General features: G+C 65.4%; 119 protein-coding genes and 5 pseudogenes (1 of these 124 cut by a window edge). 62 read left to right on the plus strand and 62 right to left on the minus strand.

Annotation, left to right across the window (positions count from 1 at the left end; translation table 11 throughout):
* Positions 1-112: 112 nt before the first annotated feature.
* Entirely contained in the window at positions 113-571 is a 459-nt protein-coding gene (locus ACPUER_RS03260; protein ID WP_175960269.1) for an Lrp/AsnC family transcriptional regulator, read from the minus strand.
* 125 nt (positions 572-696) lie between these two features.
* Between ACPUER_RS03260 and ACPUER_RS03265 the strand changes: the two genes are divergently transcribed.
* The 3 genes from ACPUER_RS03265 to surE all read left to right on the plus strand — a co-directional run bounded on the left by ACPUER_RS03265 (position 697) and on the right by surE (position 2,689).
* Positions 697-1,431 (plus strand): AzlC family ABC transporter permease, encoded by a 735-nt coding sequence (locus tag ACPUER_RS03265; protein ID WP_072438172.1) that lies wholly within the window; start codon positions 697-699, stop codon positions 1,429-1,431.
* On the plus strand, positions 1,424-1,732 hold the full coding sequence (locus ACPUER_RS03270) for an AzlD family protein (protein WP_175002410.1): 309 nt from the start codon (positions 1,424-1,426) through the stop codon (positions 1,730-1,732). The genes ACPUER_RS03265 and ACPUER_RS03270 overlap by 8 nt, the downstream gene beginning before the upstream one ends.
* Positions 1,733-1,909: 177 nt before the next feature.
* Positions 1,910-2,689 (plus strand): 5'/3'-nucleotidase SurE, encoded by a 780-nt coding sequence (gene surE, locus ACPUER_RS03275; protein ID WP_175960267.1) that lies wholly within the window; start codon positions 1,910-1,912, stop codon positions 2,687-2,689.
* A 184-nt stretch (positions 2,690-2,873) separates the two neighbouring features.
* Here the strand turns inward: surE and ACPUER_RS03280 are convergent, their stop codons facing one another.
* The 6 genes and pseudogenes from ACPUER_RS03280 to ACPUER_RS03305 form a co-directional block, all read right to left on the minus strand.
* The gene (locus tag ACPUER_RS03280) at positions 2,874-3,695 is read right to left on the minus strand and encodes an SDR family NAD(P)-dependent oxidoreductase (protein ID WP_425130336.1); all 822 of its coding nucleotides are present in this window, start codon (positions 3,693-3,695) and stop codon (positions 2,874-2,876) included.
* Positions 3,696-3,738: 43 nt separating this feature from the next.
* Positions 3,739-3,885, minus strand: a pseudogene (locus ACPUER_RS03285) (glycoside hydrolase domain-containing protein); the annotation flags it as partial.
* 163 nt (positions 3,886-4,048) lie between these two features.
* A complete protein-coding gene (locus tag ACPUER_RS03290) occupies positions 4,049-4,516 on the minus strand; it encodes a cupin domain-containing protein (RefSeq protein ID WP_175960263.1) in 468 nt (155 codons plus the stop codon).
* 170 nt (positions 4,517-4,686) lie between these two features.
* Positions 4,687-6,039 (minus strand): pyridoxal phosphate-dependent decarboxylase family protein, encoded by a 1,353-nt coding sequence (locus tag ACPUER_RS03295; protein ID WP_425130337.1) that lies wholly within the window; start codon positions 6,037-6,039, stop codon positions 4,687-4,689.
* Positions 6,040-6,068: 29 nt separating this feature from the next.
* Entirely contained in the window at positions 6,069-6,368 is a 300-nt protein-coding gene (locus ACPUER_RS03300; protein WP_034181860.1) for an ArsR/SmtB family transcription factor, read from the minus strand.
* A 179-nt stretch (positions 6,369-6,547) separates the two neighbouring features.
* The gene (locus ACPUER_RS03305) at positions 6,548-7,435 is read right to left on the minus strand and encodes a LysR family transcriptional regulator (RefSeq protein WP_425130338.1); all 888 of its coding nucleotides are present in this window, start codon (positions 7,433-7,435) and stop codon (positions 6,548-6,550) included.
* 133 nt (positions 7,436-7,568) lie between these two features.
* Between ACPUER_RS03305 and ACPUER_RS03310 the strand changes: the two genes are divergently transcribed.
* The gene (locus ACPUER_RS03310; RefSeq protein ID WP_425130339.1) at positions 7,569-8,606 is read left to right on the plus strand and encodes an aldo/keto reductase; all 1,038 of its coding nucleotides are present in this window, start codon (positions 7,569-7,571) and stop codon (positions 8,604-8,606) included.
* Between the two features lie 33 nt (positions 8,607-8,639).
* Here the strand turns inward: ACPUER_RS03310 and ACPUER_RS03315 are convergent, their stop codons facing one another.
* A complete protein-coding gene (locus ACPUER_RS03315; RefSeq protein WP_208457416.1) occupies positions 8,640-8,804 on the minus strand; it encodes a hypothetical protein in 165 nt (54 codons plus the stop codon).
* A gap of 23 nt (positions 8,805-8,827) precedes the next feature.
* Here ACPUER_RS03315 and ACPUER_RS03320 point away from each other — a divergent pair, with 23 nt between their 5' ends.
* The 3 genes from ACPUER_RS03320 to ACPUER_RS03330 all read left to right on the plus strand — a co-directional run bounded on the left by ACPUER_RS03320 (position 8,828) and on the right by ACPUER_RS03330 (position 11,225).
* On the plus strand, positions 8,828-9,304 hold the full coding sequence (locus ACPUER_RS03320; RefSeq protein WP_310130485.1) for a GNAT family N-acetyltransferase: 477 nt from the start codon (positions 8,828-8,830) through the stop codon (positions 9,302-9,304).
* Between the two features lie 312 nt (positions 9,305-9,616).
* Entirely contained in the window at positions 9,617-9,880 is a 264-nt protein-coding gene (locus tag ACPUER_RS03325) for a helix-turn-helix domain-containing protein (RefSeq protein ID WP_152855977.1), read from the plus strand.
* Position 9,881: 1 nt separating this feature from the next.
* Positions 9,882-11,225: a type II toxin-antitoxin system HipA family toxin gene (locus ACPUER_RS03330; RefSeq protein WP_425130340.1), complete on the plus strand. Its 1,344-nt coding sequence runs from the start codon at positions 9,882-9,884 to the stop codon at positions 11,223-11,225.
* Positions 11,226-11,276: 51 nt separating this feature from the next.
* On the opposite strand, the pseudogene ACPUER_RS03335 reads toward ACPUER_RS03330, so the two are convergent.
* Positions 11,277-11,373 (minus strand): annotated as a pseudogene (locus ACPUER_RS03335) (class I SAM-dependent methyltransferase); the annotation flags it as partial.
* 130 nt (positions 11,374-11,503) lie between these two features.
* Between ACPUER_RS03335 and ACPUER_RS03340 the strand changes: the two are divergent.
* On the plus strand, positions 11,504-12,505 hold the full coding sequence (locus ACPUER_RS03340; protein ID WP_425130341.1) for a hypothetical protein: 1,002 nt from the start codon (positions 11,504-11,506) through the stop codon (positions 12,503-12,505).
* A gap of 54 nt (positions 12,506-12,559) precedes the next feature.
* Here the strand turns inward: ACPUER_RS03340 and ACPUER_RS03345 are convergent, their stop codons facing one another.
* Positions 12,560-12,739, minus strand: coding sequence for a hypothetical protein (locus ACPUER_RS03345; RefSeq protein WP_175960249.1), 180 nt, complete (start codon positions 12,737-12,739; stop codon positions 12,560-12,562).
* 30 nt (positions 12,740-12,769) lie between these two features.
* Between ACPUER_RS03345 and ACPUER_RS03350 the strand changes: the two genes are divergently transcribed.
* The 3 genes from ACPUER_RS03350 to ACPUER_RS03360 all read left to right on the plus strand — a co-directional run bounded on the left by ACPUER_RS03350 (position 12,770) and on the right by ACPUER_RS03360 (position 15,516).
* Positions 12,770-13,354, plus strand: a complete 585-nt coding sequence (locus tag ACPUER_RS03350; protein ID WP_310130476.1) for a DUF4410 domain-containing protein — start codon at positions 12,770-12,772, stop codon at positions 13,352-13,354.
* Between the two features lie 481 nt (positions 13,355-13,835).
* The gene (locus ACPUER_RS03355) at positions 13,836-14,696 is read left to right on the plus strand and encodes an ion transporter (protein ID WP_425130342.1); all 861 of its coding nucleotides are present in this window, start codon (positions 13,836-13,838) and stop codon (positions 14,694-14,696) included.
* A 10-nt stretch (positions 14,697-14,706) separates the two neighbouring features.
* Positions 14,707-15,516, plus strand: a complete 810-nt coding sequence (locus ACPUER_RS03360) for a TlpA family protein disulfide reductase (RefSeq protein WP_425130343.1) — start codon at positions 14,707-14,709, stop codon at positions 15,514-15,516.
* A 326-nt stretch (positions 15,517-15,842) separates the two neighbouring features.
* Here ACPUER_RS03360 and ACPUER_RS03365 read toward each other — a convergent pair.
* Positions 15,843-15,935 (minus strand): annotated as a pseudogene (locus ACPUER_RS03365) (MarC family protein); the annotation flags it as partial.
* 40 nt (positions 15,936-15,975) lie between these two features.
* On the opposite strand from ACPUER_RS03365, the gene ACPUER_RS03370 reads away from it, so the two are divergent.
* From ACPUER_RS03370 to ACPUER_RS03380, 3 genes are all read left to right on the plus strand, one after another.
* Positions 15,976-16,188, plus strand: a complete 213-nt coding sequence (locus tag ACPUER_RS03370; RefSeq protein ID WP_244137267.1) for a hypothetical protein — start codon at positions 15,976-15,978, stop codon at positions 16,186-16,188.
* A gap of 282 nt (positions 16,189-16,470) precedes the next feature.
* Entirely contained in the window at positions 16,471-16,788 is a 318-nt protein-coding gene (locus ACPUER_RS03375; RefSeq protein ID WP_244137266.1) for a SymE family type I addiction module toxin, read from the plus strand.
* A 16-nt stretch (positions 16,789-16,804) separates the two neighbouring features.
* Positions 16,805-17,125: an XRE family transcriptional regulator gene (locus ACPUER_RS03380; protein ID WP_310130464.1), complete on the plus strand. Its 321-nt coding sequence runs from the start codon at positions 16,805-16,807 to the stop codon at positions 17,123-17,125.
* A gap of 16 nt (positions 17,126-17,141) precedes the next feature.
* On the opposite strand, the gene arsN2 is transcribed toward ACPUER_RS03380, so the two are convergent.
* The 7 genes from arsN2 to leuA form a co-directional block, all read right to left on the minus strand.
* Complete coding sequence (gene arsN2 / locus ACPUER_RS03385; RefSeq protein ID WP_425130344.1) at positions 17,142-17,570, minus strand: arsenic resistance N-acetyltransferase ArsN2; 429 nt, start codon at positions 17,568-17,570, stop codon at positions 17,142-17,144.
* A gap of 113 nt (positions 17,571-17,683) precedes the next feature.
* Positions 17,684-18,406 (minus strand): arsenical resistance protein ArsH, encoded by a 723-nt coding sequence (gene arsH, locus ACPUER_RS03390; protein ID WP_425130345.1) that lies wholly within the window; start codon positions 18,404-18,406, stop codon positions 17,684-17,686.
* 65 nt (positions 18,407-18,471) lie between these two features.
* Entirely contained in the window at positions 18,472-19,542 is a 1,071-nt protein-coding gene (gene arsB, locus ACPUER_RS03395; RefSeq protein ID WP_425130346.1) for an ACR3 family arsenite efflux transporter, read from the minus strand.
* Positions 19,543-19,606: 64 nt separating this feature from the next.
* Positions 19,607-20,101 (minus strand): arsenate reductase ArsC, encoded by a 495-nt coding sequence (locus tag ACPUER_RS03400; protein WP_425130347.1) that lies wholly within the window; start codon positions 20,099-20,101, stop codon positions 19,607-19,609.
* A gap of 22 nt (positions 20,102-20,123) precedes the next feature.
* Positions 20,124-20,459, minus strand: a complete 336-nt coding sequence (locus tag ACPUER_RS03405) for an ArsR/SmtB family transcription factor (protein ID WP_072438139.1) — start codon at positions 20,457-20,459, stop codon at positions 20,124-20,126.
* 205 nt (positions 20,460-20,664) lie between these two features.
* A complete protein-coding gene (locus ACPUER_RS03410) occupies positions 20,665-21,072 on the minus strand; it encodes a peptide ABC transporter ATPase (RefSeq protein ID WP_072438137.1) in 408 nt (135 codons plus the stop codon).
* 138 nt (positions 21,073-21,210) lie between these two features.
* Entirely contained in the window at positions 21,211-22,920 is a 1,710-nt protein-coding gene (gene leuA / locus ACPUER_RS03415) for a 2-isopropylmalate synthase (RefSeq protein WP_425130433.1), read from the minus strand.
* Positions 22,921-23,856: 936 nt separating this feature from the next.
* On the opposite strand from leuA, the gene ACPUER_RS03420 reads away from it, so the two are divergent.
* The 4 genes from ACPUER_RS03420 to ACPUER_RS03435 all read left to right on the plus strand — a co-directional run bounded on the left by ACPUER_RS03420 (position 23,857) and on the right by ACPUER_RS03435 (position 27,142).
* Positions 23,857-24,246, plus strand: a complete 390-nt coding sequence (locus tag ACPUER_RS03420) for a fucose-binding lectin II (RefSeq protein WP_034181081.1) — start codon at positions 23,857-23,859, stop codon at positions 24,244-24,246.
* A 131-nt stretch (positions 24,247-24,377) separates the two neighbouring features.
* Entirely contained in the window at positions 24,378-25,211 is an 834-nt protein-coding gene (locus ACPUER_RS03425) for a fucose-binding lectin II (RefSeq protein WP_175746890.1), read from the plus strand.
* 201 nt (positions 25,212-25,412) lie between these two features.
* Positions 25,413-26,153, plus strand: a complete 741-nt coding sequence (locus ACPUER_RS03430) for a fucose-binding lectin II (RefSeq protein WP_425130348.1) — start codon at positions 25,413-25,415, stop codon at positions 26,151-26,153.
* 149 nt (positions 26,154-26,302) lie between these two features.
* Entirely contained in the window at positions 26,303-27,142 is an 840-nt protein-coding gene (locus ACPUER_RS03435; protein WP_425130349.1) for an AraC family transcriptional regulator, read from the plus strand.
* A 124-nt stretch (positions 27,143-27,266) separates the two neighbouring features.
* Here ACPUER_RS03435 and ACPUER_RS03440 read toward each other — a convergent pair whose 3' ends face one another.
* Positions 27,267-28,640 (minus strand): M23 family metallopeptidase, encoded by a 1,374-nt coding sequence (locus ACPUER_RS03440; RefSeq protein ID WP_425130350.1) that lies wholly within the window; start codon positions 28,638-28,640, stop codon positions 27,267-27,269.
* Between the two features lie 327 nt (positions 28,641-28,967).
* Here ACPUER_RS03440 and ACPUER_RS03445 point away from each other — a divergent pair, with 327 nt between their 5' ends.
* The 6 genes and pseudogenes from ACPUER_RS03445 to dbpA all read left to right on the plus strand — a co-directional run bounded on the left by ACPUER_RS03445 (position 28,968) and on the right by dbpA (position 34,520).
* Positions 28,968-29,834: a mechanosensitive ion channel family protein gene (locus ACPUER_RS03445; RefSeq protein WP_425130351.1), complete on the plus strand. Its 867-nt coding sequence runs from the start codon at positions 28,968-28,970 to the stop codon at positions 29,832-29,834.
* A 208-nt stretch (positions 29,835-30,042) separates the two neighbouring features.
* Positions 30,043-30,183: pseudogene (locus ACPUER_RS03450) on the plus strand (Lrp/AsnC ligand binding domain-containing protein); the annotation flags it as partial.
* A 65-nt stretch (positions 30,184-30,248) separates the two neighbouring features.
* Positions 30,249-30,548, plus strand: a complete 300-nt coding sequence (locus tag ACPUER_RS03455) for a hypothetical protein (protein WP_425130352.1) — start codon at positions 30,249-30,251, stop codon at positions 30,546-30,548.
* A 465-nt stretch (positions 30,549-31,013) separates the two neighbouring features.
* The gene (mqo, locus tag ACPUER_RS03460; protein ID WP_425130353.1) at positions 31,014-32,675 is read left to right on the plus strand and encodes a malate dehydrogenase (quinone); all 1,662 of its coding nucleotides are present in this window, start codon (positions 31,014-31,016) and stop codon (positions 32,673-32,675) included.
* Positions 32,676-32,928: 253 nt separating this feature from the next.
* Positions 32,929-33,126 (plus strand): hypothetical protein, encoded by a 198-nt coding sequence (locus tag ACPUER_RS03465; RefSeq protein ID WP_072438116.1) that lies wholly within the window; start codon positions 32,929-32,931, stop codon positions 33,124-33,126.
* Positions 33,123-34,520 (plus strand): ATP-dependent RNA helicase DbpA, encoded by a 1,398-nt coding sequence (gene dbpA / locus ACPUER_RS03470; RefSeq protein ID WP_034181069.1) that lies wholly within the window; start codon positions 33,123-33,125, stop codon positions 34,518-34,520. The genes ACPUER_RS03465 and dbpA overlap by 4 nt, the downstream gene beginning before the upstream one ends.
* Before the next feature lie 56 nt (positions 34,521-34,576).
* On the opposite strand, the gene ACPUER_RS03475 is transcribed toward dbpA, so the two are convergent.
* Together ACPUER_RS03475 and ACPUER_RS03480 are read right to left on the minus strand one after the other, a co-directional pair.
* Positions 34,577-35,401: a phosphate/phosphite/phosphonate ABC transporter substrate-binding protein gene (locus tag ACPUER_RS03475; RefSeq protein ID WP_425130354.1), complete on the minus strand. Its 825-nt coding sequence runs from the start codon at positions 35,399-35,401 to the stop codon at positions 34,577-34,579.
* Positions 35,398-35,664, minus strand: a complete 267-nt coding sequence (locus ACPUER_RS03480; RefSeq protein WP_175959754.1) for a hypothetical protein — start codon at positions 35,662-35,664, stop codon at positions 35,398-35,400. The genes ACPUER_RS03475 and ACPUER_RS03480 overlap by 4 nt, the downstream gene beginning before the upstream one ends.
* Here ACPUER_RS03480 and ACPUER_RS03485 point away from each other — a divergent pair.
* Both ACPUER_RS03485 and ACPUER_RS03490 read left to right on the plus strand, forming a co-directional pair.
* Complete coding sequence (locus ACPUER_RS03485; protein ID WP_425130355.1) at positions 35,663-36,688, plus strand: fatty acid desaturase; 1,026 nt, start codon at positions 35,663-35,665, stop codon at positions 36,686-36,688. The two genes, ACPUER_RS03480 and ACPUER_RS03485, sit on opposite strands and share 2 nt — an antisense overlap.
* Before the next feature lie 255 nt (positions 36,689-36,943).
* Complete coding sequence (locus ACPUER_RS03490; protein ID WP_425130356.1) at positions 36,944-38,146, plus strand: benzoate/H(+) symporter BenE family transporter; 1,203 nt, start codon at positions 36,944-36,946, stop codon at positions 38,144-38,146.
* 43 nt (positions 38,147-38,189) lie between these two features.
* Here ACPUER_RS03490 and ACPUER_RS03495 read toward each other — a convergent pair whose 3' ends face one another.
* On the minus strand, positions 38,190-39,077 hold the full coding sequence (locus ACPUER_RS03495; protein ID WP_425130357.1) for an NAD(P)H-binding protein: 888 nt from the start codon (positions 39,075-39,077) through the stop codon (positions 38,190-38,192).
* A gap of 106 nt (positions 39,078-39,183) precedes the next feature.
* Between ACPUER_RS03495 and ACPUER_RS03500 the strand changes: the two are divergent.
* Positions 39,184-39,445: pseudogene (locus tag ACPUER_RS03500) on the plus strand (DUF1016 N-terminal domain-containing protein); the annotation flags it as partial.
* 61 nt (positions 39,446-39,506) lie between these two features.
* Here ACPUER_RS03500 and ACPUER_RS03505 read toward each other — a convergent pair.
* Positions 39,507-40,424, minus strand: coding sequence for a helix-turn-helix domain-containing protein (locus ACPUER_RS03505; protein ID WP_425130358.1), 918 nt, complete (start codon positions 40,422-40,424; stop codon positions 39,507-39,509).
* A 192-nt stretch (positions 40,425-40,616) separates the two neighbouring features.
* Here ACPUER_RS03505 and ACPUER_RS03510 point away from each other — a divergent pair, with 192 nt between their 5' ends.
* Positions 40,617-40,805 (plus strand): hypothetical protein, encoded by a 189-nt coding sequence (locus ACPUER_RS03510; RefSeq protein WP_175959760.1) that lies wholly within the window; start codon positions 40,617-40,619, stop codon positions 40,803-40,805.
* A gap of 30 nt (positions 40,806-40,835) precedes the next feature.
* Here ACPUER_RS03510 and ACPUER_RS03515 read toward each other — a convergent pair whose 3' ends face one another.
* Complete coding sequence (locus tag ACPUER_RS03515; RefSeq protein ID WP_047901940.1) at positions 40,836-41,789, minus strand: LysR family transcriptional regulator; 954 nt, start codon at positions 41,787-41,789, stop codon at positions 40,836-40,838.
* 99 nt (positions 41,790-41,888) lie between these two features.
* Here ACPUER_RS03515 and ACPUER_RS03520 point away from each other — a divergent pair, with 99 nt between their 5' ends.
* The 5 genes from ACPUER_RS03520 (at position 41,889) to ACPUER_RS03540 (ending at position 48,454) form a co-directional block, all read left to right on the plus strand.
* A complete protein-coding gene (locus tag ACPUER_RS03520) occupies positions 41,889-43,247 on the plus strand; it encodes an NAD(P)/FAD-dependent oxidoreductase (protein ID WP_425130359.1) in 1,359 nt (452 codons plus the stop codon).
* Between the two features lie 323 nt (positions 43,248-43,570).
* Positions 43,571-44,005, plus strand: a complete 435-nt coding sequence (locus tag ACPUER_RS03525; RefSeq protein WP_175959762.1) for a phosphatase — start codon at positions 43,571-43,573, stop codon at positions 44,003-44,005.
* A 179-nt stretch (positions 44,006-44,184) separates the two neighbouring features.
* Positions 44,185-45,804 (plus strand): histidine-type phosphatase, encoded by a 1,620-nt coding sequence (locus tag ACPUER_RS03530; protein WP_425130360.1) that lies wholly within the window; start codon positions 44,185-44,187, stop codon positions 45,802-45,804.
* 108 nt (positions 45,805-45,912) lie between these two features.
* Positions 45,913-46,221 carry a hypothetical protein gene (locus tag ACPUER_RS03535; RefSeq protein WP_175959764.1) on the plus strand — a complete coding sequence of 103 codons (309 nt, stop codon included), beginning with the start codon at positions 45,913-45,915 and terminating at the stop codon, positions 46,219-46,221.
* 592 nt (positions 46,222-46,813) lie between these two features.
* Complete coding sequence (locus ACPUER_RS03540; protein ID WP_425130361.1) at positions 46,814-48,454, plus strand: EAL domain-containing protein; 1,641 nt, start codon at positions 46,814-46,816, stop codon at positions 48,452-48,454.
* A gap of 48 nt (positions 48,455-48,502) precedes the next feature.
* Here ACPUER_RS03540 and kdgR read toward each other — a convergent pair whose 3' ends face one another.
* Genes kdgR through kduI form a run of 3 tightly spaced genes read right to left on the minus strand, consistent with a single transcriptional unit; the run spans position 48,503 to position 51,106 of the window.
* Positions 48,503-49,399 carry a DNA-binding transcriptional regulator KdgR gene (kdgR, locus tag ACPUER_RS03545; RefSeq protein ID WP_425130362.1) on the minus strand — a complete coding sequence of 299 codons (897 nt, stop codon included), beginning with the start codon at positions 49,397-49,399 and terminating at the stop codon, positions 48,503-48,505.
* Between the two features lie 59 nt (positions 49,400-49,458).
* Positions 49,459-50,265 (minus strand): 2-dehydro-3-deoxy-D-gluconate 5-dehydrogenase KduD, encoded by an 807-nt coding sequence (gene kduD, locus ACPUER_RS03550; RefSeq protein WP_425130363.1) that lies wholly within the window; start codon positions 50,263-50,265, stop codon positions 49,459-49,461.
* Between the two features lie 4 nt (positions 50,266-50,269).
* The gene (gene kduI, locus ACPUER_RS03555; protein WP_425130364.1) at positions 50,270-51,106 is read right to left on the minus strand and encodes a 5-dehydro-4-deoxy-D-glucuronate isomerase; all 837 of its coding nucleotides are present in this window, start codon (positions 51,104-51,106) and stop codon (positions 50,270-50,272) included.
* Between the two features lie 280 nt (positions 51,107-51,386).
* Between kduI and kdgT the strand changes: the two genes are divergently transcribed.
* The gene (gene kdgT, locus ACPUER_RS03560) at positions 51,387-52,409 is read left to right on the plus strand and encodes a 2-keto-3-deoxygluconate transporter (protein WP_425130365.1); all 1,023 of its coding nucleotides are present in this window, start codon (positions 51,387-51,389) and stop codon (positions 52,407-52,409) included.
* Between the two features lie 49 nt (positions 52,410-52,458).
* Complete coding sequence (locus tag ACPUER_RS03565) at positions 52,459-52,920, plus strand: nuclear transport factor 2 family protein (RefSeq protein WP_425130366.1); 462 nt, start codon at positions 52,459-52,461, stop codon at positions 52,918-52,920.
* Between the two features lie 202 nt (positions 52,921-53,122).
* Here ACPUER_RS03565 and ACPUER_RS03570 read toward each other — a convergent pair whose 3' ends face one another.
* Positions 53,123-53,554 (minus strand): SDR family oxidoreductase, encoded by a 432-nt coding sequence (locus ACPUER_RS03570; RefSeq protein WP_425130367.1) that lies wholly within the window; start codon positions 53,552-53,554, stop codon positions 53,123-53,125.
* Positions 53,555-53,572: 18 nt separating this feature from the next.
* Here ACPUER_RS03570 and ACPUER_RS03575 point away from each other — a divergent pair, with 18 nt between their 5' ends.
* The 3 genes from ACPUER_RS03575 (at position 53,573) to ACPUER_RS03585 (ending at position 57,704) form a co-directional block, all read left to right on the plus strand.
* Entirely contained in the window at positions 53,573-55,957 is a 2,385-nt protein-coding gene (locus ACPUER_RS03575) for a DNA polymerase II (protein WP_425130368.1), read from the plus strand.
* A 209-nt stretch (positions 55,958-56,166) separates the two neighbouring features.
* Positions 56,167-56,490, plus strand: coding sequence for a DUF4148 domain-containing protein (locus ACPUER_RS03580; RefSeq protein ID WP_425130369.1), 324 nt, complete (start codon positions 56,167-56,169; stop codon positions 56,488-56,490).
* An 86-nt stretch (positions 56,491-56,576) separates the two neighbouring features.
* A complete protein-coding gene (locus ACPUER_RS03585) occupies positions 56,577-57,704 on the plus strand; it encodes a J domain-containing protein (protein WP_425130370.1) in 1,128 nt (375 codons plus the stop codon).
* Between the two features lie 34 nt (positions 57,705-57,738).
* On the opposite strand, the gene ACPUER_RS03590 is transcribed toward ACPUER_RS03585, so the two are convergent.
* From ACPUER_RS03590 to ACPUER_RS03615, 6 genes are all read right to left on the minus strand, one after another.
* Positions 57,739-58,644, minus strand: a complete 906-nt coding sequence (locus tag ACPUER_RS03590; RefSeq protein ID WP_175959769.1) for a LysR family transcriptional regulator — start codon at positions 58,642-58,644, stop codon at positions 57,739-57,741.
* Between the two features lie 100 nt (positions 58,645-58,744).
* On the minus strand, positions 58,745-59,989 hold the full coding sequence (locus tag ACPUER_RS03595) for an acyl-CoA dehydrogenase family protein (protein ID WP_425130371.1): 1,245 nt from the start codon (positions 59,987-59,989) through the stop codon (positions 58,745-58,747).
* A 33-nt stretch (positions 59,990-60,022) separates the two neighbouring features.
* A complete protein-coding gene (locus tag ACPUER_RS03600; protein ID WP_425130372.1) occupies positions 60,023-60,781 on the minus strand; it encodes an SDR family NAD(P)-dependent oxidoreductase in 759 nt (252 codons plus the stop codon).
* A 7-nt stretch (positions 60,782-60,788) separates the two neighbouring features.
* Positions 60,789-61,553 carry an SDR family oxidoreductase gene (locus tag ACPUER_RS03605; RefSeq protein ID WP_047903689.1) on the minus strand — a complete coding sequence of 255 codons (765 nt, stop codon included), beginning with the start codon at positions 61,551-61,553 and terminating at the stop codon, positions 60,789-60,791.
* Between the two features lie 67 nt (positions 61,554-61,620).
* Entirely contained in the window at positions 61,621-62,652 is a 1,032-nt protein-coding gene (locus tag ACPUER_RS03610) for a phosphotransferase (protein WP_425130373.1), read from the minus strand.
* A gap of 19 nt (positions 62,653-62,671) precedes the next feature.
* Positions 62,672-63,346, minus strand: a complete 675-nt coding sequence (locus ACPUER_RS03615; protein WP_175959774.1) for a histidine phosphatase family protein — start codon at positions 63,344-63,346, stop codon at positions 62,672-62,674.
* A gap of 195 nt (positions 63,347-63,541) precedes the next feature.
* Between ACPUER_RS03615 and ACPUER_RS03620 the strand changes: the two genes are divergently transcribed.
* Positions 63,542-63,697, plus strand: coding sequence for a DUF3309 family protein (locus tag ACPUER_RS03620; protein ID WP_310130339.1), 156 nt, complete (start codon positions 63,542-63,544; stop codon positions 63,695-63,697).
* A gap of 171 nt (positions 63,698-63,868) precedes the next feature.
* On the opposite strand, the gene ACPUER_RS03625 is transcribed toward ACPUER_RS03620, so the two are convergent.
* From ACPUER_RS03625 to ACPUER_RS03660, 8 genes are all read right to left on the minus strand, one after another.
* A complete protein-coding gene (locus ACPUER_RS03625) occupies positions 63,869-64,186 on the minus strand; it encodes an acyl-CoA dehydrogenase family protein (RefSeq protein WP_310130336.1) in 318 nt (105 codons plus the stop codon).
* A 16-nt stretch (positions 64,187-64,202) separates the two neighbouring features.
* Positions 64,203-64,901, minus strand: a complete 699-nt coding sequence (locus ACPUER_RS03630) for a hypothetical protein (protein ID WP_425130374.1) — start codon at positions 64,899-64,901, stop codon at positions 64,203-64,205.
* A 194-nt stretch (positions 64,902-65,095) separates the two neighbouring features.
* Positions 65,096-65,647, minus strand: a complete 552-nt coding sequence (locus ACPUER_RS03635) for a hypothetical protein (RefSeq protein ID WP_425130375.1) — start codon at positions 65,645-65,647, stop codon at positions 65,096-65,098.
* Between the two features lie 8 nt (positions 65,648-65,655).
* Positions 65,656-66,660, minus strand: coding sequence for a hypothetical protein (locus tag ACPUER_RS03640; RefSeq protein WP_310130328.1), 1,005 nt, complete (start codon positions 66,658-66,660; stop codon positions 65,656-65,658).
* A gap of 172 nt (positions 66,661-66,832) precedes the next feature.
* Positions 66,833-67,306: a hypothetical protein gene (locus ACPUER_RS03645; protein WP_425130376.1), complete on the minus strand. Its 474-nt coding sequence runs from the start codon at positions 67,304-67,306 to the stop codon at positions 66,833-66,835.
* Complete coding sequence (locus tag ACPUER_RS03650; protein ID WP_310130325.1) at positions 67,306-67,992, minus strand: pilus assembly protein; 687 nt, start codon at positions 67,990-67,992, stop codon at positions 67,306-67,308. Before ACPUER_RS03650 ends, ACPUER_RS03645 begins: the two co-directional genes overlap by 1 nt.
* A gap of 33 nt (positions 67,993-68,025) precedes the next feature.
* Positions 68,026-70,281, minus strand: coding sequence for a TcfC E-set like domain-containing protein (locus ACPUER_RS03655; protein WP_425130377.1), 2,256 nt, complete (start codon positions 70,279-70,281; stop codon positions 68,026-68,028).
* Positions 70,282-70,370: 89 nt separating this feature from the next.
* Positions 70,371-70,898 (minus strand): CS1 type fimbrial major subunit, encoded by a 528-nt coding sequence (locus ACPUER_RS03660; protein ID WP_175959783.1) that lies wholly within the window; start codon positions 70,896-70,898, stop codon positions 70,371-70,373.
* A 674-nt stretch (positions 70,899-71,572) separates the two neighbouring features.
* On the opposite strand from ACPUER_RS03660, the gene ACPUER_RS03665 reads away from it, so the two are divergent.
* Positions 71,573-72,835, plus strand: coding sequence for an MFS transporter (locus ACPUER_RS03665; protein ID WP_425130378.1), 1,263 nt, complete (start codon positions 71,573-71,575; stop codon positions 72,833-72,835).
* A gap of 122 nt (positions 72,836-72,957) precedes the next feature.
* On the opposite strand, the gene ACPUER_RS03670 is transcribed toward ACPUER_RS03665, so the two are convergent.
* On the minus strand, positions 72,958-73,905 hold the full coding sequence (locus ACPUER_RS03670; protein ID WP_425130379.1) for a LysR family transcriptional regulator: 948 nt from the start codon (positions 73,903-73,905) through the stop codon (positions 72,958-72,960).
* Positions 73,906-74,072: 167 nt separating this feature from the next.
* Between ACPUER_RS03670 and ACPUER_RS03675 the strand changes: the two genes are divergently transcribed.
* The 7 genes from ACPUER_RS03675 to ACPUER_RS03705 all read left to right on the plus strand — a co-directional run bounded on the left by ACPUER_RS03675 (position 74,073) and on the right by ACPUER_RS03705 (position 81,945).
* Complete coding sequence (locus ACPUER_RS03675; RefSeq protein ID WP_425130380.1) at positions 74,073-75,119, plus strand: 4-hydroxythreonine-4-phosphate dehydrogenase PdxA; 1,047 nt, start codon at positions 74,073-74,075, stop codon at positions 75,117-75,119.
* A gap of 50 nt (positions 75,120-75,169) precedes the next feature.
* Entirely contained in the window at positions 75,170-76,342 is a 1,173-nt protein-coding gene (locus tag ACPUER_RS03680) for an L-rhamnonate dehydratase (RefSeq protein ID WP_425130381.1), read from the plus strand.
* 8 nt (positions 76,343-76,350) lie between these two features.
* Positions 76,351-77,268 carry a dihydrodipicolinate synthase family protein gene (locus tag ACPUER_RS03685; RefSeq protein WP_425130382.1) on the plus strand — a complete coding sequence of 306 codons (918 nt, stop codon included), beginning with the start codon at positions 76,351-76,353 and terminating at the stop codon, positions 77,266-77,268.
* Positions 77,269-77,463: 195 nt separating this feature from the next.
* Positions 77,464-78,756, plus strand: a complete 1,293-nt coding sequence (locus ACPUER_RS03690; protein ID WP_175959788.1) for an MFS transporter — start codon at positions 77,464-77,466, stop codon at positions 78,754-78,756.
* Positions 78,757-78,806: 50 nt separating this feature from the next.
* Complete coding sequence (locus ACPUER_RS03695) at positions 78,807-79,754, plus strand: YncE family protein (protein ID WP_425130383.1); 948 nt, start codon at positions 78,807-78,809, stop codon at positions 79,752-79,754.
* A 1-nt stretch (position 79,755) separates the two neighbouring features.
* A complete protein-coding gene (locus ACPUER_RS03700) occupies positions 79,756-80,745 on the plus strand; it encodes an amidohydrolase family protein (protein ID WP_425130384.1) in 990 nt (329 codons plus the stop codon).
* A gap of 177 nt (positions 80,746-80,922) precedes the next feature.
* The gene (locus tag ACPUER_RS03705; protein WP_425130385.1) at positions 80,923-81,945 is read left to right on the plus strand and encodes a MerR family transcriptional regulator; all 1,023 of its coding nucleotides are present in this window, start codon (positions 80,923-80,925) and stop codon (positions 81,943-81,945) included.
* Positions 81,946-81,991: 46 nt separating this feature from the next.
* Here the strand turns inward: ACPUER_RS03705 and ACPUER_RS03710 are convergent, their stop codons facing one another.
* Positions 81,992-82,807, minus strand: coding sequence for an alpha/beta hydrolase (locus ACPUER_RS03710; protein ID WP_425130386.1), 816 nt, complete (start codon positions 82,805-82,807; stop codon positions 81,992-81,994).
* A 13-nt stretch (positions 82,808-82,820) separates the two neighbouring features.
* Positions 82,821-84,113 carry an MASE1 domain-containing protein gene (locus ACPUER_RS03715; RefSeq protein ID WP_425130387.1) on the minus strand — a complete coding sequence of 431 codons (1,293 nt, stop codon included), beginning with the start codon at positions 84,111-84,113 and terminating at the stop codon, positions 82,821-82,823.
* 354 nt (positions 84,114-84,467) lie between these two features.
* Between ACPUER_RS03715 and ACPUER_RS03720 the strand changes: the two genes are divergently transcribed.
* Both ACPUER_RS03720 and ACPUER_RS03725 read left to right on the plus strand, forming a co-directional pair.
* Positions 84,468-85,424, plus strand: coding sequence for a hypothetical protein (locus ACPUER_RS03720; protein ID WP_425130388.1), 957 nt, complete (start codon positions 84,468-84,470; stop codon positions 85,422-85,424).
* Between the two features lie 43 nt (positions 85,425-85,467).
* Positions 85,468-85,905, plus strand: coding sequence for a GNAT family N-acetyltransferase (locus ACPUER_RS03725; protein ID WP_425130434.1), 438 nt, complete (start codon positions 85,468-85,470; stop codon positions 85,903-85,905).
* Positions 85,906-85,926: 21 nt separating this feature from the next.
* Here the strand turns inward: ACPUER_RS03725 and ACPUER_RS03730 are convergent, their stop codons facing one another.
* The 3 genes from ACPUER_RS03730 to ACPUER_RS03740 form a co-directional block, all read right to left on the minus strand.
* A complete protein-coding gene (locus tag ACPUER_RS03730) occupies positions 85,927-86,784 on the minus strand; it encodes a peptidyl-prolyl cis-trans isomerase (protein WP_425130389.1) in 858 nt (285 codons plus the stop codon).
* 311 nt (positions 86,785-87,095) lie between these two features.
* Complete coding sequence (locus ACPUER_RS03735) at positions 87,096-89,039, minus strand: SMP-30/gluconolactonase/LRE family protein (protein WP_425130390.1); 1,944 nt, start codon at positions 89,037-89,039, stop codon at positions 87,096-87,098.
* 541 nt (positions 89,040-89,580) lie between these two features.
* Positions 89,581-90,882, minus strand: coding sequence for a dicarboxylate/amino acid:cation symporter (locus ACPUER_RS03740; protein WP_425130391.1), 1,302 nt, complete (start codon positions 90,880-90,882; stop codon positions 89,581-89,583).
* 537 nt (positions 90,883-91,419) lie between these two features.
* Here ACPUER_RS03740 and ACPUER_RS03745 point away from each other — a divergent pair.
* Genes ACPUER_RS03745 through ACPUER_RS03755 form a run of 3 tightly spaced genes read left to right on the plus strand, consistent with a single transcriptional unit; the run spans position 91,420 to position 93,889 of the window.
* A complete protein-coding gene (locus tag ACPUER_RS03745; RefSeq protein ID WP_425130392.1) occupies positions 91,420-92,565 on the plus strand; it encodes a glycosyltransferase in 1,146 nt (381 codons plus the stop codon).
* Between the two features lie 5 nt (positions 92,566-92,570).
* Positions 92,571-93,131, plus strand: coding sequence for a hypothetical protein (locus ACPUER_RS03750; RefSeq protein ID WP_175959799.1), 561 nt, complete (start codon positions 92,571-92,573; stop codon positions 93,129-93,131).
* Between the two features lie 23 nt (positions 93,132-93,154).
* Positions 93,155-93,889 carry a polysaccharide deacetylase family protein gene (locus ACPUER_RS03755; RefSeq protein WP_244137243.1) on the plus strand — a complete coding sequence of 245 codons (735 nt, stop codon included), beginning with the start codon at positions 93,155-93,157 and terminating at the stop codon, positions 93,887-93,889.
* A 150-nt stretch (positions 93,890-94,039) separates the two neighbouring features.
* Here ACPUER_RS03755 and ACPUER_RS03760 read toward each other — a convergent pair whose 3' ends face one another.
* The 4 genes from ACPUER_RS03760 to ACPUER_RS03775 form a co-directional block, all read right to left on the minus strand.
* The gene (locus ACPUER_RS03760) at positions 94,040-94,225 is read right to left on the minus strand and encodes a DUF1289 domain-containing protein (protein WP_175959801.1); all 186 of its coding nucleotides are present in this window, start codon (positions 94,223-94,225) and stop codon (positions 94,040-94,042) included.
* A gap of 2 nt (positions 94,226-94,227) precedes the next feature.
* Positions 94,228-95,502 (minus strand): CDF family Co(II)/Ni(II) efflux transporter DmeF, encoded by a 1,275-nt coding sequence (gene dmeF, locus ACPUER_RS03765; protein ID WP_425130393.1) that lies wholly within the window; start codon positions 95,500-95,502, stop codon positions 94,228-94,230.
* 11 nt (positions 95,503-95,513) lie between these two features.
* The gene (locus ACPUER_RS03770) at positions 95,514-95,786 is read right to left on the minus strand and encodes a metal/formaldehyde-sensitive transcriptional repressor (protein WP_072438025.1); all 273 of its coding nucleotides are present in this window, start codon (positions 95,784-95,786) and stop codon (positions 95,514-95,516) included.
* A gap of 414 nt (positions 95,787-96,200) precedes the next feature.
* On the minus strand, positions 96,201-96,416 hold the full coding sequence (locus tag ACPUER_RS03775; protein WP_072438024.1) for a hypothetical protein: 216 nt from the start codon (positions 96,414-96,416) through the stop codon (positions 96,201-96,203).
* Between the two features lie 863 nt (positions 96,417-97,279).
* On the opposite strand from ACPUER_RS03775, the gene ACPUER_RS03780 reads away from it, so the two are divergent.
* The 9 genes from ACPUER_RS03780 to ACPUER_RS03820 all read left to right on the plus strand — a co-directional run bounded on the left by ACPUER_RS03780 (position 97,280) and on the right by ACPUER_RS03820 (position 100,695).
* A complete protein-coding gene (locus ACPUER_RS03780; protein WP_425130394.1) occupies positions 97,280-97,564 on the plus strand; it encodes a hypothetical protein in 285 nt (94 codons plus the stop codon).
* Between the two features lie 297 nt (positions 97,565-97,861).
* On the plus strand, positions 97,862-98,065 hold the full coding sequence (locus ACPUER_RS03785; RefSeq protein ID WP_034181431.1) for a cold-shock protein: 204 nt from the start codon (positions 97,862-97,864) through the stop codon (positions 98,063-98,065).
* 735 nt (positions 98,066-98,800) lie between these two features.
* Entirely contained in the window at positions 98,801-99,085 is a 285-nt protein-coding gene (locus ACPUER_RS03790; RefSeq protein ID WP_072438497.1) for a hypothetical protein, read from the plus strand.
* Between the two features lie 47 nt (positions 99,086-99,132).
* A complete protein-coding gene (locus ACPUER_RS03795) occupies positions 99,133-99,342 on the plus strand; it encodes a hypothetical protein (protein ID WP_072438495.1) in 210 nt (69 codons plus the stop codon).
* Between the two features lie 33 nt (positions 99,343-99,375).
* The gene (gene rpsU, locus ACPUER_RS03800) at positions 99,376-99,588 is read left to right on the plus strand and encodes a 30S ribosomal protein S21 (RefSeq protein ID WP_034181433.1); all 213 of its coding nucleotides are present in this window, start codon (positions 99,376-99,378) and stop codon (positions 99,586-99,588) included.
* A 19-nt stretch (positions 99,589-99,607) separates the two neighbouring features.
* Positions 99,608-99,805: a hypothetical protein gene (locus ACPUER_RS03805; protein ID WP_425130435.1), complete on the plus strand. Its 198-nt coding sequence runs from the start codon at positions 99,608-99,610 to the stop codon at positions 99,803-99,805.
* A 46-nt stretch (positions 99,806-99,851) separates the two neighbouring features.
* Positions 99,852-100,193 (plus strand): hypothetical protein, encoded by a 342-nt coding sequence (locus ACPUER_RS03810; protein ID WP_175959805.1) that lies wholly within the window; start codon positions 99,852-99,854, stop codon positions 100,191-100,193.
* 26 nt (positions 100,194-100,219) lie between these two features.
* Positions 100,220-100,519, plus strand: coding sequence for a hypothetical protein (locus ACPUER_RS03815; RefSeq protein ID WP_425130395.1), 300 nt, complete (start codon positions 100,220-100,222; stop codon positions 100,517-100,519).
* Positions 100,516-100,695: a hypothetical protein gene (locus ACPUER_RS03820; RefSeq protein WP_425130396.1), complete on the plus strand. Its 180-nt coding sequence runs from the start codon at positions 100,516-100,518 to the stop codon at positions 100,693-100,695. Before ACPUER_RS03815 ends, ACPUER_RS03820 begins: the two co-directional genes overlap by 4 nt.
* Positions 100,696-101,002: 307 nt before the next feature.
* Here ACPUER_RS03820 and ACPUER_RS03825 read toward each other — a convergent pair whose 3' ends face one another.
* The 7 genes from ACPUER_RS03825 to ACPUER_RS03855 form a co-directional block, all read right to left on the minus strand.
* Complete coding sequence (locus tag ACPUER_RS03825) at positions 101,003-101,206, minus strand: hypothetical protein (protein ID WP_175959808.1); 204 nt, start codon at positions 101,204-101,206, stop codon at positions 101,003-101,005.
* A gap of 248 nt (positions 101,207-101,454) precedes the next feature.
* The gene (locus ACPUER_RS03830; protein WP_425130397.1) at positions 101,455-102,174 is read right to left on the minus strand and encodes a Crp/Fnr family transcriptional regulator; all 720 of its coding nucleotides are present in this window, start codon (positions 102,172-102,174) and stop codon (positions 101,455-101,457) included.
* 65 nt (positions 102,175-102,239) lie between these two features.
* Positions 102,240-102,461, minus strand: coding sequence for a hypothetical protein (locus ACPUER_RS03835; protein ID WP_425130398.1), 222 nt, complete (start codon positions 102,459-102,461; stop codon positions 102,240-102,242).
* Positions 102,462-102,557: 96 nt separating this feature from the next.
* Positions 102,558-104,156, minus strand: a complete 1,599-nt coding sequence (locus ACPUER_RS03840; protein WP_425130399.1) for a SagB/ThcOx family dehydrogenase — start codon at positions 104,154-104,156, stop codon at positions 102,558-102,560.
* A gap of 321 nt (positions 104,157-104,477) precedes the next feature.
* Positions 104,478-104,744: a DUF1488 domain-containing protein gene (locus tag ACPUER_RS03845; protein WP_034181437.1), complete on the minus strand. Its 267-nt coding sequence runs from the start codon at positions 104,742-104,744 to the stop codon at positions 104,478-104,480.
* On the minus strand, positions 104,745-104,930 hold the full coding sequence (locus ACPUER_RS03850) for a hypothetical protein (protein WP_175959812.1): 186 nt from the start codon (positions 104,928-104,930) through the stop codon (positions 104,745-104,747).
* Between the two features lie 535 nt (positions 104,931-105,465).
* Positions 105,466-105,621: a hypothetical protein gene (locus tag ACPUER_RS03855; RefSeq protein ID WP_175959813.1), complete on the minus strand. Its 156-nt coding sequence runs from the start codon at positions 105,619-105,621 to the stop codon at positions 105,466-105,468.
* Between ACPUER_RS03855 and ACPUER_RS03860 the strand changes: the two genes are divergently transcribed.
* Positions 105,620-105,991: a hypothetical protein gene (locus ACPUER_RS03860; protein ID WP_310130244.1), complete on the plus strand. Its 372-nt coding sequence runs from the start codon at positions 105,620-105,622 to the stop codon at positions 105,989-105,991. The two genes, ACPUER_RS03855 and ACPUER_RS03860, sit on opposite strands and share 2 nt — an antisense overlap.
* Here ACPUER_RS03860 and ACPUER_RS03865 read toward each other — a convergent pair.
* From ACPUER_RS03865 to ACPUER_RS03875, 3 genes are all read right to left on the minus strand, one after another.
* Positions 105,978-107,000, minus strand: coding sequence for a hypothetical protein (locus ACPUER_RS03865; RefSeq protein WP_425130400.1), 1,023 nt, complete (start codon positions 106,998-107,000; stop codon positions 105,978-105,980). The genes ACPUER_RS03860 and ACPUER_RS03865 overlap by 14 nt on opposite strands.
* Positions 107,001-107,115: 115 nt before the next feature.
* Positions 107,116-107,943 carry a hypothetical protein gene (locus ACPUER_RS03870; protein WP_072438013.1) on the minus strand — a complete coding sequence of 276 codons (828 nt, stop codon included), beginning with the start codon at positions 107,941-107,943 and terminating at the stop codon, positions 107,116-107,118.
* A gap of 120 nt (positions 107,944-108,063) precedes the next feature.
* A protein-coding gene (locus ACPUER_RS03875; RefSeq protein WP_175959815.1) for a tetratricopeptide repeat protein crosses the window boundary here: on the minus strand, positions 108,064-108,484 show its 3' portion. The gene runs 167 nt beyond the window's last position; 421 of the gene's 588 nt are visible here — the last part of the coding sequence; its start codon lies off the right edge, out of view — the gene reads right to left on this strand; the stop codon is at positions 108,064-108,066.

Genomic DNA, 108,484 nt, shown 5'->3' on the forward strand with positions numbered 1-108,484 from the left:
TCGCTCAGCACCAGTTCCGCCTTCGGTCGTCCCATCGCCATGTTGACGTCTCCCGTTCCGTTGACGTCTACATGCTACGCGAACATAGTTCAGTTAACAACGGAACAGGACACTAGGTCGGAAGCGCCGACGTGAGCTTGACCTTCTGCATCGGAATATCGGTCTTCACGCTCAGCACGCCCGGGATGCGCGTCAGGGTTTCCATCTGGAAGCGCCGGTAGTCGTCGATATCGGCCGCGACGACACGCAGCAGGAAATCGCAGTCGCCGGCCATCAGGTGGCACTCGACGACTTCCGGCATCTGCTGAACGGCATCGGCGAAACGGTTCACGGATTCCGCGTCCTGCCCCTTCAGCCATACGCGCGTGAAGATGGTCAGCCCCTTGCCGACCTTCGCGGGATTCAGCACGGCCACGTATTTCTCGATCACGCCCGCTTCCTCGAGAAGCCGCACGCGCCGCAGGCACGGCGACGGCGACAGCCCGATCTCGTGCGCGAGTTCCACGTTCTGCATGCGGCCGTCGCGCTGGAGCGCGCTGAGGATCCGCCGGTCGATGGCATCCAGTTTCATTTGGCATCCGATTCCAAGAAATTCTCAAATCACGCGTTCAATGCCAAATTCTCCGAAATCCATGGCGACAACGCAACCCGATTCGAGTCAAAAAAGCAGACAATCCCTCCCCCGAAGGAGGAGTCATGAGCAGTAGCGTTTCAACGTCGTCCGGGCTTCGCGACAAGCCCGCCTATGTCGCCGAGATGGGTCGCGGATTGCGCGCGGCGCTGCCCGTCATGCTGGGTTTCGTGCCGTTCGCGCTGGTGCTGGGCGCGCAGGCGGCGCAAAAAGGGTTGAGCCTGTTCGAGGTACCGATGATGACGGGCCTGAACTTCGGCGGCGGGTCCGAATTCGCGGCGATCCATCTGTGGACCTCGCCGCCGCATATCGCGCTGATCGTCGCGATGTCGTTCCTCGTGAACTCGCGGCACATCCTGATGGGCGCCGCGTTCGCGCCGTACATCCGGCGCCTGCCGCGCCGCCGCGCGTTCGCGGCGCTGTTCTTCATGTGCGACGAGAGCTGGGCGATGTCGCTCGCCGATGCGCGCTCGCGCTCGGCCACGCACATCAGCGTGCCCTATTACGCGGGCATCTGCGCGGGGCTCTACCTCACGTGGATCTCGATGACCACGCTCGGCGCGGCGGTCGGCCCGACGATCGGCAACGTCGAGCAGTACGGCTTCGACATGGCGTTCACGGCCGTGTTTCTGGTGCTGCTGCGCGGGATGTGGAAGGGGATGCGCGCGAGCCGCCCGTGGTTCGTGAGCCTCGTCGTCGCGGCAGCCACGCACCTGGCCGTGCCCGGCGCGTGGTACGTCGCGGCCGGCGCGTGCGCGGGACTGATCGCCGCGCTGCGGTGGGAGCCGCGCGATGCCTGAGCTTCCGGATTTCAGCACCGTCGCGACGATCGTGCTGATGGCGTCGACGACCTACCTGTCGCGCATCCTCGGCTACGTGCTGCTGCGCAACCGCACGCTCAGCCCGCGGATGGCATCGGTAATGGAGAACGTGCCCGGCTGCGTGCTGATCTCGGTGATCGCGCCGGCCTTCGTGTCGACGCGCCCGGCCGACCTGCTCGCACTCGCGATCACGCTGCTCGCGGCGACGCGGCTGTCGATCCTGCCGACCGTCATCGTCGGCGTCGTGTCGGCGGGGCTGCTGCGGCACCTGCTCGGATAAACCGTTCCGACCCGCCGCGCACGCGGCACCTCCACCGACGAACGGGCGCGCGATGCGCCCGTTTTCACGTCCGCGCCGGCGACACGACACGACGATTCTCACGCCGGGATGCTAGCCTTGTGGCTTGCGCCACGCTGCACTTCCCTCTGATCGCCCATCTCCGCGAGGACCGCTCCGATGCAAGAAACCCGCCCGCTTTTCGACCGCGTCCTGCTGACCAACGACGACGGATTCGACGCCCCCGGCCTTGACGTGCTCGAACAGGTCGCCACGCAACTGGCGCGCGAAGTGTGGATCGTCGCGCCGGCCGAAGACCAGAGCGGCACGTCGCATTCGCTGAGCCTGCACGAGCCGCTGCGCGTGCATCGCAAGGGCGAACGCCGCTTCGCGGTGCGCGGCACGCCCGGCGATTGCGTCGCGATCGCGGTCAGCCACCTGATGAAGGACGCGCGGCCCGACGTCGTGCTGTCCGGCGTGAACCGCGGTGCGAATCTCGGCACCGAAACGGTGTTTTCCGGCACGGTCGGCGCCGCGATGACGAGCATGCTGGTCGGCGTGCCGGCCATCGCGCTGAGCCAGGCGTTCACCGATCGCAACGCGGTGCCGTGGAGTACGGCGCTCGCGCATGCGCCGGACGTCATTCGCCGGCTCGTCGCCGCCGGCTGGGACAGCGACGCGTGCCTCAACGTGAATTTCCCGGCACGCCCCGCGCAGGACGTGCGCGGGCTGAAGGTGACGAACCAGGGCGCCGGCACGCTGCAGGGCGTCGAGATCGTGTCGGGCCGCGACCCGCGCGAGATCGACTATCACTGGCTGAAGCTCGCGCGCGCGCCGCGCGACGACGACGCGGATTCGGAAACGGTCGCGCTGGGCGAAGGGTATGTGGCCGTCACGCCGCTGAAGTTCGAGCGCACGCACGACGGCGCGCTCGCGCGGCTGCGGTCGAATCTCGGCTGATCGGGTTGGCTGGGTTGGCGGCTTCGGCAGCTTCGGCGGCTTCGGCAGCTTCGGCAGCTTCGGCAGCTTCGGCAGCTTCGGCCGGGCGGCCGCTTCGGCGCTTGCGCACGACGCCTGCGCGAGGCGACCCCGTTGCCCGGTCGCATCGGCGCACAACGTCGCGTACGCGGCCGCCCGCACAGCGTCACGTCAGGTTCAATCCCCCGTCGAGCATCACGATCTCGCCCGTCACGTAATCGGACGCGACGAGCATCGCGACCGTCTGCGCGATGTCGTCCGGCGCCGCCGCGCGACGCATCGGCGCGCGTTCTCGCCAGAGCTGCTGCGCTTCGGTCCAGCCGGCGGTCAGCGGCGTATCGACCAGCCCCGGCGCGACCGCATTGACGCGAATCGCCGGCGCGAGCGTGCGCGCCAGCAGCCGCGTCGTGTGATTGAGCGCGGCCTTCGCCGCCGCATACGGAATCGACGCGCCTTTCGGCCGCACGCCCGCATGCGAGCTGACGTTCACGACGCAACCGGCCCGCCCGCGCGACGCCGCTTCGAGCAGCGCGGGCTGTGCTTCGGCGACAAGCCGGAACGGCGCGATCACGTTGATCTCGTGTATCTCGCGCCACACGTCGGGCGTCGCCGCCGCGAGGTCCTCGTGCGGAATCACGCGGCTGATCCCCGCATTGTTGACGAGCACGTCGAGCCGCCCGTGCACGGCGAGCGCGTCGCGGATCAGCCGCACGCGCTCGGCATCGTCGGCGAAATCGGCCTGCACGTAGGCCGCGCCGAGTTCGCGCGCCATCGCGCGTCCGATGTCGGCCGAACTGCGGGAATGCAGGATCACCGCATAGCCGTCCGCCGCCAGGCGGCGCGCGATGGCCGCGCCGATCCCCGACGTCGAGCCGGTGACGAGCGCGACGGGCCGATGCAGGCGCGACGCGCGCGGCTCGGCAGCGGCTTCGGTTTCAGGCTCCGTTTCGGAAATCGGGGCATGCATCGGCGGGAGCGGCGCGTCCATATCGGGGAACCCTGTCGGTGGCGTTCCCGCATCATAAGCGCGACGACGCGACCGGGATATCGATCGTCACTTCCTCGAACAGCGGCGTACCGAGGCAAAACACGCCGCCGACCGGGTTCAGCGAACAGATGCCGGGCGCGGGCAGCACGTACCACGCGGAAAGCTGGCCGCAATCGTCGTTGCCGGGAATCGGGAAGCCGGTCCGACAGGATCGCTCTCGCGTCGATACAGGCCAGCCGCACGAGCCGCGATACCAGCGAAAACAGGGGGCAGCGACGATCGTCACAACCGCTTAACCCAGCGATCGCCGGGCGCGGTGACCTGCAGCCTGCATCAGGGCATCGCCGATCGGCTCAGCGCTGCTTCGGCAGGTCGACAAAATCCTCGAGCTCGCCGGCCACGTACAGCCGCTTGCCGATTCTCGGGTATTCGCACACGTCGTGTTCGAGGCGCTGCCCGGCGACGATCAGTTCGAGCGGCACGTCGCCCGTGTTCTGCAGCGTGTGCGCTTCACCGCCGCGCGCGAAGCCCAGGAAATCGCCGGGCCCGACGTCGTAAGGGCGTTCGCCGATCGTGACCGTCCCCGTGCCGGACAGCACGTACACGCATTCTTCCTCGTACAGGTGACGGTGGTATTCGGCCGATTCGTGGCCAGGCATCAGCGTGAGCAGGTGGAAGCCGAACTGCGTGATACCGGTCAGGTCGCTGAGCGGTCTTTTGAAACGAACGGCATTGGAATTCAGCGAATGCACGGCGCGCGTCGGTTCCATCTTCGCGATATCGGCGGCCTTCAGCAATTCCCGGGGAGGGGTGATCGACATGGGGGACTCTCGTTAGCGTGACTGCATCGGTTGGACGCGCCACCCGGGGCCGGCGAACGGGCGATGCGGCGCATGGGCGCGCTCCGGCATTGTCCGACATTTCCGGCCGCGTGGAGACACGGCATCGCATGGCGACGCCGGTTCGCCGCCGCTCCGTCCCCCGCCACCCGTCAGCGCACGGGCGTGCCGCGCAGTTCGGTCAGCAGCGCCACGAGCCGATCGATGTGCGCGTCTTCCGTGCGCCACGACGACACGCTGATCCGGAACGCCGGACGCCCCTGCCACACGGTCGCGCCGAACCACACGTCGCCCGAATCCTGCGCGGCCTCGCGGATCGCGACAGTTTCCTCGTCCGTGCCGGCGCGCACCAGCACCTGGTTCAGCACGACGCGGTTCAGCACGTCGTAGCCGGCCGCACGCAGGCCGTCCGCGACACGCGATGCCTGCGCGCAATGCCGCTCGACCATCGTGGCCAGCCCGGCACGGCCGAGCGAGCGCAGCGCGGCCCACACGGGAATGCCGCGCGCACGCCGCGAGAATTCGAGGTTCAGGTTCTTCTGCGCGTCCTGCGCGCCGCTCAGGTAGACGGCATCGCTGTTCATCGCGGTCGCGAGCGCGTCCGCGTCGCGGCAGATCACCATCGCGCCGTCGTACGGCGTGTTGAGCCATTTGTGGCCGTCGGTGGTCCAGCTATCCGCGCCGTCGATGCCGTCAGTCAGCGCGCGTTTCGACGACGCGCGTGCCCACAGCCCGAACGCGCCGTCCACATGCACCCATGCGCCGGCCGCCTTCGCAGGCGGAATCAGCGCCGCGAACGGATCGAATTCGCCGGTGTTCACTTCGCCGGCCTGCAAGCAGAGGATCGTCATGTCGTCGAGCGGCGGCAACTGCGCCGGGTCGATGCGACCGTGTGCATCGACCGGCGCGACGACGAGACGCTTCAGCCCGAAGCCGAGCACGCGCAGCGCCTTCTTCACCGTGATGTGCGCAAGCTCGGAGATCACGACCTTCACCTCGGGCGCGCCGATCAGGCCGTCCTCGTCGACGTCCCAGCCCTTGCGTGCAAGCAGCGCGCGCCGCGCGGCCACCAGCGCGACGAGCGTGCACGCCGTCGCGCTCGTGCCGAAACCGACCGCGCTGCCTTCGGGCAACGCAAGCGCGTCGACGACCCAGCGCGCGGCCCGACGCTCGATCGTCGCGGCCACCGGCGAATTCGCGTACGACGACGCGCACTGATCCCACGCGAGCATCAGCCGCTCGGCCGCCGCCGCGGCCGGCAGCGCGGCGCCGATCACGAAGCCGAAGTAGTTCGGGCCGTTCGACGCGACGGTCGCGGGCGAGCCCTGCTCGTCGAGCAGGCGCAGCACGTCGTCGGCCGGGCGGCCCGTATCGGGCAGCGGCTCGTCGAAGGCGGCGAGACCGGCCAGCGCGGCTGCGTCGGGAAACGCCCGCCGTTCGTTCGTCGCCGCGAGATACGCATGCGCGCGCCGGTCGGCGTCGACCAGCAATGCAAGTTCGTCCATATCGATTGCCTCGGTGGGGATCGGTCGAATCAGAGTTGCGAGAGATCGCGGCCGAGCTGCTGCAGCGCGCCGTCGATCCGCTTGTAATACGTGAACTTGCCGACGCGGGTCGCCTGCACGAGCCCGGCATCCGCGAGGATGCGCATGTGGCGCGTGGTCGTGGCCGGCGCGATGCCGAGCTTCTCGGTGATGTACGTGCAGCACACGCCGAGTTCGTCGAAATCGCCGTGCGGCTGCGGCGGGAAATGCTTGCGCGGCTGCTTGAGCCAGCGCATCACGGCCAGACGGCTTTCGTTGGCCAGTGCGCTGATGCGGGTGACGTCGTCCATGGGGTTGGAAGGCTTTGTTTAACGTTTCGCATATTAGCTAAATGACGAAACGTGGGCAATCTGCTCGAGGTTCGATTTCAGGCTGTCGCGTCACGTTCGGGATCACGACATCGGCATTCGATGCGATCGCGGCAAAACGGCTGCCACACCCTCCCGCAGGCAGCGTGAGCAACGCGCCTTTACGCCCCCGCCAGTGCCTGCGCCAGCCGCTCGATCAACGCGCGCACGCGCCGCGGCTGCACGGCGCTGCCCGGATAGACGATCTGCAAATCGACGTCGCCCGGCGAGAACGCGCGCAGGACCTCGACGAGCGCGCCGGACGCCAGGTCCCGTTCAACGTCGACCAGCGACTTCAGCGCGACGCCATGCCCCGCGATGCACCACACACGGACGAGCGCGCCGTCATTGGCGACGCGCCGGCCGCGCACCATCACGCGCTTCAGTTCGCCATCGATGCTGAACGGCCATTCGGCATACAGGTCGGGCCCGAAACGCATCACGATGCAGTCGTGCGCCGCGAGATCGTCCGGATGCCGTGGCGTGCCGTGCGCGGCGAGATACGCTGGCGACGCGCACACCACGCGCCGTGCACGGCCGAGCGAACGGCTGCGCAGCGAACTGTCCGCCAGCGTGCCGCGGCGGATCGCGAAATCGAGCCCTTGCCCGACGAGATCGACGTAGCCGTCGCCGAGATGCAGGTCGACCGTGACGCCCGGATGCTCGGCCAGGAACGCGTCGACGACGGGCACGACGCGCTCGCGCCCGAGATCGGCCGGTGCGCTCAGGCGCACGGGCCCCGACAGCGTCTGTGCGCCTACGCGCACGCGGCTTTCGAGTTCGTCGGCCTCGGCCAGCAGGCGCCGCGCGCCGGCAACCAGCGTGCGGCCCTCGTCGGTCAGGCTGATCGCGCGCGTCGTGCGCGTGAGCAGCGCCGCGCCGTAGTGGCGCTCGAGCGCCGCCAGCCGTTCGGACACCGTGGCCGGCGACAGACCGACCTCCCGGCCCGCCGCAGCCAGCCCGCCCTTTTCCACGATGCGCAGGAACAGCGCGAGGTTATCGAGCAGCATTATTCGCCTTAGACGAAGGATATTTTCGAATTCTGCCAAATTATCTGAAATATCCGCAAGCGATACAGTGTGATTCCGCCGACGGGCGCCCGTCCGGCACGCGCCGGGCTTCGACCATTCAAAGGAAACGCACATGGAATACCGTACGCTCGGCCGCTCCGGCCTCAAGGTTCCCGTCCTGAGCTTCGGTGCCGGCACGTTCGGCGGCACCGGCCCGTTGTTCGGCGCATGGGGCAACACGGGCGTCGACGAAGCGCGCCGCCTGGTCGACATCTGCCTGGAAGCCGGCGTCAACCTGTTCGACACCGCCGACGTGTATTCGGACGGCGAATCCGAACGCGTGCTCGGCGCGGCGCTCAAGGGGCGTCGCGACCGGGTGTTGATTTCGACGAAGACGGGCCTGCCGACCGGCGATGGCCCGAACGACGCGGGCACGTCGCGCGCACGGCTTGTGCGCGCCGTCGACGCCGCATTGGGCCGCCTCGACACCGACTACATCGATCTGCTGCAGTTGCACGCGTTCGACGCGGGCACGCCGGTCGAGGAAGTGATGTCGACGCTGGACGAACTGGTGCGCGCGGGCAAGCTGCGCTACATCGGCGTATCGAATTTCGCGGGCTGGCAGATCATGAAATCGCTTGCGGCAGCCGATCGCTACGGGTGGTCGCGTTACGTGGCGAACCAGGTCTACTACTCGCTCGTCGGCCGCGACTACGAGTGGGACCTGATGCCGCTCGGCGCGGACCAGGGCCTTGGCGCGCTCGTGTGGAGCCCGCTCGGCTGGGGCCGGCTCACCGGCAAGATTCGCCGCAACGCGCCGCTGCCCGAAGGCAGTCGCCTGCATGAAACGGCCAGCTACGGGCCGCCGGTCGACGACGAGCGCCTGTACGACGTGGTCGATGCGCTCGACGCGATCGCGGAGGAAACCGGCAAGACCGTGCCGCAGATCGCGCTGAACTGGCTGCTGCAGCGGCCGACCGTGTCGTCGGTGATCATCGGCGCGCGCAACGAGGAACAACTGCGCCAGAACCTCGGCGCGGTCGGCTGGTCGCTGACCGATGCGCAGGTCGCGACGCTCGACGCGGCGAGCGCGGTGCAAGCGCCGTATCCGTACTTCCCGTATCGCCGGCAACAGGCGTTCGCGCGACTCAATCCGCCGATGCGCGGGTAAGGGGCGACGGCCGACGGACGTGGCCGTGCCGCACTACGCTGGCACGCCCGCGTCGCCGAGCCGCACGACCTTGTCGGTCGCGCCGATGGCCGAACGCCGGTGCGTGATCGCGATCACCGTGACATCGCGGGCCAACAGCCGCACATGCTCCATGATGTCGCGCTCCGTGGCTTCGTCGAGCGCGGAACTCGCGCCCACTCCTGATCGAAAGGTCCGCAAACATGAACGCCAACGACGCCGGCCTGACCGTACGCGCGGTCCGGGAAGACGACTATGACCACTGGCTGCCGCTGTGGGACGGCTACAACCGCTTCTACGGACGCTTCGGCGACACGGCACTGCCACCGGCCATCACGCAGCTCACGTGGTCGCGCTTCTTCGACGGCTACGAACCCGTACATGCTTTCGTCGCGGAGCGCGACGGCAAGCTGGTCGGGCTCGCGCATTTCCTGTATCACCGCAGCACGACGCTCGCCGGGCCGACCTGCTATCTGCAGGATCTGTTCACGCTCGACAGCGAGCGCGGCAAGGGTGTCGGCCGCGCGCTGATCGAGGCCGTGTACGACGCCGCGCGCCAGCATCGCGCCGAACGCGTGTACTGGCAGACGCACGAGACGAATCACACGGCGATGCGGCTGTACGACACCGTCGCGGAAAAATCGGGGTTCGTGGTCTACAGGAAGGTGTTGCCGCGCTGAGCACGGCGGGGCGGGTGGTCAACCCAGCGGCCGCGCCTTGATCCACGGAAACGGCGGCACTCGCGACCATTGCTTCAATGAGCCAAATGGCGAAACATGGGCAGCGCCGCCTCCGGAATTGCCCCGCACGATTGAATCCCATGCTCAATCCCGGAAACGGTCGCCTCGGCAGCCTTGGTAGCCCCGGGGCCACAAAATCTTCCTCTTCGCCAGCTCCTGTATCCCCAAGGCTACAATTTAAATATGCCATTTTGTAGCAGAAGGGCTACAATCAGAACCAATCTGGCAATTTTTGATGCCTCGGGGCTACAAATGACAACACTGGCCGATGTTGGAGAAATGCTGAGAGAAGGCCGCCGCGCGGCAGGTCTCTCACAGCAAGAGCTGGCCGAGCGCGCCGGTGTCGCGCGTACGACGCTCGCCCGCATGGAAACGCTTGCGCGAGGCGACATGAGCGTATCTGCGCTCGTTCGCCTCCTTGAAGCAGCCGGTTATGACCTGCGAGCGGTCAAGCGCGGACATGGACGCACGCTGGACGACATACTGACCGAACAACGCACGATGGGAGATTCGTGACATGCGCCTCCCCGTCTACGTCAAAGACAGACTCGTTGCTCATCTCTATCGCCAGGCGGACGACTATGCGCTGCGTTACACCGCGGACGCTACCGCCGAAGATTTTGCCAGCCTGACCATGCCCGTTCGCGAAGATCCCTGGGTCTGGCCTCGCGACTTGCATCCCTTCTTCCGGCAAAACTTGCCGGAAGGTTTTCTCTTTCAGGTGATTCGCGAAGAGTTCGGCCCCTATCTCGATGGAACAGACCTTTCGCTTCTGGCCGTCATCGGCAGCGCCGGCATCGGCCGGGTAACCGTCGCCCCAGAAGATGGCGCGCCAGGCGGTGAACTCGACCCGCTCGACCTGAAGAGCCTGCTGCACGAGGACATCACAACCGCTCGCTTTGCGGAACTTGTACGGTACTACGCTCGCGCGGCAATTTCAGGTGCCGTGCCCAAATTCCTTGCGCCTGAACTCTCGCCGACCCAGGCACAGGTAGGCAAGCAAACACTCCGCACGAGCCGACACATCATCAAGGGATCCGATGAGCAAACACCCTATCTTGGTTTCAACGAGCACTACTCGATGCAGGTGCTGGCAAAACTCGGCGTCGCCAGAGTAGCAAAGACCACGATGTCGGACGATGGCCGCGTGCTCGTCGTTGACCGGTTCGACGTCGACGAGCAAGGCAAACCGACGTTTGGCCTGGAAGACGCTTGCAGCCTGCTTGGGCTTCCTCCTCACGAGAAATACCGCCCGTCGACCGAACAGGTCCTCAACGCAACGAAGCCCTATATCAGCGCCGCCAATTGGAGACGAGAGGCCGAGCAACTCGGCTGGCAGCTCATCGCCAACTATGTTGTGCGCAACGCGGACTGCCACGCCAAGAACATCGCTCTCCTCTACTCGAACATCGATGACGTCGTCTACACGCCAGCCTACGACATTGTCACCACTGAGGCCTATCCGCGCTTTGCGAACAATCCCCCCGGCCTGAGCGTCGAAGGTCGCAAAACGTGGGCACCTGGCAAGACGCTGGAACGCTTTTTCAACACGCGTCTCGGCATTCCGCCGAAGCAATATCGCGAAATGGTCGAAGCACTGTGCGACTCCGCCGTATCAACAGGAAAAGACATCGTCGAAGCGGCGAAAAATGAAACGCGGTGGCACTGGATCGCGAAGCAGATGCTGCACGCATGGAACGAAGGCATGGGGTCGCTCCGCAGCGCCAAGCCACAAGTGGCGCTCAAAGCACTCACGCCGGTCATCGAGGCCGCCGGGTTCTCAGACGCGGACCGGGCTGATAACGCGAGAGAGGTGATTGGCCGCTCGGAATTGCTGGCAAATCACGGCAAGGAAAACTGATACCCGCGCAGATTCAGCCGACGGGAACAAGTCCGACCTCCTGCGCCTGCCTCACCCCGCCGGCCTCCCCTTGATCCACAGAAACAGCGGTACGTGCGCCCACTGCTTCAACCGATCCATCCGTATCGGCATGGTCCGGCAGCGGTTCGCATGACCGGGTTGCGCCACATCCGGCGCTTTCCGTTTCCGGCGGCGAAGTTCTACAGTTACAGAAAACAACCCGCGCCGCCGTGCCTCGTCCCCGTTCGACGATACGCCCCCGATTCCGAGGAAAGCCCATGCCGAGTATCGTCGCCGCTCCCGCCAATCTCCCCCCGAGCCCCGTCGCGGCGGAAACGCGCATGGTTCACGACGTCGCCACGCTGAAGCCGTCCGACTACCGTTCGGCGGACGGTTCGTCGTGGGTCATCTCCACCATCACGCCGGCCGCGGACAGCGGCGCGAACGTGACCGGCGCGACGTATTTCGACACCGCGAAAGGCCGGACCGTCCCGGTGCCCGACGCGCGCCGCCGTTATGCGAATCGCGGCACGTGGCAGGTCGTCGCGAGTTCGAGCCCGTCGGTGCCCGCGACCGGCCGCTACGACTGGCTGACGCTCGCGTGGCTGCCGATCAATCGGCGGCCGCTGCCGCAAACGCCCGAGCATCTGTATTCGCCGTTCATTCGCGGCGGCACGATCGTTTATCGATGGAATCCGGCGGCAGAAGGCGGCGAACAGTTCGGTAACGTGCGGATGATCTTTCCGGAATGGACGCAGCAGGTGGCGGATGCGTTGCGATCCGCGCCGCCGTCGTTGCCGGACGGCGCGTCGGCCACGCCGGCTGCGCTCGATCGCCTGAAATCAGACAGGAATCCGATGGCCGCCGTGCTCGACTTCGGCGACGCGCTGCGTGAAGAGCCGGTGGAACGGATCGTCGCGCGGCTGCCCGCCTTGCTGCAGGTGAACGACCTGCATGAACTGTCGGCCATCGTATTCCTGTGCCTGTCCGGGTCGCGCGCCGAAGACCGGCCGCGCTTCGTCGAAACGATCGACGCGGCGATCGCGGGCACCGACGACAGCGCACGCCTGCTCGCGATCGCGTATGGCGCGTTCGCGGCGGGAAGGTCCCGGCCCTATCCATTCAATGACGCCGCGCAGACGGCCCGCATCAACAACGTGTTCGGGGCGCTGAAGCGCCGCATATCGGCGCTCGGCGTACCGATTGCGGAAGGTTCGCCGTGGTACGAATTCTTCACGGCCTACAGGCTCGGCAGCGCGGCATCCGGCAACGGCCAGTGACCGCACGCATATGATCGGCGGCGCGGCAGCGGATGCCTGTTTACCGCGCCTGCGTCACCGCTTCTCCTCGTTCGGATTCGGGTAGAACGAAACCGGATCGCCGCGCAGCGTGCTCATATCCTCGATCCGCGAAAAAAAACGCCCGTGGCGAATAAATGCCGGGGCGTTTTCTGTCAATTCGACCATTTGAATCAGATCCCCCCGTGATAAATTTTCGCCCGGCCACAGAGCCATCTCAAATAACCTTAATCAATAGACCAAATCATGAAATCTGTTATCCGTCATGCCACTCTGGCACTGGTGACGATCGGCTTCCTGTCGGGCTGCGCAAGCAGCGTGACACGCGACGCAGGTAATCAGGCGGGGGCCACCGCGACTGCGTCGACGTCCAAATTCGGCACCAAGCCGGTTATCGTGAAAGTTACGCTGGACGCGGCTGCCCAGGAAGCGTTGAAAGACAATCTGAAGTTCAGCCCCAAGAAACTGCAGGAGCAAATCGAAAACGCACTGTACGCACGCAAGCTTCTGGCAAAGGCCGATTCAACCGATGCAATGCACCTGAACGTCGAAGTCACCGGCATTCGGGTGCGCTCGAGTTTCTCCGCGGTCATGTTCGGCTTCATGGCGGGCAGCGATCATGTCGACGGCACCGTGACGCTCGTCGGCACCGACAATCGTCAGGTCGACCGCTTCAAGGTGTCGGCATCGTATGCACTCGGCGGTATCGCCGGTATGGACGGGACACGCATGGACTGGCTGTACGAGAATTTCACCGAGAAGACGCTGTCGACGCTCGACCCGTCGGCCGGCGCGCAACAAGCGGACGCGGCTCACGAGAAGAAACTGTAATGTCCGCCGCCCGACGGACCGCGGATTCGCGGCCCGTCGGGCAGCAGCCGCTGCGCTCACCCAACGGCTACGATGCGGGTTGCGACCGCAACGATCTTCATCGAGCAGATTCTCCTTTGAGCATGCCCCTTGGCAACAGGCACGCGTCGCGGCTTCGATTACCGCATTCCGATCGGACATGCGCTCGTCCGTGTCTTCGTTGTATCGGCGATCGGCGTCATACACAAGGCGGCAAAAAAACGGCTGCCCTGAAGCAGCCGTAAAGGAGAGGTCTACCGTGTTCAGACGGAGACGCCGGCCAGCCACCACGCCGTCCGGTAGATCCATTGTTGACGAGCGCTCCGCATCCGGGAATCAGTCTGGTCTGATTTTCGGGCGCAAGAAGATCCACCGGCAATTCAGACAGGTCCGATAGGATTGGCGTCGGGCGGCACGTAAACTCCGACCCGCGAACCTCTCGACCTCCCCCCTCGTCCATACGATGCGCGCCGCGATCCGCGACGCGATCCGTCGTCCCCGCTTTCTCCGCGGCCTCGACATCGCGGTGCTCGCGCTGATCGTCGCGAGCGTGTTCGTCGTGATGATCGACAGCGTGCAGGAACTGCACGCGCAGTACCGGAACGCGCTGTACGCGGCCGAGTGGGCGTTCACGCTGCTGTTCACCGTCGAATATGCGATGCGGCTCTTCACGGAGCCGAAGCCCGCCGCCTATGCGCGCAGCTTCTTCGGCATCGTCGATCTCGTGTCGATCCTGCCGACCTATCTCGCGTTTTTCTTCCCCGGCCTGCATGCGCTGATCGACGTGCGCCTGCTACGGCTCCTGCGCGTATTCCGCATACTCGGGCTCGCGATCTATCTCGAGGAAGGCCAGATGCTGATCCGCGCGCTCGCGCGTGCGCGGCGCAAGATCTTCGTGTTCATCGGCGGGATGTTCGTGATCGTCGTGATCCTCGGCACGGTGATTTTTCTCGTCGAAGGCCCCGAGAACGGCATCACGGGCATTCCGGTCGGCGTGTACCGGGCCGCCGTGACGATGAGCACGACCGGTTACGGCGACCTGACGCCGCATACGCCGCTCGGCCGGCTGATCACGTCGTGCGCGATCCTGCTCGGTTACGGCATCATCGCGTTCCCGACCGGTATCATGGGCACGGAGCTCGTCGCGTCCGTGCTCGAACGCGGACGGGCGCAGCAAGCATCGTCCGGCGATGCCAGTGCGGCGGTCTGTCCGCATTGCGGCGCATGCGCATCGAAGCAACGCGACGATGCCAGCGCCACGGCAACGCAGCGTGTGCCTGACCGCCAATCATCAACGCATTCCTCATTCGATCAACGACAATGAACGCTTCCTCATGCTGAGCATCGGCCCCTTTTCCGTAAGGGTCGTGGCCGTAGCCATCGCCGCCCTGATCGCGTGGCTCGTCGCGCGCTTCGCGCAGCGCAACCGGCCCGCCGGCCAGCACAAGACATCCGCAAGCCTGCTGCTCGACGCACTGCTGATCGGTCTGATCGCCGCTCGCATCGGCTATATCGCGCGCTGGTGGCCGGACTATTTCGCGTCACCGAAATCCCTCGTCGCGCTCGGCGACGGCGGCTTTACATGGTGGATCGGCTTGCCGGTCGCGCTCGCCTATATCGGCTGGCGGTCGCGCCGCCTGCCGGGGCTGGCGCGCCCCGCGCTCGCCGGCATCGCCGCCGGCATGCTGGCTTGGGGTGCGGCGCAGGGTCTGCTGGCGACGTTCGACCGCACGGCGCCGCCGCTGTCCGCGCTACGGGTCGAGACGCTCGATGCGACGCCCGTCGCACCGAACCGCTACGCGGGCAAACCCGTCGTCGTGAACCTGTGGGCGACCTGGTGCCCGCCGTGCCAGCGCGAAATGCCGATCCTGGCGCAGGCACAACAGGATTACCCGGGCGTCAGTTTCCTGATGATCAATCAAGGCGAGGATGTGCAGACCGTGCGCGCGTTTCTTGAACGCAAAGGGCTGCGCTTCGACCACGTGCTGCTCGACCGCTCGCTCGGCGCGATGCGGACCTACGGTTCGCGCGGGCTGCCGACGACGCTGTTCTTCGATGAAAAAGGCAAACTCGTCGAGTCGCACATGGGCGAGATCACCGCCGCAAGGCTCAAGGACACGGTGAATACGCGCTTCGGTCTCTGAGGTGCGGAAACGGCTGCGCCGACGCATCGTCAGGCGTCGCAGCAATAGGCCCGGCGAACATCCCGGGGCTGCGTCGTCCGGCGCAGGCCGGCGAACGCGAAACGCGAGGCCGGCTTGCGACGCAGCGGCCGAACTGTTTCCCGCTCGACCGGCCATCATCAGGGTGTTTCACGCGCCGGCAAACACCACCGCGCAGCAATCGCGAAATCCGGGCGCCGTCCCGATCAACCCGCCGGACCGCTTCCCGCACGACCGGCCATCGCCGGGGTGTTTCATGTGCCGGCAAACGCTGACGGCGCGGCAATCGAAACCGGCCCCGTCCTCGCTCAACCCGCCTGTGCACCGATCGATCGCGCGAACTCGGCGATACCGGTCAACATGATCTGCACGCCGACGCACAGCAGCAGGAACGCACTCACGCATCGCGACCTGAAGGTGGCGCGCACGGAGATCCACAGCATGCGCGGCGCATTCGCGATGATCGGGGAAAGCGGGATATCGGATCTCTGCGCGACGCTGGAGCGACTCGCGCTCGCGGGTGACTCCGCCGCGTTCGCGAGGGGGTTCGAACGTTATCGCGAGCAGGCCGGCGATGCGCTTACGCGACGCATGGCGGCGGAGACGGCGCACGGCATCGATGCGATGCCGATGGTGGATGTGCCGGAGCATTGACATTTGGAGACGATGTGACGGCGTCCGGCCAACGCGGCAGACACAAGCGCACGTGTCTTGTCCTGATGGCTAACGTGGGCAGAACGCAATTGACCGATGCCCATTCCACCGTCGATTCGTCTACAGTGGATGCACGTTTGCGCGAATGGATGAATCGGCCTTCCCGATCATTCGCAATGCGAGGGCATGCGGATTGAAATCCTCGCGCAAACGAGCGCGGGCCGTGAGTGTAGGAGCACCCACGACCCGCTGACCACAGCCAACTTCAGCAAGGAGTCAACCATGGCTGACGCGAATCATAACGCACCGGCAGTTTTCAACGATTGTTTCGTCACGGCTCGAGCGTCCGCTCGACATCGCCGCACCATTCCGCACCTCCGGTTCGCCGACAGGGCACCGCCCGTGCTGTATCTGTGGATGAAGCTGTCCGGCCGATGGATCGAGGCAGCGGGTTTCGAGCCCGGGCAGCGCTTGCAGCTCGACGTGACGCACGGTCGGCTGGTGATCACGCCGATGATGGACGAAAGAGACGGCGCCCCTGTCGGGCAGGACGCTTTCCCGATGTCGATCCCGCAACGGGACACCGGCAGTTTTCGTTGATGGCGGGAGACGCGCAATGAATCGCAACGACTCGCATCAAGACACTGACAACGTGCCGCTCGACCCCGATTTCGACGACGCAGGGGTACTGTCGGCCAAGTCCGCGCTCGCGCTGAAACTCAACGCACTGATCGCCTCGTATGGGCTGTGCGAGGCCGAGACTGCGGCGCTCGCGGAGATGGCCCGGCCGGTGGTCACCCCGGAGCAGCGCGACAGGCTTCGGAACGTTTCGCTGGAGTTGCTGATGCAGACGCTGGTGTCGTTTGATCAGCATGTGGAAATCGTGGTGCGGCCTGCGGGGCACTCGCGGTCGGCAGGCGTTACCGTTGCGAAGTAAAGCGGGAATCGTTCGACTAAATCACCTTCAGCATGATGGCCGCAGATGCCGGGCACACACCTGCGAACTGACCGGACGATAGCAGCGGTCCAGGCACGTCACTGAGCATAATGCGCACAAAACCCTGCCGAGCAAAATAGCGCTCCGCCGTGGTCGTGCGCAACGCTACCGCTTCGACCGCGCGACTGCGGCATTCCGCCAGCAAGCGCGAAACGATCGTCTTTCCCAGTCCGCCCCCGCGCGCTTGCGCAGCGACGGCAATCGAACGGATCAGCGCGAAGTTGCCGTAGTGTTCGATACCGCCGCATGCAATGATGGTCCGGGCGTCAACGGCCACTGTGAAATTCGGCAAGTGATCCGCTACACCGGCAACAGGTAAGTCGGAGGCACGAAGCAGGGCCTCTATCGAGACCAGATCGGATGCCGCCGCAGCGCGTAGTTGCATGATGCCGATCCTCGAAAGGTGGAGTCTTTTCAGGCGGTAGTGATTCGCGAGCGCCGAGGCGCACGTGGCCGACGATCCGCTATGGACCGTCATGGGTGCCGCACCGGGGCGCGTCAGATGCTGCGCTGATTGACGCGCTTCGACAGTTCCTCCGCGCTTTCCTTCCGCTCGCTGTATCGATCCACCAGATAAGGCCCGATATCCCGCGTCAGCAGCGTGAACTTGACCAGTTCCTCCAGCACATCCACCACGCGATCGAAATAAGCCGACGGCTTCATCCGCCCTGCCTCGTCGAATTCCGCGAATGCCTTCGCCACCGACGACTGGTTCGGGATGGTCAGCATGCGCATCCAGCGTCCGAGCACGCGCATCTGGTTCACCGCATTGAACGATTGCGAGCCGCCGCTGACCTGCATGACGGCGAGCGTCTTGCCCTGGGTCGGGCGAACGGCACCCATCGACAGCGGAATCCAGTCGATCTGCGCTTTCATGATGCCGGTCATCGCGCCGTGCCGCTCCGGCGAGCACCACACCATGCCTTCCGACCATTGCACCAGTTCGCGCAATTCGACGACCTTCGGATGACTCTCGGGCGCATCGTCGGGCAGCGGCAGGCCGCTCGGATTGAACACGCGCACTTCGGCGCCCATCGCCGTGAGCAGGCGCGCGGCTTCCTCGATCAGCAGGCGGCTGAACGAACGCTCGCGCAGCGAGCCGTACAAAAGCAGGAACCGGGGCGGATGCGTCGACGGCACCGCCGGCCGCAACTGGCCGGCATCCGGCACGTGGAACGATTCGACGTCGAGTTGCGGCAGGTCATCCAGACGGTCAGACATGCGTACCCTCCGCGTGATCGCAGTGAATCGTGACGTAGTTCATGCAGATGGATTCTCCCGTTTGCTCAAGCACGTTCGTACCAGCCCTTCGACCGGTTCACAATGCGCACCACCAGCAACATGACCGGCACTTCGATCAGCACGCCGACGACGGTGGCCAGCGCCGCGCCGGAATGAAAACCGAACAGGCTGATCGCAGCCGCGACCGCCAGCTCGAAGAAATTGGACGCGCCGATCAGCGCCGACGGACACGCGATGTTGTGCTTCTCGCCCACGGCGCGATTGAGCCAGTAAGCGAGCGCCGAGTTGAAAAACACCTGGATCAGGATCGGCACCGCGAGCAACGCGATCACCAGCGGCTGCTTCAGGATCGCTTCGCCCTGGAACGCGAACAGCAGCACGAGCGTGGCCAGCAATGCGGCGATCGACCACGGGCCGATCTTGGCCATCGCGGCATCGAACGCCGCCTGCCCGTTCGCGAGCAGCCGCTTGCGCCAAAGCTGCGCGAGGATCACCGGGATCACGATATAGAGCACGACCGACGTGAGCAGCGTCGCCCACGGCACGGATATCGCCGACATCCCCAGCAGCAGGCCGACCAGCGGCGCGAACGCGATCACCATGATGCTGTCGTTCAGCGCGACCTGCGACAGCGTGAACAGCGGATCGCCGCCCGTCAGCCGGCTCCATACAAAGACCATCGCCGTGCACGGCGCGGCGGCCAGCAGGATCAGGCCTGCGATGTAGCTGTCGAGCTGATCGGCCGGCAGCATCGGCGCGAACAGATGCCGGATGAACAGCCAGCCGAGGAACGCCATCGAGAACGGCTTGACGAGCCAGTTCACGACGAGCGTGACACCGATGCCCTTCACGTGATGACGCACTTCATGCAGCGCGCCGAAGTCGACCTTGACGAGCATCGGGATGATCATCACCCAGATCAGCAATCCGACCGGCAGATTGACCTGCGCGTATTCCATCCGGCCGATCTGCTGGAACAGGCCGGGCAGCGCCTGGCCGAGCGCGACGCCGGCGACGATGCAAAGCGCCACCCAGACGGTCAGATAGCGTTCGAAGAAGTTGATGGAAGGCTTGGCGACAGCCTGCTCCGGCGGAGCGGCGTTGGACGTGTTCATTGGACGGGTATCGGCCTCGAAGTTGCCGGCGGCCGGTGAATTCGGCCGGCCGCCATGCGAACGGTCAGCTCCGGGAAATCTCGGTCAGTGCCGCCTGGAGTTCGGCGTTGCTCATGCGATCGAGCGGCAGCGCCAGCAATTGCAGCATCCGGTAGCCGATCGCCTGGCGCGCGAGTTCGAACGCGAGCCGCTTGCCTTCGTCGCCGCCCACCGCGTTCGACGGATCGGCATAACCCCAATGCACTTTGACGGGGCTGCCGGGCCAGTACGGGCACGCCTCCGCGGCCGCGCTGTCGCACACCGTGATGACGACGCGCATTTCAGGCGCGCCGTCGCCCGTGAATTCGTCCCAGCTCTTGCTGCGGTAACCGCTTACGTCGACACCGGCGTTCGTCAGCGCTTCCAGCGCGAACGGATTGAGCCGGCCACTCGGCGCACTGCCGGCGCTGTACGCGCGCACGTCCTTGCCGAGCTTCGCGGCCCAATGATTGAGCATGCCTTCCGCGAGCACGCTGCGCGCGGAGTTGTGGGTACAGAGGATCAGGACGTTCGTGGTCATGAGCGAGGTATGCGAAGGCGCTTCAGCAAGGTTGCGGGCCGGACGTCGAACACGCGGACACCGGCGAGCACGGATTGCCGCCGCAGCAGTTCTCCGTGAGATAGGCCAGCAAGCCGTTCATCGTCGCGAAGTTCGCGCCATAGATGACGAAGCGGCCTTCCTGCCGGCTCGTGACGAGCGCTGCATGGGCCAGCTCCTTCAGATGAAAGGACAACGATGAAGGCGGTACATTCAGCAGCGTGGCGATCTGCCCGGCCGGCAGACCTTGCGGTCCCGCCTGCACGAGCGTGCGGAAGACGGCGAGTCGGGATTCGTGTGCGAGTGCCGAGAGCGCGGCGATGGTCTGGTTCGTTTCCATTATTCGATAATAATCGAAATATCGAATTCCGAGAAGCCACCTCGAGATGAAGCGGCGGCCAATGAACGGGGACAAACAAAACGACTGCGCCAGCGGGCGAACCCTTCACCCGACGACAGCCCGGCCTTCAACTACGCGCCGCGCGCTTCCCGATGCACGTCCCGATGCGCTCCCCGGGCCGTCAGCATCGGGTTCGACGCACGGCTCACGGTTGCGAGAACACCATCACGCGCCCCGACACGCGCTGCAGCTTGAGCCAGCCCATATCGGCCGTGAAGCGCAGTTGCTGCAGCGGGAAGTCGAACGACGCCTTCTCGGCCGCGCTCACGACCGACTTGGCGATCCAGCGGATCAGCGCCTTCCCTTCCTCGGTCGTCACGCTGCCGTTCTGGATGCCGCCGTAGAAGTAGCGATTCCCGGCGTTGACCTCGTTCTGCAACTGCATCCAGTGACCCGGCAAGCCCGGCAGCGTCCGGAACAGGTCGGCCACCCGCTTGGTCGTCAGGCCGCGCGCCCACAGCGCACCGTTTACGTCCGGCCGAACCAGGTTGTGGCGATCCGCTTCCTGGGCCTGCCCCTTGATGTCGCCCCGCAGGGCATCGAGCTTCGACATGACGCATTCCTCATGGTGATGGGCGCGGGAAAATGGCCCCGCGCGCGCCGCTAGCACGATACGCCCGTTGCGTGAAGTCATCTCCTGTCAGGTTTGTCAGGCCGCACCGCCCCGCCGGCGCGGCCGTCACCATCCCGCTTACGCGACGGCCTTCACCGCCGCCTGCCCGCCAAAGAACGTCGCCTGCGCCGCTTCGTCCGCCCGCGCATACGCGCGGTTGACGCCGCTGATCACCGCGCGAATCGACGCGGTCGTCAGGTTCGCATCGATGCCCACACCGAACGCGCTGCCGCGCACGCCCGAACCGGCCAGTTCCGCGATCGCGATCGCCTTCGCATCGGCGCCCTGCGACAGCGCGCGTTCCTCGTAGTGCTGGATTCGCAGCGGCGTGCGCAACGCATGCATCAGCGCGTCGAGCGGGCCGTTGCCTTCACCGCGCAGCACGCGGCGCTCACCGTGCACGTCGGCGGTCAGCACGATCGTCTCGCGGCCGTCGCGCTCCGACAGTTCATGGCCGACATAGCGCAGCGGCGCGTCGCCCTCCACGTATTCCTGCTGGAACAGCGACCAGATCTGCGCGCTCGTCACCTCGTGCCCGCTGTCGTCGGTCAGGCGCTGCACGGCCGCGCTGAAGTCGACCTGCAGGCGACGCGGCAGCGCGACGCCATAACCCTGTTCGAGCAGGTACGCGATGCCGCCCTTGCCCGACTGGCTGTTCACGCGAATGATCGAATCGTACGTGCGGCCGAGATCGCTCGGATCGATCGGCAGATACGGCATTTCCCACACGGCATCGGCGCGCTGCACCGCGAAGCCCTTCTTGATCGCATCCTGGTGCGACCCGGAGAATGCGGTGAACACGAGGTCGCCGACGTACGGATGACGCGGATGGATCGGCAACTGCGTGCATTCCTCGGCGGTGCGCGCGACTTCGTTGATCTGCGAGAAATCGAGGCCCGGATCGACGCCCTGCGTGTACAGGTTCAGCGCGAGCGTCACGAGATCGACGTTGCCGGTACGCTCGCCGTTGCCGAACAGGCAGCCCTCGATCCGGTCGGCACCGGCCATCACCGCGAGCTCGGCCGCCGCGACCGCGGTGCCGCGGTCGTTGTGCGGATGCACGGACAGGATCAGCGCGTCGCGACGCGCGAGGTTGCGGTGCATCCATTCGATCTGGTCCGCATAGAAGTTCGGCGTGCCGACCTCGACAGTCGCCGGCAGGTTCACGATCGCCTTGTGCTCGGGCGTCGGCTGCCATACGTCGAACACGGCGTCGCAGACTTCCTTCGCGAAGTCGAGCTCGGTCGCCGTAAACGTTTCCGGGCTGTACTGCAGCGTGAACTGCGTGTCGGTCGCTGCATCGGCGCAGCGCTTGATCGTGCGCGCCGCATTCACCGCGAGCTGCTTCACGCCGTCGCGGTCGAGGCCGAACACGATCTTGCGGAATTCCGGCGCGGTCGCGTTGTACAGGTGCACGATCGCGCGCTTCGCGCCGCGCAGCGATTCGAAGGTGCGCTCGATCAGATCGTCGCGCGCCTGCGTCAGCACCTCGATCGTCACGTCGTCGGGAATGTGGCCGCCTTCGACCAGTTCGCGCACGAAGTTGAAGTCGGTCTCGGACGCCGACGGGAACGCCACCTCGATCTCCTTGAAACCGATCGCGACGAGCGTCTTGAACATCCGCATCTTGCGCGCCGCGTCCATCGGCTCGAACAGCGCCTGGTTGCCGTCGCGCAGGTCGGTGCTCATCCAGATCGGCGCGTGCGTGATGGTGCGCGACGGCCACGTGCGGTTCGGCAGGTTGACGGGCGTGAACGGCCGGTACTTCGTTGCAGGGTTCTTCAGCATCATGATGTTCGGTCCTCGGTCGGTTTGTCAGGAAACCGCGGCGCGGCGGCCTTCAGCAGCGGAGGCCGGCTGCGCACGCAGCGATCAAAGCGGTAAAAAAGCGGCACAACGGCAAAGCGGTACGGCGAACGACAGCCTTGACGATTGGGCGACCGGGGACGGAGCGGAGCGATACGGAGAAAAGACGAACTCAGGCGCCGGTCGACAACCGGGGCCAGGTCGGTGATACGGGGGAAATCTGGCGCTTCAGGAAAGAAGCAGATGGAAAGCGCGCAGCCGCAGACCCAGCCCGGAACAACGGGCTAGTAGTCGTAGCGAGAAGAGGGGCTGGGGGGCTTGCATGGCCGGAATCAGATCACAGGGTGGAGGGAGCTGTCAACGGGGCGCGCGTGCATCGCATGGCCACGCCGCCTGCAAAATCAGTCCCGTCCGATAGGCGGCGGCCTCGTCCGTCGATATGCTTCATGGGTGCGGCGCCGGTGAGGCCCTATTCATGTTCGGAGTGAGTCGGTCCATCCTCTTCGCCGGTCGCCGCGCACCCTTCTCTTGCGATCGGGCTTCGGCGTGGGCGTTCGGTGGTGGCCGGTGGGCGCGGCCACGACAGAGATGCTGATGTTGAAACGAACGCTGCCAGATGCGAACACCGAGCGCTCGCCCCGAAGCCCGATTGCACCGCAGCCGATCCGCCTGTACCGCGCACTATTCAGAAAAACGACACGCGCGCCGGCATAGTTTCCGGAATATATAAAAACATCCTCGATTAAACATGTTTCATTAAATCGATTCACCTTGGTTTTCGACTTACTGAACAATTCCCATTCTCATCTGAATATTTTCTTATTTATTTTTCGACATGCTTGTCGAACCGCGTTTCAAACGGCAAACGTTTGCGAGACGCGGGGAGACGCCTTACTTACTGATCTTCAGGAGGAAAGCATGGCCGATTCTCAAACGTCATCCAATCGCGCCGGCGAATTTTCGATTCCGCCGAATACCGATTTCCGCGCGATTTTCTTCGCGAATGCCGCCGAACAGCAGCACATCAAGCTGTTTATCGGCGACAGCAAGGAACCCGCCGCTTATCACAAGCTGACCACGCGCGACGGCCCGCGCGAAACCACGCTGAATTCCGGCAACGGCAAGATCCGCTTCGAGGTGTCGGTAAACGGCAAGCCGTCGGCCACCGACGCACGCCTCGCGCCGATCAATGGCAAGAAATCGGACGGCTCGCCGTTCACGGTCAACTTCGGGATCGTCGTGTCGGAAGACGGCCACGACAGCGACTACAACGACGGCATCGTCGTGCTGCAATGGCCGATCGGCTGATCGGCCGCCCGCCGATTGACCGATGACCGATGACCGATGACCGCCGGGCCGCCTGCAAGGAGGCCCGGCGGTTCCGCATCGAAAACGCGAAGCCACTCAATCCAAACCCGTTTCGCCTTCAGGAGACCGCCATGCCCATCATTTCGGCATCGATCAACAGCGCGCCCGTCGTCACGTCCGAGACTTACGTCGACATTCCGGGCCTGCATATCGACCTTGCGAAAGAGCAGGCAAACATTCGCGACGGCAAGCTGCTCGTCACGCTCAACGTGCCGACGCCGTACGCGACCGGCAACAACTTCCCCGGCATCTATTTCGCGATCGCGACCGATAAGGGCGTCGTCGCGGACGGCTGCTTCACCTATTCGTCCAAAGTGCCCGAAAGCACCGGGCGCATGCCGTTCACGCTCGTCGCGACGATCGACGTCGGCAGCGGCGTGACGTTCGTGAAAGGCCAGTGGAAAAGCGTGCGCGGCAGCGCGATGCATATCGACTCGTACGCGAGCATTTCCGCAATCGGTAACGCCGTCGCGCAATCGTCGTCGCAATCCGGCGGGAATCAGGGCGCCGAAACCGGTAGCGGAACCGGCGGCGCCGGCAACATCGGCGGCGGCGGCGAACGCGACGGCACGTTCAATCTCCCGGCCAACATCAAGTTCGGCGTCACCGCGCTCACCAACGCGTCGAACGACCAGACGATCGACATCTACATCGACGACAACCCGAAGCCGGCCGCCACGTTCAAGGGCGCGGGCGTGCAAGACCAGAACCTCGGCACGAAGGTACTCGACTCCGGCAAGGGCCGCGTGCGCGTGATCGTGACGGTGAACGGCAAGCCGTCGCGGCTCGGCTCGCGACAGGTCGACATCTTCAAGAAGTCGTTTTTCGGGATCGTCGGGTCGGAAGACGGCGCGGACGACGACTACAACGACGGCATCGTGTTCCTGAACTGGCCGCTGGGCTGATCGACGGACGTCAATAACAGGGACGCACGGCGCGGCATGGATTGCGCGCCGCTTTCGGTATCGCAATGGCGACAGGGGCCAACCACGCATTGCGAATCATTCGGGCAGTCACGACTGACCCACGCTTTGCTCCGCGCGCGACACGGCGAAACCGATTCGTCGGCCGCGCGACGCGAGACCTTCCATTACGACGAGGACGACATGCCACAACCGTTTACCCATGACGATCTGTACGCGCTGCTGCAACTCGCCGGCAACGACGCGACTGCCGCGCAATCCGGCGGCGATCAGGCGGTGCTCGACCGGATGCGTCAGTTCATGAACGCGCAGCTCGTGGAGAAGCTGCCGCAATACGACGTGTTCGTCGACCTCTCCACCGTGCCGTACAGCTTCGACATCAGCAACTGGCAGAACAAGGTCAAGACCGATGCCACGGGGCAGGTGGTCGCCTGCACGGTGACGTGGGCCGGTGCACCCGGCGTGCTGCCGGGCGCTGCCGCGAAGTTCGGCATCGGTGCGGTGGTCACGTACTTCGCGAAAGCGACTGCGCAACCGCAACCCGCGCAGCCCGACCCCGCGACGAATGCCGGCGGCGAACGCGACGGCATCTTCAACCTGCCGCCGAACATCGCGTTCGGCGTGACGGCGCTCGTCAACTCTTCCGCACAGCAGACGATCGAGGTGTTCGTCGACGACAACCCGAAACCGGCCGCGACGTTCCAGGGCGCCGGCACGCAGGACGCGAACCTGAACACGCAGATCGTGAACTCCGGCAAGGGGAAGGTGCGGGTGGTCGTGACGGCGAACGGCAAGCCGTCGAAGATCGGCTCGCGGCAGGTCGACATCTTCAAGAAGACCTACTTCGGGCTGGTCGGATCGGAGGACGGTACGGACGGCGACTATAACGACGGGATTGCGATCCTGAACTGGCCGATCGGTTAAGCAGCAGAATCCTGCCGACCATCGCCACGCCGCCCGGCGTGGCGATTTGCTTGAGCGCGCCCGCCAGGCCAAGCCGCGTGTCGCAAGAACGATCAAATGCCCCCGCCATCGATACCATATAGTCCGCCCGACACCTTCATTGGCACACCATGAACCCGGTTGGAAAAGCGCTCTGGTTTATCGAAACCGAACTGGACAGGGAACTGACACTCGACAGGATTTCCGCCGATTGCGACATGACGCGCTTCGGTTTTTCGCGCCTGTTCTCGATGAATACCGGCTGGCCGGTGATGCGCTATGTCCGGTCGAGGCGGCTGACGCGTGCGGCGCGGGCATTGGCGCAAGGCGCGCCGGACATCCTTCACGTGGCACTCGATGCCGGATATGGCTCCCATGAGGCGTTTACGCGCGCCTTCCGCGATCTTTTCGGCGTCACGCCGGAAGACGTGCGGGCACGGCGCACTCTCGACGGGTTGTCTCTTGTGGAGCCGCTTCGCATGAAAGAGCTGAAAATCATCGCCGTTACGCCATCGCGCTTCGAAGCCCCCGAAAGGCAGTTGATCGCGGGCATGAGCAGCCGGTATACCTTTGAAACCAATGAAGGGATTCCGGCGCTCTGGCAAGCCTTCATCCCGTATATCGGCAACATCCCCGGCCAGGTCGGCGGCGTAACGTATGGCGTGTGCTGCAACCCGGATGCGGATGGCAGCTTCGAATACATTGCGGGCGTGGAGGTCAAGAGTCGCGACCGGTTGCCCGCGCCATTTCGTTGCGTCGAACTCGAACCGCAACGTTATGCGGTCTTCGAACACAGCGGGCATATCTCCACGCTTCACCAGACCTTCTACAGCATCTGGAACGGCTGGCTGCCGACGTCGGGGTTCAACGCGGTGGACGCGCCCGAGTTCGAACGCTACAGCGAGGACTACGATCCGGTGACGGGCACCGGCGTGCTCGAAATCTGGTTGCCTGTAGAAAAATCCGCGTGAGTTGGCTGTCTGCGCCGATCTGCCCGGCCGCTTGAACGCCGGCGCGCACGTCGATGCGCGCCGGCAACGATGCCGGCCGGCGTGGCCGACGTCCGGTCAACGGTCAACGGTCCACGATCAGCGGTCAGCCGGCATGCGATGCGGCAGGCGTCGACATCGCGACAGGCTGCGACCACGTGGCCGAGGCCAGACGCGTGCGCGCATCGAGGGCTACGCGGTTGAACGCGACACGCCGCTCGCCATTCAGCTTCGCCGCTTTGGCTGCCTGCACGAGCGCGACCGGATCGACGAGACGGTCATGCCGCCGGACCTCGAAATGCAGATGCGGGCCGGTCGCGGTCCCCGTACTGCCGACGGCGCCGACACGCTGGCCGCGCTCGACGCGCGTGCCGGTTCGCAGCGTCGGCTCGAACGCCGACAGGTGCGCGTAGTACGACGCATAGCCGCCGTCGTGACGAATCACCACGTACTTGCCGTAGCCGCGCGGCTCGGTGCCGATGAACGACACGACGCCGTTCTCCGACGCATGGACGGCACGGCCCGTCGGCGCAGCCAGATCGACGCCGGAATGCACGTGGCGCGCGCCGGTCACCGGATGCACGCGCGCGCCGAACTGCGAGCTGATCCGCGTCGCGGCGACCGGCATCGCGAAATGCGCACCGGCGAGCGGCACGCCGTCGAGGTCGTAATACGCGCCCGGCGAGCCTGCGTCGGGCGCAAACCACACGCCCGCCACCTGCTGGCCGCGAAAGCGCACGTCGAGCGCCGTCACGCGCACGCCGCCCGGCAGCGTCGCGTCGTCGTCCGGTTCGAATGCCACGCGGAAGGTGTCGCCGATCGCGCCGTGCTGCTTCGGGTCGATGCGCCCGGCCAGCAAACGGACGACCTGCGCCGCGACGCCGGCAGGCAGTTCGGCGCGCGCCAGCGACGCCCGCAGGCTGCCGGTAATCGCACCGGCGCGCGTGCCGCGATCCGGCGTTGCGAGCATGAACGGCTCGGCCGACGCCAGATCGACGGAGCCCCGCTCGAATGCCGGCTGCGCGCCCATCGACGGCAACGGCGATGCAATGCCGTAGGCGAACCGCGTCGCGTAGCCACGTTCGATCGCACCGCGCGCCGCATCGCAGAGCACGCGGTAGGCCACGCATGCGCCGAAGCGGGCAACGGAATCGTCGCGATCGGCACCCGTCGGCAGGTTCGACGCATGCGATGCGTACGCGACGTCGAGCGGCGCCGCCGACGATGCACGCAAGCCGCCCCACATCGTCCGGGCGGAACTGAAAAAAGGCACGTCGACAAGGTCTGCCGTTTCCGCCGTCACGGGCGTAAACGGCGCGGCGCCGTGAAACGCCTGTGCTGCCGCACCGTGTGCGCCGGCGACGCAGGTCGCCGCGACGAAACCGTACAGCAGCACACGGCGAATCGGGAAACAGCGAACGCCGCGTCGGGCGGGTTGACCTTGTTCGCGTGCGAGACGGAAACGCTGGTTCAACCGCATGACGTCGTCACTCGCTATCAATGAAAAATCGGGAAAGGACCGGGTATCGCGGACGAACGATCGTCGCGATCCGGCAACTTGAAACCGAGTGTATCGGCGTGCTTGAAACCGCTGAATAGGACTAGTCCTATTTTATGGAACAGTCGATTAGTACTAGAACGAAATCGCGATTTCGCCGTCCGACGACAGGGCAATTCGACCTCATGCATTCGCGCGAAACATCGCGTGCCGTGTACAGTCGAGGGCTGCCCGCGCGATCGCAAGCCTTTCCGACCGAGACGGAAGCGCTGCGCGTCGCGCCATGTGTCTTCAAACCGGAATCCCGTCATGTTTCTCGATCATCTTCATCCGGAACGCTGGACGTTCCTGTGGAACGCGCTGTCCACCCTTTCCATCAAGCTGTCCGCCGGCCTTGCGCTGCTCGTCGCGGGCTGGTGGCTGTCGAAACGCGTCGGCAACTGGCTGAACCGGCTGCTCTCGAACAAGGAGCGCGTCGACGACACGCTGCGGCCGATTCTCTGCGACGTCGCCGTGTGGGGTATCCGCATCGTCGCGATCGTCGGCGCGCTGTCGCAGCTCGGCGTCGAAACCGCGAGCATCGTCGCGGTGCTCGGCGCGGCCGGCCTCGCGATCGCACTCGCGCTGCAGGGCACGATGCAGAACATCGCGGCCGGCATCATGCTTCTGCTGCTGCGGCCGTTCAAGGTCGGCGACTATATCGACGGCGGCACGGGCGTCGCGGGCACCGTCGACGAGGTCGGGCTGTTCATGACGCGGCTGACGAAGCCGGACGGCATCTGCGAATTCGTGCCGAACAGCGCGCTGTGGGGCAGCTCGATCCGCAACTACACGCGCAATCCGACGCGCCGCCTCGATCTCGAAGTCGAAGTGTCCGTGCATGACGATATCGATCGCGCGCTCGACGCGCTGCGCGCACTGGCCGAAGCCGATCCCGACGTGCTGCAGGATCCCGCGCCGGACGTGATGGTGATGCGCTTCGACGACAGCACGGCCGTCGCGAACATGCGCGTGTGGACGCATACCGACAACTTCTGGGCGATGCGCTGGCGCCTCGCGCGCCAGGTGCGCAAGGCGCTCGCCGATGCGGACTGCACGCTGCCGATCCGCACGCGCGAGCTGCACATCGTGCACGACGCGGAACGTCGCGCGGAAAGCGTGCGCGTACGGGCATAACGTGTAACGACATCGGGGCGCGCAACCGCGCGTGACGCGCGGCGCACCCCGGCTTCGTCGTCACATCTTCACGATATCGAGCAGCGTCTTCTTGCCGCTCTTGTATGTAAACACCGAGATCGCGCCATGCTTCAGGTCGCCCTGCGGCGCGCGCTCACGCGCGCCCTTCGAAACCCAGCAGCACGTTCACCGCGTTGATGCCGATCTCGTCGTCGCGGCCGATCTCGACGCGTATGCGGAATTCGTCGAGCGCGTGCTGAGGAAGCAAGGCGGCGTGTCGTCGATCCAGTCGAGCCTCGCGTTGCGCGAAGTGAAGTTCTCGTCGCGCGTGCCGGTGCCGGACGCATGAACGGTGCGATGAACATGCAGGCCGTCATTCCGTTCCCTCAAACCCATCCCATGGAGCACGACCCCATGCAACGTTTCGTCCCCTCCGCCTCCCTTGCCGCCGCGATCGCGTTCGCATTGAGCGCCTGTGCGGCGCAATCCACCGCGCCTGCCAATGCGTCGGCGCCGATCGACGCTTCCGCGCCGGCCGCGCCGCCAATGGTCGGCGGCGATCGCGATGCGCACGGCTGCATCGGCTCGGCCGGCTACGCATGGTGCGAACAGACGCAGCAATGCGAACGCCCGTGGGAACTCGCGAAGCAAAAGGGCTTCGCGAATTCGGCGCTGTCGTACGAGCAATTCTGCAGGAACAATTCGGCGAAGTGAGCGGATCGCGGCGCGCCAATCGCGAGCGCCGCACCGTCAAATTCCCGCCGGTTTTCCGGCGCGGCACACCCCGATTCCGGAAACCCGGACACGCGAAAAACCCCACAAAAACAAGGACATTTTTCGCGTGCGACACGTTGTCCGAGTTCGGTTATATTACGCGCCCCTTGCCACCCCGCCACCGCCACACGCGTCGCGCGCGGCCTCCTTCCACGCAGCCTGAAGCGTCGTCCGCACAGGCTTGCCGCAGGGGCCCGGGCGCGTTGCGCGCCACCGCGACGCAGGTGATTGCCCGCCCGCAAGAAGCCGATCCGAAGGTGTCCTTCTCAACGGTTTCGCGTGCGCAAATGCAACGACGAGCAGCGTCGATCCGGAATTCCGGAATCGCGATCCGGATCTCCGGATGCGCGTATCGGCCGCGATCGAAACGCGCGTCGGGCGGCATGGCAAACCGATGCATCCAAGTTGAAGAAGGGATCTGCTGTGATCAAAACGTTACGGGTAATACTGTCGGCGCTCGCGCTATGCGTCGCCGCGTCGTCCGCGCACGCGGCCGATACGAAGAAGGTCGACGTCCTGCTGGTGGGCGGCGGCATCATGAGCTCGACGCTCGGCGTCTGGCTGCACGAGCTTCAGCCTGACTGGTCGATGACGATGGTCGAACGCCTCGACGGCGTCGCGCTGGAAAGTTCGAACGGCTGGAACAACGCGGGCACCGGCCACTCGGCGCTCGCCGAACTCAACTACACGCCGGAAAAGGCGGACGGCAAGGTCGACATCTCGAAGGCCGTCGAGATCAACGAGTCGTTCCAGATCTCGCGCCAGTTCTGGGCGTGGCAGGTCAAGCAGGGCGTGCTGAAGAACCCGCATTCGTTCATCAACTCGACGCCGCACATGAGCTTCGTGTGGGGCGACGACAACGTCCGCTTCCTGAAGAAGCGCTACGAAGCGCTGCAGGCGAGCCCGCTGTTCCGCGGCATGCAGTATTCGGAAGACTACGACCAGATCAAGCAGTGGGTGCCGCTGATGATGGAAGGCCGCGACCGCAAGCAGAAGGTTGCCGCGACGTGGACGCCGATCGGCACCGACGTGAACTTCGGCGAGATCACGCGCCAGTTCGTCGGCTACCTGAAGACGCAGCCGAACTTCACGTTGTCGCTGTCGAGCGAAGTGCGCGAGATCACGCGCAACGCCGACGGCACGTGGCACGTGTCGTGGGTCAAGCTGCATTCGGATGAACCGCCGCAATCCGTCGACGCGAAGTTCGTGTTCATCGGCGCGGGCGGCGGCGCGCTGCACCTGCTGCAGGCGTCGGGCATCCCCGAGGCGAAGGACTACGGCGCGTTCCCGGTCGGCGGCTCGTTCCTCGTGACCGACAACCCCGACGTCGTGAAGCAGCACCTCGCGAAGGCTTACGGCAAGGCGTCGGTCGGCTCGCCGCCGATGTCGGTGCCGCACCTCGACACGCGGATCATCGACGGCAAGAAGATCATCCTGTTCGGGCCGTTCGCGACGTTCTCGACCAAGTTCCTGAAGAACGGCTCGTATTTCGACCTGCTCACGAGCACCAACACGCACAACGTCGCGCCGATGATGCGCGTGGGCGTCGACGAATTCCCGCTGGTCCAGTACCTCGCCGGCCAGTTGATGCTGTCCGACGACGACCGCTACAACGCGCTGAAGGAATACTTCCCGAACGCGAAGAAGGAAGACTGGCGCCTGTGGCAGGCCGGCCAGCGTGTGCAGATCATCAAGCGCGACCCGGTGAAGGGAGGCGTGCTGAAGCTCGGCACCGAGATCGTCAGCTCGCAGGACGGTAGCATCGCGGGCCTGCTCGGCGCGTCGCCGGGCGCGTCGACGGCCGCGCCGATCATGCTGAACCTGATGAAGAAGGTGTTCAAGGACAAGGTCGCGACGCCCGAGTGGCAGCAGAAGATCCGCCAGATCGTGCCGAGCTACGGCACCAAGCTGAACGACAGCCCGGCGAAGGTCGTCGAGGAATGGACCTACACGAGCGACGTGCTGCAGCTCGCGCCGCCGCCGAAGATCGACGTCAACGTGCCGTCGCAGGCGACGGGCACCGCACCGGCCCGCCCGGCGAAGGCGTCGGCCGACATGGCGCTGTAAGCAGCGAACGCCGCCGCGCCGCACGACACGGCCGCCCTCCGGGGCGGCCGTTTTTCATGGCGCGCACGGGCGGCGTCGCCAGCTTCCGCTAGAATTGCGGCACGCGCGACCCCGTCGCCGCCCGATCCATCATCCGCATCGACGCAGTCCAAGCGACCGCCGGTGCGGCCCGCGCCCGAGCCGCGCGAGCGCCGCACACCGTTGCTGCGCCCGCCCGGGCGCGCCACCAACCGAATTCAGCTGGAGAAAGACCGTGTTTACCTGCAGAAACCAGAGCTGCGGCACGCAGTGGGAAACGTCCGACGTCGTCATCAAGGACGAGGGCCAGGGGCTGCTGTTCCGCTGCCCGCTGTGCGGCGCGCGCAACTATCTCGAGCGCTTCGAAGCCGACGACGGCACGATCGTCTACGAACAGATGGAAGGCCGCCCTTACCTCGGAGACCTGGAATGACCCAACCGACCGCAGCGCCCTTCAGCGCGCTGCCGCTGACGCCCGCCACGCTCGCCAACCTCGCGCAGCTCGGTTATGTCGACATGACGCCGATCCAGGCTGCGAGCCTGCCGATCGCGCTGGCCGGCCAGGACCTGATCGCGCAGGCGAAGACGGGCAGCGGCAAGACCGCCGCATTTTCGCTCGCGCTGCTGTCGCGCCTCGACGCGCGCCGCTTCGACGTGCAGGCGATGATCCTGTGCCCGACGCGCGAACTCGCCGATCAAGTCGCGCAGGAAGTGCGCCGCCTCGCGCGCGCCGAGGAAAACGTGAAGGTGCTGACGCTGTGCGGCGGCACGCCGATGCGCCCGCAGGCGCAGAGCCTCGAGCACGGCGCGCACATCGTCGTCGGCACGCCGGGCCGCATCATGGATCACCTCGATCGCGGCAACCTGAAGCTCGATGCACTGAACACGCTCGTGCTCGACGAAGCCGACCGGATGCTCGACATGGGCTTCTTCGACGACATCGCGAAGGTCGCGCGGATGTGCCCGCCGACGCGCCAGACGCTGCTGTTCTCCGCGACCTATCCGGACGGCATCGTGAAGCTGAGCCAGCAGTTCCTGCGCAATCCGAAGGAAGTGAAGCTCGAGGAGCGTCACGACAACAGCAAGATCCGCCAGCGCTTCTATGAAGTGACCGAGAACGAGCGGCTCCACGCGGTCGGCCAGTTGCTGAACCACTACCGCCCCGTGAGCACGATCGCGTTCTGCAATACGAAGCAGCAGTGCCGCGACCTGCTCGACGTGCTGCATGCGCAGGGCTTCCACGCGCTCGCGCTGCACGGCGAGCTCGACCAGCGCGAGCGCGACCAGGTGCTGATCCAGTTCGCGAACCGCAGCTGCTCGGTGTTGGTAGCAACCGACGTCGCCGCGCGCGGGCTCGACATCGCGCAGCTCGAAGCGGTGATCAACGTCGACGTGACGCCCGACCCGGAAGTGCACGTGCACCGCATCGGCCGCACGGGCCGCGCCGATCAGGACGGCTGGGCGCTGAGCCTCGCGAGCATGGACGAGATGGGCCGCGTCGGCGCGATCGAGCAGGCGCAGAAGCGCGACGTCGAATGGCATCCGCTCGCCGAGCTGAAGCCGGCCGGCGACGATACGCTGCTGCCGCCGATGGAAACGCTGCAGATCCTCGGCGGACGCAAGGACAAGATCCGCCCGGGCGACGTGCTCGGCGCACTGACCGGCGATGCAGGGTTCGACGGCAAGCAGATCGGCAAGATCAACGTGACCGAGTTCTCCACCTATGTCGCGATCGAGCGCGGCGTCGCGCACGACGCGCTGCGCAAGCTCAATGCGGGGAAGATCAAGGGCAAGCGGGTCAAGGTCCGGTTGATGGACGAGGAGTGACGGGAAGCGGCGCGGACGGTCGCACCGTTTCGCGCCGCCCGGCACTTGCCCGCATCTCACGCCAGTTCCGGATACCCGTGCGCGGCGGCCTCCCGCGCAAACCGCGCAATCGTGTCGTAGTCGTCCGGCGACAGCCGTTCGAATCCCTTCAGTCTCAGCATGCGCGAGCGTTGCGCATCGGCCGCGACCGCGCGATCGAGCGCATCCTGCAATGCGGCGACCTGCCTTTCCTCCAGGGCCCGCGAGGCGATAAACGGCAACCCCGGCGCGGATGCCGTCGTGCCGATGATCCGGATCTCCTTCAGCAATTCGGGCAGCGCGTCGCGCACATACGCGAACGTTACGCAGTCGATCGCCGCACAATCGGCTTCGCCTGACGCCAGCGCACGCAACACGTTCAGGTGCGAGCCGAACGGCGTGACCGACCCGAAGAATCTTCCGTCGTGCGCATGCGGCGCGACCGCGTGCCGAAACGCGTTCATTCCGCTGTGCGAATCCCCCCCATTGAATGCGGCCCGCAGCCCGCGACAGCCGGCGAGCGTGGTCGCGCCGCCCGCGTGCGCGCGGGCCGACACGACCAGCACGCTGCGGTAGCGTGCCCGCTGGCAGCCGTCCGCGTCGAAAACCGGTGTCGCGATCAATCTCACGGTGTCGCGCAAGCCAAGCATCCGATACGGATAGCCGCAGGTCTGCGACAGCAGCAGATCGTCGCGTCGCCACAGCGCGTGCAGGTCGTCGAACGGTTCGTCGGGCAGCACGACAGCCGCCGGCCCGCCCGCGTCCGCGAACGCATCGAGCGCGTCGCGAAGCAGCGCGCGCCACAGCACGGCGTGGCGCGGCGTCACGTTGTACATCGGCAGTTCTGCGATCCATTGGCTCATGCGCGCATTCTACGCATCGGCGCACGCGCCGCGGAACCCGGTTCGATCGCACGAAAACGGGCACCGAACGCGCCGCGGCGGCCTGAAAGCTTATCGGCCGCGCGACGATAAGCAAATGCGAATCGATTGGTTGGCCGTGCCGCGCCATCCCGGTAACGTCCCGATGCCTGCTCCCGCATCGCCGCCGCGCGCATGCCGGGCAAGCCGACCGTGAGCATCCGGGCCGGCTCCGCGCCGCCCGTTCCATCCCGCATCAGCACCATGGCCGAATACTTCGACGTCGACCACGCGCGCGCGATCGCCGCGCTCGACGCCCGCTTCACCGCCCGCACCGAATGGCCGACCTGGCTGCTGATCGTCGCGATCTACGGCGGCTGGCTCGCCGTGCTGCTGCTCGTGCGCGCGCGGCACCTGTCGCTCGCCGCCGCGACGCCGCCGCTGATCCTGCTCGGCGCGTGGCACCTGTCGCTGCAGCATGAGCTGCTGCACGGCCATCCGACACGTTCCGCCTTCGTGAACAAGCTGCTTGGCTATCCGCCGCTGACGGTCTGGTATCCGTACGCGCTGTATCGCGACACGCACCTCGACCACCATCGCGACGAAGACCTGACCGTGCCGGGCGTCGATCCCGAAACGAACTACGTATCGCGCGAACGCTGGGCGCGGCTGCCGCGCTGGCGTCGCGCGCTGACGGTCGCACGCACGACCTTCGCCGGGCGGATCGCCGCCGGGCCGCCGCTCGCCATCGCCGCGACATTCGCCGATGCGTTCGTCGCGTTCCGGCGCGGCGACTTCCGCTACCTGCCGATGTGGGCGACGCACGCTGCATGCGTGGTCGCGCTGCTCGCGTGGCTGCAATGGGCGATCGGCGTGCCGTGGTGGTACTACCTGCTGGCGGTCACGTGGCCCGCGCTGTCGCTCGCGATGATCCGCTCGCTGTACGAGCACCGCGCCGCGCGGCATCCGAAGGCGCGCATCGCGATCAACGAAGCCGGCTTCGCGATGCGGCTGCTGTACCTGAACAACAACTATCACCTCGTCCATCACGACCTGCCGAAGCTGCCGTGGTACGACCTGCCGCGCGCGTACCGGATGCGGCGCGACGCGTATGCGGAAAAATGCGGCGGCTTCGTGATCCGCGGCGGGTATCGCGAGCTGCTGGCGCGCCATGCGTGGACGCCGACCGATGCGCCCGTGCATCCGTTCGATCAGGGCACCGCGTCGCTGTCGACGGGTGGCGGGGTGAAGGTGGCGGTGGTCGACAAGGTGCTGCAGATCAGTACGTGACGTTCGACGGCGCCGCGCTTCGTCGTGAATTCGTCGTGAAGTCGCCCGATTCGACGATGCACGCGCAAGGCCGCACGGCATGCCGGTCCGCTCGTTCCTGCGCGGATTTCTTACGAAATGCCGACAAAACAGAGACTCGTCGGCGAATTGCCAGTCGCGTCGGCGATGCGCAGAATGGCGGGTCATCCGGGGTTCCCGTCACAAGCCGATCGCCCCGGCTCTGCCCGTGGCCGGGCACCTCGCTCTCCGACGACGATGCAACCGAACACCCCGCCCGGCGCGATCCGCGCGATCGGCAACGACTGGTCCGTTTCCGCGATCACCGCCGGCTTTCTCGCGGTGCTGATTTCCTACGCGGGCCCGCTCGCGATCTTCTTCCAGGCCGCGCAGGCGGCTCACGCGCCGAACGCGATGGTGTCGTCGTGGGTCTGGGCGATCTCGATCGGCGCGGGCGTATCGGGCCTGTTCGCGAGCTGGAAGCTGAAGGTGCCCGTCGTCACCGCGTGGTCGGCGCCCGGCACCGCGCTGCTCGTCGGCCTGTTTCCGCAACTGACGTTGAATCAGGCCGTCGGCGCGTACATCACGGCCGCGCTGATCATCCTGGCGATCGGCGTCACCGGCTATTTCGACCGGCTCGTGCGCCACATTCCGCGCGGCATCGCGTGCGGGATGATGGCCGGCATCCTGCTGCCGTTCGGCACGCATGCATTCGCCGCCGCATCGGAACAGCCTGCGCTCGCGTTCGGGATGATCGCGGCCTACGTGATCTTCAAGCGCCTGCTGCCGCGCTACAGCATCGTGCTCGTGCTGCTCACGGGCGCCGCGCTCGCGACGCTGCTCGGCATGACGCATCTCGGCAACGTGTGGCCGAGCGTCGCGCGGCCGATCTTCATCTCGCCCGAATGGACGCTCGGCACGACGCTCAGCCTCGCGCTGCCGCTCGTCGTCGTCAGCCTCACCGGCCAGTTCCTGCCGGGGATGACGATCCTGCGCGTGTCCGGCTATCACACGAGCGCGCGCCCGATCATCACGGCGACCAGCGTGATGTCGCTCGTCGTCGCGTGCTTCGGCGGGATCACGATCGTCGTCGCGGCGATCACCGCGGCGCTCTGCACGGGCAAGGACGCGCACGAGGATCTGGATCGGCGATACATCGCCGGGCTCGCGAACGGCGTGTTCTACCTGATCGGCGGGCTCTTCGCAGGCACGATCGTCACGGTGTTCTTCGCGTTGCCGAAGGCATTCGTCGCGATCCTCGCGGGGCTCGCGCTGATCGGTGCGATCGGCGCGAACGTGCACGGGATCTTCGAGGACGAGAACCACCGCGAAGCATCGGTGATCACGTTCCTCGCGACCGCATCGGGGATGACGTGGCTCGGGCTCGGCGCCGCGTTCTGGGGGATCGTGATCGGGTCGCTTTCGTATGTAGTACTGAACAAGGTGCGGCGCCCCGCGTGATACACGTTGCGACCGTCATGCATGCCGCTCGGCGCCGCTGCGATCATCGCGCGTGCTGGCGCACCAGTTGCGCGAGCGCGTCCGCCAGCGTCGTCGTGCCGTAAAGCCGCTCCGACACGCCGGCCTCGACGTCGATCTGCCCGGCGTTGTGCACGTCGTACAGATCGACGATCAGTTGTGCATGGCGTTCGCTGAGGCCCGCGCGCAGCAGCGTCTCGTTCCAGGTGTCGCGCGGCAGCTCGTGCGCGACGATCGCGCGGCCGGCCGCCGTGCCGAGCGTATCCGCGATCGCCGTCACGCTCACCCGCCGCGGCCCTTCGATGCTGACGATGCGCGGCCTGTTGCCGCCTTCGGGCGCATCGAGCAGCAGCCGCGCCGCGACGACGCCCACATCGGGCGCCCAGACCGTCGGAAATACCTTGGCCACCGGATGATGAAAGCTCGGCAGCACACCGGTACCGAGTGCGACCGGCAGGATCCGCGTCCAGTTCTGCAGATGCTCGGCCGAACGCAGCAGCGTCAGTTTCGTCGGGATCGTCTTGAGCCGTTCCTCGAAGTAATGAAAGAGGCGCGTGATGCCCGTATTGCCTTCGCGCTCCGCGCCGTAGTCCGACAGCGCGAGCAGCGCCGGCGGCGGGTTCGCGGCGAGCGCGGCGGTCGCGACGTCGATTGTCCGCTCCATCGTCGCGGCAGGATCGGGGTCGGCGACGGGCACCGGGCACAGAAGCTGCACGGCCTGCGCGCCGTCGATCGCCGACGCGACCGCGCGCGCGTCCGTCAGCGCCGCGATCGCCACATCGCAGCCGAGCTGCGCGAAACGCTCACGATGGCGTGCGTCGCGCAGCACCGCGCGCACGGGATGGCCTGCGTTGCGCAAGGTTGTTACGGTCGACAAACCAACGTTGCCTGATGCACCGAAAATCACGAACACGATCCGCTCCTGGGGGATGAAGGTGTGGTGATTGTCGGCATGCGCGGCCGGGGCGGCGCGCAGGGAAGGATGATTCGGACAGGAAAGGATGAGCGATTCAACTCGTGCCCGGCAACGTGCCGCACGTGCCATCAATCGCGAACTGGTACTGCTCTCCTGGCAGACCAGCCGTGACATCCTGCGGCGGCAGGCAGAGCAACGTTAGGGCCAAGGTTATCGAGCGACTGGCGCATGACATCAAGGCGGCCTTTCCCAATTTGAAGGGCTTCTCCCGCGCCAACCTGATACACATGCGCTCTTTCGCAGACGCCTGGCTGGACGTGGCAATTGTCCAACAGCCTGTTGGACAATTGCCCTGGGGCCATAACCCGTTTGGTTTGCAGTGAGTCGAACGTGACAGCCCGCATCCGTCACGGCGCCACCGCGTCGTTATGCCTCGCTCCCCCCGTCCTCACCACCATAAGCCAGCCGCAGCCCGCCCCGAGCCCCCGACCGCACGATCTCCGTCGGCGTCGCACCGAGCACGCGGTTCATCCAGTTCGCCATGTGGCTCTGATGCGCGAACCCCGCTTCGAGCGCGATCTGGCTGATGCTGAGCCGGCCTTCGAGCAGCAGCGACTTCGCGCGCTCGACCCGGCGCCGCACGACGTACTGGTGCACGGGCATCCCGAGCGTCTCGCGAAACAGCACCTTGAAATGCGGCACGCTGATCGACACGAGCGCCGCGAGTTCGGCAAGCGTCAGGCGCCGGTCGAGGTTCGCCTCGACATAGTCGATCACGCGCGCCGCCGCTTTCGGCGCAAGCGTGCGCCGGCGCTCGCGGAACGCCGGCTGGCTGTCGACCAGCCTCGTGACGAGCGCCGTGCACAGGCTTTCCGCATAAAGCGGATCCGACGCGTCTTCCGCTTCGAGCTCGGCGGCCATCGCCCACGCGATATGCTGCAGGCGCGGATCGCGCACCTGCAGCCGGCGGCGGATCTGCGCCTGCGACGGCTTCAATTCGAGGTGCTCGAAGGTGCGCTGCACGAACGTGTCGCCGAGCATGATGTGCAGGATCCGGCAGTCGGCGCTGTCGGTCCACTGGCCGGGCACGCCGGCCGGAATCACGTCGACGTCGCCATGCGCCTGGATGCGCGACACACGCTCGCCGTCGCACACGCAGTCCGCGCGAACGGGCCCGCCGATGTGCACGCCGATGCGGTGATGGTCGGCCGCCGGAATCCGGTACGTGCCGGCGCGAATGTCGAGCAACGCCGCGCCGAAGCCCCGCCAGCCGAGCCCGCGGCTGGAACGCAGGCTGACCGGCACACCGTTGTCCGGCGGCGCGGCAAGAATCGCATCGCTCATGGCCTGGCTCCACCAGATCGTGTATCGAACGCGCATTGTGACGCGTTTTCGGCCGGCGTGCCGGGCCTGCGGGGGCCGCACCCGGACGGACAGAAAAAGATCATCCGTTTCTGCTCAGGACGATCCTTGCGTGCGCGCCGGCCTGCGCCGCGACGCTTACGATCGCACCATCCGACACCTACGGAGACCGTCATGCCCCATTGCTGTCCGCAACGCGCCGCGCTCACCGCGCCATCGCCGTCCTCTGCCACCCGCCTTTCATCCGGCCCGCGCTCCCGCACCGCCATCGCCGCCTGGTGCCTGCGTATCGTCGGCTGGTATCGGCTCGAACGGCTGCTCGCGTCGATTCCCGACAGCAACGACGACTTCGGGCTCGTCTGACCGAGCGGCCGCCCGGCCGACGTCATCCACCTACTTGCGCCGCCGCTCGTGCGGCGCCACCGTCGCGCCGTCGATCACCGGCGCGCCCTGCTTGATCAGGAAGTCGCGAAACAGCCCCGTCACCTGCGAGATCCGCCGGTCGGCGAGCGTGACCACATACCATTCGCGCTCGATCGGGTTGCCGGGGAACGGCAGTTGCCCGAGCAGCCCCGTGCGCAGTTCGAGTGCACACGCGTGCAACGACAGGAACGCAATGCCGAGCCCCGCTTCGGCCATCTGCTTGATGGCCTCGTTGCTCGACAATTCGGACCCCACATGGAAGCGGTAGCCGGCCGTCTTGAACAGGCTCTCGACGGTCGAGCGCGTGCCCGCACCGCGTTCGCGCACGAGCAGGTGCGCGGATTCGAGATCCTTCAGCGCGACGCGCTTGCGCTGCATCAGCGGATGGCCGGGTGCCGCGACGAACACCATCGGATGCTTCGCGAACTCGACCGCGTGCGTGCGCAGCTCCTTCGGCGCGCTGCCCATCACCGCGAGATCGATTTCATGCGTCGCGAGCATGCGGATGATGTCGTCGCGGTTGCCGACCTTGAAATACGTCTTCACATGCGGGCGCGTCGCGGTGAATTTGACGAGCAGCGGCGGGATCAGGTACTCGGCCGTCGTGATCGCGCCGATCCGCAGCGTACCGCCGAGATCGCCCGTCAGCGCGGCCACTTCGTCGCCGGCCTCGCTCCACAGATGCAGGATCTCGCGCGCATAGCGCGACACGATCTCGCCGGCCGCGGTCAGCTGCACGCCGCGCCCCACCCGCTGCAGCAACGCGGCGCCCACGGCCTCCTCGAGCAGGCGAACCTGCAGCGACACGGCCGGCTGCGTCAGGTTCAGCTCCTCGGCCGCGCGCGATACGCTGCCGAGCCGCGCAATCATGTCCAGCGCCTTCAACTGCCGGAACGTCGCGGTCTTTCCTATAAGTGAATACATATGAGTCGCTTATAAACATTAAATTGTTCGACTGGGTTCGAAACTATATCGTCGGTTCTTGAGCAATGTCATCCGAATCGTCATCAGCGGGAGCCCAACATGGACAACATCACGCCCAACCTCGCAACGGACCGCGCGCCGCGCATGCCGCGCATCGTGATCGTCGGCGGCGGCGCCGGCGGCCTGCAGCTCGCCACGCGTCTCGGCGATACGGTCGGACGCCGCGGGCAAGCCGAAGTCGTGCTCGTCGACCGCTATCCGACGCACTTCTGGAAGCCGCTGCTGCACGAAGCCGCATCGGGCCATCGCGACCCGGCATCCCACACGATCGAATACGCGGCGCAGGCCAAGCGCCACGGCTTCCGCTTCGTGCAGGGCGCGCTGCAGCAGGTCGACCGCGCGGCACGCACGGCGACGATCGCGGCCGTGCACGATGCGGACAGCACGGAAATCCTGCCGCAGCGCGAGCTCGGTTATGACGATCTCGTGCTGGCGGTCGGCAGCGTGACGAACTTCTTCAACGTGCCGGGCGCCGCACGCCATGCGCTGCCGCTCGAAAACCTCGACCAGGCCGAAGATTTCCGCCGCAAGTTTCTCGCGGCCTGCACGAAGGCGAATCATCAGGCCGAGCAGCATCCGGCGAAGCACGCGGCGCCGATCTGCATCAACGTGATCGGTGCGGGCGCGACGGGCGTCGAGCTGGCCGCCGCGCTGCGGCACGCGATCCAGCAACTGACGACGTACCGCTTCAAGGCGCTGGTGTCCGCGCGCGACGTGCACATCCGGCTGATCGAAGGCGGCCCGCGCATCCTGCCGGTGCTCGACGCGCGGCTGTCCGCGAAGATGCACGCGCAGCTTCGCGCGCTGAACGTCGACGTGCTGACCGATACGCGCGTGGCGGAAGTAAGCGCCGATGCCGTGACGACCGCGACGGGCGAACGGCTCGCGAGCGACATCACGATCTGGGCGGCTGGCGTCGCGGGCCCCACGATCCTGCGGGAGATCGGCGACATCGCGCTCAATCGTTCGAACCAGGTGATCGTGACCGACACGCTGCAGACGCCGGACGATCCGCACGTGTATGCGTTCGGCGATTGCGCCGCGTGCCCGTCGGCCGGCGCGCGCGGCTTCCTGCCGCCGCGCGCACAGGTCGCGCACCAGCAGGCCGTGTATCTGGTCCACGCATTCGCGCGGCGCGTCGCCGGCAAGCCGGTGGCCGGCTTCACGTTCCGCGACGCGGGCACCGTCGTGTCGCTCGGGCACGCCGGCGCCGTGTACCAGGCCGACCTCGGCGTGCGCTCGCGTTCGCTGATCGTCGACGGGCTCGCTGCGATCGGCCTGTACAAGTTCCTGTACCGCAAGCACCTGTTCAGCGTGTACGGCGCGAAGCGCGCGCTGTTCCAGTCGCTGAGCCACTGGCTGCAAAGCCGCAACCAGCCGTCGATCAAGCTGCACTGATCGACTGCTGAAAGCGGCAGCGCATGACGGCGTATCGGGCACGCATCGCCCGATACGCCGTTTTTTTCATTTGCATATGACCGGTGCATGCGCAACGTGCGCGAGTTTGGTGCATCACATCGAAGGCCGTCGATACGATGCATTGCGTGAAAAAACATTGCGCGGTACGCATCCCGCGCCCACGCTGGCTCACAACCAGATTCATTAGTCAAATCGTATGAGTCGGATAAAAATATTAATTGGTTGCATATTCCGGATCGACGCTAAGGTGTGTGGCATTCCCGTCGGCGAACGGATCATCACGTCTCTGAAGAGGAATCACCGTGGTTATCGAAGCCATCGTCACCCGTCTCGACGCTGCATTCGCACAGATCGAAGCAACACCGGATTCGCGCGAATCGCGCCATCAGCGCGACGCAATCATCCAGTGGCTCGACCGTGCGTCGGAAGAAGGATATCGACTCGGTCTCGTCACGACGCTGCCGGCCGCACGGCTCAGCGACATGTTCGAAGGCCAGTTCGGCCGCGCGAACCTCGACCGCTTCTCGGTCGTCGTCACAGACGCCAATCAGCAGGACTCCGGATCAAACCGGCATCCTTTCGACGTGGCACTGCAAGCGCTCGGCGTGCCGCCCGAACGTGCGGTGGCGATTGCGAGCAGCGAACCGGAACGCCGCGAAGCCGAGCATTTCGGCCTGTCGCGCTGCGTGAACATCACCGATACGGTGCGCTCGATCGCATCGGCCGGCCTGCACTGAACGCCGGCACACGGGCCGGCGGCAGCCGGCCATCGTCGACCGGGCCGAAATCCGACGATTGCCCGACTCGATCCTGACATTCTGCTGTCAAAGTCGCTTGCAACACTTCCGGGCTTGAACGATCTCCCCCGGAAACGGAACGACGCGATACCGCATCGTCCCGCCCGTTACACGCCACGATGACACGCCCGACCCACACCACCGCCGCACTCGCAATCGCCTGCCTGCTGCTTGCCGCCTGCGGCGGGGAAACCTCGACACCGCCCGCCACGTCGACCGACAACAGCGGCTCGACGCCCGCACCGCAGCCGCAACCTCAGCCAACGCCGGTTCCCGCGACCTACTACCAGACGAAGACGCCGTACCGCCCGCAGCAGGACGCCGCGACGTACGAAGCGCCGCCCGCCGGCTACGCGCCTGTCTACGCCGAACTCGTCGCACGCCACGGCTCGCGCGGGCTGTCGGGCTTCAAGTACGACGGCGCAATCTACGCGATGCTGGTCAAGGCCGAAGCCGACGGCGCGCTGACCGCGCTCGGCGCGCAGCTCAAGGCCGACACGTACGCGATGATGAAGGCCAATGCGCTGCTCGGTTACGGCGTGCCGGGCATCTCGACGCCCGGATACGGCAATCTCACGCAAACCGGCATCCGCGAACACCAGCAGCTCGCCGCGCGTCTCGCGCAGCGGCTGCCCGCGCTGTTCTCGGCGGGCAACCGGCAGGTCGTCGTCGTCAACTCGGGCCAGGATCGCGCGGTCGACAGCTCGACGTATTTCTCCGCGGCGCTCGTCGCCGCGCAGCCGGCGCTGGCCGCCGCGATCACGCTGCCGGCCGCGCCGTCCGGCTATCCGGCGAACGCACCGGCCGTGCAGCCGGCCGGCACCAACCGCTTCCTGCTGTATTTCCATTCGCTGAAACCGGCCACCGATCTCGTGACCGACGCGAGCGATCCGTACTACGCGACCTATCAGGCAAGCCAGGCCTACCAGGCCTACGCGAACGACACGGAGGTGGCCGCGAAGCTGAAGGCGATCAAGGCCGCACCGCAAGCGGCCGACGTCGCGCAAACGGTGCTGTCCGCGCTGGTGTCGCCGGCGTTCATCGCGAAGCTCGGCACCGATGGCTACACGTTCGCGAACACGGGAACCTATGCGTTCACGTCGGCGGACGGCAAATTCACCAACACGCTGAAGGGCGACGGCAAGACGAAGATCGCGACGGCTGTCGATGCGGTGAACGTGCTGTACAACCTGCTGCAGATCGCGCCTGCGATGACGGCGGAAACCGGCGGCGTCACGATGGAGAAATACATCGGCGCGGAGCAGGCGCAGTATCTGGCCTATCTTCAGGATGCCGAGGACTACTACCAGAAGGGGCCCGGCATCCAGGAAGCGAACCCCGTCACGTACCGGATGGCGAAGGTGCTGCAGGACGACTTCTTCGGCGAAGTCGACGCGATCGCGCGCGGCGACTTGACCCGCGCAGCGAAGCTGCGCTTCACGCATGCGGAGATCGTGATTCCGTTCGCGTCGATCATGAACCTGAAGAACTTGTTCGTGCCGACGCCGCAGGCGCAGACCTATACGTATGCGAACAACCCGTGGCGCGGCGACCAGGTGTCGCCGATGGCCGCGAACATGCAGTGGGATGTCTATCGCAACGGGTCGCGGCTGATCGTGAAGATGCTGTATAACGAGCGCGAGACGGATTTCCAGGCCGCGTGCGACGGCGCGAAAATCGCGCCGGGCAGCCACTTCTATGACTATGCGGGGCTGAAGCAGTGTTACGGGTATCAATGATGTGACGCGCGGTGCACGCGTCGCGCGGATGAGAGGATGAGCGGGCGCCGCGGCATCGACGAACTCGCGTCCGCCCGCGCGGTCGAACGTACATCGCCGGAGAATCCCATGAAACGCGTTGCCGCTGTCGCTGTCCTGACCCTGCTTGCCGCCGTCAGCTTGCCGGCAGCCGCCGGCGCATCATCGTCCGGCGCCAATGCGCCGGTTCCGCTTCAAGCAAACGCAAAAAATTGCGTCCCGTCCCGGGACGCCGCGCACGGCACCCGCTCCCCGTCGAAGGCGCCGCCGATCCGCGTATGCGTCGGCGATTCCGACACGCAACTGAACCTGCCGTGGTTCCTGACCGATGTCCTCACCGCGGTCGACACGCACCAGTCGCCCGGCGACCTGCTTCGCAAGATGCGCGACGATTTCTGAATCGCGGCCGGTGCGACGCGCCGGCACCGCATCGATCATTCGACGTCGGACCGCTTCAGCACCTGCATGAACGTGCCTGCGATACCGGCCCGCATCGCGGGATCGGCAATGCGATCGAGCAGCGCCCAGCCATTCCTGTCGTTCACCTTTCAACAGCACTCCGTGCTCCGCGCTGATGGCGTCGTAACGCGGCGTGCCGCGCGCCCGACTTCGTGCAGCGACCGCTCATGCACCGGCATCGGATCGACGAAAACGGCGCCCGCATAAATATTTCCTGTCGAGATGCAATCACAAAACCACACCATTTGTTGAATAACAATATTTCGCAATCTCGCGTCGCGCCTTATACTTGGCGCGCACCATCCTCGTGCCAAGAGAAGGTGTCTTTCGTCCCGGCCGCACGACCTTGCGGCCGGGGTTTTTTTCGGTGTGCTCCGTCAACGTACATGCGCAACAGGCACATGTTATGGACGCGAGCCTCCGGATGAATGGCCGATCGCGAGGTGCCGCCGCCCATGGCCCTCGCGACCGTTGAATCGATTAGCATCGAGATATCGGCGCGCGCGCCGTATTGCCGGACCCGGCATGACGCATGCTCGCCGTTTGCGCATCGACCGGTTCGGCCTGCGTCTCCATGCGAACAACACCAAAGGCAACTGCGGGAATGTCGGCGCTCACGCCAGGCTCTAAGCCAGTTTTCCAGCGCAGCGGCGCGTGGCCGCGGGTTGTCTTTTTCGTTGCGCTAATCGTTTGCGTGCTCGTCCCGACCTTGGCGATCGTGCTTGCCGATCGCTACGCGCGCGATGCCGTCACCACACACGAGCGCGTCACCGCGAACGACATCGTGGCATCGGTGGACCGCATCCTCGACGGCGTTCGTCTGCGACATGCGGACGAGCTGACCGCGCTCGTCGGGCGGCCATGCGCGACGATCTTCCGGACGCTGGCCGAAGTGGGCACTCGCCTGCGCTACCTGCGTGCCGTCGGGCTGGTGAACCACGGTCGCGTCACGTGCTCGTCGGCGCTCGGCGCGATCGACGTGCCGCTCGACGCGTACACACGCGAGCCGGAACCGGGATCGACCATCGTCACGCTGTTGCGCCAGACGCCGTTTCAGCACGACATTCCGGTGCTGTCCGTGTTTCGCGCCACCGCGCGCGGCGCGGGTGTGCTCTACCTGATCGAGGGCGACTACGTGGCCGACGCGCTCGCGCGCGGCGCCCATCACGGCACGGAAACCGCGACGCTGTCGATCGCAGGTTCGGGCCATCTCGACCAGAACGGAAAGTACGCGCCGGAATCGGACGCCGGCCTCGCAGACGGAAGCACGATCGCGTCGCACCGATGGCCGTTCACGGTGTCGGTCGCCGCGTCGACGCACTACGCGTCGCAGGTCCAGCGCCACTATCGGTTGATCTGCATGACGATCGCGCTGCTCGCCGACGGCCTCGTGATGGCCGCCTACCTGCTGGCGATGGCGCCGCGGCGGCTGTTGCTGAAGGCCGTTCGCCAAGCGCTCAGGCGCAACGAGTTCCATGTCGTGTACCAGCCGATCGTCGATGTCCGCACGTGCAGGACAGTCGGCGTCGAGGCGCTGCTGCGCTGGCACCATCCGAAATGGGGGCCAATCAGCCCGGCCCTGTTCATCCCGCAGGTCGAATCGAGCACGATCCTGCCGAAGGTGACCGAATTCGTGCTGCGGACGGCCGTGTCCGAACTGACCGCGCTGACGCCGTCCGTGCCGCTGCGCATCGCCGTGAACGTCTCGCCGAAGGATCTCGAAAGCGCGCGGTTCGTATCCGTCGTCGACGAAGCAATCCGCTCGCTGCCACCCGGCTTTACGCTGGTGCTCGAAGTCACCGAGCGCATCCTGCTCGAAAAGAACGCGCGGACCACCGCGATATTCCATGCGCTCAGGTCGAAGGGCGCGAAGTTCGCGATCGACGATTTCGGCACGAATCACAGCAATCTCGACATGCTGTCGCGCTTTCCGTTCGATTACGTGAAGATCGATCGCCAGTTCATCGCACGACTGAGCGATGGCGGCGCAGGGCTGATCGAGGGGATCGCCGCCGTCGCGCATTACTACGGCTTGAAGATCATCGCCGAAGGCGTGGAAACCGAAGCACAGCATTGCGCGCTGGAGGCGATCGGGATTCAGTATGCGCAAGGCTACCTGTATCAGTGGCCGCAGCGGGCGGAGAACCTGAGGCGCGATTGCGCATGGGCGTAGCGGCATCGCCGCCGAGGTGCGCGGCCATATTGCGCGCACCTCGAACGCTCAATCCTGCGCGACCGCCGCCCGCTCGATGCCGGCCGCTTCCGGGCGATGCCCGAGCCGCGCCGAAATCGCCTGCCCCGATTCCTTCAGCAATGCGATGTAATGCGCCTTCGTATCCGCGCCGCAGCGCATCGTCGGAAACGAAATCGACAGCCCAGCGATCACGCGGCCGAAACGATCGAACACGGGCACGGCAAGACACATCAGGCCGTCTTCCTGTTCTTCGTTGTCCTCGCCGTAGCCCTGCTGCCGCACATGCGGCAGGATGCTCATCACCGCGTCCGCCGACGACAGCGTCTTCGCGGTCGACTTCCTGAACTCGATGCCGGCCAGCACCGCGCGCGCCTCGTCGGGCGACATCCACGCGAGCAGCACCTTGCCGATCGCCGTGCTGTAGAGCGGATTGCGCCGGCCGATCCGCGACTGCATGCGCAGCCCGTAATCGGCGTCAATTTTGTGGATGTAGATGATCGCGTCCTCGTCGAATGCGCCGAGGTGCACGGCTTCGCGCGTCAGTTGCCCGATGCGGCGCATCTCGAGATCGGCCTCGCGCACGAGGTCCACGCTCTCCAGCGCCTTGCTGCCGAGCTCGAACAGCCGGATCGTCAGCCGGTAGCGGTCGGTCTCGCCTTCCTGCGCGACATAGCCGAGTGTCTTGAGCGTTTGCAGGAAGCGATGGACCGTCGTCTTCGACATGCCGAGCTGTTGCGACAGCTCGCTGATGCCGATCTCGCGGCGATCGCCGAGCGCCGCGAGGATCGTGAAAACCTTCCCGACGGCCGCGACCGAATCGGCCTTCTCCGCGGCGCCGGCCGCCGACGGGTCGGCCGCCGGACGGCCGGCCCGCGGTGCCATGTTCGCCTGATCGCGCTTGCGCTGCGTGGGCGTTGCTGTCATGTCCGTGAATCCATGAGATGCGAATCGGGAGAGCATAACGCGTCCGCCGCGCGATACGGTCAGCGCGCGAGCCAGCCGCCGTCGACGGCGAGCGTGTGGCCGTGCACGTAGTCCGACGCGCGCGATGCGAGGAACACGGCCGCGCCCGCGAGATCGTCGGGCACGCCCCAGCGGCCGGCCGGGATGCGGCCGAGGATTTCGTCGCTGCGCCGGCTGTCCTCGCGCAGCTGCGCGGTGTTGTCGGTCTCCATGTAGCCGGGCGCGATCGCGTTCACGTTGATCCCGCGCGCGGCCCATTCGTTCGCGAGCAGCCGCGTGAGGCCCAGCACGCCGCTCTTCGACGCCGTGTACGACGGCACGCGGATGCCGCCCTGGAACGACAGCATCGACGCGATGTTCACGATCTTGCCGCCGCGCCCCTGCCGCACCATCTGCCGCGCAACCGCCTGCGACAGGAAGAACACGCTCTTCAGGTTCACGTCGACGACGGCGTCCCAGTCCGCCTCGGTGAAATCGAGCGCATCGCAGCGGCGAATCATGCCCGCGTTGTTGACGAGGATGTCGACGTGACCGAACGCGTCGACCGCGCCGCCGACGATCCGCTCGACCGGCTCCAGCGTCGACAGGTCCGCGCGCACGTCGACGAAGCGCCGCCCGGCCGCTGCGACGCGTGCCGACGTCGCATCCGGCGCCGAGCGGTTCGCACCGACGATGTCGCAGCCGGCCGACGCGAGCGCGACAGCCATCGCCGCGCCGAGCCCCGTGTTACAACCGGTGACGATCGCGACCTTGCCGGTCAGGTCGAACAGGCCGGCGAACGCGGAACGCGCATCGGCGGAAGGAAGATCGGGGTTGTCGCGTTTCATGGTGTCAGCGCAGGTCGGCGACCGCGATATGGTCCATATCCTTGAACACCTGGTTCTCGCCGACCATCCCCCAGATGAACGTGTACGCCTTCGTGCCGACGCCCGAGTGGATCGACCAGCTCGGCGAGATCACCGCCTGCTCGTTGTGCACGACCACGTGGCGCGTTTCCCGCGGTTCGCCGAGCATGTGGAACACGGCCGCATCGTCGGCGAGGTTGAAGTAGAAATACACCTCCATCCGGCGCTCGTGCGTATGGCACGGCATCGTGTTCCACAGGCTGCCCGGCTCGAGCTTCGTCATCCCCATCGACAACTGGCACGTGGGCAGCACGTCGGGCACGATGAACTTGTAGATCGTGCGGCGATTGCTCGTCGCCGCATCGCCGAGCGTTTCGGGCGACGCTTGCGCGAGCGTGATGGTGCGCGTCGGATACGCGGTGTGCGCGGGCGCGCAGTTCACGTAGAACTTCGCGGGATGCGCGCGATCGTCGCTGCCGAACACGACGCCCTGCCCGCCTTGCCCGATGTAGATCGCCTCCTCGGTGCCCACCGCGTGACGCTGCCCGTCGACCTCGACCCAGCCGCGCCCGCCGATGTTGATCGCGCCCAGTTCGCGCCGCTCCAGCAGATGGCTCACGCCCATCGAGGCGCCGAGCGACGCGGGCACCTCGACCGGCCGCGTGGCCGCCCCCCCGCCGCCGACGATGATGCGGTCGATATGGCTGTAGGTGAGCGACAGCGCGTCCGGCTCGAACAGGTTTTCCACCAGGAAATGCCGGCGCAGGCCGGCCGTGTCGAGCGCTTTCGCGTGTTCGCTATGTATGCCCTGCCGCACTTCCATGCCAGTTCTCCATGGGGGATGGACACGCCGCCGATGCCTGTGCGGCCGACGGTCATACGATGAATTGAAGCACAAATTTTGCAGATTCGGAACGACGAACCGAATTATTCGCAATGCGCCACGGCGCAATTAATCCCTTTTTTATCAGCAATTTATTGGATTACGGGTATACGACTAGCCGACAAATTCATAAAAACGGACCGATGTTCCGAATCATGTCCTATAGTCAGCCAGCAGACATCATTTGACAACGGGACGCATCGACGTCCACGGAGGAGACGTGAAGCTGAAACAGGCCATCGACCGCATTCCCGGCGGGCTCATGCTGGTTCCGATGCTGCTCGGCGCGTGCGTGCATACGTTCGCCCCGAACGCCGGGAAGTACTTCGGCTCGTTCACCAACGGCCTGATCGCGGGCACGGTGCCGATCCTCGCCGTGTGGTTCTTCTGCATGGGCGCGACGATCAACCTGCGCGCGACGGGCGTCGTGCTGCGCAAATCGGGCACGCTGCTCGCGACGAAGATCGTGGTCGCGTGGCTCGCGACGTTGATCGCCGCGCAGTTCATCCCCGACGACGGCATCCGGACGGGCCTGTTCGCGGGCCTGTCGCTGCTCGCGATCACGACGTCGATGGACATGACCAACGGCGGCCTCTATGCGGCCGTGATGCAGCAGTACGGCAGCAAGGAGGAAGCCGGCGCGTTCGTGCTGATGTCGATCGAATCGGGGCCGCTCGTCAGCATGCTGATCCTCGGCGCGGCCGGCGTCGCGGTGTTCGAGATGCGGCTGTTCGTCGGCGCGGTGCTGCCGTTCCTGATCGGCTTCACGCTCGGCAACCTCGATGCGGACCTGCGCGAGCTGTTCGGGCGCGGCGTGCATCCGCTGATCCCGTTCTTCGGCTTCGCGCTCGGCAACGGCATCGATCTCAACGTGATCGCGAAAAGCGGGCTGCCGGGTATTGCGCTCGGGCTTGCGGTGATCGTCGTGACGGGCGTGCCGCTGATCCTCGCCGACAAATTCGTCGGCGGCGGCAACGGCACGGCCGGGCTCGCGGCGTCGTCGACGGCCGGCGCCGCGGTCGCGAACCCGGCGATCATCGGCGAGATGATTCCGAAGTTCAAACCGATGGTGCCGGCCGCGACCGCGATCGTCGCGACTGCGTGCCTCGTTACGGCGATCCTCGTGCCGATTCTGACGGCGATGTGGGCGCGGCGGGCGGCGCGGGCAAGCGGTGCGTCGCTGCCGTCGATGGCCGCACGGCCCGCGCATGGAAGCCCGATCGAGCATGAAGGGCATGTGTGATGCGCGTTTGACGCCGTTCCCCACTCCCGTCACAGGAAATCCGTTCGCCATGTCATTGCTCAAGCGCTTCGGCGCCGCTGCCCGTTTCGTCGCCGTTGCCGCGCTGCTTGCCGGAAGCGCCGCCGCTCATGCCATCGATTCCGATGCCGAGCGCGTCGCGCATGCGGTCGAGCGCCTGCGCGTCGCGATGCTCGACAGCAACGGCGCCGCGCTGCGCACGCTCGTCGAGGACGATCTCACCTACGGCCACTCGTCGGGCCAGTTGCAGGACCGCGCCGCGTTCCTGAAGACGCTCGACGGCACGCACGCGTTCCAGTCGATCGCACTGTCGGGCCAGACGGTGACGGTGAGCGGCGACAGCGCATGGGTACGCCATACGTTCGATTCGGTGAACAACCTGCCGGACGGCAAGACGAGCACCGCGCATATCGGCGTGCTGCAGGTGTGGAAGCGGCATCCGGACGGATGGCGGCTGTTCGCGCGGCAAGCGTATTTGCTGCCGAAGGAGTGACGGCGCTATCCCGCGGCATCGTGCAGTGCAGTCGCGCTGCCCCGATCCCGTCCGCTCTGGAGCGTCACCCATGCCCACCGCCGTGTTGCTGCGCGCGAGTCATTCGCATCTCTATCCGGGCAGCATCGTGCACCGCATGGCGTGTCGCAAAGCGGCTTCCCGTCGATTGATTCCGTGCCGCGCGGCTCCGTAGCGCATCGCGCTACAACGCCATCCCGCCGTCGATCGTCAGGCTCGACCCCGTCACGTGTCCCGATTGAGCACTCGCGAGCCATGCAACCAGCGATGCAATCTCGTCCGGGCTGCCGGCCCGCCGCAGCGGAATCAGCGGGCGAATCCGGTCGAGGTGATCGGCCGTCATGTCGGTCTCGACCGGCCCCGGCTGCACGTTGTTGATCGTGATCCCGCGCGGTGCGAGATCGACGGCGATGCCCTTGACCATCACGGCCACCGCGGCCTTCGTCATCGAATAGACGCTCGACCCCGGATGCCCGCTGCGCACGGCCGTGTTGCCGTCGATCGTGACGACGCGGCCGCTGTGCGTCAGGTATTCGTCATCGCTCCGCCCCCCATTTCGTCCGCGGCCGCTCCGGCACATCTCCCGCCCAAGCGCTAAAATCCGCCGCCTGAGCATCCACGACGAGCAAGCGTTTTGACGGAGTTCGAGCAGGGTTTCATCCTCACCCGCCACTGGCGGGACACCGCGACCGGTATCGAGATCGAGTTCTGGCTGGCAACCGAGCACGGTCCGCGCCGTGTGCGGTTGCGCCCGCAGGAAGCCGTCGCGTTCATCCCGGCCGAACAGCAGGCGCTCGCCGAACGCACACTGGCCGGCGAACGCGATGCGGAACTGCGCCCGCTCGCGCTGCGCGATTTCAGCCAGCGCCCGGTCGTCGCTCTCTATTGCCGGCGCTACCGCCACCTGTCCGGGCTCCAGAAGCGCCTCGCGGCGGCCGGCGTCGACGTCTACGAAGCCGACGTGCAGCCGCCCGACCGCTACGCGATGGAGCGCTTCATCACGGCATGCGTGCAGTTTCGCGGCCAGCCCGGCAACGACGACACGCTGACCGGCGGCGAGCTGAAGCCCGCGACCGGCTACCGCCCGGCGCTGCGCTGCGTGTCGCTCGACATCGAAACCAGCGTCCACGGCGAGCTGTATTCGATCGCGCTCGAAGGCTGCGGGCAACGACAGGTCTACATGCTCGGCCCGCCGAACGGGGACGAAAGCGGCGACGCGAGCGCCGTCGACTTCCGCCTCGACTACTGCGACAGCCGGCCCGAGATGCTCGCGCGGCTGAACGACTGGTTCGACGAACACGATCCCGATGCCGTGATCGGCTGGAATCTCGTGCAGTTCGACCTGCGCATCCTGCATGCGCACGCGGAGCAATACGGCGTGCCGCTGAAGCTCGGGCGCGGCGGCAGCGTGCTCGACTGGCGCGCGCACGGCCAGCAGCCCGACCACTTCTTCGCGGGCGCGGCCGGCCGCCTGATCCTCGACGGCATCGACATGCTGAAATCCGCGACGTGGACGTTCCCGTCGTTCAGCCTCGAATACGTGTCGCAAGCGCTGCTCGGCGAAGGCAAGTCGATCGACAATCCGTACCAGCGGATGGACGAGATCCAGCGCCGCTTCGACCACGACAAGCCCGCGCTCGCGCGCTACAACCTGAAGGATTGCGAGCTCGTCACGCGCATCTTCGACAAGGCCGACCTGCTGTCCTTCGCGCTCGAACGCGCGAGCGTCACGGGGCTCGCCGCCGATCGCACCGGCGGCTCGGTCGCGGCGTTCACGCACCTGTACCTGCCGCGCATGCACCGGCTCGGCTATGTCGCGCCGAACCTCGGCGACGTGACGGGACAAAACAGCCCCGGCGGCTTCGTAATGGATTCGCGCCCCGGGCTGTACGACTCGGTGCTCGTGTTCGACTACAAGAGCCTCTATCCGTCCATCATCCGCACGTTCCTGATCGATCCCGTCGGGCTGATCGAAGGACTCGCGAACCCCGGCGACGACGCATCGGTGCCCGGTTTTCTCGGCGCGCGCTTCTCGCGCACCGCGCATTGCCTGCCCGATATCGTCCGCCGAGTGTGGGAAGGCCGCGACGACGCGAAGCGGCAGCGCAACGCGCCGTTGTCGCAGGCGCTGAAGATCATCATGAATTCGTTCTATGGCGTGCTCGGCTCGACGGGCTGCCGGTTCTTCGACCCGCGCCTCGCATCGTCGATCACGATGCGCGGCCACGAGATCATGCACCGCACGCGCGAGCTGATCGAAGCTCAGGGCTACGAAGTGATTTACGGCGATACCGATTCGACGTTCGTCTGGCTCGGTCGCGCGCACGACGACGACGAAGCGGGACACAAGGGCCGCGCGCTGGTCGAGCACGTGAACCGCTGGTGGCACGCGCACCTGCGCGACCACTTCGGGCTCGAAAGCGCGCTGGAGCTGCAGTACGAGCGGCATTACCGCCGGTTCCTGATGCCGACCGTGCGCGGTGCGGAAGAAGGCAGCAAGAAACGCTACGCGGGCCTCGCGGCGACGGCCGACGGCGGCGAGGACCTCGTCTTCAAGGGGCTCGAAACGGTGCGCACCGACTGGACGCCGCTCGCGCAGCAGTTCCAGCGTGAGCTGTACCGGCGCGTGTTCCGGCGCGAGCCGTACCAGGATTTCATCCGCGACTACGTGCGGCGCACGCTCGCCGGCGAATTCGACGACCAGCTCGTCTATCGCAAGCGCGTGCGCCGGCCGCTGCGCGAGTACGAGCGCAACGTGCCGCCGCATGTGCGCGCGGCGCGGATCGCCGACGAGTTCAACCAGGCGCACGGCAGGCCGCTGCAGTACCAGCGCGGCGGCTGGATCAGCTACGTGATGACGACGGCCGGCCCCGAGCCGCTCGAAACGATGCGCTCGCCGATCGACTACGCGTTCTACCTGAGCCGCCAGTTGCAGCCCGTCGCCGATGCGATACTGCCGTTCCTGCGCGACGATTTCGAACGCGTCATCTCCGGGCAGGGGCAGTTGTTCGGCGACTGATGCAACGGCGCTGCGCACGCCATCGCAACCTCTCCTCCGCCTGACGTCGATCTTCGTCGTGTTGCGCACGCACGTTCACTCTGACTCATCCTGCAACACAGCTGGTCAGGAATCGCCATTTATCCAGCCAGTCCGGGTTCCTAAACTTGTCTCGTCGGTTCAGCGAAGCGAATTCGTGCCGAACCGCAACGAAATCGTCTGAGGAAACCGTGAAACCCGTCATCGTCACCATCGCCGCCGTCGCCGCTACCGCCACCGCTCTTCTCGCCGCACCGGCCGCGTCGTACGCGCAATCGTCGCACTCGACGCTCACGCGCGCGCAAGTGCGCCAGGAACTGCTCGACCTCGAATCGGTCGGCTACGAGCCGGTTGCCGGCGACGGCGACAACTATCCGGGCGACATCGTCGCCGCGCAGGAACGCCTGGCCGCCAAGCGCCTCGCCGAACGCAAGAGCGCGGAAGCCGCCTACGGAGCGAACGGCGCACCGGGCACGGATTCGGGCACGCCGGCGGTCGCGACAATGAAGCGGTAACGCGCCGCCGGTCGTTTCGGGGGCGCGCTCGTCCGGCTAAAATACCGGCCTGCCGCGCCTCCTGCCGCGGCCGGAGGACATCAATCATGACCGCACGTCGCGGAGCCGCGGTCGTCATCGCGCCCAGCCACGAGACAGCCAGCCTGTCGAAAGCCCAGAAGACGTTCAATACGCTCGTCGAGCAAATCGAAAAACGGCGCGAACGTCTCGGTGCGTGGGAAGCCGTCATGCCGGTCTTCCAGAAAAAATTCGTCGACGGGCTGTTGCCGCTCGAACAGGCGTCGACGGCGTTGCGGATCCGGTTGCTCCATCGGCTCGACGACGCCTTCCTGCAGAAAGGATTGAGCAAGGCCGAGCAACGCACCCTTTCCAGGCTGATCGCCGATATGGCTCGCGACTTGATCGACGTCAGCGACGACGCGCAGCTGCAAGTCATCTACAACCGGCACAGCGCATCCGACAACGAAGGCAACGCAGCGGCCAATCTCGAGCAGATGAAGCCGGAACCGGAGTCGATGCCGGGCGTCGAACCGGCAGACGACCTCGACACGCTATCGCCCGACGAACTGATCGAGCGCATGCAAGCCGAACAGGACGAACAGTTCAGGCGCGACATGGCCGCCCACGAAGCCCGCGAGGCACAGCGCGCCAAGCGGAAGAAAGCGCCCCGGCAATCGGCCGCGCAGGCCCGACGCGAAGCCGAGCAGACCGAATCGAGCAAGTCGATCCGCGAGGTCTATCGCAAGCTTGCCAGCTCGCTGCATCCCGATCGCGAATCCGATCCCCGGGAACAGCAACGCAAGACCGTGCTGATGCAGCGGGTCAACCACGCTTATGCGAAGGGCAATCTCCTGCAACTGCTGGAGCTGCAACTGGAGATCGAGCAGATCGACCGGCGTGCGATCGACGGCCTCGGTGAAGATCGGCTGACGCGCTACAACGGCATCCTGGAGGAACAGATCCGCGAGCTGGATCAGGAGATCCTGCACGTCGAGACCGGTTTCCGGCGGACTTACGGAATCGCGCCGTCCGTCAAGCTGGCGCCCGATACCGTCGTCCGCATGCTCACGCGCGACATTGCCGGCATGCAGCGCAGCAACCACGACCTGAACGCGGCGCTGCGAGAATTCGACGATCCGGAAAAGGTCAGGGACTGGCTGAAAGGCATGAAGCGCCGGCGAGCATCCTCCCGCTTCGACGACGAGCCGTTTTAAGCGCGCACGCGCTCAGCCCGCAGAACGTCGAGCATCACCGCGGCTCGCCCATCCCGCCCATCAGCGTCATCAACTGTTCCCGCAGCCACCGGCTGCCCTGATCCTGATCGGCGCTGCGATGCCAGTAGCAGAAGTATTCGAGACCCGGCATCTCGAACGGCAGTTCGAGGATGCGCGCCGGATAGCGCTGCAGCAGCCGCAGCGGCGCCGTCAGCGCGAGATCGCCGCGCATCGCGATCAGCGGCGCGACCATGTAGTGCTGCACGCGCATCTGGATATTGCGGCGCAGCCCGAGCCGCGTCAGTTCCGCGTCGACGTGCCCGCTGCCCTTGCGGCGGCTCGACACGTGGATATGCCCCATCGACAGGTAGTCGTCCATGGTCAGCGTGTTGCCCTTGAACGGGTGGTCGTCGCGGATCATGCACGCGTAGCGGTCGCGCACGAGCAGCGCCTGGTGCAGATGCGGATCGCCGATCAGCGGCGCGTCGATCGCGATGTCGACCGAGCCGTTCGCGAGCGCGGTGGCCACTTCGCGGCGGTCCATCGTGTAGCTGCGCACGTGCATGCCGGGCGCTTGCCGCTGCAGCAGTTCGCCGAGCGCGGGAAGCAGCAGCGCTTCGGTCAGGTCGCTCATGCTGAGCCGGAACACGCGCGCCGACGATGCGGGGTCGAACACGTCGCCTTCGTGCGCGCTCGAGTCGAGCAGTTGCAGCGCCTCGCGCACGCGGCCGACGATGTTCTCGGCCATCGGCGTCGGCATCATCCCGGCCGGCGTGCTGACGAACAGCGGATCGTTCAGCGTCTTGCGCAGCCGCGCCAGCGCATTGCTGACGGCCGGCTGCGTGAGGTTCAGCACCTCGGCCGCCCGCGTCAGGTTGCGCTTGTTGTAGATCGCCTCGAATACGACGAACAGGTTCAGATCAATCTTCGAAAGGCGCATCGCCGGATCTCCTTGCCGGCATCTTACGGCGTGCGCCTCTCGTCCGTCCATGCCGGCCCCGCGAGCGGCGCCACACGCGTTGCGCATCCCGGCGCGCCGCTCAATCGCGCAGCGGCGGCGTCAGGTAAGGCGCCGTCGAGCCCGGCACGCCGTCCTTGATCTCCATCCGCGCGATCGCCTGCAGATGCACCTCGTCCGGGCCGTCGGCGAAGCGCAGCGCGCGGCCCCAGGTCCACAGGTCGGCGAGCGGCGTATCGGGGCTCAACCCCGCCGCGCCGAACACCTGCATCGCGCGGTCGCAGACGTCCGTATACACGGTCGGCACGAGCGCCTTGATCATCGAGATCTCCTTGCGCGCGGCCTTCGCGCCGACCTTGTCGATCATCCACGCGGCCTTCAGGACCAGCAGGCGCGCCTGGTCGATCTCGATGCGCGAGCGCGCGATCCATTCGCCGACCGTGCCGTGCCGGTTCAGCGGCTTGCCGAACGCGACGCGCGATTGCGCGCGGTCGACCATCAGCTCCAGTGCGAGTTCGGCCGCGCCGATCGAACGCATGCAGTGATGGATGCGGCCCGGCCCGAGGCGTGCCTGCGCGAGCGCGAAGCCGCTGCCTTCCTCACCGAGCAGGTTGCGCGCCGGCACGCGCACGTTGTCGAACGTGATCTCGCAGTGCCCTTCCGGCGCGTGATGATTGAGCACCGTGATGTTGCGCACGATCGTCACGCCCGGCGTGTCGCGCGGCACGAGGATCATGCTCTGCTGCTGGTGCGACTCGGCGTCGGGATCGGTCTTGCCCATCACGATGAAGATCTTGCAGTTCGGATGCGCGGCGTTCGTGATGAACCACTTGCGGCCGTTGATCACATACTCGTCGCCCACACGCTCGATGCGCGTCGTGATGTTCGTCGCATCCGACGACGCCACGTCCGGCTCCGTCATCGCGAACGCCGAGCGGATCTCGCCGCGCAGCAGCGGCAGCAGCCACTGTTCGCGCTGCTCGGGCGTCGCGAACATGTGCAGCAGCTCCATGTTGCCCGTGTCCGGGGCATTGCAGTTGAACACCTCCGACGCCCAGCTCACGCGCCCCATGATCTCGGCGAGCGGCGCGTATTCGAGGTTCGTCAGGCCCGTGCCGGGCTCGTCGTCCTTCAGGTGCGGCAGGAACAGGTTCCACAGCCCCTCCGCCTTCGCGCGCTCCTTCAGTTCCTCCATGAACGACACGGGATACCGGCCCGCATGCACTTCCTCGTTCCACTGGCGGATGCGCGGCACGATGTGCGCATCCATGAACGCACGCACGCGTTCGCGCAGCTCTTCCACTTTCGGGGTGTAGCCAAAATCCATGATCGACTCCTCGAGATTCCGTGTTCGGTTCGGTCAGAAGGCCGAGACACCGCCGTCGACGGCGACGGCCTGCCCGGTCAGGTAAGTGTTTTCCTTCGCGCACAGCGTCAGCATCGTCGCGACGATTTCGTCGGGCCGGCCGAGCCGCTTCATCGGCGAGCCCTGCGCGAGAAAATCCTGGCGGTCGCCGATATCGCTGTCGGTGACCATCGGCGTCGTGCTGTAGAACGGGCACACCGCGTTCACGCGAATGCCGTGGCGCGCGTATTCGAGCGCAGCCGTCTTCGTGAGCCCGACCACCGCATGCTTCGACGCCGCGTACGCGGCCAGCTTCGGCGCGCCGCCGAGCCCGGCCATCGACGCGACGTTCAGGATCACGCCTTCGCGCTGCGCGAGCATCTGGCGGATCTGGTGCTTCATCCCGAAGAACACGCCCTTCGCGTTCACCGCGAAGCTCAGGTCGAGATCGGCTTCGTCGGTGTCGATCAGCGCCTTCATCGACGGTGCGATGCCCGCGTTGTTGATGCCGACGTCGAGCCGCCCGAAGCGCGCGGCGGCTTCGTGCACCAGCGCCGCGACGTCCGCTTCGACACGCACGTCGCAGCGCTGCGCGATCACGTCGGCGCCGGCCGCGCGCAGCGGCGCGGCGACGCGTTCGAGCGCTTCGCCGTTCAGGTCGCCGAGCGCCAGCCGTGCGCCCATCGCGGCCAGTTCGCTCGCGAGCAACGCGCCGAAGCCGCTCGCGGCGCCGGTGATCATCACGGCCTGTCCGGCGTAGCTGTCGATTTTCATCGCGCGCTCAGATCGTCAGGCCGCCGTCGACGACGATGCATTCGCCGTTCGTGTAGCTCGCCGCGTCCGACACGAGATACAGCACGGTGCCGGCCATTTCGCGCGGCTCCGCGTGGCGGCGCAGCGGGATCTTCGCCATCCAGTTTTCGTAGATGTCCTTGTCGGCGAACAGCGCGCCCGCGAACTTCGTTTTCGTCAGGCCCGGCAGCAGCGCGTTCACGCGGATGCCGAGCGGCCCGCATTCCTTCGCGAACGCCTTCGTCATGTTGACGACCGCCGCCTTCGTGATCGAGTAGATGCCCTGGCGATCGCCCGGCTGCAGCGCGTTCACCGACGCCGTGTTGACGATCGCGCCGCCGCCGTGCGTCTTCATCAGCTTGCCGGCCTCGACCGACATGAAGAAGTAGCCGCGGATGTTCACGTCGACGGTCTTCTCGTACGCGGCGAGGTCGGTATCGAGGATGTGCCCGAAATACGGGTTCGCGGCCGCGTTGTTCACGAGGATGTCGAGGCGGCCGTGCTTGCCGCGGATATGCTCGAACGTCGCGGCGATATCTTCCAGCCGCCCGACGTGGCACGCCAGCGCCTCGGCGCGGCCGCCCGCCGCGACGATCGCGTCGGCCACGGCCTGGCAATCGTCGAGCTTGCGGCTCGACACGATCACGTGTGCGCCCTGCTCTGCAAGCAGTTTCGCGATTTCCTCGCCGATGCCGCGGCTCGCGCCCGTCACCAGCGCGATCTTGCCGGTCAGGTCGAACAGATTCGTTGCCATGTCGTCGTGCTCCTCCATTGTTGGGTTGTCGTATCGCCGCTCGGCGAGCCGGGCGATCCCGGCGATTTCAGCGATGCGCGTCGATCACGCTCACGGCCAGTTCGGCCAGCCGGCCGGCCATTTCGCCGACGCGCAGCGCTTGCTCGCTCGACGCATTGCCCTGCAGCGCGCGCGCCTTCACGCCCTGCGCGATCGCCGCGAGGCGGAAGAAACTGAACGCGAGGTAGAAATGCCAGTCGCGGATCGGCTCGATTCCGCGCAGTTCGCAATAGCGCGCGACGATCGCCGCTTCGTCCGGTACGCCGAGTTCGGCGCGATCCAGGCCCGCGATCCCGCGCACCTGCCCGCCGGACGGCAGCCGCAGGCACATGCAGAAATACGCGAGATCGGCGAGCGGGTTGCCGAGCGTCGACAGTTCCCAATCGAGCACGGCCTGCACGCGATAGCCGTCGCGCGCGAACATCAGGTTGTCGATCCGGAAATCGCCGTGCACCAGCGCCGGTCGGCCCGTGTCCTCGGGGCACGCTTTCGGCAGCCAGTCGATCAGCGTCTCCATCGCGTCGAGGCGCTCCGTTTCGGCCGCGCGATACTGCTTCGTCCACACGCCGATCTGGCGCTCGAAGTAGTTGCCGGGGCGGCCGTAGTCGGCGAGGCCCACCGCGTCGACATCGACGTCGTGCAAGGCGGCCATCGTCTGGAGCAGCGCGTCGTAGCACGCCGCGCGGTCGGCCTTCGGCAGCTCCGGCAGCGCGGGATCCCAGAAGATCCGGCCGTCCTCGAAGCTCATCACGTAGAACATGCTGCCGATCACGTCGCGGTCAACGCACAGGTGATACGGACGTGCGACCGGCACCGCCGTGCCCGACAGCGCGGTCAGCACGCGGAATTCGCGGTCGACCGCATGCGCGGATTTCAGCAGTTCGCCCGGCGGCTGGCGGCGCAGCACGTAGCGGCCGCTCTTCGCGTGCAGCAGGAAAGTCGGATTCGACTGGCCGCCGGCAAACTTCTCCGTGTCGACCGGGCCTTCGAAGCCCGGCACGTGCGCTTCCAGATAGCGCGTGAGGCGGGCCACATCGAGTTGCTGGGAAGGGTTTGTCATCGTCGCGATCGTTCGTGGGTCAGCCGTAGGTTCGCAGTGCGTGTCGTTCGGGATCCTCCAGATGCGGGATGCCGTTGAACGACGCGAGGTGGAACGCATCGGCGTTGAAGAAAAACTGCGAAAGACTGCTGTTGCGGATCTGCAGGTTCAGCGCGATCGCGCTCGACGGCGGCGCCGCGAGCACCTGCTGAACGGTGACCGCGATCGGGCCGCCGGAGCTCACCGCGAGCACGCGCTGGCCGCCTGCGTGGCGGATCGTGGCGCGCGCATCGGCGACGCGCTGCTGAAAGTGCGCCCAGGTCTCGGGGGCCGCATCGCCGAGCTTGTCCTCGGACCACAGCTGCAACACCTGCCGGAGCGCACGGAAATGTTCCTTCATCGAGCCGGCCGCGAGCCGCGCGATCTCCGGATAGTCGCCGGCGGCCGCCGCGAACAGCCCATGGAAGTCGTATTCGTTCAGGCCCGGATGGCGGTCGTACGACACGCCTTCGCGGCCCATCCCGCGCAGGATCGCGTCGACCGTCTGCGCGTGGCGGTTCAGCGTGCCGCAGATCACGCGCTCGAACGCCAGGCCCTGCCGCGCGAAGTATTCGCCGAGCCACACGCCCTGCTGCTCGCCGGCCGCGGACAGCCGGTCGTAGTCGTCGGTGCCGAACGACGCCTGCCCGTGCCGTACCAGGAAGAGTTCAGCCATCGCATGCCCGCCAGATCAGAAGGATTCAGCATAGGGGGCTGCCATGCATTTTTGAAATTTATTTTTTGAATCGGCCGGTATTCATTACGTGAATCTTTATCGGACGGGTTGGCTCATGTGGCGCGCGATATCCGCGCAGCGGCACACGAATTGCGGCAACCCCCGCCATGTCGAACTCGTTCCAGGAGGGGCGCGATGCTCGGTACCATTCTTATCGTCATACTGATTCTGCTGCTGATCGGCGCATTTCCCACGTGGCCGCACAGCCGAAGCTGGGGCTACTGGCCGTCGGGCACGGTCGGGTTGATCGTCGTCATCGTCGTGATCCTGGTGCTGATGGGGCAAATTTGAGTATGACGGCGCGTGTCCGCACGGGCGCGCGCCTCTCCATGTCGCAGCCGTGGCTTCTTTACAAAAGTAAGCGATGAAGGGAAGCAGGCGGGGGCGCGCCGTCGCCCGCGACCGTTCTCGCAGGCAATGCGCGGCCAGCGGCGGCGGCTACTCCCGCGTCCAGCCGTTCTGTTAAAGCTGCCCGGCGAGCACGCCGGGACGCGACGCAAGAACAGGGTTCTCCCCATCCTCGATCAGCGCCGAGCGCACGTCGCGGAACAGCTTCTCGATCGGGAATTCGCGCGTGGTGCCGTTGCCGCCGAACAACTGGAACGCCTCGTGCGTGATCTTCATCGCTTCGTCGATCACGCTCACCTTTGGCCGGCGCGGTCGCACACGGATGGCTCTGCGGCAACATCCGCCAGAACGCGAGGCTGCGAGGCTGCGGCGCGCGATCGCGCGCGCCATCTCCAGCCGGCGCAGCATCTCGCCGATGCGCAGGTGCGTCATCTAGTGATCACTTCGGTCAAAGGCGGTCCGCTCCGCTTGCGCTCGCATCCGCCGGAACCGAGCCACCGCGACACGCCGGATGCCCCGGGATTTCGACGACGCGCCCTTGCAGCGGCCGCGGCACGCCCGGATACACATTGAAGGGTTCGACAGCCCGCCCATCCACCTTCGCGTCCTTCACGGCATAACGCACGGTTCCCGTCGCCGTGAGCCGCGCACCATGCACATCACACGCGACGGACAATGCCTCTTTCCGGCTCTCCGGCATCTGCCGGACAAGCGCACTGAATCCCAGATTGACGACGATGCTCCCGGTCGCCTTCTGCTGCTCCTGCGTCATCACCTTGATCTCGGGTTTGACGTCCAGCCGATACACCGTCTCGTCCTGAACCGCCCGCAACGGCTTCAATGCAATGTTCTTGGTCTGCCCCGGCGCGAGCGTCAGCTTGAATGGAAATGCATAGAGTGCCGGCTTCGCTTCATTGCCGACCGACTCAAGTTTCTCGTCTTTCAGCGGCATGCCGGGATTGAGCAGGCGCGACAATGAAATGGTCACGTACTCGGGGCGATCGCCGTTGTTGATGATCTGCACGTTTGTCGTGCCCGAATCGATCGAGATTTCCTTTGGAAACACGTCGATCGTCGCGAGGGCGATGCCTGGAATCAGCCCGGCGAGCGTGGCCGCAATCGGAAGAAAGAATGAACGCAATCTCATGTTGGAGTCCAGTTGAGTCGGCACCCCGGGGAAGGCATGCCGGTGCTGCCGTCGTGCACAGTTTGTCAGTCGCATGCGCGCACGCAGGCTTTGACGCAGACGACAATCGGAAACGGAAAATCCAAAGCACACCGCCCGCGACACGGCGGGCGGTGAGGAGCCGGAACGTCTCCGCAACGGGGAGACGACCACCGCTACTGCTGTTTCACCACGATCGGTTCGAACACGAGCGACAGTGTGCCCGTATAGGTGCCGACCGTGCTCCTGAAATCCCCTTCCGGCGGATATGCGGAGACGGCGAGACGGTAATAGCCTTCGGAATCGACATTGGGCGACGGCGGCGCCGGGTTGTCGAACTCGATCGCCTGCCCGACGACGAGCGGCTTCCGGTCGGCGCCTTCGGCGCCGATGCTGACCGCCGGCTTGCGGAACGCAAGCGTCGGCTTGGCCTGGTTCCGGATATCGAGCGGCTGATCCATGCGGACCCGGAATTTGCCCGTCGTCGATACCACGCGCAGCCGTGCGTCCACCTCGTACGCAGTCTCCCAGCCGCCGAGCTGCTGCATCGTCAGGCCCTGCCCGAACCAGCCGCCCTTGTCGTCGGTGATGATCAGATTGTTCGGGCGGACGACCTTGGCCGTAATCGCGCTCTGCGTCTTGCCCTTGACCAACAGGGTTTCCGCCGACGCGAACATCGGCAGGAACATCAGCGTCGCCAGCAATCCGCTCAGGATGTTTTTGCGCATTTCGCCTCCTATGATTTCGTCACGACCGTGAACGACAGCACATCGTTGTAGTCGCCAGCGTCCACGGTCATGTCCACCGAGGTCCTGAACGTCGGCACAAAGCAGGTGCGATAGTTGTTGTTCAACCTCACCGCGCTTGCGCTCGTATTTGGCAACCGGAACGTTGCGCTACCGCTGTCCAGCGTCATGTCATACGGAATCGTCTGGGACGGCTTGCTGGTATTCCTGAGCAGATACCGATTACCCGAAATACCGTTCGTGCTCGTCGCATTGATCACGAAATTGCGATAGCCGTCGAGGCCCGTGTACGTGAAGCAAAGCTGTTGTGCCGCACCAGTGAGCGTCTTTTCGCCATTGCCTCGCGGCAATTCTCCGAGATTCCAGTCGGGTGCCGCCACATCTACCACGAGAGAGGGCGGCGGTTTTGGCGGCGGGACTTCGGGATCGATCACCTGGCATGCGTTGGCAATGCTGGCGTTGGTGACATAAACCCCGCCGGTGATCTCGCCAACGTCGTCGCCGCTCGTATAGTTACCGGCACGAATGGAAATGCCGGGCCAATCCTTGATGGCGGCATTGTCGATCAAGACCTCGACTAGGGCCGTGTACGGCTCCTTGGTACCCCATTCCGGTGGCGGGTTCAGTGACTTGGCATACATCACATAACCGTTGCCCGTATAGGGGTACGCGCTCTGTATGCCATTCATCGTGACATACTTCGCCGCAGCACTGCTTGGCTGCAAATTCCCCTTCGCATCATATGTATAGATCAGGACGCCTCGAGACCGAAAGGGGTAGTTCCCACTGGCACCCGCTATCGATCGATAATTAAAGACCACCTGGATCGTACTGGTTCCGTCCCCGTTGTTTCTCCACAGGCACCCCCCATAGCTGTCGGTCACATTGGCGTACCGAAGTTCCCAGCCGAACGCAAATGCATTGGACATAAGCACCATCAGACATGCGCCCAATAGGCAACCTCGCCATCGCCGAATAATTCCGAATTCTTTCATCGATCTCTTCATTCCGATTAGGTCAATACGTCAAGCCTGACATCACCGAAAATGGCCTCTGCGGCCTGCGATGCAGGCTTGACGATGCAATGACGCGGCATCGCATGCGCGATTGCATTCAGCCATTAGTCATCTCGATGGCACCGGCGCTCATCGTTTCGACAAGCCCGTATTACTGCGCCAACGCCGCACGTTGGTAGATCACCACGCCATACCCAACCTTGACGAACAGCGGGGCCGGCTCACCTTCGCTCTGTTCGGCATCGACAGCGATCCGCTCGTTCGGCCGGAACGTGACTCGCCATACCTGCGTTTTCGAAGGCACAGCCAGTTGCTTCAGCCCGATTCGATATTTCTGCCCCGGCGCCAGCGTCAGACGCCCGGGCACCACCAGCAACGTGGGCCGCGGCACGTCGGCTACCGGCACCAGGTGCTCGGGGGAATCACCCGGATTGGTCAGCAGGTGCTGCTCGATATCCAGATAAAGCGGCGTATCGCCGACGTTCTCGACATACAGTTCGGCTGCCGGTTTCTCCGGCTCGAGCGTCAGCTCCATGCGCGACAGCTTCAGCACGCCGGCGGCCATGCTGCAGGTGCAGGCCAGCGCGGCCAGCATCCCGATTGCGGTGCGCGCTACGCGTATCATCACGGGCACTCCAGCGTCTGCGGCTTGTCGTCGACACGCAACGTCATCCGCTTCGCCGCGAAGTGCTGAGGCGTGCCCGGAAATACGGCGATCGTTTGTGCGGACGCCGCGCCGTCATACGTCACATCGTTGAACACCTGGCGCACGTTGCCGGTGTTCTCGAGCGTCAGCCCGCCGCTCTCGCAACGGTGCGTCCAGCCCAAGCGCTGCTTGCCCGGCGGCGGCATGTGCCGCACCAGCACGCCATAACCGACGGATACCGACATCGGCGCGGTGATCTTGTCCTGCGGCGCGTCGTCCACTTTCAGCGACCTGACCGGCACGATATACAGCCGGTACAGTTCTTCGTTCGCGGGCTCCGCGAGCGACCTCAGCGTGATCGAGCGCGTCTGGTTCGGCCCGAGCGTCAACTTGTCCGGGCTGGCGAGCATGCCGGGATGCTGCAGCTCGCCGAGGTTCTGCTTCTCTTCCGGCGTCTTGCCCGGATTCATCACTTTCTGCACCGAGATCGACAGGTAGAGCGGCGCGTCGCCCATGTTCTTTACGGTGACGCCCTGGTCGTGGTTGTTGAACACCTTGGTCGTAGCCGGCATCACCATCAGCTCACCGTCGGCATGCGCCGGCTGAGCGGCGGCAAACAACAGCGCGCACGCTATTGGAAGCGCGGTTCGCAAGTTCAGATTCATGTCGTCAATCCCTGTAAATGGTTGGGTGCGCCATCATTGGCAGCGGAAGTCGTTTCCGCTGGCGTCCTTCAGGCTGCACGTGTAGCGATGCCCGTTCTGATCGAGCGTGATCTGCGACAGCATTGTCTTGCTGACGATCGAGAACAGCCCGTTCGGATGCACCGTGTCGCCGGTTTCGATCACCTTGCCGCTTACCGGCTTGCCGTTCGTATCCTTCAGGAAGCCGCTGTACACCATATTGATGTCGACCTTCGCCGATGCCACGTAGACCTGGCCCGGGTGGGCCCGGACGATGTTCGCCGGCACCTCGACGTTCATGTCGAACTTCTCGCTGTTGCTCATCACGCGCGCAAACGGCACATCCTGATACGCATTGAGCGGCACCGCATACGTGCTGTTGCCGGCGACCGGGCTGCCTTCGACGTTGAACCCGTACTTCATGCCCGGGATATTCGGCGTTTTCAACAGCATCGCGCTGCCGCTCGAGCTGTAACGGCCGAACGCAATGCCGTCCTTGCTGGCCGCGACCATGCCGCGGTAGTTGAAATCGACGTTGCCGCCGCCGCTGCTCTGGCCCAGGTTCAGCGACGCGTCGCCGCGCGTGCCGGAGCGCGTGCCGTAGACGTTCACGCCGTAATTGGTGCCGATCCGGTTCGCCGACAGGCCGACGGATGTCGTGCCGAAGCCGTCCTGGAAATCCTTGCGGACGTCGCCGCTGATCTGCGTCTGGCCACCGGAATGCGCGGCGCTGAAGCTCGCCTGCGCCTTGTCCAGCATCATCGTCATGTTGAAATACACGCCGTAGCCGCCGCTGCCCTGATAGCCGCCCTTCTGCACGCCGAGCGCGAACGTGCCCCACAGGCCGTTCGGCCGGTAATTCCAGCGCGCCTCGGCCTGCTGCGATTCGCTGAACGCCGAGCGCTGGTAGTTGTAGCCGAACGTCACGCCGCGGAACATGCGGCTATAGGACACGGCCGTGCTCGGCTGACCTACGTAGAAGCGCGACACCTCCGTGTTCTGGTAGCGGCTGACCATCAGGCTGCCGAGCGCCTCGCTCGCCATCGACAGGTTGATATAGCCGCCCGTGCTGCGTTCGCCGCTCAACAAGCCCAGCGTGGGCGTGATATCGACGCCGCCCAGTTGCATCGGCCGCGTGATGTTGACTTCGGCCGCCCATTTGCCGCCCTTTCCGGCGAGCATCGACCCGTTCAGGTAGAACTGCTTGAAGTTCCGGCTGACCGCGGCCTCGAGCAGATAGCCGCCGTCGCCCATCTCCTTGCCGGCCGTCACATGCCATGCGTTGCCGCTGTTCGCACCGAAATTGAGGTTGTTGACCTCGCGGGTTTCCCGGTTGACCACATTACCGTTGCGGTCGACGAGGCGGACCTCGACCGAGTAGTAGCCGCCCGGCAGGTCGGCGAAGCTGATCTCGTTGCGGCCGAGCACCGCCGGCCGCTTCAGGATTTGCCGGCCGTTCCGGTAGAACTCGTAGTTGCCTTCGGCAGACGCGTAGAGAACCAGCGAGCCGGCCTTGCTGTCGACCTGCAGGTGGGTCTGGCTGCCGACCGTCACGAACTGGTCGAAGCTCGGCGACAGCAGCGTGTTGACCGTGCCGGCCGCGTAATCGATGTTGTTCTGCTTGCCCGCCCGCACATACGTTCGGGCAAAGTTCTTCTGCAGGTAGTACGACGACAGCCCCTGTTGGCTGCCGCTGAAATTGCGTGTTTCGGTACGGTTCGCGTACCAGCTCATGTAGCCGAAGCTCTGGAACGGAAGCCCGACATACGTGTTGCCGTTCACGTTGACCGCACGGTAACCGTCGGACGCCGCCCGCAAGTCGATTGCCTGGTTGTTGACCAGCCCGAAACCCGTTTCCGGCGCGATGTAGTCTTCGCGCGAATCGCGGATCGAGATCGACCGCTTCAGCTTGTCGACGGTAACGTAGTACCCGGCTATCAAGTCGTCGCAGCCTTTGCTGCAGCGCTTGTAGTCGAGCTGCGAGATCACGCTCCGAATGGTGTCGACATCGTCTGGCGAGATACCGTTTGCTGCATATTTGGCCGCGTCGAATTCAAGCGACGCGGCCTTTGACGAATAACTGATGAACCCCGGCAGCGTGCGCCCGTTGAAGGTGGCAACATAGTTCGCACTATCGTCCAGTTCGGCCGCACTGAATCCTTCAGGCACGCCATACGTGACTTTTAGTTCTGCGAATGAGTGCGACGAAACAAAAAGAAATGCACCCAGCCACAGCTTGTTGAAACGGAAAGGAGCTTGATAGGCGACCACGCTGATTTCTTCTATGGAGGGGTGGGAGGGGCTGGCATCGGAGTTATTCGGAAAGAGCCCCGATCGAATCGGGGCTCCATAAGGGACGGTTACGGCGCTGCTGCTGCGACCGGCTCGAACACCATCACGAGATCGCCGCTGTAGCTACCGTTCGTGCTGTTCGTACCGTTCTGGGTCGGTGCGTCGACGTTGATCTTCAGGTTGTGGATTTCGTCGAAACCGCCGTTGCCGGCCGTCACTTGCGTGATCTTCTGGACCGCGCCGAACTTGACTTCAGCGTCGCCGCTGTTGCCGGACAGCGACACCTTCGCGTTCTTCATTTCATTCCGGCCGCTCGCCATCTTCAGCGGTTGTGCGAGCGACACGTTGAAGTCGGCGTTCTTCGACCAGACGCGGACCGGCAGCGTCTTCTCGAACTTGGCTTGCGTGTAGTCGGTGGCCTGCAGTTCTTCCGTGCCGTACCAGGTCGAGCCGTCCGGCTTCGACACGAAAATGCCGTCGTTGATCTGGGCGGTCAGCGTGATCTTCTTCGACACCGTATCGGCCTGTGCCGTATGCGCCATGCCGAACAGTGCCGTGGTGACGCCCATTGCCAGAACGAGTTTGCTGAGTTTCATCGAATGATCTCTATTAAATAAAAATGAGTTTCGGGAATCGAACCACGACGAGTTATTAATCAATCGAAATTCGATGCGTGGGAGATAAATCCCACTGGCGCTAGTCTATGGACATTGCCGTCGGCGGAATATGGGACGAATTCGGAGTTACGCACCGAAACAGCTAGTACTAGGACTAAAAATAGAAATTCGCCCCCTTAAATCCCTGATTGTTAAGTCGATTTAAAGAATTGTTCGAAACGAGGTAAGCAAAACGCTTGTCTCGACGGATCGAGCACGCGTGGTTGCCGCGCTCAGGCGTCGAGCGGCACGACGCCGGCCGCGGCAGGAAGCGGCTGTCGCGTGGCGATGCGGCTTGTCGTGCCGGGCGAGCGCGTCCACGCGCATTCACGCATGCAACGTGCGTGGAGCGGGACGTTCGGAATGGCGCGCGTGCCACGCGGCGCATGCGATGCGTCAACGCATCGAGGGGCGAGGGAAAGCACTACTGCGCGTAACCTGCGGTCAATCGCGCCGCCATGGATCAGGTCAACGCGCTCGCGCGGAAATGAATGCCTCAGGTTATCAACCGATCCAAAAGATTCATTAGACGGCCCCTCCCCGGCGCGCGATGCTGGCTCCGCCAATCAACGCGGCGTCTGTGCAACGCCGCGCCCGGGCACGGAGCGAGACACATGCCTAACGATCACCGTCAACGGCGCCACACGCTGTGGCTGCTGTGCGCGCTGTCATTCATCCTCTACGTCGACCGCGTGAACCTCGCGACCACGGCCGGCGCGATCAAGGCCGAACTCGGGTTGTCGAACACCGAACTCGGTATCGCGTTCTCCGCATTCGCGTATTCGTATGCAATCTGCCAGATCGGCGGCGGCTGGATCGCCGACCGGTTCGGCGCCCGCATCACGCTGATCGGCTGCGGGCTGATCTGGGTCGTCTCGACCGTCACGACCGGGCTCGTGCACAGTCTCGCGCTGCTGTTCGCCGCGCGCCTGCTGCTCGGCATCGGCGAAGGCGCGACGCTGCCCGCCCAGGCCCGCGCGATCACGCACTGGTTCCCGCGCGAGCGGCGCGGCGTCGTGCAGGGCTTCACGCATTCGTTCTCGCGGCTCGGCAACGCGGTCACGCCGCCGATCGTCGCCGCGCTGATGACGTGGCTGTCGTGGCGCGCCGCGTTCTTCGTGATCGGCGCGGTGACGCTGGTGTGGCTCGCGTGGTGGATCGTCGGCTTCCGCGAGCACCCGCTCGGCGACGACGACGGCCGCACCCGCGCCGCCGCCCGCCCCGCGCCTCCGTCCGATCCGACGCCGTGGGGGCCGCTGTTCCGCCGGATGGCGCCGACCATCTTCGTCTACTTCTGCTACGGCTGGACCGCGTGGCTGTTCTTCACGTGGCTGCCGACGTTCTTCCTGAACGGCCAGGGCCTGAACCTGAAATCGACCGCGCTGTTCGCGTCCGGCGTGTTCTTCGCGGGCGTCGTCGGCGACACGCTTGGCGGCTGGCTCTGCGACCGGATCTACCGGAAGACCGGCAAACTCGCGCTGTCGCGCCAGAGCGTGATCGTCGCGAGCTTCGTCGGCGCGCTCCTCTGCCTGCTGCCTCTCGCGTTCGTGCATTCCACGGCCGGCATTGCGCTGTGCCTGTCCGGATCGTTCCTGTGCCTCGAACTGACGATCGGGCCGATCTGGGCCGTGCCGAGCGACATCGCGCCGACCCACGCCGGCATCGCGAGCGGGATGATGAACGCCGGTTCCGCGATCGCGGGGATCCTGTTCGGTTATCTGGTCGACCGCACGGGTAGCTGGACGGTGCCGTTCATCGGGTCGGTCGCGATGCTGATGATCGGCATCGTCGCCGCGCTGCGGATTCGTCCGGATCGGACGCTGTCGGAATCGATGCCGTCACTCGCCGATGCGCCCGCCGCGCCGTCGGCACGCTGAAGCGGTTGGCCGCAGCTTCGCCTGCGTCACCCGTACAGCCCTCTCGCCCGTATCGCACCGGTCGCCATCACGCATCGCCACGTTCCGCGATGCGTGACCGGCGCGGCCGGCGAACCGCTCCGTCAAGCGCCGTCGTCGTCCTCCGCGCCCTCCCGGTGAAACAGCGCGAGAAACTGCTGCGCGGGAATGCTCAGCGGCCGGTCGCGCCGCACGAGGCTGCCGTACGACGGCAGTTTTTGATCGAGCTCGTAATCGAGGATCGTGACGAGCCCGTGCTCCGCGTTGCGCTGCGCGACGGTCAGCGGAATCACGCCGAGCATCGTCGAACGGTCGACGAGATTCATCGTGGTCAGGATCGAACCCGTTTCGACCAGCCCGCGCGGCATCGGCCGGTGGCGCGCGCGGAACTCGCGCTCGACGACCTCGCGCGCCGGACTGCCGGCCGGCTGCAGGATCCACGTGTAATCGAGCAGCGCGTCGAATTCGACCGGCCCGGCGCCCGCGAGCGGATGGTCGCGGCCCGCGATGATCGCGAGCGCCTCGTCGTCGACCACGCGGAAGTCGCAATCGGTCCCGACGTTGCGCCCGATCACCACTTCGAGCACGCCTTCCCGAAGCTGCGGCATCAGCCGGTCGCTCGTATCCACCGCGATATCGATCGCGAGCAACGGGTAGCGCGCCTTCAACTGCACCAGCGCCTCGGTGAGCCGCCCCGGCGACGCCGCCATGATGCTGCCGATCGCCAGCCGCCCCGCGCTGCCGAGCTGCAGCTCGGCGAGCTCGCGGTTCAGCGCCTCCACGCTGCCGCGGATTCCACGGAAATAGCCGAGCACGCGCGCGCCGGCCGGATTCAGCACGAGCCCGCGCCCGACGCGATCGAACAGCCGCTGACCGAGCGCGCTCTCCAGTTCGGCCAGCATCTTCGTCGCGGCCGGCTGCGTGAGGCCCATCTGCCCGGCCGCCGCGCGCAGCGTCGAGCATTCGTCCACGGCGAGCAGCAGCGCGATCTGCCGCATGCGCAGCCGGTTCAGCAATTGGGGAGTCGAGTCTCGTCGATCGATCGAGCCCATTTCGATTACTCCAGGTTATCGATTCATCAAGAGTTTTCAATTTACCGACTCGTTCCGTCTACCTAGCATGAACCCCATACACGAACGGCCACGCGCCGCCACCGGAGACGCAGCATGAACACGAAACCGACCGCCGCCCGACGCGCGGCCCGCCAAGGAGACGCCGCATGACGACCGCCGCCCCCGTGCCCGTCGTCGCGCTGACGCTCGGCGACCCCGCCGGCATCGGCGCCGAACTGATCGCGAAACTGCTCGCGCGGCCCGACGCGGCGGCTCACGCGAATCTCGTGCTGATCGGCGATCGCTGGCTGTGGGAAGCCGGCCAGCGCGTCGCCGGCGTGCAGGTCGACGTCGAACCCGTCGCTTCGCTCGCCGCGGTGCGCGGCCGGCCGTCGACCGCGCGCGCCGCGTTCGTCGAAGTCGATACGGTCGATCCCGCGCAGGTCACGGTCGGCCACGCCGGCGCCGCCGGCGGCCGTTCGACGCTCGCCGTGCTCGATCAGTGCCTCGACGCCGCGCTCGCCGGCGACATCGACGCGATCTGCTTCGCGCCGCTGAACAAGTACGCGATGAAGCTCGGCGGGCTCCGGCACGACGACGAACTGCACCACTTCGCCGAAGCGCTCGGCGTGACCGGCTATTTCTGCGAATTCAACACGCTCGGCGAACTGTGGACCGCGCGCATCTCGTCGCATATCCCGCTGAAGAATGCGGCGGCCCAACTGAGCATCGAGCGGATCGAACAGGCATCCGAGCTGATCTACCGGTCGCTGCTCGCAAACGGCGTCGCCGCGCCGAAGGTGGCGATCGCCGCGTTCAACCCGCACGGCGGCGACGGCGGCAGCTGCGGCCGCGAGGAAGTCGACATCATCGAGCCCGCGGTGCGCAAGCTGCAGTCGCGCGACTGGCCGACCGACGCGCCGTTCCACGGCCCGTTCCCCGCCGACACGATCTTCCTGAAGGCGCAGGCCGGCGACTATCAGGCGATCGTCACGATGTACCACGACCAGGGGCAGATCGCGATCAAGCTGCTCGGCTTCTCGCGCGGCGTGACCGTGCAGGGCGGGCTGCCCGTGCCGATCACTACGCCCGCGCACGGCACCGCGTACGACATCGCGGGCCGCGGCACGGCCGACGTCGGCGCGACCTGGCAGGCGCTGCAGATCGCGTGCCGGATGGGCGCCGCGCGCCGCACTCCCGCCGTTTCGGCGTGACGGCCGCCCGCCTTTCATACACGACAACATCGATTCCCGGAGACACCATCATGAAGATCCGTTCCGTGCGCGCACGCGTATTCCAGTGGAAGGGAAAGACCGTCCCGCCGCAGGGCAACTTCTGCTCGAACGCGATGGACCTGCTGTACGCGCCGCAGGAAACGATGAGCACGTTCCGCTTCCATGCGTGGACGGTCGTCGAAGTCGAGACCGACGACGGCATCGTCGGCCTCGGCAACGTCGCGCTCGCGCCGCACGTCGCGAAGGTCATCATCGACCAGTACCTCGCGCCGCTCGTGATCGGCCAGGACCCGTGGGACTACGAATACCTGAACCAGCGGATGTACCGCGCGACCCACGCATGGGGCCGCAAGGGCATCGGCATGGCGGCGATCTCGGCGGTCGACATCGCGATCTGGGACATCCTCGGCAAGAGCGTCGGCAAGCCGGTGTTCAAGCTGCTCGGCGGCCGCACCAAGGAAAAGATCCCCTGCTACTACTCGAAGCTCTACCGCACCGACCTGAAAGCGATGCAGGACGAGGCGCAGCACTATCTGAAGGAAGGCTTCCGCGCGTTCAAGATGCGCTTCGGCTACGGGCCGGCGCACGGGCAGCAGGGGGTGGTCGAGAACCTGAAGTCGGTCGCGGCGATCCGCGAGGTGATCGGCTACGACAACGACCTGATGCTCGAGTGCTACATGGGCTGGAATCTCGAATACGCGAAGCGGATCCTGCCGAAGCTCGAGAAATACCAGCCGCGCTGGCTCGAGGAACCAGTGATCGCCGACGACATCGACGGCTACGCGGAGCTGAACCAGCTCACACGCATTCCGATCTCCGGCGGCGAGCACGAGTTCTCGCTGTACGGCTTCAAGCAGCTGCTCGACCGCAAGGCCGTGTCGGTCGTCCAGTACGACACGAACCGCGTCGGCGGGATCACGATGGCGCACAAGATCAACGCGCTGTGCGAGGCGTACAGCGTGCCGGTGATCCCGCATGCGGGCCAGATGCATAACTATCACCTGACGATGAGCACGCTCGCGTCGCCGATGAGCGAGTACTTCCCGATGTTCGACGTCGAGGTCGGCAACGAGCTGTTCTATTACATCTTCGACGGCGAGCCGGTGGCCGAAAACGGCTTCCTGCAACTGCGCGACGACGTGCCGGGCCTCGGCCTCACGCTGAAGACCGAATTCCTCGACCAGTTCGACATCGTGGAATGAGGCCGACCATGAACGCACGCTACCAGGGCGTCTTTCCGGTCGCGCCGACGATCTTCGACGCGCACGGCGCGCTCGATCTCGACGGCCAGCGCCGCTGCATCGACTTCATGATCGATGCCGGTTCGCAGGGCCTCTGCATCCACGCGAACTACTCCGAGCAGTTCGCGCTCGGCGACGACGAACGCGATCTGATCACGCGCACCACGCTCGAGCGCGTCGCGGGCCGCGTGCCGGTGATCGTCACGACGTCGCACTTCAGCGCGCGGATCTGCGCGGAACGCAACCGGCACGCGCAGGCGCTGGGGGCGGCGATGGTGATGGTGATGCCGCCGTACCACGGCGCGACGTTTCGCGTGCCGGAGGCATCGATCCGCGCGTTCTTCCACGAGGTAAGCGACGGCCTCGACATCCCGCTGATGATCCAGGACGCGCCCGCAAGCGGCGTTGCGCTGTCCGCGTCGTTCCTCGCGACGCTCGCGCGCGAGATCGATGCCGTGTCGTACTTCAAGATCGAGACGGCCGGCGCCGCGTCGAAGCTGCGCGAGCTGATCGCGCTCGGCGGCGACGCGATCGAGGGGCCGTGGGACGGCGAGGAAGGCATCACGCTGCTCGCCGATCTCGACGCCGGCGCGACCGGCGCGATGACGGGCGGCGGTTATCCGGACGGGATTCGCCGGATCGCCGACGCGTATTTCGCCGGGCGCCGCGACGAAGCGTGCGAGCAGTACGCACGCTGGCTGCCGCTGATCAACTACGAGAACCGCCAGTCGGGCTTTCTGACCGCGAAGGCGCTGATGCTGGAAGGCGGCGTGATCGCGTGCGACCGGCCGCGCGCACCGTGGCCGGAATTGCATCCGCAGGTGCGGGCCGGGCTGCTCGACGTCGCGCGGAGACTCGACCCGCTCGTGCTGCGCTGGGGGCATTAGACGTTCGGGCGCATGCGGTGTGCGCTTCACGGCTCCGGCCCGACGCGCACGCCGCGCGGCCGGACAGACGTTCGCGCCGATGGGGAATGCGCGCATGCGTTGCGCATCGGCGGTTAACCCCCGTGCGGATTCGTCACGGCGTGACAGCGGTCCATCAGAAGATCGCTGAAGCAGATCAACAATATTGGAGACATCATGAATTCGTTGACCCCGGCCACCCCGGCATACGAAGCCGGCGAAGCCGTTCCGCGCCGCCGCTGGCTGCGCGTGATTCCGCCGCTGCTGCTCGCCTGCATCATTTCCTACATGGACCGCGTGAACATCGCGTTCGCGATGCCCGGCGGGATGAACGCCGAGCTCGGCATGGACGCGACGATGGCCGGCCTCGCCGGCGGCATCTTCTTCTTCGGCTACCTGTTCCTGCAGATTCCCGGCGGCCGGCGCGCGGCGCTCGGCAGCGGCAAGAAGTTCATCGCGTGGTCGCTCGTGAGCTGGGCCGTGCTGTCGGTGCTGACCGGGCTCGTCACGCATACCTGGCAGCTGCTGGCGCTGCGCTTCCTGCTCGGGGTGGCCGAGGGCGGCATGCTGCCCGTCGTGCTCACGATGGTCAGCCACTGGTTCCCCGACCGCGAACGCGGCCGCGCGAATGCGATGGTCATCATGTTCGTGCCGCTCGCCGGCATGATCACCGCGCCGCTGTCCGGCTTCATCCTCGCCGCGTATGACTGGCGTCACCTGTTCTTCAGCGCGGGCGCGCTGTCGCTGCTGTGCCTGATCGCGTGGATGATGTTCGCCGACGACGGCCCGGAGACCGCGCGCTGGGTGTCGCCGCGCGAGAAGGCGTACATCCTCGACGCGCTGCGCGACGAGCAGGAACGCAAGCGCGCGGCCGGCACGCCGGCCGCCGCATCGTTCGGCGAGATGCTGCGCAACCCGACGATCTGGCTGCTCATCGCGATCAACTTCTGCTATCAGGTCGGCATCTACGGCTATACGATGTGGTTGCCGACGCTGCTGAAAAACCTCACGCACGGCGGGATGGGAAAGGTCGGCCTGCTCGCGATGCTGCCGTATGTCGCGATGGTGATCGGGATGTTCGTCACGTCGTATTTGTCTGACCGAACCGGCAAGCGACGCCTGTTCGTGCTGCTGCCGCTCGTCGGCTTCGCCGCGTGCCTCGCGCTGTCGGTGCTCACGCATGAATCGATGGCCGTGTCGTTCGCGTTCCTGATCGGCTGCGGCTTCTTCCTGCAGGCGGCCGCCGGCGTGTTCTGGGCGATTCCGCCGAAGCTGTGCAGCGTCGAGACGGCCGGCAGCGCACGCGGCCTGATCAATGCGCTCGGCAATCTCGGCGGGTTCTGCGGCCCGTATGCGGTCGGCGTGCTGACCCAGCACGTGAGCGCGGCGGCCGGTGTGTACAGCCTGGCGGTCACGCTCGCGGTGGCCGGCCTGCTCGCGCTGACGCTGCCGAAGCGCTGCGAGGACTGAACCCTGATACCTGATATGCAGGCCCGCGAACGAAATAACGGAGACACGCCATGAACGACATCCTGCTGCTGGTGCAGAAATGCGCCCATACCTTCAGTTTCTACGACCTCGACACGAAAGCCGCGCTCAAGCACATCGTGCTGCCGAACTTCCCGCACGAGTTCACCGTCGACGCGAACGACCGCTACGCGTATGTCGGCATCTTCGGGATCGAGACCGCGTGGTCGCGCGGCCATGAAGGCGACCACCGGATCGCCGAGATCGACCTCGTCGAGCGCACGCACACGCGCATGCTCGACCTGTGGCCGTACTACCGGCCGCACGGCATGGCGAGCGACCGCGACGGCCGGTTGTACGCGATGAGCGAGGCGCACGACATGCTGCTCGTGTTCGACGAGCCGACCCGGCAGCCGGTGCCGAACATGGCCGTGCCGTCCGGCGGCGTGAAGACGCACCTCGTGACGCTCACACGCGACGCGAGCCGCGCGTACGGCGTGCACCTGCTGTCGAACACGGTCACGCAATTCCATCCACGCGACGCGACGGTCGCGCCACGCGCGGTGATGCCCGGCCCGCGCCCCGAAGGCAATGCACTGTCGGCCGACGAGCGCACGCTGTTCGTCGCGAATCGCGGCGACGACACGCTCGTCGAGATCGACACGGAGACGATGACCTGCGGCCGCCGCGTGAAGACGCGCAGCGATCCGAACCGCATCTACCGGACCAGCGCGCCGGACGGCCGCGACCTGCTGCTGCTGACCAATTCGGGCGAACGATCGATCTCCGTGTTCGATGCGCGCCAGCTAGAGGAGATCGAACGCATCTCGCTGCCCGCGAACCCGACCGCGCTGTCGTTCCATCCGTCGCGGCGCGTCGCCTACGTGTCGTTCCAGGACGACTACGTGCGCGAACTCGATCTCGATACCTGGCGTTTCGTCGGCGCGCTGGCGACGCTGCGCGAGCCCGACGCATCGTATGTGCTCGCGGGAGCACGCTGACATGCGCGACGGAGCGCCGCCCGACGGATCGCCGCCCGAAGAGTCGCCGCCCGACGGCATGCCGGATGCGCTCGTCGATGCGCATCACCACCTGTGGAAGCTCGATGCGGGCGCGCACTATCCGTGGCTGCAGACGCAATACGATCCGGCGCGCTTCATGTTCGGCGATTACGCGGCGCTGTGCCGCGATTTCGGCGTGGACGATTTCCGGCACGCGGCGCAACGCGCGCCGATCGTCGCCAGCGTGCACGTCGAGGCCGAACGCGCACGCGACGAAGCACTGGGGGAAACGCGCTGGCTGCACGAAGTCGCGGCGGAGCACGGGTTGCCGTCGGCAGTCGTCGCGTGGGCCGACCTGCTGGCCGGCGATGCGGACGAACGGCTCGCCGAACAGGCCGCGTGGCCGCGCGTGCGCGGCGTGCGCTTCAAGCCGCGCACCGCGTCGTCGCCGGATGCACCTGTCGACGGGCCCGGCACGCTGCACGATCCGCGCTGGCCGGCCGCGCTGGAACGCGTCGCCGCGCTCGGCCTGTGCTGGGATCTGCGCGTGCCGTTCTGGCATCTCGGCGACGCGGCCGCGCTGCTCGCCGACGCACCCGCTGTCGACGTCGTGCTCGAACATGCCGGGCTGCCGTGGGATCGCTCGGACGCAGGGCTCGCGCGCTGGCGCCGCGGCATGGAAGCGCTCGCGGCGTCGCCGCGCGTGGCCGTGAAGATTTCCGAACTCGGCTTGCGCGACGCCGCGTGGAACGACGCGGACAACGCGCGGATCATTCGCGACACGATCGCGATCTTCGGCTGGGAACGCTGCCTGTTCGCCAGCAACTTCCCGGTGGCCGGCCTGCGCGTGTCCTATCCCGCGCTGCTGCGCACGTTCGCCCGCGCGATGGCGAACCTCGACGACGCGGCACGCCGCGCGATCTGGCATGACAACGCGGTGCGCGTTTACCGGATTGCGCTCGATGGGCCATCCCGGCCGGCTCGCGGATAACGCCGCTTTCCGCGCCTTTCCCCATCTCGTCGATCGGGCATCACGCCGAGCCGCTGCCGCCGGCCAGGTGGCAGCGCGGTCGCGTATTCGCCCCTTCGCCCGTAATCGTGCTTGACCCGGCCCTTGGGGTCGCCTTTATGCTGTCCACAACGAATCGACAGCAGAGAGAGGTGACGGATGGGTACGTCCACGCCCCGTTTGAGCGCATCGGCGGCCGCCGCGCAGCTCGGCGTATCGGTCAAGGCGCTGCGGCTGTACGAACAGCACGGCCTCGTGACACCGGAGCGCACACCTTCCGGATACCGTGCCTACGGCCCGGACGACCTCGCACGCGCGGCCGACATCGCGGCGCTGCGAGCGCTCGGCTTCAGTCTGGCACTGGTGGCGAGCGTGCTCGATGGCGATGCACGCAGCCTGGACGACGCGTTGGCCGCTCACGAAGCAGTGCTTGAGCACGGCATTCAGGATCTCGTGCGCAAGGTCGACAGCGTGCGCGCGATCCGCGCCGGCCTTGCGCGCGGCCGGATGCCGGCCGACGGCGAACTGGCGCGGCTGCTCGACGATACCGGCGCCGGCGTCGCGTTCAGCCTGCCGTGGCCGTGGGGCGGCGAGTGGTTCGAGTGTCGCGATATCCGGCCGTTGAACTACATCATCGGCTCGCTGGGAAGCGGCAAGACGCGGCTGGCGCTTCGGCTGGCCGACGCGCTGCCAGGCGCCGCGTTCGTCGGCCTCGATCGGCTGGAAAACGATGGCGCTGCCGCATGCGATTCGTTGCGCGTCGATCCGGAACTGAAGTCGCGCGTCGACCGCGCATCGGCCGCGCTTGCCCGCAACGGCGCGACGCCGTCGGCAGCGTTGACTGCGCTGCTCGTCAGTCTCGAAGCGGATGGCCCGCGCGCGCTGGTCGTCGACATGATCGAACAGGATCTCGACCGGCCCACGCAACAGGCGTTGATCGCCCATCTGCGCGAACGCGCAACCGCCGGCATGCGGCCGCTGTTCCTGCTGACGCGCTCGTCGGCCATCCTCGATCTGTCGGCGGTTGGTCCGAACGAATCCATCATCCTGTGCCCGGCCAATCACAGCCCGCCTTCGCGCGTGGCGCCTTACCCGGGCGCCCCCGGCTACGAAGCGGTTGCCACGTGCCTTGCGTCGCCCGAGATCCGCGAGCGGATCGCGCGTCGGCCGGAAGTGGCGTAAGCCGTCATCGGTTCCTGGCGCCGGCGACAGGCCGGCGCATCGACCGTCACGACTCCAGCCGCCCCATCCTGCGCGCCATCGCCGGACTCACCGCACACCCCGGATCGAACCCGAAGAATTCGAGCACGTGCCGCGCGACGTCGTCGCGATCGTTGTCCGCGCAGATCATGTGATAGCTGTTCTCCAGCACGATCCCGCGCGCATCGGGCATCTTCTCCAGCAGGAAATCGGCCGAGCGCAGGCTCGTCAGCTCGTCCTCGCGCGCATGCAGCACGAGCGTCGGGCATCGCGTATCGGCCGCGGCCTCGAGCGCCCAGTCGCGCATCCGGTCGACCTGCCGCACGCACGCGAGCGGCACCCACGCATAGTGGAAACCGTCCTGCCGCTCGAACTTCTTCTTCACGATCGCGCGGATCGTCGCATTCTTGATGCCGAACGGCTCGCCCTCCTCGACGCGCATCCGCTCGGCCACACCCGGCACGCGATACAGCACATGCCGCAGCGACCGATACCACGGCGTCGACCAGCCGTCGATGAACACCGGCGTGGCCAGCAACGCGAGCCGGCCGCGCGCATGCTGCACGCGTTGGCACAGCAGCAGCGCGACCAGCGCGCCCATGCACATGCCCGCGACATGCAGCGTGTCGTACTCGCGTTCCAGCACGCGATATTGCTCGGTCACCGCGTCGAGCCACGTCTCCGCGCGCACGCCGACGAGATCCTCGGGGCGCGTGCCGTGCCCCGGCAGCGTGATCATGTGCGTGTCGCCGCCCGCGCGCCGCATCGCCTTGTGCAGCGAACCGAGATCGTATTGCGTGCCGCCGAGCCCGTGGATCAGCAGGACGCCCGTGCGACCTGTCATGACGCGTGTCCGCTCATTCGTCCGCCGGCCACACGCGCTCGATCTGCCAGACGCCCGCGACCACCGTCACGTCGACATTCGAATCGAGCAGCGGCGCGCCGTGATCGGTGATCGTCTGCGTACCGCCGTCGCGCTGCACGACGCGCAACGACAGCGACGCGCGATCCTCGCCCGCGATCTCCGCATTCCAGTAGTCGCTCAGCGCAGCGCGGTCGCCCGGCTGCACGCGTTCGAGCACGAGCGGCACGCTCGCGATCTGTGCGTGTTCGACGCCGACGCCGAACACGCGCTCGACGTCGCCGCTCCACTCGATCCGGCCCGACTCCGGATCGAGCACATATGCGATCTGGCCGGCGCTGGCGAGCGCGAGCTCCATGTTGTTCTGCAGCACCGCCGCATGCTCGTGCACCCGTTCGCGCGTCGTCTTCAGCGTGCTCACCGTCAGCACCAGCAGCGACGCGACCGCCAGATAGAGCTGCGCCTCGAGCAGCGAACTGCCGTAGTGCTCGTGGAACGACGCGAACGGGCCGTCGCCCTGCGCGGTCTGCTCGATCACGATCAACGCAAGTATCAGCACCGACGACGAACCCGCGCGGCCGCCGAGCAGCAGCGTCACCGCGACGGTCAGGAACAGCGGGACATACGTGAACGCGAAGCCGGCGCCCGTACCGAATTTCCGCGACGTGTCGCCGTCGAAGATCACGAGCGCGACGATCGCGAGCAGCACGAACGCGACGACGCCGAGCATCAGGTCGAAGCGCTCGTGATCGCCCGAACGGTGCGCGCGGAAGCGCGACCACGACGCGAGCACCGGCGTGACCAGCAGCACGCCGACGAAATCGGAAGCTGCCCATACGAACCACACGTCGAAGAACGACGCGTCCTTGAGCGTCGCGTACCACGCCGCGCCGCCGATCGCGCCGACGACGCCCGCGATCAGCCCGGCGAGGATCACCGAGCGCAGGAAATACAGCCCTTCGAGCGAGAAGCGCACGCGCTGTACGAGCCACACCGCGAGCGCGGCCGCGCCGACTTCGTCGACCGTGAACAGCGCCGCGTTGACCAGGCTGCCGTGTTCGATGCCGCTCAGCGCGAGCTGCGCGACGAGGAACGCGCCGGCCAGCGTCGGCCATTCGCGCAGCGGCCGCAGCATGAACGCACCGACCGTCACGCCGGCCGGCAGCCAGATATAGCCCGTCAGCCGGACGGGGCCGTTGAACTCGTGCGAGATGTAGCCGGTCGCGAGATACAGCACTGCCCAGAGCAGCGCGGCGACGAGCCCCGGGCGGGAACGTTTGGTGTCCATCGAGGATTCCTGTGTGCTGCGCCGTGCGGACGAGCGCGCCGGCCGCGTTGTCAACGGCAGGCGCGCCGGCCACCGGCGCGTACGCGATGTGCGCATCATATGCGGCGGGAGCGGACGGGGGAATACCGAAGCCGGAAGCGCATCGATCGGCCGGCGGTACCCCCGCAAGTCGGCGCTTGTGACCGGCAAAGTATCGGAAAAGTTCGTTGTTTGCCGGACGCTATCAGGACAGGTCAGCGTGTCGTCCTGGCCGGACGGCCAAAATCGCGCGCAGCCGGTCGATCACGACTAACATGAAAGACATCCGAAAGCGTTCGTTTCAGGTATCGTCCACGTCTCCAGCCAGCATTCCGTATGACCACACGCAATGGAAACAGTACCGGCCCGGTCGATATCGGCCCCTTTGATGCCATGAGCCGATTTCGCGTCACGTACGACGGGCCCGCGCTCCAATCGTCCGAGATGGACGTGCGCGAACTTGCACCCGCGCTGCTTGCAATCGGCGATTTGCTCGACGCGTCGACCCGCGCGCTGTGCGGCGATCAGGTTCGGCCGCAGGTAAACGTGCGCGGCAGCTTCAAGACCGGCAGCTTCGGCATCGACTTCACGCTCGCAACATCGCTGCTCGGCCGCATGCGCGACATGCTGAGCGGCAACGAAGGCACGGCGCTCGCCAATGCGGTCACGATCCTGACCGCGCTCGGCGTCGCCGCGCCCCGGGCAAGGAATGGGCTCTTCGCCGTCCTCAAATGGCTGCGCGGGCGCGAAATCCAGCAAGTGCGGATGCAGGACCACACCGCGGTGCTGCACGTCGACGGCGACGAACTCGAGATCGACCTGCCCGTCCTCACCCTGCTGCGCGACGTCCGCGTTCGCAATGCAACCGCACAAGTCCTTGCGCCGCTCGCGCGTGAAGGCATCGTGATTTTCGCGGCCGGCACCGATACGGAAGTCATCGAGACGGTCGCCCGCAACGAGATCGCGTGGTTTCTCGCGCCCGAACAAGCCGATGCGCTCCTTCTCGACGAACATCGAAAGATGGCGTTCTCGATCGTGTCGCTCGCGTTCAAGGACGACAACAAGTGGCGACTGTACGACGGCTCATCGACGATTCACGCGGCGATCACGGATACCCGCTTCCTGTCGCGCGTGAACAACAGCCAGATCCGCTTCAGCAAGGGGGACGTGCTCGTCTGCAATGTCCGAATGCAGCAGTGGCAAACCTCGGACGGCGCAAAAACCGAATACGAGGTCACGGATGTTCTCGAACATCGCCCGGCCGGCCGGCAGATTCAGTTGCCCGGCCTTTGATCCGCGTCGAAGATCAAGCTCCCGACACAACCCGTCATCCATCATGAAACCGACGATCGATCTGCGTCCTGCCTCCTTGGAGGACCTCCCGTTCCTGCGGGCCCTCCGCCGGCTCACGATGACCGAGCACTTGCAACGGGTCGGCGCGCCGACCGACGACAAAGCGCACGACCGGCGCATCCGCGCGCACTTCGAAGACGCGATGATCGTCTGCGAAGGCGCCACCGCAATCGGCTTGCTGAAGGTGACGCGCTCCGCCGGCGAATGGCACGTCCATCAGATCCAGATCCTCCCTGCCCGCCAGGGCCGGGGCATCGGCGAAGCCGTGCTGCGCGAACTGCTGACCGATGCGGCACGCGAGAACGTGTGCGTATCGCTCAGCGTGCTGCACGGCAATCCGGCGCGGCGCCTCTACGAACGGCTCGGCTTCCGGCCTGCATCGGAAACGGAAACGAGTGCGAGCCTCGTCTGGCGCGCATGACGCGTCACTATCGACGCCGCGCTATTGCGTGATCTTTGCGTCCTTCAGCAACTTGCCGATCATCTGTGCACTCGCCTTCTCGACCGCAATCGCCTGCAATTGCTGCTGAAGCACCGGCTTCGCAGTCTCGAAGCCCGGCACCTGCGTCGGCCGCTTCGCATCCAGCTTCACGATGGCCCGCACGCCATCGACCGGGATCGAATCCTTCGTCGCTGCGCCGACCGTCAGTTTCTCGAGCGCCTGCGCGATCGGCAGCGGCAATCCGCCCGTCTTGCCTTCCGCCGCCGGCGTATTGAAACTCACCCACGGCAGCTCGCCGCCGGCATCGCGGCTCGGCGCCATGCTGTACTGGCGCGCCAGCCCGTCGAACGACTTGCCCGACTTCAGCTCGCTCAGCACGGTCGCGGCCGTCGCCGGATCCCTGACGACGATCAGCCGCGGCTTGTACTCGTTCTTGCCAAGCGCCGCGACGAGCGCGTCGTAACGCGCCTTGACCTGCTCGTCGGTCACCGGCTCGGGCTTCACGTTGTCGCGCACGTACAGTTGCACCTCGGCATTCGCCTTCGCCTGCTGGATCGCTGCCTTGACCTCGGGCTTGTCCGCGTAGTTCGCTTTCTCCGCGGCCTGCTGAACCAGCACGCGCGTGATCAGTTGCTGCTTGATCGCGTCGCGGATCTGCGGCGAGTCGGGCTGCCCCGACGCGCGCAGCACTGCATCGACGTCCGCCTGCGTGATCGCCGTGCCGTTGACGGTCGCAACGGTTGCCGTCGCGCCGGACGGCTGCGACGCTGCCGCCGTCTGGGCGAGGGTAGGACCGCTCAGCACGCCCGCCAGCGCGGCAATCAGCAACAGGCGGTTCGGTGTCGTTTTCATCTTCATCGTTTGATCGCTTCGTGCTCAAGGAACGCGGCATGGGGCTGCCGCGCAGGTTCGCCGGCGCAGCAACGCATCGGCGCAACCGCTCATTCAGGTTCAACATCACGAGCACAGACAGCCTCCGCCCGTGCCGCTGTCATTGTGCACGGAACCGCGTTTGCGCGTCGGGAGGTTGGGGACGGCCGCACAAGGCGGCGAAGCGCGCGTTGCGCGCACCGTTCATCGTAAACGTCGAATACGATCGTTGCTTCGCGGGCCCGGCCGCCAGTCGAAGCGGCGACAGGCACGCTTCACCGGCACCGGCCGCACCGCCGTCAGGGCGTCCATCGATACACGGTGATGCTGTTCCCCTTCACGTTGTTCTTCATCACCACATACTCGCCGTTCGACCGGCGGTACGCGCGAATGCTGTACATCGCGTCGATCGCGCTGCTGGTATCCACGGTCGCGGGGCTCGCGTTGACCAGCGTGGTGTCGAGGTTGCCGGTGGTGAGGTTGAACGCGTCGACATTAGGCCACAGCGGCCCGCTGCTGCTGAACCAGTAACCGACGAACAGATGATTGCCGGCCGCGTCGATCGATTTCGCGCCGCTGTGCGGCAGCGTGATCACCGGATCCGGCTTCGTCGTGTTGCCCGCGCTCCAGCCGTGATACACCTCGATGCGCGTGCCGATCGACGTCCAGTCGTTGGTCCCGACCGCGCCCTGCGCGAGCACCATCGTGTCGCTGTCCGCGAGATAGACGATGCGCGTCAGCGGCTGGATGCTGGCGGGAACGCGGGTCGCGACGCCCGGCCCCCACGACGGCTTGCCGCTCGCGTCGAAGCCGGTCAGCGGGTAATGGTAGATCGCGCCGGTCTTGTCCAGGCCGGCCCACACGCCGCCCTTGCTGTCGAGGCTGAACCCGCTCGTGACGCGCTGCGTCGTGTTGAACGCGGGGCCCGGAATCGATCCATCCGGAATCGCGATATAGCCGTTCGCCGCGTTGAAATGGAAGAAATAAAAGACCGGCGGATTCTGCCCCGCCGCGACGAGGATCCGGTTCGCGCCGACGGACGTGAGCAGCCCGAAATGCTCGTCGCGCTGCGTGTCGCTCATATTGATGCGCGGATCCGACGGGTACGCGAACGGATCGACGGTGTTCGCGACGAACGTGCCGCCCGCGCTGCCGCTGTATACGTGCGTGCCGCCATAGAACAGCGCGCCGTCCGTGACCGGGTCCGGCGCAGCGATGCCTTCGAAGTTCAGCGACTGCAGCGTCCAGAGCAGGCTGCCGGCGCTGCTGTATGCATGAATGTCGGTGGCGCCGTTGCGGCCGAGATCCCAGCTTCCGCCCCACGGGTTGTTGAGCACATAGAGATTGCCGGCGCTGTCCTTGCCGATTCCGGCGATGCGCGTGAAGCGTTTCGCGCCGACCTGCCCCTTGATGCCCGTCGTCGTGTCGAGATAGCCGCCGCGCACGCCGAACGTGCCGGCCAGCGCGGGCCGGCCCGACACCGTATAGCGCTTGACGTTCATGTCGGGTCCTTCGTCGCCCACCATCAACTGCCCGGCCGCCGCATCGAAATACAGCGCCGACGGCTGCGACCCGGCCGGCATCCGGATCGTGTTCAGCAGCGCACCGGCCGGGCTGAAGCCGACGACCGAGCCCGCGCTTTTCTGCGCGACCCACACGTTGCCCGCGCCATCCACCGTGAGCGCGCCCGGCCCCGACACGTTGATGTCCCGCTGCCAGACGCCGTCGGTGGTGAACACGCGCACGCGATTGCCGTAGAAGTCGCTCGCATAGAGCAGCGAGCCGGCCGTCGCGAGCCCGGTGACGACGTCGATGCGCGGCTGGTTGGTCGCCGCGCTGATCTGGATCACGCGGTCGCGATACTTCGTGGCGCGGTTGTACCGCCCGACCGCGCCGCTGCCGTAGGTTTTGCCGGGCTGCAGCGCGACGAACAGCGACGTCGCGTTGCCCGTGATCGCGCTGCCCTGGAATTCCGAATGCGTGCCCATCGAGCCGACGCTCTTGCCGTTCTGGTAGATCGCGACACCGCCTTCGTCTTCGTCCCACATCGACGCCGTGTAGACGACGCCTTCGGGCGCAACCCACATCGAGCGCGCGACGTTGCCGACGTGGGCCGCGAGCGTGCCGTACGTGTTCGCCAGCCAGTCGGTGGTGTTGCCTGCGTGAGCGGCCGGCGCGATCGCGGCGATTGCGGCGATTGCGGCGGCAAGAAACGCAGCCTGAATACGTTTTCCAGCGACCATGACTGATGCTCTCCTGAATGGGGCAAACATTCACATGAGGGGGCGGCTGGCCGGATGGCTTGAAATCCGCGATGCGTAAATTGTTCCGCTGAATCATCCGGCGCAGTCGGTATTACGTGCGGCCTGCGTTCGATAATGAGCAGGGCGAGAATAGCGTTATATAAATCGAAAAAAATTGCGGACCGTCCGTGCCATGGCGCTTTTCGCCGAATCGGCTTCGATCGCATCGCCCGTGGCAACCAGGCACCCCGACAGCGGGCGCGGCGGTGCGACAGTGAATGTTCACTTGCGCGCTCGATCGGGAATGGGGGAAACCGGAGAAATCAGGCCGTTCGCCTGCGAGAATATCGCAGCTGGTTCAACGACGAAAGATTGAAACCGCGAATGCCGTTTACGGCGAATCGGGAAAAAGCTACCGCATGCAATGCGGAATCATTGCCCCAAAAACAAATCGCCGGCCTGAATCCGTTTCGAATCCAGGCCGGCGATTGTCATTTACTGTGGAGCAGGCAATGCGCCGTCGCCGCCGCGTTGCCACACATCATGCCGATGCCGACGTCTCCGGCACCTTCACCTGCATGACGCGCCCTCCGTCTGGATCATCGTCGTCGCGCGGCGCGTCGAGCTGCCCTTCCCACTTCGCGACCACGGCCGCCGCGATCGAGTTGCCGACGGCGTTGGTGGCCGAACGCCCCATGTCGAGGAACATGTCGACGCCCATGATCAGCAGCAGCCCCGCTTCGGGCATGTTGAACTGGTTGAGCGTCGCCGCGATCACGACCAGCGATGCGCGCGGCACGCCTGCCATCCCCTTCGACGTCACCATCAGCATCAGCAGCATCGTGATCTGCGTGCCCAACGGCAGATGGATGCCGTACACCTGTGCGATGAACAGCACGGCGAACGTGCAGTACATCATCGAGCCGTCGAGGTTGAACGAGTACCCGATCGGCAGCACGAAGCTCGAGATCCTGCGGTTCACGCCGAAGCGGTCGAGCGCGTCCAGCAGCTTCGGATACGCGGCCTCGGAGCTCGCCGTCGCGAACGACAGCAGGAACGGCTCGCGGATCAGCCGGATCAGCGTGAACGCGCGCTTGCCGAGGAACGTCACGCCGGCAAGCGTCAACACGCCCCACAGCAGCGCCAGCGCCAGATAGAAGCTCGCCATGAACTTCGCGAACGTGAGCAGGATGCCGAGCCCTTCGGTCGTGATCGTCGACGCCAGCGCCGCGAACACCGCAACCGGCGCGAACCACATCACCGCGCCCGTTACCTTCAGCATCACCTGCGCGAGATCGTCGATCACGCCGGTCAGGCGCTTGCCCGCTTCGCCGAGCGCGGACAGCGCAGTGCCGAAGAAGATCGAGAACACGACGATCTGCAGGATTTCATTGTTCGCCATCGCCTCGGCGATCGACTTCGGCACCAGGTGAACCACGAAATCCTTCAGCGTGAATGCGCCCGTCTTGAGGTTGAGGGCCGCGTCGGACGCCGGCAACGGCAGGCTCAGATGGCTGCCCGGCTGCAGGATCGTCGCGGTCAGCAGGCCGAGCAGCAACGACGTGAACGACGCGATGAAGAACCAGCCGAACGCCTTGACGCCCACGCGGCCGACCGCGCCGCCGTCGCCCATCTGCGCGATGCCGACGGTCAGCGTCGCGAATACCAGCGGCGCGATGATCATCTTGATCAATCGCAGGAACACGTCGGACAGCAACGACACGTAGCCGGCGACTTCCTTGGCCATCTTCGGGTCCGGAAACGCGCTATGGCACGCGTAACCCACTGCGATACCAAGAATCATCGCAACGACGATGTACTTGGTAATGTTGTGCTTCTTCATTAGCAATCCAAATTACAGAGCGTGTGCTTCTAACGGCTGGAAAATTATTCGCGTCCGGCTGCAAATCGGAACTCACGTCGCCATGCGTGCGACAGGCCCGCGTCCGGCGGTCGCCAGGGCGGACAGGGGGGGCATTCTAACGCAAATGGCGCGCCGGCTTTCAAATCTGAAAGAAAAGGCGGTTGATCTGCGTCCATGCGGCCGCCGGAAAGGCGGGCTTTGTCGCGATCCGGCCGAACGGCGCGAGCGGCCATCGAGCGCCGCGACCTCGACGGACAGGCCGCCTGCGTCGACCGACGACGACACGGGAAGACGATCGCGACACATTCGCACAAAGATGCGCAGACCTCGACACTACCGCGCGTAACCTCTATGTAATATTTCGAAATGGTTCGCGTTGCCGTCACGCCCGAGCGGCAATGCGCAATCGCGAGTCGGGAATGCGCAGCCGCGTTCGAGCCATTGTTCCAGACAGGGCAAGTCGTTCGCTTGATAAGCAGTCCTCCCAATGAATGAACGGGAAAAATCGGCATCGTGATGAACATTCTGTACACCAACTTCCACGGCGACTATGGCGGCGGTCAGGATACCTACGTCCGCGATCTCGCCGCCGCGATGAGCCGGCATCACCGCGTGACCGTCGCGTCGCCGGAAGGAAGCCGCCTGTCGCGGCTGTTGAAGGACAGCCCCGACGTGGCCATCTTCGACATGGAATTCAAACCGCGCTGGAACCGGCTGTGCCAGGAGCTTGTCCGGCTGCGCCAGCGGATCGTCGCCGAGCGCTTCGACGTCGTTCACGTCAACGGGTCCGCCGATCACCGGCAGGTGATGCTGGCGCTGCTCGGGTGCCGGCACCGGCCCGCGGTCGTGCTCACCAAGCACAACACGTATCGCGCCGACAGCTTCGGCAACCTGCTGCGTGCACGGCTTGCGACCGACCATACCATCGCGGTCAGCGACTATGTCGCGGGCATGCTCGCGCTCCGGTCGCCGTACGGGAACGTCACGGTCGTCAAGCACGGCGTGCGCAGGCAGGCTGCGGAACGACCTGCGAGCGACGAGATCCGCCGCCGCAAGGTCGCGCTGTTCGGGCCGTCCGGTGCGGACGCGATCGTGCTGGGCAGCAGCGCCGGCACCGCGCCGGAAAAAGGCTGGATGGATCTGATCGCGGCGTTGGGCCGCCTGCCCGAACACGAGCGCGAGCGGTTTCGCGTGCTGCTGGTCGGTGCTGAGCCGTCCTGCGACCAGCGCGAGCAGATCGCGCGGCACGGCATGACGTCGCGCATCGCATTCACCGGACGGCTCGACGACGTATGCGCGCCGTTCTCGATCATCGACGTGTCGTTCGTGCTGTCGTACCACGAGAGCCTGTCGTACGCGTGCCGCGAAGCAATGTCGCTGGGCTGCCCCGCGATCGTGACGCGCGTGGGCGGGCTGCCCGAGAACGTCGAGCCGGGCGTGGACGGATGGGTCGTTCCGCCGCGCGAGCCCGAAGCGATCGGGGAGATCCTGCGCGCGATCGTGCGCGAGCCCGGCTGCGTCCGCGCGATGGGACGCAGCGCGCGGCTGAAAGGCAAGCGCGAGTTCTCGTTCGACACATTCGTCGACGCGACTTTGTCCGTCTATCAGAAATCGATTCGACACAACCCGTATCGCTGGGTGGCATCGTTGAGGTCCATGTAATGGCCATGAATATCTGGAAGAAGTATTGGGACCTGCGGACGCAGGAGTGCCCGTGCGACGTGCACTTCGTCGAGTGGCTGGAATCCGTTCGCCTCAACGGCATCCGCATCTACCACTTCGGCACCGGCGGCCACCACCATGTCGGCGTGGCATGCGCGCGGCCTCACCTGAACAACACGGTCTTCGGCGTGACGGCGTCGCCGAAGGAATACAAGTCGTATGTCGATCTCGTCACGCGGCAACCGGAAGTCAGCAAGACCTACCTCGCGTATTTCGGCGACATCTATACGAGCAACTCGGACCTGCTGCCGTCGTTCGACGTCGTCACGCTGTTCCACCTGTGCGAATTCCGCGACGAGACGAACAGCCGCTATGGCGCGAAGACCGACGCGGAAGTGCTCGACCTGTTCGCCCGCCATACCGCACGCGAAGGTCACCTGCTGTTCTACAAGGGCTCGTCGGCCTATCGGAAGGCCGAACCTGTCATCGAACAATGGGCGGCGAATGCCGATTTCGTCGAGGTCGGCGACTTCAAGACCCTGCGGATTTTCCGCAAGGCCGCGTAACCCTGCGTTGTCACGATCCGCCGATGCTTCTGTCTGCCACGCGCTATCCGATCCTGATGTATCACCAGATACGCCCGCTGCCGCCGCCGCCCGACCGGCTGCGCGGCCTGAGCGTTGCGCCCGACGCGTTCCGCCGCCAGATGACGCTGTTCAGGCGGCTCGGCTACCGCGGCCTGAGCGTGCGCGAACTGCAGCCGTATCTGCGCGGCGAGCGCAGCGGAAAGGTCTTCGGCATTTCGTTCGACGACGGCTTTCTCAACGTGCTCACGCATGCGATGCCGGTGCTGGACGAACTCGGGTTCACCGCGACCTGCTATTTCGTCGCCGGCCGGTTCGGCGGCGAGAACGACTGGGATGCGGGCGCCGATACCGCACGCTCGCCGCTGATGACGTGCAAGGACATGCTCGCGTGGCGCGATCACGGCCACGAAATCGGCTCGCATACGCTCGATCACGTCGCGCTGTCGCACGTGCCGGCGCACGTGTCGGATCTTCAGGTAACCGAGTCGAAGCGGCGGCTCGAAGCGTTGAGCGGCCGGCGCGTCGAATCGTTCTGCTATCCGTACGGCGATCTGGACGCGCGCGTCCGCGACCAGGTCATCGCCGCCGGGTACGGCAATGCGACTACGACCCGGCGCGGTTGCGCCGACGCGTCCGACGATCCGTTTCTGCTGCCGCGAATTCCGGTAGCGGGCGGTGTCGGTGCGCTTCGGTTGCTGTTCAAGTGTGCGCGTTGGCGGGTGCGCAAGCGCGGGTAGCGCTGGGAACGGCGCTTGTGACATGGCGAAATGGTAAAGCGTCGGCACCGAATTCGATCCGGCCGATGCCGGCGCACGGATCGATGCCTTTGTCGAATCAAGGTTTTCCGGATCGCGGCCGTCGCCACCGCGATCGCCGCGCGTGCGCGATCAGTCCGATGTTTCCCGCGCGAGTTTTGCCTGCCGCCGGCCCCGGTCGTTCACGATCTGGTGGCGCCGATGATCCGTCATCTTCTTCCACGCGCGCGCTTCGTCCCGCGTTCGCAGGCACGCCACGCAGTAGCCCGTTCTGCCGTCGAACGAGCACACGTCGATGCAGGGCGATTTGACCGCCATGCTTATTGCCCCCGCGTCGCCGGCACGACTTCGACGGTGACATGCGACAGATCCTTGAACCGCTGGAGCACGCCGTGATAGAAGCGCGAATCCCGCTTCGGGTCGTCCGTCGCCACCGACACGACCGCACTCATGTGCCCCGGCCCGAGACGCCAGACGTGCAGGTCGTTGATCGTGTCGCCGCCGCCTTCGATTGCGCTGCGCACGTTGTCCACCAACCGACGGTCCGCACTCATGTCGAGCAGGATGCCGCCGGTGTCGCGCATCAATCCGTATGACCAGTTCGCGATCACGAGCGCACCGATGATGCCGGCCAGCGGATCCATCCAGAGCCAGCCGAACGCGCGCGCGAGCAGCAGCCCGACGATCGTCAGCACGGAGACCGCCGCGTCGGCAATCACGTGGACGTAGGCCGAACGGATGTTGTGATCGCGCGCCGCCGCCGCGGACGCGCCATGGTCGTGCTCCTCGAATGCGAGTTCGTGCTCGCGCCCGTTCAACCGGACAATCGCCCTGAATTCATGCGGCTCGGGAATGTTCTCGACCGACTCCAGGCACGCACCGCGCACGCTCATCGCGAACGCCTGCCGCGTACCGTCCGGACGAATCGTCGTGATCGATGCAGCCGTGAAGTCGCCGAGCGTCGTGCCGGAGATCGCCGGTGAGATCCGGAACACCGGCGGCACGCCGTCTTCGAAGATCGACACGAAGAACGCGCCGCCTTGGTCGAAGACCTTGTGCGTCACCTCATCGCGGTCATGGTCGTGATCGTCGTGCCCATGCCCGTGGTGATGCCCATGACCGTGCCCGTGGTGGTCGCCGCTCAGCAGCCAGACGCTCGCGATGTTGACGAGCAGGCCGGCAACCGCGATCGGAATGGCCTCGCCGAAATGGATCGGAACGGGCTCGAGCAAACGCGCGACCGCTTCATAACCGATCAGCAGCGCGATCATCGCGAGCACGATGGCGCTCGTGAAGCCTGCCAGGTCGCCGAGCTTGCCCGTGCCGAACACGAATCGCGGGTCGCTCGCATGCCGGCGCGCGTACGTGTACGCGAGCGCGGCGATCAGCATCGCACCCGCGTGCGTCGACATGTGCAGCCCGTCCGCGATGAGCGCCAGCGAGCCGAAAATCGACCCGCCGACGATCTCGGCCACCATCATTGCCGCGCACAGCGCGATGACCATCCAGGTCCTGCGTTCGTTCTGTTCGTGTGCGGCGCCGAGAAAGATGTGGTCGTGCCCTGCGCCGAAGGCGGCGTTCCTGAAGTCGCTCATCCCTGCCCCGATTATTTGAAGTAGCTGTGAACGACTTCGATCAGCTGTTCGGTCGCGCTGCCCTCGTCCTCGTGCCCCTCGGCATCGACAAGATGGCTGCGGATGTGATCCTCGAGCACGACCGCGAGCAGGCCGTTCATCGCACCGCGGCCGCTCGTGATGAGCTGGAGGATTTCGTTGCAGCCGCGCTCTTCCTCCAGCGCGCGTTCGATCGCTTCGACCTGTCCCTTGATCCGGCGGACACGATTCAGCAGCTTCTGCTTTTCCTTGACGGTGTGGCTCATGGCGATCCTTTCATATACCGGGGGGGAGTATATCCGGAAAGGATTTTCCATATAGTGGGTGGGGGTATGTCGGACAAGATAACAACGCTGTCGCTTCGCCTGCACAAGGATTTCGACGTCCTCGGACGATCGATCATTTCCCGGGCAACGCGGTGATCCAGGCCGAAATCGCGCGGCAGGACTGCAGCGCGCTCGTCGACATTCCTGCCGTCGCCGTGCGAGCCACACGCCGAAGATCCGGCTTTGCGTCGGCCGCCTGTGTCCTTGGCCGCTTGCGAAAGTAGAACGAGTGTCTTGTGCACGATCCTGCTGCCGCAAACGGCCTCAACACCGAGCACAAATGCGGGTCATGTCGCTGAAGTTACAGTCGACGCAAACGAGTGCGACGGAGACTCGCTCCAAGCAGCGCTCGCTTCAACCAAATTGGGCGGTCAGCCATCCTTCTGCCCATTTTGTCGCGTATGCAACCGCGTCATCGCGCGCATCGAAACCAGCCAGATCGCCGCTGGCGTGTACTTCCCGCTCGCCTCCGTCCAGAAGAACCGTGGTGATCCTCACATGCGCGATGTACTCTCCGTCCGCCCTGCGGGGTGTCGGATCGATTCGGAACCGTGTCGAATTGAAGAGCATGGGCTCCTCCCTGTTGGGTTACCGCGAACCAGGCTGTCGCGGGAGCAGCGCGAGAAAGCGTCGAATGTCAGGAAGTGCCATTGTCCGATCAGCCTCCTGACAGGATTCACGACTCGGCATCCCGCTTTTGCAGTGTGGCGCACGACCCGATACGAACATCAGGAAAGCATCCGCATCGACCTCGCAGCGATGGTCGCGGATAGACCGGCGAGCGAAATGCTGCCCCTGGGTAGGGATTGAAGCCCGTTGCTCCGGAATTCCTTCGGAGCCGCACTCGAGCGGTGGGACAAGAGAGGGGTGTCAAACACTTAGCAAGGGTGCCCAGCTGATCGGTCGCCTTTCACCAGATTCGACGAGAAGCCCGATCGCATTCATGGGAGCACGCTGAGCAATGCGTTGGAACCGATCAGGGGTCATCCAACGATTCGATGGTACGCCGTTCCATAAATTTGCATAGCGAAATTCCCTGCGAACGCGTGCCTCCAAGGCGTGTCGTCACACGACAGCACGGCACGAATCACGGCGACAGCGCGTATAGTGGAGCCAGCTTTCCCCGACATTCGCGCGTCTGTTCGAGAATCGGGCACCCGCAAGAGGTTCGAGGTCTGGCCGGTCGTTTTCGTACGTATCCTCGCCGGTTCCGGAAAGCAGTCGCGGCACTTGTGGGGCGACATCATTCATGTGCCGGGCCATGCATGGGGGCCGATTCGCATGGATGCTTCATCAGGCGTCGCGGGCTTCGAGCAGGCAGTGCCGGCCGGTGATATCAACAGGTGCATTCGCGCGATGTCCTGCGAATCGAACAGCGTCGACACGAGTTGGACCGGCTAACGTAAGCCCTCCCTGGAACAAACAGCGCCACCATGAAAATCGACCGCAGTTCCATTCCCCACTACCTCGTCCTACGTGCCGGCTGGCCACCCTACATGTTGAATGCAGACCGCCTGGTGCTCCGTCGCGAAGCGAGCCCGCTGCTGCGAGCGTTCGCGCGAACGCGCGGAAGGTGCGCACATGTCGATGACGTCGCGTGGAACATCTTCTCCGATGCAGAGGGCCTTTCGATGATCGAGCGTCGGGAAACAGGGTTCTTCACGTTGATCACCGGAACCGAGACCGAGCATCAGTTGCATTTGCTGGCAACCCTCTGACGTTGCAGTCGGGACGGCGTACGGCCAGGGCCGACGAAGGGCCGCGCGCGGGGATTTTTCGCGCTTTTTTTTTGGAATGCTGATTTTCCTGGGCAGTCGCTTGTTCTGCCCCTCGGCCGAAAGCGCTTGACACCTTCGTTGCCGAGGCGTACTGTCAGCCGCTGAAGTATTCAAGAAGCGCGATTGCTGCCCATCATTAACCGCGGCCTGCGGTATTCGTTGTCCTCTCCCTCCTTGATTATTTTTTCCCGCGTCCATTCAGGGCGCATACGCTCGTCCATTTTCAGGAGATCTAACATGGATACCGGTACCGTCAAGTGGTTCAACGACAGCAAGGGCTTCGGCTTCATCACGCCCGACGCAGGCGGAGACGATCTGTTCGCGCATTTCTCGGAGATTCGCGGCGACGGCTTCAAAACGCTCGCCGAAGGCCAGAAAGTCAGCTACGAAACCAAGAGCGGCCCCAAAGGCCTGCAGGCGTCGAACATTACCGGCCTGTAAGTTCCCACAAGCCGTCAGTCCCGTTCACGGAGCGGCACGTAACTGCCGCTTCCTGCGCATACGCACCTCCATCGCGGGCGCCACGCGTCCCGATGCAAGCTCGACCGGGTCATCCGTTTCGCATTCGGACGTCGAACATGCGCGTATGCAGATGCCCAGCCCCCTCGCAGCGCGCGTGTCCAGCCGCGCGTGCGTGATCGGACGAGTCCCGCTCGGCGGATCGCTCAAGCCGCGCAGCAGGAGAACCCGCATGACCAGAAGTCAACCTCGCAGTAACAAGGCGCCTCCGCGTGCCAAGCCTGCCATGACCCTGCCCAAGCTCGGCACGGCATTGAACTGGGTGCCGCCCAAGGCTCCCGCTATCGAGAAATCGCGCCCGAAGAAGCGCCCGCCTGCTCCGTAATAGCGGAACGAGCCAACCGCTGCGCGACGAAGAGGCAAAGAGGCGGCCACCGCTGCCGTGCAGCACGATCTCGGCGTGATGGGCCGAAGCGCGTCGACGCGCACAATCCGGAATAAGTTGAACGCCCAACAAACGAAGCGCGTATGATGGGTTTATTCGGGCGATCACTTGCCGTCTGACTGCTCACCCCTCCATCTACCCTCTTGCTGCATCGCCCCTCCCTCGCGCTGCAACGTTGTCCCTTTCACCCCACCGGCACGCCCTGCAACGGCGATACCGGCCGGATGTGTTCGCCCATGCAATTCGTGGTGGCCGAACGCCAGGAGTTTGCCATGAGCATGCATGTCTACCGTGGATTCGAGATTTATCCACTGATTTACCCCCACGTACCGGCGCCGGATGGCAGTCCGCATAACTACGATGCCGGTTTCGACGCAGCAGTCAAGATTTGCCTTCGCGGCACCCCCGACACGGTGACGCAGAGCCAGACGTTCAGATTGCGCGACAACTCCCCGTTTGACAGCGCCGGTGACGCACGTCGCGCTTCGCTGCGCTACGCCGAGAACATCATCGACGACAATCGCGAGAAACAGGGCTTCTTTTCCAACGGGCTCTGACACGCAGCGGCAACGCAACGCAATCTGTCGGCGATTTGGAGGACAACATGATCATCGACGAACTACTCGGCTTGATCAGACGGCGTGAGGTCACCTGGACCGGCACCGTCCTGCCCGCCGGAATCGCCGACTCGGCACGAAGCCATCAGCAAGAACTGCAAATGTTCGTGGCGGTACGCGCGCTATCGATGGGAGCCGGATATTCGGAATTCGAGTCCGACGAGATAGCGAGCGCCGTCATGACACGACTCGGCTAGTTTTCCGTTCAAACGTTCCCAAACAGGATCCACATGACAACAGTCACACTCAAGGTCAACGAACCGATCGACGTCGCGCTGCGGCGATTCCGACGCACCATCGAGAAAACCGGGCTGATTCGCGAGTTGCGCAGTCGCACCAGCTACGAAAAACCCACGACTGAACGCAAGCGGAAAAAGGCCAGCGCCGTTTCCAGGCAGCGCCTGCGCGCGAAGCGCATGTTGCCGCCCCGCAAAATGTACTAGGGAGCACATCGTGTACAAGATGCCGGACGACGAGCCGCCATTTTTCCCGTTGACGAAATGCGAAGTCGATTTCGATCAGCAGAAAGACATGGTGACACTGCTGCCGAGCTTCTATGCGTTCGGATGCGAGTACACCAGCCGCGGTTTTCTGATCGGGCGGGACGATGCGTTCAAACTGATTGCCGCGATCGAGAAGGCGCTCAGCATCCAGGGATGAGCCGACGCCGGCACACTCGCGAGCATCGACAACCAGAAGATGGACTATGCGCGTCCCGACCAAGTACGTTGATCTGCTCTATTTCCTCGTTGTCCTGCAACTCGTCACCCAAAGGCAGTCTCGCGAATGGCTGTCGCCCTTTCAGCTCGTCGAATCGCTGCAAGGCTGGCTGATCGTCCATCGCGCGAAATGCGAGTGGCGCGATCGTGTCTGGATAGGCCATGCGTCGCTCCAGATAGCGAAGTCGGTCCGCCCGGTCGGCAACGCTGCATTTTCGGAACCGCTCGTTGGTGCGGCGAAAGACCCGGCGCCCCCTCCACGAGACGCTCTCGCGGGTCGGGCGAGTCTACGGATGAAATGCATCCGCTACCTCAGGGAGCATGTCTGATCGCGGCAGCACTCGCACGAGCGACAATGCGTCCAATCACGCAGATGGCGCAGACCGCCGTCTGCAACCGCATCACTCGATCGATCGGCAACCGTGCCGCTGGCTGCTGCCCGGCCTCGACCGCCTCCGCGGCCGCGCCGCGCGACACGGCCGTTTTCCACGAAGGCGCGCCGCAAACGGCGGTGTTCGCCGTCGAACTGGCGATGCAATTCGACAGGGACATCGTCGATGGCGAGATCGCTCCAGCAGAGATCCGACCCACCAACCGCGGCGAATTCGCCGCGACTGGCCGACAACCCGCTCACCTCGCTCCGAGGGAACCATGAAATACCAGGAAAGCACGGCAATCGATCGACGCGATCAGGCAACCCGGCAAAAGCTGCGCGACGACCTCGCCCGCGCCGACATCGAACGGGCCGACAAGCGTACGCAAAACGACGCCCGCATCGACTCCAATGCGAGCAAGTGGCGCTATTTCGGTCCCGACCATCGGGTGAAGTAGATGACGCGGCACTGCTCCCGGCGCAGGCGGCGGTTGACGTTCGCGCCTCGCGTCGTCGTGCGCGCATCGCGCAGGCTGCACCGCAGACGTTCCGGCGTCAGATACCCTGGCGCAGGCGGATCGAGAATTCGACGCTGGCCTTGATTCCGCGCTGCTCCGCGCAACGACATCGCGGCATTGCAGGCGCCGTTTGTCGTAACGAGCGACGCGCCAAAGTAAAAAGCCGGCGCTTGGCCGGCTTCGAGTTCCGCCTTGCTGGGGCGGCTCCTCGTTCTGTTTGAGAACGAGGAGTTTTGCTACGCCTGGGTTAATGGTTCGACATAAAACCCATGCCCAGACGTTTCCTTGCATCGGAAATGCGTTGCTTGGGCGTGACGGCTTTCCACGAAAAGGTATGGCGTCTTTGCCAGTCCGGATGAACAACGGGCATTCCATCGTCGGTCGCGCGTGCGTCCGCCTGTTCCTGTTGCCCGTCCTGCGGATTCTTTTCTCGTTTCAGATGATCGTTCATCGACAAGCTCCCTCAGGAAACCGCGTTTCGTCATGGATTGGCTTGCGCCGCCCGAGTCGGGATAAAACTGCGCAAGCGATACGGATCGCAACGGCCCGCTTCCGTCACGGCATACGTCTCTCCATGAAGTCTGCGGCCGATCTGCAGTCTGTGCGTCATGTACCACCATGCACCTGCGGGCTTCGGCAGTCGGTACGCTGCCGTACGAACCCGATGGCACGGACAGGCGCGTGGCCTCGGTGCCGGTTCTAAAGGCGCTTCAAATCAGGAAGCAAGCGGTCGAATTCTCTCCTGACCACGCCGTAGCATTCGCACACACGCTTTTCGAGCCCGGATCGATCCAATACTTCGATGTGCCCATAGTTGTACCAGATCAATCCGGCATCCTGAAGTTTCAGCGCAGCTTCCGTCACGCCCAATCGTCGGACACCGAGCATGTTGGCGATCAACTCCTGCGTCATCTTCAGTTCGCTCGACGGCAGCCGGTCGAGACTGAGCAGGAGCCAGCGGCACAGCTGCTGATCGATTGAATGATGTCGATTGCAGACGGCGGTCTGCGCCATCTGGGTGATGAGCGCCTGGGTGTAGCGCAGCAAGAGCCGCTGCATCGACCCGCCTCGACGGAACTCGTCTTTCAGGATGCGTGCATCGAGTCGGTAAGCGTGTCCGGCGCTTTGGACGATCGCGCGGCTCGGGGTCGTTTCGCCCCCCATGAACAGCGCGATGCCGATCAGCCCGTCGTTGCCGACGATGGCAATTTCGGCTGACGAACCGTCCTCCATCACGTACAACAGCGAGACGATGGAGGTCGTCGGAAAATAGACATGACTGAGTGCACCACCCGACTCGTACAGCACCTTTCCCAACGGCATGTCGACCAGCACAAGCTGCGGCGAAATATGCGCCAGAGCTTCTGCCGGCAAGGCTGCGAGCAGATGATTTTCAATCGGGGACGGCTGCGCCGACATAGCTCGCTCCTGCAGTGATTGCGGCCTTCCCCCAACGCGACTCGACGCCACGAAGCGTCATCGGCTCAAGACTCGAACTCGCGAAGCAGACGTTGCGCGAGAATCTTGGCGTCTTCGAGCGCGAGATCGTACTGCTCCCGATCGAAATCGGTCTGGTATGGGGGATCATCGTTCGGCCCCTCGTCGGTGCGGCGCAAATACACATGACCTCGGTACACACCACGCGCAGATTCCATCACACGAATGCGTGCGAAGTGTGTTTTGGTACTGAATGTGAAATCGTCCATGATGTGATTTTCTGCACATGTTCAATCATCCTAGCACTCCGGGTGAAATCGAACGGAGAGGTCGAATCCGGACAGGATCGACGCGTGGGCTGTCCGTCAAGGCTGTCTCTCGTACGGCGGAAATTCCGACAGACGTGGATCGTCCACCGCGCCACCGACGGTGAAGTGATACAGGGATTGCCAGACATGGTCCTTCGCGCCGAGCAATGCATGCATTTCATCATCGAAAAAGCAGCCGATCCCCGTCGCGCGCACGCCGGCGGCTTCTGCTTCGAGATAGAGCGCCTGGCCAAGCATCCCGCATTCCCAGAACAAATGGCGATAACGCCATGGCTGCTTCAACGCGATTTCGAATCTCGCGATCATCCCGAGCGCAAAGCAGGAATCGGCGGCGATATCCTGGTGGCAGCAGATCAACCTTGCCGCCGCGCGCAAATCGTAAGGCAGTAGAAGATAGAGCGGCAGGTCGTCCGGCCCGGTCTTTTGCCACAGCCATTCCGGACGCAGGGATCGCTTGAGATCCGGCAGTGCGTCAGGGTTTCTTGCGAGCATATAGAGGCCCGGCTCCAGGCCGTCGACGCGATGCACCAACAGCGCCGCCTGCACCGCGGCAGGAGACGTCAGCGCATTCCACGGCGGTGTGCCGGGACGTGCCAGCAGGCATGTCAGCATGCTGAAGAAGGCCGCGTCGCCGATGCGCGTCGTGCCATCGAAATTCACGGCGCTGCGACGCTGCCTGGCGATTCGGGCGAAGCCGAGATCGAGGGCTGGCGTCGACGGCGCCGGGCACGGCTCCGGGTTCGGCGACGGTGGTTCGCGAGTACGGGTCTTGTACGTGGCGCAATGAATCGAATCGATGTCCGGCCAGGCCACATGCCCCGAACTCAGTTGATTGGCGCGCCCGTGCCACTGTGCGCTGCCCAAAGCGAGCCGCATGCTGTCGAGATCGGGTCGCGTCTCGGGGTTGCCGATCCAGAGCAAAAGATCCGGCGCCTCCGCTTCGGCTTCGCTGAAATCTTCGCGGCGGTCCACGCCAAGCAAATCGGCCACTGCATCATCCGCAGCCGCCTCCATCAATCGCGTCTGCCAGCCGAGCGCAGCTGCTGCATAACTCATCGCAGCGACGACATGGCCGCAATCCTGTTGGCAGTAGCGCCAGGCGCGCATGCCATATTTCCACGCTTCGCGCCAATGGATCGAGCTGATGCCGACCAGGATGCCACTTCCCGAAAACGCGTCGGTCCATTGCGGCTTGTCCACCGCGGCACGATGTTCAAACGCATGATCCCGGCTCAGGTAATGGTAGACGCCTGCGGACAAGCCGGGCAGGGCCGGACACAGAAGATAGCCCTCGGTCGGATGCAGATTCCCGCTCGAAGGATTGCAGCGCAGTGCCCACCGCTGGGCGCCATAGGATTTCCCCCCCGACAAGCCGAGCGAGAGTTCGAACAGGATTGCCAGACTGGACAGATCGAATTCGTGCGCGGTCGGCAGGTTGCCGCAACGCAACGCGTTGTAGCGCGTGGCCAGCGTGTCCGCGGCTAATGGCAGAGCAACGCGCGGTGCGCCGCGAAACACCCGGAACGGGTCCGGCTGGGTTGCCCAGTCGAGCCTCCCGGGGCCGGGAGCGTAGAAGTCGAGACGGTGCTTGCTGCGTTCGTGATAATCAAGCAGCGCATGCCTTAACCGATCCATGTCCACCTCAGACCCGGAATACCGCATACGCACTGTACAAAACCGGATGGCTCGACGCTGAAGCGCGGCCGTCATCACGTCAGGGAATCCGGCGCGCGCCTTCCTTCAACGTCGAATTCGCCGAGGTGCGAGTGCTTGTTTTCCCCGAGCTCTTCAGCATGCGATCGACAGGAAATAGTCGCGGGCCCGCCGGATCGAGCCGTCCGTGCTCTCCGCCCGAACGGTCGGCAGTCCCGACGCCCGCAGACGACTACTCACGGCCAGTGCAGGTCAGAAGGAAGGCACACGCCGGGTCGGGTGCATGCGCAAACCGGCCCCGTCTCACGAGATCATGTACCTGTTCTGGGGGCCGCCCTTGTAAAGATCTCTGGCGAGCCCCAGGATCCGATCGCGGTTGCGGTCGAAGGCCGCCAGCAACGCGGGCTCGCTCGAATCCATGTCGGAATTCAGTTTCGCCAGCATCGCATCGTCGACCAGAAAGGTAATCTCGCGAGCATTGTCGTAGCCCCAGAAGCACACGCAGTGTCTGGACATGTCGTAGGTGCGACTGGGATTAGGGAAGTTGAGTGCCGCGTCGATTTTTCCCATCTAACCCTCCTGGCAGATATAACGCCACTTGCTCGCGTTGACATCGAGGCGGGCATCGTTTTCGCGTCGCTTCTCGGCGCGCTCGATGTCCGCGCGCTTCAGTGCCTGGGCGCGGGACTTTTGCGCGTCGACGTAATCGTTTTGCCTGACGGACGTGGCTGACTTTACTTCGGTTTGCTTGGGCATGCCGGTTCCCGAAAAATGAATTTCAAATGTCAGGACCGTCGCGGTGACCGAATTTCGTCGTCGTCCGGCCCACAGGAGGCACGAACGGACTACCCGCGGGCTTGCCGCCGACGGCCTCTGTTGCGCACTGAACTGCCGGATCGAGCCTCGCGGGGAGGCCGGGTTGACGCACGACGTTCGCAGCTTCGACGTTCGCGCGCGGGGTCATTGTGGTGAGCGTTCTGCGGAACCCGTGCGGACAGGGGGAAGCGTAAGGAGTCGAAACAAAATCACCGGTCGCGCACATCGAACCTCATGAGAATGCGCCCTATATCACGGCCATGCAAGCGCTATCTCGCGTCAAGGGCCATCAACGGCACGATTCCCTCCAGGCCACACTACTGTCATCAACCGGACTGGGCGGCCGCCGGCCAGCATTTTCCCCGCCCCGCGACCCAAGCGATGCGCAGCGTGCGCGGCGGCTTGTTCAGCGTCGCGCCCAACTGTCGTCGCTGCTTCGTGGAGCGGGATCGGAACCGCATCATCGACCACGCCGTCAGTGCTTGTGGTGCAACCAGCCCATGTGATGTGCGTCAAGCCACTGAACCATCCCTTCGCCCTTGTGGTCGCGCAGGTAACGCAGCGCCAGCATGACCGCGATGGCGAGTACGACCGCCAGGCCAACTACAAAGCTAATCATTGACTGAGTCATGGCAGCCTCCTTGACAGGTCGCGACCATCTTTACATTGTAGGTGATGCACTCGCGGAAACCAGCGTCCGGCACGGCTTCTGTCCCTCAGGAAAACGAATCAGCGTTTCCCTGGCCCGGCGGTCGATGGAGGCCGGCAGCTTCGCTTCGGTTCCGGCCGATTTTCTGGTCCGCCGGACAAAAAGGGGCCGGCGTTTGGCTGGCTTCTGCCGTACGCGAAAACGAAATACCGCCGGCAAGCCGGCGGCAAAAGATGCGTCCACGGATGACGTGGCGCACCTGAGGCACTCGATCCAGCGGGCGCGGGTCATTCAGCAGCGAATGACCTGCGCAATGCTGCTGCGCCAGAGGCACCCGCTCAGTTCTGCGTGAGCGGATTCAGCGTCGTGCACAGGAAGCCCGTGCAATTCGCCGGCTTGAAATAGAACGACGCCATCACCGGGGTCGTCGTGCCGAGCGCGAGATCGCCCAGATACGCGGAGCCCTGCGCACCGAAATCGTTCGACTGCTGGACGAAGCCGGCGCCGGTCGCCTGGATCGCGGCCGACTGGTACGTGAAGGTCGGCGACTGCGTCTGGTCCTTCACGTAGACCCACGAAATCGTGCTGCCGAACAGCATCCCGCCTTTCGCGCGATAACCCTTCGCGCCTTCGCTGTTGGCCTGCGCGATGAAGTCGCTGACGTTCGACGTCGGCACCAGCGCATCGTACGTATAAGTCGAATTCGACGCGTTGTTCTTCATGTACACGTTCGCCTGCACCGATCCGACCATCATCGGGCCCACAAACCAGTAGCCCGACTGGCCCTGGCCGTTCGCCTGCGCGAGGAACGCGTTCGTGTCGGCCGCCAGGCCCGTTGTCGCATACGTATAGGTAGCCGACGAGCCGCCGTCCTTGCGATAGAGATAGCCGTACGTGAGCGGCCCTTCGAAACGGTAACCGCTCGCGCCTTGCGCGTTGGCCTGGCTGACGAAGCCCGTCATGTCGGCGGGCGTCGACTGCAGCTGGTACGTGTACGTCTGTGCGGTGCCGTCGCTCACGAAGATCGAGCGCGAACCGCCGTTGGATGCGTTGTAGAAGTAGTCGCCCAGATAACGATAGCCCTTCGCGCCTTCGCTGTTGAGCAGCGTCAGGAAGCTCGCTTGATCCGCAGCGGTCGGCTGGGCGTCGTAGCGCAGCGTCAGCGTGCTGCCGCCCGAGCCGCTCGAACCGCCGCTGCCACCGCTTCCCGTACCGCCGGAACCCGTGCCGCCAGTGCCGCCGCTTCCGCCGTTATTGCTCGTGCCCGATCCGCTGCCGGACGATGCGGGCGAGGAATTGTCGTCGCCGCCGCAAGCGGTCAGCGCCAGACAGGTCAATGCGATCAATGCAAAGGCTTTCATCTGAGTCACCTCGGAACGAAAGGGACGAACGAAGCCGATACGCGCAGATCACGCCGCACGCACGGACATTCACGTATCGGAAATCGACCGGCGGCGCACCGCCGGCCCGGGGACATCAGTTGACCTGGAGCTGGCCGCCGCGGCCGAGGCCGCCCTTGACGTCCTGCGCCTTGTAGCTGCGCAGTGCGACGACCATCTTGTTGTACGCGTCGATGAACGCGACGACCGTCGCCTTGCCCTCCGGCGTCGACGAGAAACCGGCGAGCGCGCCGCCCACGCCGCCGCCGAAACCGCCCAGCGCAGCGCCGTAGTTGGTCGCCGTCGAGCTGCCTTCCGACGCCGCGATCTGCACGGCCGAGCGCACGTCGAACAGCGTCAGCGTCACGACCGATGCCTTCGCCTGCAGGTGGCCGGCCACCGCCGCCACCGCGCCGTTGCCGATCAGCCCGCCGATCATGCTGCCGATGCCGCCGATCGGCGAATCGTTGATGACGATCTGCGGTTCCATGTAGTAGTCGGCCGCGACGCGCTGGCCCTTCTGCTGCTTCGAGCCCGCGCGGTATTCGCCCGAGCTGCGCTGCAGCTGCGTGATGCGCGACAGGCGCGCGTCGCTCTTCTGGTTGCCGATCGACGTGATCACGAAACAGTTCGACTGCTGCACCGCCAGGCGCAGCAGCGGGTCGATCGTCGTCATCTTGGTCGCGCTGCCGAACGGGCCCCACCAGTCGGCGTTGCGGCCGTCGTCGACCGCGATCGTGCCGAGCGGCGACGCGCAGCGCTGCAGCCCCGAATCGGCGCCGGCGCTCGTGCCGCCTGCCGCGGCGCCCGTCACGCCGGCGTTCTGGCCGCCGGGCGTCACCACGCCGCCGCAGCCCGCGACGGACGCGCAAAGCGCTGCAACCAGCGCACCTTGGGTGAGACGATGGGAAAGGATGGTCTTCATGTCGTTATCGTTCGATAGAGTCGTTATTCGGCTTACGTGTCCGTACGAACGTCGATAAGCCCCCCGGCGTGGCGCGCGATGGTGGTCTCCCCGCTGCCGCCCCCGTTGCTTCCGGCCCGGTCAGTAGTACCAGTACGTCTGATTCCAGACGCCGTAGTACGGATAGCCCGAGTTCCAGTAGCCGTAATAGACATCACGCCATTGCGTGCGCCATTTCCAGTCTTCTTCGTCTTCCTTCTTCGCCTTGCGCGCGAGCTCGAGCAGCTTCTTCGATTCCTTGTCGCCGCGGCCGGCCGCGATCGACAGCCACTTGTCCGCTTCGCGCGGATCCGAGCCCATTTCCTCGAGGCCGAACAGGTAGAAACTGCCGAGCGCCTTCTGCGCACGCAGGTCGCCGCGCTCGGCGGCGTCGCGCATCCACTTGAGTGCCTGGTAGCTGTCCTGGCGCACGCCGTCGCCGCGGAAATAACGCAGGCCGAGATCGTAGGCCGCCTTTGGCTGGGCCTTCGCGGCCTGCTTCAGCGCGACGATGCGAGGGTCT

The sequence above is a fragment of the Burkholderia sp. DN3021 genome, assembly GCF_049805555.1.
GTDB classification, from domain to species: domain Bacteria; phylum Pseudomonadota; class Gammaproteobacteria; order Burkholderiales; family Burkholderiaceae; genus Burkholderia; species Burkholderia pyrrocinia_C.

What these genes read in the sequence shown, in the direction of transcription:
- ACPUER_RS03675 (WP_425130380.1), top strand. Translation starts at nt 74,073, where the DNA reads ATGACGACCGCCGCCCCCGTGCCCGTCGTCGCGCTGACGCTCGGCGAC.
- ACPUER_RS03325 (WP_152855977.1), top strand. Translation starts at nt 9,617, where the DNA reads ATGACAACACTGGCCGATGTTGGAGAAATGCTGAGAGAAGGCCGCCGC.
- kdgR (WP_425130362.1), bottom strand. Translation starts at nt 49,399, where the DNA reads ATGACAGCAACGCCCACGCAGCGCAAGCGCGATCAGGCGAACATGGCA.
- ACPUER_RS03865 (WP_425130400.1), bottom strand. Translation starts at nt 107,000, where the DNA reads ATGAAAGCCTTTGCATTGATCGCATTGACCTGTCTGGCGCTGACCGCT.
- ACPUER_RS03380 (WP_310130464.1), top strand. Translation starts at nt 16,805, where the DNA reads ATGAATCGCAACGACTCGCATCAAGACACTGACAACGTGCCGCTCGAC.
- ACPUER_RS03590 (WP_175959769.1), bottom strand. Translation starts at nt 58,644, where the DNA reads ATGCGCCTTTCGAAGATTGATCTGAACCTGTTCGTCGTATTCGAGGCG.
- ACPUER_RS03605 (WP_047903689.1), bottom strand. Translation starts at nt 61,553, where the DNA reads ATGGCAACGAATCTGTTCGACCTGACCGGCAAGATCGCGCTGGTGACG.
- ACPUER_RS03295 (WP_425130337.1), bottom strand. Translation starts at nt 6,039, where the DNA reads ATGGACGAACTTGCATTGCTGGTCGACGCCGACCGGCGCGCGCATGCG.
- ACPUER_RS03790 (WP_072438497.1), top strand. Translation starts at nt 98,801, where the DNA reads ATGAGCATGCATGTCTACCGTGGATTCGAGATTTATCCACTGATTTAC.
- ACPUER_RS03795 (WP_072438495.1), top strand. Translation starts at nt 99,133, where the DNA reads ATGATCATCGACGAACTACTCGGCTTGATCAGACGGCGTGAGGTCACC.
- ACPUER_RS03330 (WP_425130340.1), top strand. Translation starts at nt 9,882, where the DNA reads ATGCGCCTCCCCGTCTACGTCAAAGACAGACTCGTTGCTCATCTCTAT.
- ACPUER_RS03625 (WP_310130336.1), bottom strand. Translation starts at nt 64,186, where the DNA reads ATGACGCACCTGCGCATCGGCGAGATGCTGCGCCGGCTGGAGATGGCG.
- ACPUER_RS03660 (WP_175959783.1), bottom strand. Translation starts at nt 70,898, where the DNA reads ATGAAACTCAGCAAACTCGTTCTGGCAATGGGCGTCACCACGGCACTG.
- ACPUER_RS03635 (WP_425130375.1), bottom strand. Translation starts at nt 65,647, where the DNA reads ATGCGCAAAAACATCCTGAGCGGATTGCTGGCGACGCTGATGTTCCTG.
- ACPUER_RS03510 (WP_175959760.1), top strand. Translation starts at nt 40,617, where the DNA reads ATGCCCCATTGCTGTCCGCAACGCGCCGCGCTCACCGCGCCATCGCCG.
- ACPUER_RS03340 (WP_425130341.1), top strand. Translation starts at nt 11,504, where the DNA reads ATGCCGAGTATCGTCGCCGCTCCCGCCAATCTCCCCCCGAGCCCCGTC.
- ACPUER_RS03530 (WP_425130360.1), top strand. Translation starts at nt 44,185, where the DNA reads ATGACACGCCCGACCCACACCACCGCCGCACTCGCAATCGCCTGCCTG.
- ACPUER_RS03355 (WP_425130342.1), top strand. Translation starts at nt 13,836, where the DNA reads ATGCGCGCCGCGATCCGCGACGCGATCCGTCGTCCCCGCTTTCTCCGC.
- ACPUER_RS03280 (WP_425130336.1), bottom strand. Translation starts at nt 3,695, where the DNA reads ATGGACGCGCCGCTCCCGCCGATGCATGCCCCGATTTCCGAAACGGAG.
- ACPUER_RS03310 (WP_425130339.1), top strand. Translation starts at nt 7,569, where the DNA reads ATGGAATACCGTACGCTCGGCCGCTCCGGCCTCAAGGTTCCCGTCCTG.
- ACPUER_RS03425 (WP_175746890.1), top strand. Translation starts at nt 24,378, where the DNA reads ATGCCCATCATTTCGGCATCGATCAACAGCGCGCCCGTCGTCACGTCC.
- ACPUER_RS03305 (WP_425130338.1), bottom strand. Translation starts at nt 7,435, where the DNA reads ATGCTGCTCGATAACCTCGCGCTGTTCCTGCGCATCGTGGAAAAGGGC.
- arsB (WP_425130346.1), bottom strand. Translation starts at nt 19,542, where the DNA reads ATGAACACGTCCAACGCCGCTCCGCCGGAGCAGGCTGTCGCCAAGCCT.
- ACPUER_RS03375 (WP_244137266.1), top strand. Translation starts at nt 16,471, where the DNA reads ATGGCTGACGCGAATCATAACGCACCGGCAGTTTTCAACGATTGTTTC.
- ACPUER_RS03570 (WP_425130367.1), bottom strand. Translation starts at nt 53,554, where the DNA reads ATGCTCAGGCGGCGGATTTTAGCGCTTGGGCGGGAGATGTGCCGGAGC.
- ACPUER_RS03480 (WP_175959754.1), bottom strand. Translation starts at nt 35,664, where the DNA reads ATGGTGCTGATGCGGGATGGAACGGGCGGCGCGGAGCCGGCCCGGATG.
- ACPUER_RS03700 (WP_425130384.1), top strand. Translation starts at nt 79,756, where the DNA reads ATGCGCGACGGAGCGCCGCCCGACGGATCGCCGCCCGAAGAGTCGCCG.
- dmeF (WP_425130393.1), bottom strand. Translation starts at nt 95,502, where the DNA reads ATGAGCGACTTCAGGAACGCCGCCTTCGGCGCAGGGCACGACCACATC.
- ACPUER_RS03680 (WP_425130381.1), top strand. Translation starts at nt 75,170, where the DNA reads ATGAAGATCCGTTCCGTGCGCGCACGCGTATTCCAGTGGAAGGGAAAG.
- ACPUER_RS03805 (WP_425130435.1), top strand. Translation starts at nt 99,608, where the DNA reads ATGCCGGACGACGAGCCGCCATTTTTCCCGTTGACGAAATGCGAAGTC.
- ACPUER_RS03620 (WP_310130339.1), top strand. Translation starts at nt 63,542, where the DNA reads ATGCTCGGTACCATTCTTATCGTCATACTGATTCTGCTGCTGATCGGC.
- kduD (WP_425130363.1), bottom strand. Translation starts at nt 50,265, where the DNA reads ATGAAACGCGACAACCCCGATCTTCCTTCCGCCGATGCGCGTTCCGCG.
- ACPUER_RS03810 (WP_175959805.1), top strand. Translation starts at nt 99,852, where the DNA reads ATGCGCGTCCCGACCAAGTACGTTGATCTGCTCTATTTCCTCGTTGTC.
- ACPUER_RS03835 (WP_425130398.1), bottom strand. Translation starts at nt 102,461, where the DNA reads ATGGACGATTTCACATTCAGTACCAAAACACACTTCGCACGCATTCGT.
- ACPUER_RS03730 (WP_425130389.1), bottom strand. Translation starts at nt 86,784, where the DNA reads ATGAAGATGAAAACGACACCGAACCGCCTGTTGCTGATTGCCGCGCTG.
- arsN2 (WP_425130344.1), bottom strand. Translation starts at nt 17,570, where the DNA reads ATGCAACTACGCGCTGCGGCGGCATCCGATCTGGTCTCGATAGAGGCC.
- ACPUER_RS03515 (WP_047901940.1), bottom strand. Translation starts at nt 41,789, where the DNA reads ATGTATTCACTTATAGGAAAGACCGCGACGTTCCGGCAGTTGAAGGCG.
- leuA (WP_425130433.1), bottom strand. Translation starts at nt 22,920, where the DNA reads ATGCTGAAGAACCCTGCAACGAAGTACCGGCCGTTCACGCCCGTCAAC.
- ACPUER_RS03695 (WP_425130383.1), top strand. Translation starts at nt 78,807, where the DNA reads ATGAACGACATCCTGCTGCTGGTGCAGAAATGCGCCCATACCTTCAGT.
- ACPUER_RS03870 (WP_072438013.1), bottom strand. Translation starts at nt 107,943, where the DNA reads ATGAAGACCATCCTTTCCCATCGTCTCACCCAAGGTGCGCTGGTTGCA.
- ACPUER_RS03745 (WP_425130392.1), top strand. Translation starts at nt 91,420, where the DNA reads ATGAACATTCTGTACACCAACTTCCACGGCGACTATGGCGGCGGTCAG.
- ACPUER_RS03535 (WP_175959764.1), top strand. Translation starts at nt 45,913, where the DNA reads ATGAAACGCGTTGCCGCTGTCGCTGTCCTGACCCTGCTTGCCGCCGTC.
- ACPUER_RS03665 (WP_425130378.1), top strand. Translation starts at nt 71,573, where the DNA reads ATGCCTAACGATCACCGTCAACGGCGCCACACGCTGTGGCTGCTGTGC.
- ACPUER_RS03725 (WP_425130434.1), top strand. Translation starts at nt 85,468, where the DNA reads ATGAAACCGACGATCGATCTGCGTCCTGCCTCCTTGGAGGACCTCCCG.
- ACPUER_RS03265 (WP_072438172.1), top strand. Translation starts at nt 697, where the DNA reads ATGAGCAGTAGCGTTTCAACGTCGTCCGGGCTTCGCGACAAGCCCGCC.
- ACPUER_RS03815 (WP_425130395.1), top strand. Translation starts at nt 100,220, where the DNA reads ATGCGTCCAATCACGCAGATGGCGCAGACCGCCGTCTGCAACCGCATC.
- ACPUER_RS03345 (WP_175960249.1), bottom strand. Translation starts at nt 12,739, where the DNA reads ATGGCTCTGTGGCCGGGCGAAAATTTATCACGGGGGGATCTGATTCAA.
- ACPUER_RS03705 (WP_425130385.1), top strand. Translation starts at nt 80,923, where the DNA reads ATGGGTACGTCCACGCCCCGTTTGAGCGCATCGGCGGCCGCCGCGCAG.
- ACPUER_RS03300 (WP_034181860.1), bottom strand. Translation starts at nt 6,368, where the DNA reads ATGGACGACGTCACCCGCATCAGCGCACTGGCCAACGAAAGCCGTCTG.
- ACPUER_RS03615 (WP_175959774.1), bottom strand. Translation starts at nt 63,346, where the DNA reads ATGGCTGAACTCTTCCTGGTACGGCACGGGCAGGCGTCGTTCGGCACC.
- ACPUER_RS03690 (WP_175959788.1), top strand. Translation starts at nt 77,464, where the DNA reads ATGAATTCGTTGACCCCGGCCACCCCGGCATACGAAGCCGGCGAAGCC.
- ACPUER_RS03670 (WP_425130379.1), bottom strand. Translation starts at nt 73,905, where the DNA reads ATGGGCTCGATCGATCGACGAGACTCGACTCCCCAATTGCTGAACCGG.
- ACPUER_RS03430 (WP_425130348.1), top strand. Translation starts at nt 25,413, where the DNA reads ATGCCACAACCGTTTACCCATGACGATCTGTACGCGCTGCTGCAACTC.
- ACPUER_RS03820 (WP_425130396.1), top strand. Translation starts at nt 100,516, where the DNA reads ATGAAATACCAGGAAAGCACGGCAATCGATCGACGCGATCAGGCAACC.
- ACPUER_RS03830 (WP_425130397.1), bottom strand. Translation starts at nt 102,174, where the DNA reads ATGTCGGCGCAGCCGTCCCCGATTGAAAATCATCTGCTCGCAGCCTTG.
- ACPUER_RS03750 (WP_175959799.1), top strand. Translation starts at nt 92,571, where the DNA reads ATGAATATCTGGAAGAAGTATTGGGACCTGCGGACGCAGGAGTGCCCG.
- ACPUER_RS03455 (WP_425130352.1), top strand. Translation starts at nt 30,249, where the DNA reads ATGCAACGTTTCGTCCCCTCCGCCTCCCTTGCCGCCGCGATCGCGTTC.
- ACPUER_RS03770 (WP_072438025.1), bottom strand. Translation starts at nt 95,786, where the DNA reads ATGAGCCACACCGTCAAGGAAAAGCAGAAGCTGCTGAATCGTGTCCGC.
- ACPUER_RS03720 (WP_425130388.1), top strand. Translation starts at nt 84,468, where the DNA reads ATGACCACACGCAATGGAAACAGTACCGGCCCGGTCGATATCGGCCCC.
- ACPUER_RS03735 (WP_425130390.1), bottom strand. Translation starts at nt 89,039, where the DNA reads ATGGTCGCTGGAAAACGTATTCAGGCTGCGTTTCTTGCCGCCGCAATC.
- kduI (WP_425130364.1), bottom strand. Translation starts at nt 51,106, where the DNA reads ATGGAAGTGCGGCAGGGCATACATAGCGAACACGCGAAAGCGCTCGAC.
- ACPUER_RS03755 (WP_244137243.1), top strand. Translation starts at nt 93,155, where the DNA reads ATGCTTCTGTCTGCCACGCGCTATCCGATCCTGATGTATCACCAGATA.
- ACPUER_RS03640 (WP_310130328.1), bottom strand. Translation starts at nt 66,660, where the DNA reads ATGAAAGAATTCGGAATTATTCGGCGATGGCGAGGTTGCCTATTGGGC.
- ACPUER_RS03360 (WP_425130343.1), top strand. Translation starts at nt 14,707, where the DNA reads ATGCTGAGCATCGGCCCCTTTTCCGTAAGGGTCGTGGCCGTAGCCATC.
- surE (WP_175960267.1), top strand. Translation starts at nt 1,910, where the DNA reads ATGCAAGAAACCCGCCCGCTTTTCGACCGCGTCCTGCTGACCAACGAC.
- ACPUER_RS03645 (WP_425130376.1), bottom strand. Translation starts at nt 67,306, where the DNA reads ATGATACGCGTAGCGCGCACCGCAATCGGGATGCTGGCCGCGCTGGCC.
- ACPUER_RS03520 (WP_425130359.1), top strand. Translation starts at nt 41,889, where the DNA reads ATGGACAACATCACGCCCAACCTCGCAACGGACCGCGCGCCGCGCATG.
- ACPUER_RS03410 (WP_072438137.1), bottom strand. Translation starts at nt 21,072, where the DNA reads ATGTCGAAGCTCGATGCCCTGCGGGGCGACATCAAGGGGCAGGCCCAG.
- ACPUER_RS03565 (WP_425130366.1), top strand. Translation starts at nt 52,459, where the DNA reads ATGTCATTGCTCAAGCGCTTCGGCGCCGCTGCCCGTTTCGTCGCCGTT.
- ACPUER_RS03260 (WP_175960269.1), bottom strand. Translation starts at nt 571, where the DNA reads ATGAAACTGGATGCCATCGACCGGCGGATCCTCAGCGCGCTCCAGCGC.
- ACPUER_RS03740 (WP_425130391.1), bottom strand. Translation starts at nt 90,882, where the DNA reads ATGAAGAAGCACAACATTACCAAGTACATCGTCGTTGCGATGATTCTT.
- ACPUER_RS03475 (WP_425130354.1), bottom strand. Translation starts at nt 35,401, where the DNA reads ATGAGCCAATGGATCGCAGAACTGCCGATGTACAACGTGACGCCGCGC.
- ACPUER_RS03845 (WP_034181437.1), bottom strand. Translation starts at nt 104,744, where the DNA reads ATGGGAAAAATCGACGCGGCACTCAACTTCCCTAATCCCAGTCGCACC.
- ACPUER_RS03715 (WP_425130387.1), bottom strand. Translation starts at nt 84,113, where the DNA reads ATGGACACCAAACGTTCCCGCCCGGGGCTCGTCGCCGCGCTGCTCTGG.
- ACPUER_RS03760 (WP_175959801.1), bottom strand. Translation starts at nt 94,225, where the DNA reads ATGGCGGTCAAATCGCCCTGCATCGACGTGTGCTCGTTCGACGGCAGA.
- ACPUER_RS03490 (WP_425130356.1), top strand. Translation starts at nt 36,944, where the DNA reads ATGCAACCGAACACCCCGCCCGGCGCGATCCGCGCGATCGGCAACGAC.
- ACPUER_RS03370 (WP_244137267.1), top strand. Translation starts at nt 15,976, where the DNA reads ATGCGCGGCGCATTCGCGATGATCGGGGAAAGCGGGATATCGGATCTC.
- ACPUER_RS03785 (WP_034181431.1), top strand. Translation starts at nt 97,862, where the DNA reads ATGGATACCGGTACCGTCAAGTGGTTCAACGACAGCAAGGGCTTCGGC.
- ACPUER_RS03405 (WP_072438139.1), bottom strand. Translation starts at nt 20,459, where the DNA reads ATGGAAACGAACCAGACCATCGCCGCGCTCTCGGCACTCGCACACGAA.
- ACPUER_RS03585 (WP_425130370.1), top strand. Translation starts at nt 56,577, where the DNA reads ATGACCGCACGTCGCGGAGCCGCGGTCGTCATCGCGCCCAGCCACGAG.
- ACPUER_RS03600 (WP_425130372.1), bottom strand. Translation starts at nt 60,781, where the DNA reads ATGAAAATCGACAGCTACGCCGGACAGGCCGTGATGATCACCGGCGCC.
- ACPUER_RS03540 (WP_425130361.1), top strand. Translation starts at nt 46,814, where the DNA reads ATGCTCGCCGTTTGCGCATCGACCGGTTCGGCCTGCGTCTCCATGCGA.
- ACPUER_RS03855 (WP_175959813.1), bottom strand. Translation starts at nt 105,621, where the DNA reads ATGACTCAGTCAATGATTAGCTTTGTAGTTGGCCTGGCGGTCGTACTC.
- ACPUER_RS03320 (WP_310130485.1), top strand. Translation starts at nt 8,828, where the DNA reads ATGAACGCCAACGACGCCGGCCTGACCGTACGCGCGGTCCGGGAAGAC.
- arsH (WP_425130345.1), bottom strand. Translation starts at nt 18,406, where the DNA reads ATGTCTGACCGTCTGGATGACCTGCCGCAACTCGACGTCGAATCGTTC.
- ACPUER_RS03780 (WP_425130394.1), top strand. Translation starts at nt 97,280, where the DNA reads ATGAAAATCGACCGCAGTTCCATTCCCCACTACCTCGTCCTACGTGCC.
- ACPUER_RS03650 (WP_310130325.1), bottom strand. Translation starts at nt 67,992, where the DNA reads ATGAATCTGAACTTGCGAACCGCGCTTCCAATAGCGTGCGCGCTGTTG.
- ACPUER_RS03630 (WP_425130374.1), bottom strand. Translation starts at nt 64,901, where the DNA reads ATGAGATTGCGTTCATTCTTTCTTCCGATTGCGGCCACGCTCGCCGGG.
- ACPUER_RS03435 (WP_425130349.1), top strand. Translation starts at nt 26,303, where the DNA reads ATGAACCCGGTTGGAAAAGCGCTCTGGTTTATCGAAACCGAACTGGAC.
- ACPUER_RS03840 (WP_425130399.1), bottom strand. Translation starts at nt 104,156, where the DNA reads ATGGATCGGTTAAGGCATGCGCTGCTTGATTATCACGAACGCAGCAAG.
- ACPUER_RS03270 (WP_175002410.1), top strand. Translation starts at nt 1,424, where the DNA reads ATGCCTGAGCTTCCGGATTTCAGCACCGTCGCGACGATCGTGCTGATG.
- ACPUER_RS03850 (WP_175959812.1), bottom strand. Translation starts at nt 104,930, where the DNA reads ATGCCCAAGCAAACCGAAGTAAAGTCAGCCACGTCCGTCAGGCAAAAC.
- rpsU (WP_034181433.1), top strand. Translation starts at nt 99,376, where the DNA reads ATGACAACAGTCACACTCAAGGTCAACGAACCGATCGACGTCGCGCTG.
- ACPUER_RS03400 (WP_425130347.1), bottom strand. Translation starts at nt 20,101, where the DNA reads ATGACCACGAACGTCCTGATCCTCTGTACCCACAACTCCGCGCGCAGC.
- ACPUER_RS03825 (WP_175959808.1), bottom strand. Translation starts at nt 101,206, where the DNA reads ATGAACGATCATCTGAAACGAGAAAAGAATCCGCAGGACGGGCAACAG.
- ACPUER_RS03775 (WP_072438024.1), bottom strand. Translation starts at nt 96,416, where the DNA reads ATGCTCTTCAATTCGACACGGTTCCGAATCGATCCGACACCCCGCAGG.
- ACPUER_RS03420 (WP_034181081.1), top strand. Translation starts at nt 23,857, where the DNA reads ATGGCCGATTCTCAAACGTCATCCAATCGCGCCGGCGAATTTTCGATT.
- ACPUER_RS03485 (WP_425130355.1), top strand. Translation starts at nt 35,663, where the DNA reads ATGGCCGAATACTTCGACGTCGACCACGCGCGCGCGATCGCCGCGCTC.
- dbpA (WP_034181069.1), top strand. Translation starts at nt 33,123, where the DNA reads ATGACCCAACCGACCGCAGCGCCCTTCAGCGCGCTGCCGCTGACGCCC.
- ACPUER_RS03710 (WP_425130386.1), bottom strand. Translation starts at nt 82,807, where the DNA reads ATGACAGGTCGCACGGGCGTCCTGCTGATCCACGGGCTCGGCGGCACG.
- ACPUER_RS03610 (WP_425130373.1), bottom strand. Translation starts at nt 62,652, where the DNA reads ATGACAAACCCTTCCCAGCAACTCGATGTGGCCCGCCTCACGCGCTAT.
- ACPUER_RS03685 (WP_425130382.1), top strand. Translation starts at nt 76,351, where the DNA reads ATGAACGCACGCTACCAGGGCGTCTTTCCGGTCGCGCCGACGATCTTC.
- ACPUER_RS03350 (WP_310130476.1), top strand. Translation starts at nt 12,770, where the DNA reads ATGAAATCTGTTATCCGTCATGCCACTCTGGCACTGGTGACGATCGGC.
- ACPUER_RS03440 (WP_425130350.1), bottom strand. Translation starts at nt 28,640, where the DNA reads ATGCGGTTGAACCAGCGTTTCCGTCTCGCACGCGAACAAGGTCAACCC.
- ACPUER_RS03445 (WP_425130351.1), top strand. Translation starts at nt 28,968, where the DNA reads ATGTTTCTCGATCATCTTCATCCGGAACGCTGGACGTTCCTGTGGAAC.
- ACPUER_RS03595 (WP_425130371.1), bottom strand. Translation starts at nt 59,989, where the DNA reads ATGGATTTTGGCTACACCCCGAAAGTGGAAGAGCTGCGCGAACGCGTG.
- ACPUER_RS03505 (WP_425130358.1), bottom strand. Translation starts at nt 40,424, where the DNA reads ATGAGCGATGCGATTCTTGCCGCGCCGCCGGACAACGGTGTGCCGGTC.
- ACPUER_RS03860 (WP_310130244.1), top strand. Translation starts at nt 105,620, where the DNA reads ATGGCAGCCTCCTTGACAGGTCGCGACCATCTTTACATTGTAGGTGAT.
- ACPUER_RS03290 (WP_175960263.1), bottom strand. Translation starts at nt 4,516, where the DNA reads ATGTCGATCACCCCTCCCCGGGAATTGCTGAAGGCCGCCGATATCGCG.